This is a genomic window from Streptomyces coacervatus, assembly GCF_029223485.1.
GTDB classification, from domain to species: Bacteria; Actinomycetota; Actinomycetes; order Streptomycetales; family Streptomycetaceae; genus Streptomyces; species Streptomyces coacervatus.
On sequence record NZ_JARHTP010000020.1, the window covers coordinates 56,808 to 172,150 of the forward strand.

The 115,343-nt window shown below is 68.7% G+C and carries 101 protein-coding genes and 3 tRNA genes (1 of these 104 only partly in view); 58 read left to right on the top strand and 46 right to left on the bottom strand.

Annotated features, from left to right (window positions below; translation table 11 throughout):
* Together P2Q00_RS38870 and P2Q00_RS38875 are read left to right on the top strand one after the other, a co-directional pair.
* Positions 1–164: the 3' end of a LysR family transcriptional regulator gene (locus tag P2Q00_RS38870; RefSeq protein WP_275779029.1), read on the top strand. The gene continues 742 nt to the left of window position 1, outside the view; only the last 164 of its 906 coding nucleotides appear in the window; its start codon lies off the left edge, out of view; it ends in the stop codon at positions 162–164.
* A gap of 88 nt (positions 165–252) precedes the next feature.
* Positions 253–735, top strand: a complete 483-nt coding sequence (locus P2Q00_RS38875) for an NUDIX domain-containing protein (protein WP_123966210.1) — start codon at positions 253–255, stop codon at positions 733–735.
* A 13-nt stretch (positions 736–748) separates the two neighbouring features.
* Here the strand turns inward: P2Q00_RS38875 and P2Q00_RS38880 are convergent, their stop codons facing one another.
* Together P2Q00_RS38880 and P2Q00_RS38885 are read right to left on the bottom strand one after the other, a co-directional pair.
* Positions 749–2,272 carry a globin domain-containing protein gene (locus tag P2Q00_RS38880; protein ID WP_275779031.1) on the bottom strand — a complete coding sequence of 508 codons (1,524 nt, stop codon included), beginning with the start codon at positions 2,270–2,272 and terminating at the stop codon, positions 749–751.
* Between the two features lie 413 nt (positions 2,273–2,685).
* Positions 2,686–3,318 (bottom strand): HAD family hydrolase, encoded by a 633-nt coding sequence (locus P2Q00_RS38885; protein WP_275779033.1) that lies wholly within the window; start codon positions 3,316–3,318, stop codon positions 2,686–2,688.
* 195 nt (positions 3,319–3,513) lie between these two features.
* Here P2Q00_RS38885 and P2Q00_RS38890 point away from each other — a divergent pair, with 195 nt between their 5' ends.
* The gene (locus tag P2Q00_RS38890) at positions 3,514–4,380 is read left to right on the top strand and encodes a GNAT family N-acetyltransferase (protein ID WP_275779034.1); all 867 of its coding nucleotides are present in this window, start codon (positions 3,514–3,516) and stop codon (positions 4,378–4,380) included.
* A 39-nt stretch (positions 4,381–4,419) separates the two neighbouring features.
* The gene (locus P2Q00_RS38895) at positions 4,420–4,872 is read left to right on the top strand and encodes a GNAT family N-acetyltransferase (protein WP_275779036.1); all 453 of its coding nucleotides are present in this window, start codon (positions 4,420–4,422) and stop codon (positions 4,870–4,872) included.
* A 59-nt stretch (positions 4,873–4,931) separates the two neighbouring features.
* Here the strand turns inward: P2Q00_RS38895 and P2Q00_RS38900 are convergent, their stop codons facing one another.
* Positions 4,932–6,317 (bottom strand): serine hydrolase domain-containing protein, encoded by a 1,386-nt coding sequence (locus tag P2Q00_RS38900; RefSeq protein ID WP_275779038.1) that lies wholly within the window; start codon positions 6,315–6,317, stop codon positions 4,932–4,934.
* 69 nt (positions 6,318–6,386) lie between these two features.
* On the bottom strand, positions 6,387–7,865 hold the full coding sequence (dnaB, locus tag P2Q00_RS38905; RefSeq protein ID WP_275779039.1) for a replicative DNA helicase: 1,479 nt from the start codon (positions 7,863–7,865) through the stop codon (positions 6,387–6,389).
* Positions 7,866–8,326: 461 nt separating this feature from the next.
* Between dnaB and P2Q00_RS38910 the strand changes: the two genes are divergently transcribed.
* Positions 8,327–9,664, top strand: a complete 1,338-nt coding sequence (locus tag P2Q00_RS38910) for an MATE family efflux transporter (protein ID WP_275779040.1) — start codon at positions 8,327–8,329, stop codon at positions 9,662–9,664.
* A 130-nt stretch (positions 9,665–9,794) separates the two neighbouring features.
* On the opposite strand, the gene rplI is transcribed toward P2Q00_RS38910, so the two are convergent.
* The 4 genes from rplI to rpsF all read right to left on the bottom strand — a co-directional run bounded on the left by rplI (position 9,795) and on the right by rpsF (position 11,510).
* Positions 9,795–10,241 (bottom strand): 50S ribosomal protein L9, encoded by a 447-nt coding sequence (rplI, locus tag P2Q00_RS38915; RefSeq protein ID WP_275779042.1) that lies wholly within the window; start codon positions 10,239–10,241, stop codon positions 9,795–9,797.
* An 18-nt stretch (positions 10,242–10,259) separates the two neighbouring features.
* Positions 10,260–10,496 (bottom strand): 30S ribosomal protein S18, encoded by a 237-nt coding sequence (gene rpsR, locus P2Q00_RS38920; protein WP_003949403.1) that lies wholly within the window; start codon positions 10,494–10,496, stop codon positions 10,260–10,262.
* 45 nt (positions 10,497–10,541) lie between these two features.
* Positions 10,542–11,144: a single-stranded DNA-binding protein gene (locus tag P2Q00_RS38925; protein ID WP_275779043.1), complete on the bottom strand. Its 603-nt coding sequence runs from the start codon at positions 11,142–11,144 to the stop codon at positions 10,542–10,544.
* A gap of 75 nt (positions 11,145–11,219) precedes the next feature.
* Positions 11,220–11,510, bottom strand: a complete 291-nt coding sequence (rpsF, locus tag P2Q00_RS38930) for a 30S ribosomal protein S6 (protein ID WP_005482942.1) — start codon at positions 11,508–11,510, stop codon at positions 11,220–11,222.
* Between the two features lie 285 nt (positions 11,511–11,795).
* Between rpsF and P2Q00_RS38935 the strand changes: the two genes are divergently transcribed.
* The 3 genes from P2Q00_RS38935 to P2Q00_RS38945 all read left to right on the top strand — a co-directional run bounded on the left by P2Q00_RS38935 (position 11,796) and on the right by P2Q00_RS38945 (position 14,565).
* On the top strand, positions 11,796–12,110 hold the full coding sequence (locus P2Q00_RS38935) for a hypothetical protein (RefSeq protein ID WP_275779044.1): 315 nt from the start codon (positions 11,796–11,798) through the stop codon (positions 12,108–12,110).
* Positions 12,111–12,289: 179 nt separating this feature from the next.
* Positions 12,290–13,411 carry a peptidoglycan bridge formation glycyltransferase FemX gene (gene femX, locus P2Q00_RS38940; RefSeq protein WP_275779046.1) on the top strand — a complete coding sequence of 374 codons (1,122 nt, stop codon included), beginning with the start codon at positions 12,290–12,292 and terminating at the stop codon, positions 13,409–13,411.
* Between the two features lie 122 nt (positions 13,412–13,533).
* Entirely contained in the window at positions 13,534–14,565 is a 1,032-nt protein-coding gene (locus P2Q00_RS38945) for an alanine racemase (protein ID WP_275779047.1), read from the top strand.
* A gap of 116 nt (positions 14,566–14,681) precedes the next feature.
* Here the strand turns inward: P2Q00_RS38945 and P2Q00_RS38950 are convergent, their stop codons facing one another.
* Positions 14,682–16,190 carry a glycosyltransferase family 87 protein gene (locus P2Q00_RS38950; RefSeq protein ID WP_275779048.1) on the bottom strand — a complete coding sequence of 503 codons (1,509 nt, stop codon included), beginning with the start codon at positions 16,188–16,190 and terminating at the stop codon, positions 14,682–14,684.
* 143 nt (positions 16,191–16,333) lie between these two features.
* Positions 16,334–19,003 carry a transglycosylase domain-containing protein gene (locus P2Q00_RS38955; RefSeq protein WP_275779049.1) on the bottom strand — a complete coding sequence of 890 codons (2,670 nt, stop codon included), beginning with the start codon at positions 19,001–19,003 and terminating at the stop codon, positions 16,334–16,336.
* Positions 19,004–19,356: 353 nt separating this feature from the next.
* On the opposite strand from P2Q00_RS38955, the gene P2Q00_RS38960 reads away from it, so the two are divergent.
* From P2Q00_RS38960 to P2Q00_RS38975, 4 genes are all read left to right on the top strand, one after another.
* A complete protein-coding gene (locus tag P2Q00_RS38960) occupies positions 19,357–20,040 on the top strand; it encodes a PadR family transcriptional regulator (protein WP_275779050.1) in 684 nt (227 codons plus the stop codon).
* 44 nt (positions 20,041–20,084) lie between these two features.
* Complete coding sequence (locus P2Q00_RS38965; RefSeq protein WP_275779053.1) at positions 20,085–21,167, top strand: inositol-3-phosphate synthase; 1,083 nt, start codon at positions 20,085–20,087, stop codon at positions 21,165–21,167.
* Positions 21,168–21,254: 87 nt separating this feature from the next.
* The gene (locus tag P2Q00_RS38970) at positions 21,255–22,517 is read left to right on the top strand and encodes an MFS transporter (RefSeq protein ID WP_275779054.1); all 1,263 of its coding nucleotides are present in this window, start codon (positions 21,255–21,257) and stop codon (positions 22,515–22,517) included.
* Between the two features lie 129 nt (positions 22,518–22,646).
* Positions 22,647–23,219 carry an LppU/SCO3897 family protein gene (locus P2Q00_RS38975; protein WP_275779056.1) on the top strand — a complete coding sequence of 191 codons (573 nt, stop codon included), beginning with the start codon at positions 22,647–22,649 and terminating at the stop codon, positions 23,217–23,219.
* A gap of 108 nt (positions 23,220–23,327) precedes the next feature.
* On the opposite strand, the gene P2Q00_RS38980 is transcribed toward P2Q00_RS38975, so the two are convergent.
* Positions 23,328–24,770, bottom strand: coding sequence for a CCA tRNA nucleotidyltransferase (locus P2Q00_RS38980; RefSeq protein WP_275779058.1), 1,443 nt, complete (start codon positions 24,768–24,770; stop codon positions 23,328–23,330).
* Between the two features lie 258 nt (positions 24,771–25,028).
* Between P2Q00_RS38980 and P2Q00_RS38985 the strand changes: the two genes are divergently transcribed.
* The 7 genes from P2Q00_RS38985 (at position 25,029) to trxA (ending at position 34,800) form a co-directional block, all read left to right on the top strand.
* Positions 25,029–27,419 (top strand): DUF6049 family protein, encoded by a 2,391-nt coding sequence (locus tag P2Q00_RS38985; RefSeq protein WP_275779060.1) that lies wholly within the window; start codon positions 25,029–25,031, stop codon positions 27,417–27,419.
* Positions 27,420–27,463: 44 nt separating this feature from the next.
* Positions 27,464–29,752, top strand: a complete 2,289-nt coding sequence (gene murJ, locus P2Q00_RS38990) for a murein biosynthesis integral membrane protein MurJ (RefSeq protein ID WP_275779062.1) — start codon at positions 27,464–27,466, stop codon at positions 29,750–29,752.
* Between the two features lie 138 nt (positions 29,753–29,890).
* Positions 29,891–31,612: a serine/threonine protein kinase gene (locus P2Q00_RS38995; protein ID WP_275779065.1), complete on the top strand. Its 1,722-nt coding sequence runs from the start codon at positions 29,891–29,893 to the stop codon at positions 31,610–31,612.
* 31 nt (positions 31,613–31,643) lie between these two features.
* Positions 31,644–32,381, top strand: a complete 738-nt coding sequence (sigM, locus tag P2Q00_RS39000) for an RNA polymerase sigma factor SigM (protein ID WP_275779067.1) — start codon at positions 31,644–31,646, stop codon at positions 32,379–32,381.
* Complete coding sequence (locus tag P2Q00_RS39005) at positions 32,378–33,289, top strand: anti-sigma factor family protein (protein WP_275779068.1); 912 nt, start codon at positions 32,378–32,380, stop codon at positions 33,287–33,289. Before sigM ends, P2Q00_RS39005 begins: the two co-directional genes overlap by 4 nt.
* A 168-nt stretch (positions 33,290–33,457) precedes the next feature.
* Entirely contained in the window at positions 33,458–34,426 is a 969-nt protein-coding gene (gene trxB / locus P2Q00_RS39010; RefSeq protein WP_275779070.1) for a thioredoxin-disulfide reductase, read from the top strand.
* A gap of 41 nt (positions 34,427–34,467) precedes the next feature.
* Entirely contained in the window at positions 34,468–34,800 is a 333-nt protein-coding gene (trxA, locus tag P2Q00_RS39015; protein ID WP_275779071.1) for a thioredoxin, read from the top strand.
* Positions 34,801–34,893: 93 nt separating this feature from the next.
* On the opposite strand, the gene P2Q00_RS39020 is transcribed toward trxA, so the two are convergent.
* The 9 genes from P2Q00_RS39020 to rpmH form a co-directional block, all read right to left on the bottom strand.
* Positions 34,894–35,511: a GNAT family N-acetyltransferase gene (locus P2Q00_RS39020; protein ID WP_275779072.1), complete on the bottom strand. Its 618-nt coding sequence runs from the start codon at positions 35,509–35,511 to the stop codon at positions 34,894–34,896.
* Between the two features lie 330 nt (positions 35,512–35,841).
* A complete protein-coding gene (locus tag P2Q00_RS39025) occupies positions 35,842–36,942 on the bottom strand; it encodes a ParB/RepB/Spo0J family partition protein (RefSeq protein WP_275779074.1) in 1,101 nt (366 codons plus the stop codon).
* A complete protein-coding gene (locus tag P2Q00_RS39030; protein ID WP_275779281.1) occupies positions 36,939–38,012 on the bottom strand; it encodes a ParA family protein in 1,074 nt (357 codons plus the stop codon). Before P2Q00_RS39030 ends, P2Q00_RS39025 begins: the two co-directional genes overlap by 4 nt.
* Positions 38,013–38,312: 300 nt before the next feature.
* Positions 38,313–39,029 carry a 16S rRNA (guanine(527)-N(7))-methyltransferase RsmG gene (rsmG, locus tag P2Q00_RS39035; protein WP_275779076.1) on the bottom strand — a complete coding sequence of 239 codons (717 nt, stop codon included), beginning with the start codon at positions 39,027–39,029 and terminating at the stop codon, positions 38,313–38,315.
* Positions 39,030–39,144: 115 nt separating this feature from the next.
* Positions 39,145–39,657 (bottom strand): Jag family protein, encoded by a 513-nt coding sequence (locus P2Q00_RS39040; RefSeq protein WP_275779078.1) that lies wholly within the window; start codon positions 39,655–39,657, stop codon positions 39,145–39,147.
* 15 nt (positions 39,658–39,672) lie between these two features.
* Positions 39,673–40,962 (bottom strand): membrane protein insertase YidC, encoded by a 1,290-nt coding sequence (gene yidC / locus P2Q00_RS39045; protein WP_275779080.1) that lies wholly within the window; start codon positions 40,960–40,962, stop codon positions 39,673–39,675.
* A 3-nt stretch (positions 40,963–40,965) separates the two neighbouring features.
* On the bottom strand, positions 40,966–41,319 hold the full coding sequence (gene yidD / locus P2Q00_RS39050) for a membrane protein insertion efficiency factor YidD (RefSeq protein ID WP_275779082.1): 354 nt from the start codon (positions 41,317–41,319) through the stop codon (positions 40,966–40,968).
* On the bottom strand, positions 41,316–41,687 hold the full coding sequence (rnpA, locus tag P2Q00_RS39055) for a ribonuclease P protein component (protein WP_275779084.1): 372 nt from the start codon (positions 41,685–41,687) through the stop codon (positions 41,316–41,318). Before rnpA ends, yidD begins: the two co-directional genes overlap by 4 nt.
* Positions 41,688–41,708: 21 nt before the next feature.
* Positions 41,709–41,846 carry a 50S ribosomal protein L34 gene (rpmH, locus tag P2Q00_RS39060; protein ID WP_005482975.1) on the bottom strand — a complete coding sequence of 46 codons (138 nt, stop codon included), beginning with the start codon at positions 41,844–41,846 and terminating at the stop codon, positions 41,709–41,711.
* A 375-nt stretch (positions 41,847–42,221) separates the two neighbouring features.
* Between rpmH and dnaA the strand changes: the two genes are divergently transcribed.
* From dnaA to P2Q00_RS39105, 9 genes are all read left to right on the top strand, one after another.
* Positions 42,222–44,156: a chromosomal replication initiator protein DnaA gene (dnaA, locus tag P2Q00_RS39065; RefSeq protein WP_275779087.1), complete on the top strand. Its 1,935-nt coding sequence runs from the start codon at positions 42,222–42,224 to the stop codon at positions 44,154–44,156.
* Positions 44,157–45,036: 880 nt separating this feature from the next.
* The gene (dnaN, locus tag P2Q00_RS39070; protein WP_275779088.1) at positions 45,037–46,167 is read left to right on the top strand and encodes a DNA polymerase III subunit beta; all 1,131 of its coding nucleotides are present in this window, start codon (positions 45,037–45,039) and stop codon (positions 46,165–46,167) included.
* 140 nt (positions 46,168–46,307) lie between these two features.
* Positions 46,308–47,183 carry a phosphogluconate dehydrogenase (NAD(+)-dependent, decarboxylating) gene (gene gnd / locus P2Q00_RS39075; RefSeq protein WP_275779090.1) on the top strand — a complete coding sequence of 292 codons (876 nt, stop codon included), beginning with the start codon at positions 46,308–46,310 and terminating at the stop codon, positions 47,181–47,183.
* A gap of 52 nt (positions 47,184–47,235) precedes the next feature.
* Positions 47,236–48,357, top strand: coding sequence for a DNA replication/repair protein RecF (gene recF / locus P2Q00_RS39080; RefSeq protein ID WP_275779092.1), 1,122 nt, complete (start codon positions 47,236–47,238; stop codon positions 48,355–48,357).
* The gene (locus tag P2Q00_RS39085) at positions 48,354–48,914 is read left to right on the top strand and encodes a DciA family protein (RefSeq protein ID WP_275779094.1); all 561 of its coding nucleotides are present in this window, start codon (positions 48,354–48,356) and stop codon (positions 48,912–48,914) included. The genes recF and P2Q00_RS39085 overlap by 4 nt, the downstream gene beginning before the upstream one ends.
* Positions 48,915–49,312: 398 nt before the next feature.
* Positions 49,313–51,373, top strand: coding sequence for a DNA topoisomerase (ATP-hydrolyzing) subunit B (gyrB, locus tag P2Q00_RS39090; RefSeq protein WP_275779095.1), 2,061 nt, complete (start codon positions 49,313–49,315; stop codon positions 51,371–51,373).
* A gap of 42 nt (positions 51,374–51,415) precedes the next feature.
* Positions 51,416–54,025: a DNA gyrase subunit A gene (gene gyrA, locus P2Q00_RS39095; protein ID WP_425579542.1), complete on the top strand. Its 2,610-nt coding sequence runs from the start codon at positions 51,416–51,418 to the stop codon at positions 54,023–54,025.
* Positions 54,026–54,043: 18 nt separating this feature from the next.
* Positions 54,044–54,880, top strand: coding sequence for a DUF3566 domain-containing protein (locus P2Q00_RS39100; protein WP_275779097.1), 837 nt, complete (start codon positions 54,044–54,046; stop codon positions 54,878–54,880).
* 217 nt (positions 54,881–55,097) lie between these two features.
* Positions 55,098–55,174: transfer RNA gene (locus P2Q00_RS39105), tRNA-Ile, on the top strand.
* 100 nt (positions 55,175–55,274) lie between these two features.
* On the opposite strand, the gene P2Q00_RS39110 is transcribed toward P2Q00_RS39105, so the two are convergent.
* Entirely contained in the window at positions 55,275–55,601 is a 327-nt protein-coding gene (locus P2Q00_RS39110; protein ID WP_275779098.1) for a DUF6344 domain-containing protein, read from the bottom strand.
* A gap of 328 nt (positions 55,602–55,929) precedes the next feature.
* On the opposite strand from P2Q00_RS39110, the gene P2Q00_RS39115 reads away from it, so the two are divergent.
* Both P2Q00_RS39115 and P2Q00_RS39120 read left to right on the top strand, forming a co-directional pair.
* Positions 55,930–56,058 (top strand): DLW-39 family protein, encoded by a 129-nt coding sequence (locus tag P2Q00_RS39115; RefSeq protein ID WP_003999697.1) that lies wholly within the window; start codon positions 55,930–55,932, stop codon positions 56,056–56,058.
* Positions 56,059–56,194: 136 nt separating this feature from the next.
* Complete coding sequence (locus P2Q00_RS39120; RefSeq protein ID WP_275779099.1) at positions 56,195–57,547, top strand: hypothetical protein; 1,353 nt, start codon at positions 56,195–56,197, stop codon at positions 57,545–57,547.
* A gap of 82 nt (positions 57,548–57,629) precedes the next feature.
* On the opposite strand, the gene P2Q00_RS39125 is transcribed toward P2Q00_RS39120, so the two are convergent.
* Together P2Q00_RS39125 and P2Q00_RS39130 are read right to left on the bottom strand one after the other, a co-directional pair.
* Complete coding sequence (locus P2Q00_RS39125; protein ID WP_275779100.1) at positions 57,630–59,153, bottom strand: serine/threonine protein kinase; 1,524 nt, start codon at positions 59,151–59,153, stop codon at positions 57,630–57,632.
* A 181-nt stretch (positions 59,154–59,334) separates the two neighbouring features.
* Positions 59,335–59,883, bottom strand: coding sequence for a helix-turn-helix domain-containing protein (locus P2Q00_RS39130; protein WP_030938997.1), 549 nt, complete (start codon positions 59,881–59,883; stop codon positions 59,335–59,337).
* Between the two features lie 181 nt (positions 59,884–60,064).
* Here P2Q00_RS39130 and P2Q00_RS39135 point away from each other — a divergent pair.
* Positions 60,065–60,137 (top strand) — tRNA-Ala (locus P2Q00_RS39135).
* A 290-nt stretch (positions 60,138–60,427) separates the two neighbouring features.
* Here the strand turns inward: P2Q00_RS39135 and P2Q00_RS39140 are convergent.
* From P2Q00_RS39140 to P2Q00_RS39155, 4 genes are all read right to left on the bottom strand, one after another.
* Positions 60,428–61,204: a hypothetical protein gene (locus tag P2Q00_RS39140; RefSeq protein WP_275779101.1), complete on the bottom strand. Its 777-nt coding sequence runs from the start codon at positions 61,202–61,204 to the stop codon at positions 60,428–60,430.
* A 109-nt stretch (positions 61,205–61,313) separates the two neighbouring features.
* On the bottom strand, positions 61,314–65,393 hold the full coding sequence (locus P2Q00_RS39145; protein WP_275779102.1) for an SGNH/GDSL hydrolase family protein: 4,080 nt from the start codon (positions 65,391–65,393) through the stop codon (positions 61,314–61,316).
* Between the two features lie 296 nt (positions 65,394–65,689).
* Positions 65,690–66,193 (bottom strand): hypothetical protein, encoded by a 504-nt coding sequence (locus P2Q00_RS39150; RefSeq protein WP_275779103.1) that lies wholly within the window; start codon positions 66,191–66,193, stop codon positions 65,690–65,692.
* 389 nt (positions 66,194–66,582) lie between these two features.
* Complete coding sequence (locus tag P2Q00_RS39155) at positions 66,583–67,254, bottom strand: ScbR family autoregulator-binding transcription factor (RefSeq protein WP_425579541.1); 672 nt, start codon at positions 67,252–67,254, stop codon at positions 66,583–66,585.
* Positions 67,255–67,498: 244 nt separating this feature from the next.
* Here P2Q00_RS39155 and P2Q00_RS39160 point away from each other — a divergent pair, with 244 nt between their 5' ends.
* Positions 67,499–68,506 (top strand): NAD-dependent epimerase/dehydratase family protein, encoded by a 1,008-nt coding sequence (locus P2Q00_RS39160; RefSeq protein ID WP_275779104.1) that lies wholly within the window; start codon positions 67,499–67,501, stop codon positions 68,504–68,506.
* A gap of 106 nt (positions 68,507–68,612) precedes the next feature.
* Here the strand turns inward: P2Q00_RS39160 and P2Q00_RS39165 are convergent, their stop codons facing one another.
* The gene (locus P2Q00_RS39165; protein ID WP_275779105.1) at positions 68,613–69,314 is read right to left on the bottom strand and encodes a DUF5324 family protein; all 702 of its coding nucleotides are present in this window, start codon (positions 69,312–69,314) and stop codon (positions 68,613–68,615) included.
* Positions 69,315–69,677: 363 nt separating this feature from the next.
* Between P2Q00_RS39165 and P2Q00_RS39170 the strand changes: the two genes are divergently transcribed.
* On the top strand, positions 69,678–70,211 hold the full coding sequence (locus P2Q00_RS39170; protein WP_275779106.1) for a peptidylprolyl isomerase: 534 nt from the start codon (positions 69,678–69,680) through the stop codon (positions 70,209–70,211).
* 178 nt (positions 70,212–70,389) lie between these two features.
* Positions 70,390–71,298, top strand: a complete 909-nt coding sequence (locus P2Q00_RS39175) for a rhomboid family intramembrane serine protease (protein WP_275779108.1) — start codon at positions 70,390–70,392, stop codon at positions 71,296–71,298.
* A gap of 282 nt (positions 71,299–71,580) precedes the next feature.
* Here the strand turns inward: P2Q00_RS39175 and crgA are convergent, their stop codons facing one another.
* Positions 71,581–71,835 (bottom strand): cell division protein CrgA, encoded by a 255-nt coding sequence (crgA, locus tag P2Q00_RS39180; protein WP_275779109.1) that lies wholly within the window; start codon positions 71,833–71,835, stop codon positions 71,581–71,583.
* A gap of 142 nt (positions 71,836–71,977) precedes the next feature.
* On the opposite strand from crgA, the gene P2Q00_RS39185 reads away from it, so the two are divergent.
* The 6 genes from P2Q00_RS39185 to P2Q00_RS39210 are packed head-to-tail and all read left to right on the top strand — an operon-like array spanning position 71,978 to position 76,273.
* Positions 71,978–72,757, top strand: coding sequence for a DUF881 domain-containing protein (locus P2Q00_RS39185; RefSeq protein ID WP_275779111.1), 780 nt, complete (start codon positions 71,978–71,980; stop codon positions 72,755–72,757).
* A gap of 24 nt (positions 72,758–72,781) precedes the next feature.
* A complete protein-coding gene (locus tag P2Q00_RS39190; RefSeq protein ID WP_275779112.1) occupies positions 72,782–73,474 on the top strand; it encodes a class E sortase in 693 nt (230 codons plus the stop codon).
* A gap of 53 nt (positions 73,475–73,527) precedes the next feature.
* A complete protein-coding gene (locus tag P2Q00_RS39195; protein WP_275779114.1) occupies positions 73,528–73,689 on the top strand; it encodes a hypothetical protein in 162 nt (53 codons plus the stop codon).
* Positions 73,686–74,324, top strand: a complete 639-nt coding sequence (locus tag P2Q00_RS39200; RefSeq protein WP_275779116.1) for an aminodeoxychorismate/anthranilate synthase component II — start codon at positions 73,686–73,688, stop codon at positions 74,322–74,324. The genes P2Q00_RS39195 and P2Q00_RS39200 overlap by 4 nt, the downstream gene beginning before the upstream one ends.
* Entirely contained in the window at positions 74,321–75,508 is a 1,188-nt protein-coding gene (locus P2Q00_RS39205; protein WP_275779117.1) for a class E sortase, read from the top strand. The genes P2Q00_RS39200 and P2Q00_RS39205 overlap by 4 nt, the downstream gene beginning before the upstream one ends.
* Before the next feature lie 6 nt (positions 75,509–75,514).
* Complete coding sequence (locus P2Q00_RS39210) at positions 75,515–76,273, top strand: class E sortase (protein WP_275779118.1); 759 nt, start codon at positions 75,515–75,517, stop codon at positions 76,271–76,273.
* Positions 76,274–76,371: 98 nt separating this feature from the next.
* Here P2Q00_RS39210 and P2Q00_RS39215 read toward each other — a convergent pair whose 3' ends face one another.
* The 7 genes from P2Q00_RS39215 to P2Q00_RS39245 all read right to left on the bottom strand — a co-directional run bounded on the left by P2Q00_RS39215 (position 76,372) and on the right by P2Q00_RS39245 (position 86,060).
* Positions 76,372–77,394 carry a restriction endonuclease gene (locus P2Q00_RS39215; protein ID WP_275779119.1) on the bottom strand — a complete coding sequence of 341 codons (1,023 nt, stop codon included), beginning with the start codon at positions 77,392–77,394 and terminating at the stop codon, positions 76,372–76,374.
* A 201-nt stretch (positions 77,395–77,595) separates the two neighbouring features.
* Positions 77,596–79,614 (bottom strand): Stk1 family PASTA domain-containing Ser/Thr kinase, encoded by a 2,019-nt coding sequence (gene pknB, locus P2Q00_RS39220; RefSeq protein ID WP_275779120.1) that lies wholly within the window; start codon positions 79,612–79,614, stop codon positions 77,596–77,598.
* Positions 79,615–79,782: 168 nt separating this feature from the next.
* The gene (locus P2Q00_RS39225; RefSeq protein WP_275779122.1) at positions 79,783–81,261 is read right to left on the bottom strand and encodes a peptidoglycan D,D-transpeptidase FtsI family protein; all 1,479 of its coding nucleotides are present in this window, start codon (positions 81,259–81,261) and stop codon (positions 79,783–79,785) included.
* Between the two features lie 272 nt (positions 81,262–81,533).
* A complete protein-coding gene (locus tag P2Q00_RS39230) occupies positions 81,534–83,000 on the bottom strand; it encodes an FtsW/RodA/SpoVE family cell cycle protein (protein ID WP_275779124.1) in 1,467 nt (488 codons plus the stop codon).
* 27 nt (positions 83,001–83,027) lie between these two features.
* Positions 83,028–84,581 (bottom strand): Stp1/IreP family PP2C-type Ser/Thr phosphatase, encoded by a 1,554-nt coding sequence (locus P2Q00_RS39235; protein WP_275779283.1) that lies wholly within the window; start codon positions 84,579–84,581, stop codon positions 83,028–83,030.
* 98 nt (positions 84,582–84,679) lie between these two features.
* Positions 84,680–85,195, bottom strand: coding sequence for an FHA domain-containing protein FhaB/FipA (locus tag P2Q00_RS39240; RefSeq protein ID WP_275779125.1), 516 nt, complete (start codon positions 85,193–85,195; stop codon positions 84,680–84,682).
* Between the two features lie 10 nt (positions 85,196–85,205).
* Complete coding sequence (locus tag P2Q00_RS39245; RefSeq protein ID WP_275779127.1) at positions 85,206–86,060, bottom strand: FHA domain-containing protein; 855 nt, start codon at positions 86,058–86,060, stop codon at positions 85,206–85,208.
* A gap of 567 nt (positions 86,061–86,627) precedes the next feature.
* Between P2Q00_RS39245 and P2Q00_RS39250 the strand changes: the two genes are divergently transcribed.
* The 4 genes from P2Q00_RS39250 to P2Q00_RS39265 all read left to right on the top strand — a co-directional run bounded on the left by P2Q00_RS39250 (position 86,628) and on the right by P2Q00_RS39265 (position 89,809).
* A tRNA-Leu gene (locus P2Q00_RS39250) sits at positions 86,628–86,714 on the top strand.
* A gap of 217 nt (positions 86,715–86,931) precedes the next feature.
* Complete coding sequence (locus P2Q00_RS39255; RefSeq protein ID WP_275779129.1) at positions 86,932–88,362, top strand: DUF2252 domain-containing protein; 1,431 nt, start codon at positions 86,932–86,934, stop codon at positions 88,360–88,362.
* A gap of 152 nt (positions 88,363–88,514) precedes the next feature.
* On the top strand, positions 88,515–89,366 hold the full coding sequence (locus tag P2Q00_RS39260) for a J domain-containing protein (RefSeq protein WP_275779133.1): 852 nt from the start codon (positions 88,515–88,517) through the stop codon (positions 89,364–89,366).
* A 113-nt stretch (positions 89,367–89,479) separates the two neighbouring features.
* Positions 89,480–89,809: a rhodanese-like domain-containing protein gene (locus P2Q00_RS39265; protein ID WP_275779284.1), complete on the top strand. Its 330-nt coding sequence runs from the start codon at positions 89,480–89,482 to the stop codon at positions 89,807–89,809.
* Between the two features lie 19 nt (positions 89,810–89,828).
* Here P2Q00_RS39265 and P2Q00_RS39270 read toward each other — a convergent pair whose 3' ends face one another.
* The 6 genes from P2Q00_RS39270 to paaA all read right to left on the bottom strand — a co-directional run bounded on the left by P2Q00_RS39270 (position 89,829) and on the right by paaA (position 94,682).
* Positions 89,829–90,962 (bottom strand): acyl-CoA dehydrogenase family protein, encoded by a 1,134-nt coding sequence (locus P2Q00_RS39270; protein ID WP_275779135.1) that lies wholly within the window; start codon positions 90,960–90,962, stop codon positions 89,829–89,831.
* A gap of 124 nt (positions 90,963–91,086) precedes the next feature.
* Positions 91,087–92,148, bottom strand: coding sequence for a 2Fe-2S iron-sulfur cluster-binding protein (locus tag P2Q00_RS39275; RefSeq protein WP_275779137.1), 1,062 nt, complete (start codon positions 92,146–92,148; stop codon positions 91,087–91,089).
* Positions 92,148–92,663, bottom strand: a complete 516-nt coding sequence (gene paaD, locus P2Q00_RS39280) for a 1,2-phenylacetyl-CoA epoxidase subunit PaaD (RefSeq protein WP_425579547.1) — start codon at positions 92,661–92,663, stop codon at positions 92,148–92,150. Before paaD ends, P2Q00_RS39275 begins: the two co-directional genes overlap by 1 nt.
* The gene (gene paaC, locus P2Q00_RS39285) at positions 92,660–93,379 is read right to left on the bottom strand and encodes a 1,2-phenylacetyl-CoA epoxidase subunit PaaC (RefSeq protein ID WP_275779140.1); all 720 of its coding nucleotides are present in this window, start codon (positions 93,377–93,379) and stop codon (positions 92,660–92,662) included. Before paaC ends, paaD begins: the two co-directional genes overlap by 4 nt.
* Positions 93,376–93,663, bottom strand: coding sequence for a 1,2-phenylacetyl-CoA epoxidase subunit PaaB (gene paaB / locus P2Q00_RS39290; RefSeq protein WP_057606276.1), 288 nt, complete (start codon positions 93,661–93,663; stop codon positions 93,376–93,378). The genes paaC and paaB overlap by 4 nt, the downstream gene beginning before the upstream one ends.
* Positions 93,660–94,682 (bottom strand): 1,2-phenylacetyl-CoA epoxidase subunit PaaA, encoded by a 1,023-nt coding sequence (paaA, locus tag P2Q00_RS39295; RefSeq protein ID WP_275779143.1) that lies wholly within the window; start codon positions 94,680–94,682, stop codon positions 93,660–93,662. Before paaA ends, paaB begins: the two co-directional genes overlap by 4 nt.
* Positions 94,683–94,987: 305 nt before the next feature.
* Here paaA and P2Q00_RS39300 point away from each other — a divergent pair, with 305 nt between their 5' ends.
* The 3 genes from P2Q00_RS39300 (at position 94,988) to P2Q00_RS39310 (ending at position 97,929) form a co-directional block, all read left to right on the top strand.
* On the top strand, positions 94,988–95,881 hold the full coding sequence (locus P2Q00_RS39300) for a DUF5819 family protein (protein ID WP_275779144.1): 894 nt from the start codon (positions 94,988–94,990) through the stop codon (positions 95,879–95,881).
* Positions 95,878–97,095 carry an HTTM domain-containing protein gene (locus tag P2Q00_RS39305; protein ID WP_275779146.1) on the top strand — a complete coding sequence of 406 codons (1,218 nt, stop codon included), beginning with the start codon at positions 95,878–95,880 and terminating at the stop codon, positions 97,093–97,095. Before P2Q00_RS39300 ends, P2Q00_RS39305 begins: the two co-directional genes overlap by 4 nt.
* A gap of 69 nt (positions 97,096–97,164) precedes the next feature.
* Entirely contained in the window at positions 97,165–97,929 is a 765-nt protein-coding gene (locus tag P2Q00_RS39310; protein ID WP_275779148.1) for a TrmH family RNA methyltransferase, read from the top strand.
* On the opposite strand, the gene paaN is transcribed toward P2Q00_RS39310, so the two are convergent.
* On the bottom strand, positions 97,926–99,632 hold the full coding sequence (gene paaN, locus P2Q00_RS39315; RefSeq protein ID WP_275779150.1) for a phenylacetic acid degradation protein PaaN: 1,707 nt from the start codon (positions 99,630–99,632) through the stop codon (positions 97,926–97,928). The two genes, P2Q00_RS39310 and paaN, sit on opposite strands and share 4 nt — an antisense overlap.
* Before the next feature lie 160 nt (positions 99,633–99,792).
* Here paaN and P2Q00_RS39320 point away from each other — a divergent pair, with 160 nt between their 5' ends.
* Positions 99,793–101,310 (top strand): 3-hydroxyacyl-CoA dehydrogenase, encoded by a 1,518-nt coding sequence (locus P2Q00_RS39320; protein WP_275779152.1) that lies wholly within the window; start codon positions 99,793–99,795, stop codon positions 101,308–101,310.
* A complete protein-coding gene (locus P2Q00_RS39325) occupies positions 101,307–101,897 on the top strand; it encodes a TetR/AcrR family transcriptional regulator (RefSeq protein WP_275779154.1) in 591 nt (196 codons plus the stop codon). The genes P2Q00_RS39320 and P2Q00_RS39325 overlap by 4 nt, the downstream gene beginning before the upstream one ends.
* A gap of 15 nt (positions 101,898–101,912) precedes the next feature.
* On the opposite strand, the gene P2Q00_RS39330 is transcribed toward P2Q00_RS39325, so the two are convergent.
* Positions 101,913–102,413 (bottom strand): Lrp/AsnC family transcriptional regulator, encoded by a 501-nt coding sequence (locus P2Q00_RS39330; RefSeq protein WP_425579540.1) that lies wholly within the window; start codon positions 102,411–102,413, stop codon positions 101,913–101,915.
* A 174-nt stretch (positions 102,414–102,587) separates the two neighbouring features.
* On the opposite strand from P2Q00_RS39330, the gene pdhA reads away from it, so the two are divergent.
* The 6 genes from pdhA to P2Q00_RS39360 all read left to right on the top strand — a co-directional run bounded on the left by pdhA (position 102,588) and on the right by P2Q00_RS39360 (position 109,494).
* Positions 102,588–103,721, top strand: a complete 1,134-nt coding sequence (pdhA, locus tag P2Q00_RS39335) for a pyruvate dehydrogenase (acetyl-transferring) E1 component subunit alpha (protein ID WP_275779155.1) — start codon at positions 102,588–102,590, stop codon at positions 103,719–103,721.
* On the top strand, positions 103,721–104,725 hold the full coding sequence (locus P2Q00_RS39340) for an alpha-ketoacid dehydrogenase subunit beta (RefSeq protein ID WP_275779158.1): 1,005 nt from the start codon (positions 103,721–103,723) through the stop codon (positions 104,723–104,725). Before pdhA ends, P2Q00_RS39340 begins: the two co-directional genes overlap by 1 nt.
* On the top strand, positions 104,725–106,029 hold the full coding sequence (locus P2Q00_RS39345) for a dihydrolipoamide acetyltransferase family protein (protein WP_275779160.1): 1,305 nt from the start codon (positions 104,725–104,727) through the stop codon (positions 106,027–106,029). Before P2Q00_RS39340 ends, P2Q00_RS39345 begins: the two co-directional genes overlap by 1 nt.
* A 102-nt stretch (positions 106,030–106,131) precedes the next feature.
* Entirely contained in the window at positions 106,132–107,070 is a 939-nt protein-coding gene (locus P2Q00_RS39350) for an NTP transferase domain-containing protein (RefSeq protein ID WP_275779162.1), read from the top strand.
* Positions 107,070–108,431: a molybdopterin molybdotransferase MoeA gene (locus tag P2Q00_RS39355; RefSeq protein ID WP_275779164.1), complete on the top strand. Its 1,362-nt coding sequence runs from the start codon at positions 107,070–107,072 to the stop codon at positions 108,429–108,431. Before P2Q00_RS39350 ends, P2Q00_RS39355 begins: the two co-directional genes overlap by 1 nt.
* Before the next feature lie 82 nt (positions 108,432–108,513).
* The gene (locus P2Q00_RS39360; protein ID WP_275779166.1) at positions 108,514–109,494 is read left to right on the top strand and encodes an NAD(P)H-quinone oxidoreductase; all 981 of its coding nucleotides are present in this window, start codon (positions 108,514–108,516) and stop codon (positions 109,492–109,494) included.
* A 37-nt stretch (positions 109,495–109,531) separates the two neighbouring features.
* Here the strand turns inward: P2Q00_RS39360 and P2Q00_RS39365 are convergent, their stop codons facing one another.
* On the bottom strand, positions 109,532–109,978 hold the full coding sequence (locus P2Q00_RS39365) for a hypothetical protein (protein WP_275779167.1): 447 nt from the start codon (positions 109,976–109,978) through the stop codon (positions 109,532–109,534).
* Positions 109,979–110,248: 270 nt separating this feature from the next.
* On the opposite strand from P2Q00_RS39365, the gene P2Q00_RS39370 reads away from it, so the two are divergent.
* Together P2Q00_RS39370 and P2Q00_RS39375 are read left to right on the top strand one after the other, a co-directional pair.
* The gene (locus tag P2Q00_RS39370; RefSeq protein WP_275779169.1) at positions 110,249–110,797 is read left to right on the top strand and encodes a PadR family transcriptional regulator; all 549 of its coding nucleotides are present in this window, start codon (positions 110,249–110,251) and stop codon (positions 110,795–110,797) included.
* A 66-nt stretch (positions 110,798–110,863) separates the two neighbouring features.
* Complete coding sequence (locus P2Q00_RS39375; RefSeq protein WP_275779171.1) at positions 110,864–111,400, top strand: bacterial proteasome activator family protein; 537 nt, start codon at positions 110,864–110,866, stop codon at positions 111,398–111,400.
* A 90-nt stretch (positions 111,401–111,490) separates the two neighbouring features.
* Here the strand turns inward: P2Q00_RS39375 and P2Q00_RS39380 are convergent, their stop codons facing one another.
* Positions 111,491–113,149, bottom strand: coding sequence for a protein kinase domain-containing protein (locus P2Q00_RS39380; protein WP_275779173.1), 1,659 nt, complete (start codon positions 113,147–113,149; stop codon positions 111,491–111,493).
* A gap of 334 nt (positions 113,150–113,483) precedes the next feature.
* Between P2Q00_RS39380 and P2Q00_RS39385 the strand changes: the two genes are divergently transcribed.
* Positions 113,484–115,073, top strand: coding sequence for a protein kinase domain-containing protein (locus P2Q00_RS39385; RefSeq protein WP_275779175.1), 1,590 nt, complete (start codon positions 113,484–113,486; stop codon positions 115,071–115,073).
* The last annotated feature ends 270 nt before the right edge of the window (positions 115,074–115,343 follow it).

The window sequence follows — 115,343 nt, forward strand, 5'->3', positions numbered from 1 at the left end:
TGTGCGGGGACGCCCTGGAGCGCGGTGAGGTAGTCGCCCTCCACGACCCCCCGGTGCCTCCGTTGCGGACGTACTTCCTGGTGGTCCGCACCGGCACGCTCGCGATGCCGCACATCGCGCGGGCTCACGAGTGGTTGCTGCGAGCGGCGGCCGACTGGTGCTGACCAGCACTTTTCCAGCAGAAACCGAGCGGGGTCGAGCGGTGACATCCCGCGATGTTTCACGTGGAACCAACCGGGCCACATTTCTCCCATGACCGTCCGACCCGTGGTCAAGCGCACCGCTCGTGCCGTTCTGCTGGACGGCGACAACCTGATCCTGATCAAGCGCACCAAGCCCGGTGTCGATCCCTACTGGGTCACTCCCGGTGGCGGGGTCGAGCCCGGGGACACGACCGTCGTCGACGCCCTGCACCGCGAGGTGTACGAGGAACTCGGCGCCAAGATCACCGATGTCGTGCCCTGCTTCGTGGACACCGTGGAGCACATCGGCGAAGACGGCGGCGCGACCGGCGTGAAGGTGCAGCACTTCTTCGTCTGCCGCCTGGAGTCCATGGACACGTCACTGCGGCACGGCCCCGAGGTGGACGAGCCCGCCGGCGAGTACGAGATCGTGCGGGTGCCGTTCACCCGCGTCGGGATCGCCTCCGTGCATCTCGTACCGCTGTCCCTGCGGCACTACCTGGACGGGAACATCGAGGGCGTACGCGCCATGCACGCCCCGGACCTGGGATGACACCCGGCACCGGTCAGTCTCCGACGACGACCAGCTCTTCCACCGAGTCGTGCCGTATGCGCTCCGAGGGGATGCCGATGTTCCTCAGGGCGTCCACGCCGCTGCGGATCATGCCGGGCGGGCCCGAGAGATAGGCGTCGAACTCGTTCCACGGCCCGTATTCGCGTATGGCGTCCGGGAGCTGGACATGCGCCTGCTGGTCTATGACGGCGCGGACCGACAGCCAGGGATGGGACTGCTGGAGCCTGAGCATGGTGTCGATGTCGTAGAGGTCGTGGCCGGTGCGGGCGCCGTAGAACACCTCGACCGGCCGCCGTTCACCGTGCTCGGCGACATCCTCGACCAGCGCCTTGATGGGCGCTATGCCGGTGCCGCCGCCGAGGCACAGCAGTCCGCTGTCGGTGGTGTGGTCGACGGTCATCGAGCCGGCCGGCGGGCCGAGTCGGAGGATGTCTCCGGGGCGGGCCCGGTGGACCAGGGCGTTCGAGACCCAGCCCGCGGGGACGGCCTTCACATGGAACGTCAGCAGACCGTCGGAGCGGGGTGCCGAGGCAAAGGAGTAGTGCCGCCAGATCCGCGGCCACCACGGCGTCTCCAGGCTCGTGTACTGCCCAGCGAGGAACGGGTAGGGCTGGTCGGGGCGAACCGTCACGACCGCCACGTCGGAGGTCCTGAGGTCGTGCGCGACGATCTCGGCGTACCACCAGGCCGGGGCGCGCAGCTCGTCCGCGGCCGCGGCGTCGATCATGACCTGCGAGATCGTGGTGTACGCCCGGATCCAGGCGGCCTCCATCTCCGCGTCCCAGATGCCGGAGGCGTACTTGCTCAGCGCGCCGATGAGGCACTCGCCGACAGCCGGGTAGTGCTCGGCCCTGGTGCCGTACTTGCGGTGACCGCGGCCGAGGTTCTGCAGATAGGCGACGAGGACCTCGGTGTTGTCGATGTGCTCGGCCGCAGTGAGCAGGGCCTTGAGCAGCCGGTCCCGCTGGGTGTCCATCGCGGCCGGGAACAACGAGCGCAGGTCGGGGTGGCGGACGAACAGCAGCGCGTAGAAGTACGAGGTGACCTTGTCTGCGATCGGCGCCACCTCGGCCATGGTCCTACGGATGAGAAGGGCATCCGGTGACGCGCTCTCGGCCTGGACTTGGGCCACGGGCTCCTGCGGCTGGGTTGTGGGCTCGGTGGAGCGCTGCGTGGGCACTCGCGGGTCGGCGTAGGACGCCTCGGGGGCGGTGGGCTCGGCTGCGGGGGGCCGTGCAGCTGAGGGCTGTGCGGCAGCAGCCGCCAGGGCGGGCTCGGCGGGTGGTGCCGCTTGTGGGGGGTCCTCCGCCGGTTTTGGGGTGTCCTCCGCCGGCTGGTCCTTGTGAGTGTCCGCCGTGGTCCTGCCCATCGGGCGCATCGCGGCGAGTCGGCTGCCTTCGGCCGCTTCGCGCTCGCCGTCCGGAGTCGTCGCCGGCTGCTTTCGCGGCGTGAACCAGCCGCCGCCCCCGACGCCGGAAGTGCCGTTGTCGGCCGACGTGGTGGTCGGAGCGTCCATGGTGTGCCTCGCCTCGAACATCTTTCGGTCGGTCTGCGCACTTCCTCGGTCGGAAGGTGCCTTATCCCCCGCAGACGGCTTGCTTTCCCCGTTTCATGCCGCGGCCAATGCGGCCACATTCAACCCGGATTCACCCTCTGTACGGACAAGTAAGGCGAGAGTGTGACATTGGCCGCAGCGCTCTCACCGCAGCATCCCATCGCGCATGGCCACCCTGGCCGCATAACCGCAAATGCGGGTCTTCGATCTCTCCGTCCCGTTAGGCTGCATCGCCCTGCCCTCGGTCTGCACAGGATGTGTACGCCTCGCCCCGCAGGCGAACCGGAGTCGACCATACCGGCCAACGCTCCGATCACAAGTCCCCCCTTCCTCCACCACGAATGGGAGATGGGGCGAACCATCAATTCCTTCAATTACCGGGCGAGGCGCACCAATTCATAGGCTTCCCACAGATCCCCGCCCATGTACGAGTGTGTCGCAAGACCGGAGAGATGACGGTCTGCATTGACTGCTACGGAGATGGGCACCGCAGCGAACAGATCCCTGTCCGACTGCGAGTCGCCATAGGCAATACAGTCGGCCCGCGCCACGCCGAACTCCCCGCACAGCCGGTCTGCGATCTCGACCTTGGCCGCGGCACTGAGAACTCCGGCCGGATCGACGGGCTCGGTGAACGGCACAGCGGGAAAACGGGACCCGAACGCCGCGTGCGCGCCCCAGCCGATGAGCCGCTCCACGAAGAAGGAGGGCGAGAGCGATACGACGGCACAATAGTCGCCCACCTGCCGGATCTCCTCCCAGACCTCACGGATGCGCTCCAGCCACGGGGCACTCTCGAAAGCGGCCGACACATGCGCATCGGTGAGCTCCGCCCAGAGCGCATATACCCGCGCCGCATACTCCGGCGGGCCTATCAACCCCGCCGAGATCGCCTGATCGAGCGCCACTGTCTCGGCTTCCAGCCCCAGCTGCCGTGAGATCTCCACGGGCGCCGATGTGCCCTGCAGCAGCGTTCCGTCGAGGTCGAAGAGATGAAGTCTCGCCATGGGCCCCGAGGCTAACGGGACACAAGCCGACTCCTTGAGTGAGACCGCTTGATGCTCGGTGTTCGCCCATGTTTCACGTGAAACACCCAACTGCTGTCGGCGCGCTGTGCACTTGCCCACGGCATGGCCAAAAGCTCTTGCTTCTCACCGGAAAGAGGTGGACGGCGAGGGCACCGGTCGGACAGCCTGACCTGCGTGTCCACTCCTTCCCTCCCCCCTCTTGCCATCCGCCGACTGACGCTTCGCGATCTCACCGCCTGCGCCGACTTGTCCGAGGACCGGGGGTGGCCACGCGAGGAGCACAAGTGGGGCCTCCTCCTCACGGCCGGGAAGGGATACGGCATCGACGACCCCGACGGCGGCCTCGTCAGCGCCTGCGTCGTCACCGAATACGGGTCGCAGGACCACCCTGACCTCGGGGCCATCGGCATGGTGCTGGTCGCCGAACGGCACGCCCGCCAGGGCATCGGACGCCTGCTGATGCGGCACATCGTCTCAACCATGGCCACCACCCCGCTGACCCTGCATGCAACCCCGTACGGCCGTCCTCTCTACGAGGAACTCGGCTTCAAGGTCACCGGCCGGGCCGAGATGCTACGCGGCCACTTCACGCCCGGCGGGCCGGAGCCCAAGGTCGTGACACGTGCGGCCACCGCCGAGGACCTCCCCGCGATCCTCCGGCTCGACGAGGAAGTGTTCGGCGCCGACCGCACACCCATCATCACGCGCCTGCCCGCCTTCGCCGACCGACTGCGCATCGCCGAGGAGAACGGCCGGCTCATCGGGTACGCGGCCGCCTGGCCCAACATGGACACCCATGTCGTGGGCCCGCTGATCGCCAGCGACACGGAGACGGCAAAGGCGCTCATTGTCTCTCTCGCCGCCCACACCGAGCGGCCTCTGCGTACCGACATCGACGTACGTCACGAAGAGTTGCTGGCCTGGGCGAAGGAGCGGGGGCTGGCGTCCGTCGCTTTCAACGCGGTCATGACGTACGGGATCCCGGAACTGCCCGGAGACTGGACCCGGCGATTCGCTCCGCTGACGGTGGCTGCGGGCTGAGCCCTGCCCCTTGGGGCGGCGGTGCGTAGGGTTCGAAGCATGGGAGATCTTGAAATACGGCCCGCCGCGGCGGCCGACGTGACCGCGATCGTCGCGATGCTCGCCGACGACCCTTTGGGCGCCCAGCGCGAGTCACCGGACGATCTGAGCCCGTATCTGGCCGCGTTGGAGCGTCTCGCATCCGACCCGAACCAGCACCTGGTCGTCGCCGTTCGGGAGGGCCGCGTGGTCGGCACGCTTCAGCTCACGATCATCCCCGGCCTGTCGCGGCGCGGTGCCGTCAGATCGATCATCGAAGGTGTCCGCATCCATACCGACGAGCGCGGCAGCGGCCTGGGCACACAGCTCATCGAGTGGGCGATTGCCGAATCCCGACGCCAGGACTGCCAATTGGTCCAGCTGACCTCGGACAACACCCGCACCGACGCCCACCGCTTCTACGAGCGGCTCGGCTTCACGGCCTCACACGTGGGCTTCAAGCTCCAGCTGTAAGGCCGTGAAGTCAAACGTCATGTTTCACGTGAAACAGCGCGTCTGCCGGGCGCCCGCGGCTAGCCGATCCCCCGCCACCCCTCCGGGTCCACCCCACCCGGCACGGAACCCTCCTCGTCGTACGGCTGACGCGTGAACGCGAACGACCCGAGGTCCAGATGGCTCACGGTCCCGTCCGGACGCCGTACAGCCCTCAGAGGCTCTCCGGCGTAGTAGCCCTCCAATCCGGTCCAGGTGCCGTCGCTGTTCGCCTTGAAGCGGGAACGGCGGCCAATGCCGGACAGCGGCTCCAGCGAGACGCCCCCTTCGGTCGCCAGCCGCAGAGCGAACGCATGCGTTCCCCAGTACCACGCTCCCGTCAACTCCAGTACGGGTGCGTCGACTTCGGGCAGCGGCCGCCAGGGATCGGGAATCCGCGGCTCGGCCTCGGCGACGATCCGCACGAGATCGGCCCCGACGGAGGACAGCAGAGGACCGGACGTGCAGTTGGCCAGCACCACCGCCGCGACGTCGTCCTCGATGCTGATGGTGAGGTTCGCCAGAAACCCCGGGAGTGACCCGGAGTGCCCCACGAGCAGCCGGCCGTGTCGGTGCTGGATCTGCAGCCCCAGTCCGTATGTGACTCCGTCCACGACGTCCGCGGCTTCGGCCGGCGCCGCGGGTGTGCGCATCTCTCTCACGGTCTCGGCGTTCAGCACCCGCTCATCGCCTCGTGTCAGAAAGACGGCGAAGCGCGCCAAGTCTCCGGTGGTGGACCAGAGTTGACCGGCAGGAGCCATCCGTCCCAGGTCCTCGACGGGTTCGGGCAGCAGGACATCGGCCCAGGGGTGCACGGCCCACCCACCCGCGTGGGGCGCCTGCGGGTGACCACTCGTACGGTCGAGGCCCAGGGGTTCGAGCACTTCACGCCGAAGTACCTCTTCCCACGGCGCCCCACGCAGCCTCTCGACCAGCGCTCCCAGCAGGGTGTAGCCGGGGTTGGAGTAGTGGAAGCGGCGTCCCGCCGGATGCAGGAGGGGCTGCTCTCCCAGGACGTCGGCAAGTTCGGGGCGCAGGGATCCCGGGGTGCGCTCCCACCACGGGGAGGGCGACTCCGCCGCCAACCCGCTCGTATGGGCGAGCAGGTCGGCGATGGTGGCCTCCCCCGCACCGGTTCCCGGCAGATGCTTCTCCAGCGGGTCTCCGAGGTCGAGCAGGCCCTCGTCTCGCAACCGAAGCACCAGAACGGCAGTGAAGGTCTTGGTGATCGAACCGATGCGGTACTGCACGGTCTCGTCCGGACCGTGCCCGTCCACCGAGGTCCGCGCTCCGTGCCAGACAGTCCGCCCGTCCCGCACGACCGCCGCGACCAGCGACGGCGCACGTCCTTCGGCCTGGGCCACGGCGATCCGGTGCAGCAGTGCCCGTCGCGTACCGGGGAGCAGCTCTTCCTGAGGTGTCGTCATGGCCACAGTCCATCCCGCGGGACCTTCGGCCGTCGAGTTCATTTGCCCCAGGACGCAGGATCATGCGGATCAGGTCTGGGCCATGTCCACGAACCGCGAGTAGTGGCCCTGGAAGGCGACCGTGATCGTCGCGGTCGGGCCGTTACGGTGCTTGGCCACGATCAGGTCGGCCTCGCCCGCACGCGGCGACTCCTTCTCGTACGCGTCCTCGCGGTGCAGCAGGATGACCATGTCGGCGTCCTGCTCGATGGAGCCGGACTCACGCAGGTCGGAGACCATCGGTTTCTTGTCGGTGCGCTGCTCGGGGCCACGGTTCAGCTGGGACAGCGCGATGACCGGAATCTCCAGCTCCTTGGCGAGGAGCTTGAGGTTACGGGACATGTCCGAGACCTCCTGCTGGCGGTTCTCGGCACGCTTGGAGCCGCCGGACTGCATCAGCTGGAGGTAGTCGATGACGACCAGTCTGATGTCGTTGCGTTGTTTGAGACGTCGGCACTTGGCGCGGATCTCCATCATCGACAGGTTCGGAGAGTCGTCGATGAACAGCGGCGCGGCCGAGACGTCCGGCATCCGGCGGGCCAGCCGCGTCCAGTCCTCATCGGTCATCGTGCCGGAGCGCATGTGGTGCAGGGCCACACGGGCCTCGGCGGACAACAGACGCATCGCGATCTCGTTGCGCCCCATTTCGAGGGAGAAGATGACACTCGGCAGGTTGTGCTTGATCGACGCGGCCCGGGCGAAGTCCAGCGCAAGCGTGGACTTACCCATCGCGGGACGGGCGGCGATGACGATCATCTGGCCCGGGTGCAGGCCATTGGTGAGCGAGTCGAAGTCGGTGAAGCCCGTGGGCACACCGGTCATCTCACCGCTGCGGGAGCCGATCGCCTCGATCTCGTCGAGTGCGCCTTCCATGATGTCGCCGAGCGGCAGGTAGTCCTCGCTGGTGCGCTGCTCGGTGACCGCGTAGATCTCGGCCTGGGCGCGGTTGACGATCTCGTCGACGTCGTCGTCGGCCGCGTATCCCATCTGGGTGATACGAGTACCGGCCTCGACCAGGCGGCGCAGGACCGCGCGCTCGTGGACGATCTCCGCGTAGTACTCGGCGTTGGCCGCCGTCGGCACGGTCTGCACGAGGGTGTGCAGATACGATGCGCCGCCGACCTTGTTGATCTCTCCGCGTTTGGTGAGCTCGGCGGCGATGGTGATGGGGTCGGCCGGCTCGCCCTTGGCGTAGATATCCAGGATCGCCTGGAAGATCGTCTCGTGTGCGGGCTTGTAGAAGTCGTGGCCCTTGAGGATCTCCACGACGTCGGCGATGGCGTCCTTGGACAGGAGCATGCCGCCGAGGACGGACTGCTCGGCATCGAGGTCCTGGGGCGGCACGCGCTCGAAGGACGTTCCTCCGCCGTCCCATTCGCCGCTGTCCCGACCGCGGTCGTGCTGCTCGTCGCGGCCCCGGCCCCCGTCACCGCGTCGGCGGGAAGCAGGCAGACGATCGCTTGGACCGCTGTCGGCCCATGGATCGTCCAAGGGCTCGGAAATGCTCACCGAGCCACCTCCTCCCGTCCGCTGCCGAGCGGACCTAGCCATGCCCTCTTTTCTACGGCACGGCACTGACAACTGAGAGGCCCAACTCCGGTTACTGCACGTCGGTTTTGTGCTGGTTTCCCAGCCGACGAACGGAGCGGGCGCCGGACCACGGTAGGCCTGCCGGCACCGTCAGCCAATCTGGTTATCCACAGGCCATGTGGACGACGGCCCGGATGCTGTGGAGAACTCCGCAAAACCTGTGCACGACACGGTGGACAGCCCTGTGAACAAGCATCGACCTCTTTCATTACGACCACCCTGACCTGCACTTTTCCCGTCCACCGGCTGTGCAGAAGAAAAACTTCCCCGGTCGGGCCAAGATCGCTTCGAACGGCGCACGAAAGACCACGGGGCGAGACGAGCGGTAAGGGCCAGAAAGGCTTTGCATCTCTTACCTGTGGACGATTAGATTGATGCTCATGACACAGGCTCCCGCGACCCCCCGGGCCACGCCACGACAGCACGATCGAGAGATCGTCGCGCTGGCCGTCCCGGCCTTCGGCGCACTCGTCGCCGAGCCCCTCTTCGTCATGGCCGACAGTGCGATCGTCGGCCATCTCGGCACGGCACAACTCGCCGGCCTCGGCGTCGCCTCGGCCCTCCTGACGACAGCAGTCAGCATCTTCGTCTTCCTCGCTTACGCCACAACAGCGGCCGTCGCCCGACGGGTCGGCGCCGGCGACCTCCAGGCCGCCATCCGCCAAGGCATGGACGGCATCTGGCTGGCACTCCTGCTCGGCGCCGCCGTCATTGCCGCCGTTCTGCCCACTGCTCCACCCCTTGTGGGACTCTTCGGCGCCTCGGAAAGTGCGGCCCCCTACGCGACCACCTACCTGCGCATCTCGGCCCTCGGCATCCCGGCCATGCTCGTCGTACTCGCCGCGACCGGCGTCCTGCGCGGCTTGCAGGACACCAGAACGCCGCTCCGTGTGGCCATCGCGGGCTTTGTCGCCAACGGCGTCCTCAACGCGGTCCTCGTCTACGGCGCCGGCCTTGGCATCGCTGGTTCCGCCTGGGGCACCGTCATCGCACAGTGCGGCATGGCTGCCGTCTACCTCACCGTGGTCATCCGAGGAGCCCGCAGACACGGCGCATCACTCCGTCCCGACCCAGCCGGGATCCGGGCCTCCGCACAAGCCGGCGTTCCCCTCCTGGTCCGAACACTTTCACTGCGAGCGATCCTGATGATCGCCACAGCTGTCGCTGCCCGGCTCGGCGACGCCGACATCGCTGCACACCAGATCATCCTGTCCCTCTGGAGCCTGCTCGCCTTCGCCCTTGACGCCATCGCCATCGCCGGTCAGGCCATCATCGGACGCTATCTCGGCGCCGAGGACAGCCAGGGTGCCCGCGATGCCTGCCGACGCATGGTGCAGTGGGGTATCGCGGTGGGTGTCGTGCTCGGCGTCCTGGTGGTGGCCGCCCGGCCGGTGTTCCTGCCTCTGTTCACCAGCGACACCATGGTGAAGGACACAGCGCTGCCCGCCCTGCTCGTGGTGGCGCTCTCCCAGCCGATCTGCGGCGTCGTCTTTGTCCTGGACGGCGTCCTGATGGGAGCCGGTGACGGCCCCTATCTGGCCTGGGCCATGGTGGTCACCCTCGCTGCCTTCGCCCCGCTGGCATTGCTGGTTCCAGCACTCGGCGGCGGCCTCACCGCGCTGTGGGCAGCGATGACGCTGATGATGACGGTGCGCATGCTGACCCTTTGGCTGAGGACCCGTTCGGGCCGCTGGATCGTCACGGGTGCCACCCGCTGACATGTTTCACGTGAAACCGGCGTTTCACGTGAAACATGCGCGGCTCCGTACCGAACCGGAGCGCGAAGAAGGGGCCGCACCCGATATGGATGCCGCCCCTTCCCTCAGCTGTTCAAGCCGAGCGCGGCGATCAGGCCGCGACAACCTCGATGTTGACCTTGGCGGCAACCTCGGGGTGCAGACGCACGGACGTCTCGTGAGCGCCCAGCGTCTTGATCGGCGCGCCCAGCTCGATGCGGCGCTTGTCGACCTCGGGGCCACCGGAAGCCTTGATCGCCGAGGCGATGTCGGCCGGGGTGACGGAACCGAAGAGACGACCGGCGTCGCCGGAGCGGACGGCCAGACGGACCTTGACGCCCTCGAGCTGGGCCTTCACAGCGTTGGCCTGCTCGATGGTCTGGATCTCGTGGATCTTGCGAGCACGACGGATCTGCTCGACATCCTTCTCGCCACCCTTGGTCCAGCGGATAGCGAACTTCCGCGGGATCAGGTAGTTGCGAGCGTAACCGTCCTTGACGTCGACGACGTCGCCCGCGGCGCCGAGGCCGGAGACCTCGTGGGTGAGGATGATCTTCATGTTTCGGTCACCCTTCCCTTATCGCGCGGTGGAGGTGTAGGGCAGCAGCGCCATCTCACGGCTGTTCTTCACGGCCGTGGCGACGTCACGCTGGTGCTGCGTGCAGTTGCCGGTCACGCGGCGGGCACGGATCTTGCCGCGGTCGGAAATGAACTTCCGCAGCATGTTCGTGTCCTTGTAGTCCACGTACGTGACCTTGTCCTTGCAGAAAGCGCAGACCTTCTTCTTAGGCTTGCGCACAGGCGGCTTCGCCATGGTGTTTCTCCTGTGTGATCAAGAAGTTTGGGTACGAACCCGCCCCTAGAAGGGAGGCTCGTCCGAGTAGCCGCCGCCACCGCCGCTGCCGCCGGAGTTTCCACCCCAGCCGCCGCCACCGCCGCTGCCCTGGTTGCCACCGGCGGGAGCGCCGGTCGCCCACGGGTCGTCGGCGGGAGCACCGCCGCCGCCCTGCTGGCCGCCGCCGGAGTTTCCACCCCAGCCGCCGCCACCCTGGCCGCCACCGCCGCCGTAACCGCCGCCCTGACCCTGCCCACCGCGGCCGGCGGTCTTGGTGACCTTGGCCGTGGCGTTGCGCAGGCTGGCGCCGACTTCCTCGACGTCCAGTTCGTAGACCGTGCGCTTGACGCCCTCACGGTCCTCGTAGGACCGCTGCTTCAGCCGGCCCTGCACGATGACGCGCATGCCTCGCTGGAGCGACTCGGCGACGTTCTCCGCCGCCTGACGCCAGACCGAGCAGGTCAGGAAGAGGCTTTCGCCGTCCTTCCACTCGTTCGTCTGGCGGTCGAAGGTGCGGGGAGTGGACGCGACACGGAACTTCGCGACCGCCGCACCGGAAGGGGTGAAGCGCAGCTCGGGGTCATCGACAAGATTGCCGACGACCGTGATGACGGTCTCGCCTGCCATGGGGGAACCTCTCGGCGGGTTTGCTGCTGGCTGCTTGTGCTGCTACTCGAATCCCGAGATCAGCTGAGCGGAAGCTCAGTGGGTCTCGGGGCGGAGGACCTTGGTCCGGAGGACCGACTCGTTCAGGTTCATCTGGCGGTCGAGCTCCTTGACGACCGCAGGCTCGGCCTGCAGGTCGATGACCGAGTAGATGCCCTCGGGCTTCTTCTTGATCTCGTACGAGAGACGACGACGGCCCCAGGTGTCGACCTTCTCGACCTTGCCGTTGCCCTCACGGACGACGGAAAGGAAGTTCTCGATCAGGGGGGCGACAGCGCGCTCCTCCAGATCGGGGTCGAGGATGACCATCACCTCGTAGTGACGCATGTGGAACCCACCTCCTTTGGACTCAGCGGCCACGGTCGTTCCGTGGCAGGAGGGTTGTGATGCGTACGCAACGGTATCGGCCGCCACTGACAATCGGGGTCGGCGAGCGACATCCCCGGTTTGGCCTGGGCGGTTCCCTGGTTCTGCCTGGGCAGACACCGGTGCAGAGGGTACAGAGTACCCGCACACCCGCTTCCGGTTGAAATCCGGCCGCGCTGACCGTCAATCTGTACACATCGGGTGTGCATGGCGCTACGATGCGCCGTCTTCCGCAGGAGGTGCCCCATGGCACAGGCATTGCGACCCAACACCGTCGGAGGCCTTTTCGCCACGGACGGAAAACCCCACCCCATCCAGGACACGCTGCTCGCGGTGACCCTGGTTGTCGGAGTGACGGCGTTCGTGACGGGCTTCTTCCACAGCCTGCACCTGCTCAGCTCCTGGGCCGGCCTGGTGGGGATCCTCACCGGTGCGTACGGCCAGTGGATCTCGGAGACGACCCGCGAGCGCTTCGGACTCATCCTGGGTCTCGGCGCCTCGGCAGTCGGCTTCTTCCTCGGCATGGCGCACGGCGGCCTCTTCGGCGGGGTCATCGGCTGAAGCCAGGGACACCGTCCTTCGAACTCCACACAAAGCACCACTGAACGCCTCGGCGGCCCACCAGCCGGGGTGCAGGTTCCGTACGCCCAGTCGGGGCGCTCGCAAGGCGCAGTAGGCTTCGGCGCGAGAGCCGGAGCCCCTGTACCCATGGGGACACACCAGCCCGAGGAGCGCCCCGAATGAGCCTGACCCTGAGGACGATCAGCCGCGAGCAGCATCTGGCGTACATCCAGAGCCTGCCCTCGGCGAGCCACATGCAGGTTCCGGCCTGGGCTGACGTCAAGGCGGAGTGGCGCTCCGAGAGCCTCGGCTGGTTCGACGAGAGGTCCGGCGAGATGGTCGGTGCGGGCCTCGTCCTCTACCGCCAACTGCCCAAGATCAAGCGCTACTTGGCCTATCTGCCTGAGGGCCCGGTCATCAACTGGTTCGCGCCGAATCTGACCGAGTGGCTGGAACCGATGCTGGCGCACCTCAAGCAGCAGGGCGCCTTCTCGGTGAAGATGGGCCCGCCGGTCATCATCCGGCGCTGGGAGGCCACCTCCATCAAGGCGGGCATCCAGAACCCGGACGTGAAGCGGCTGCGCGACATCGAGGCCGACTTCATCGAGCCACGCGCCTTCGAGGTCGCCGACAAGCTGCGTAGGATGGGCTGGCAGCAGGGGGAGGACGGTGGCGCCGGCTTCGGCGACGTCCAGCCCCGCTACGTCTACCAGGTGCCGCTTGCCAACCGCTCCCTGGAAGAGGTCCACAAGAACTTCAACCAGCTGTGGCGGCGCAACATCAAGAAGGCCGAGAAGGCCGGCGTCGAGGTCGTCCAGGGCGGCTACCAGGACCTGGCCGAATGGCAGCGGCTGTATGAGATCACGGCCGTGCGCGACCACTTCCGGCCCCGCCCGCTGTCGTACTTCCAGCGCATGTGGACGGCCCTCAACACCGAGGACCCCAACCGCATGCGGCTGTACTTCGCCCGGCACGACGGCGTGAACCTGTCGGCGGCGACGATGCTGATCGTCGGCGGGCACGTCTGGTACTCCTACGGCGCCTCCGACAACATCGGCCGTGAGGTCCGGCCCTCGAACGCGATGCAGTGGCGGATGCTGCGCGACGCATACGCCCTCGGCGCGACCGTCTACGACCTGCGCGGAATCTCCGACTCTCTCGACGAGACCGACCACCTCTTCGGCCTGATCCAGTTCAAGGTGGGCACCGGCGGCCAGGCCGCCGAGTACCTCGGTGAGTGGGACTTCCCGCTCAACAAGCTGCTCCACAAGGCGCTCGACATCTACATGTCGCGCCGCTGAGCCCCACCGAGCCCGGTCGTTTGCTTCGATAGCTCCAACAGCTTCGCTGACAGCTCCACCGGCTTCGTTCGCTTCCATATCTCTGATACACCGCAGCCACGAGAAAGGTTCCAGGTCCGGCCATGGCGCTCACGCTCTACGTCGACACCGCGCGCTGGCGGGCGCACCACAAGCACGTGCAGGAGCAGTTCCCGGGGCTCGTCCCGGTCTGCAAGGGCAACGGCTACGGCTTCGGGCACGAGCGGCTGGCGGAGGAGGCCACGCGGCTGGGCTCGGACATCCTCGCCGTCGGTACGACGTACGAGGCCGCGCGCATCAAGGACTTCTTCGGCGGTGACCTGCTGGTGCTGACGCCCTACCGGCGCGGCGAGGAGCCCGTACCGCTGCCGGACCGGGTCATCCGCTCGGTGTCGTCGGTGGACGGCGTGTACGGCCTGGTGGGCGCCCGTGTGGTCATCGAGGTGATGTCCTCGATGAAGCGGCACGGCATCAGCGCCCAGGACCTGCCGCAGCTGCACGCCGCCATAGAGAACGTCCGCCTCGAAGGCTTCGCCATCCACCTGCCGCTGGACCGCACGGACGGCTCCGACGCCGTCGAGGAGGTCATCGGCTGGATGGACCACCTGCGCGCGGCCCGTCTGCCGCTGCACACGATGTTCGTCAGCCACCTCAAGGCCGACGAACTGCACCGGCTGCAGCAGCAGTTCCCGCAGACCCGCTTCCGGGCCCGCATCGGCACTCGCCTGTGGCTGGGGGACCACGAGGCCACCGAGTACCGCGGGGCGGTCCTGGACGTCACCCGTGTCGCCAAGGGGGACCGCTTCGGCTACCGCCAGCAGAAGGCGGCCTCCGACGGCTTCCTGGTGGTCGTGGCGGGCGGTACGTCGCACGGGGTGGGCCTGGAGGCCCCGAAGGCGCTGCACGGCGTCATGCCGCGCGCCAAGGGCGTCGCCCGGGCCGGCCTCGCCACGGTCAACCGGAACCTTTCTCCGTTCGTCTGGGGCGGCAAGCAGCGCTGGTTCGCGGAGCCGCCGCACATGCAGGTCTCCATCCTGTTCGTGCCGGCGGACGCACCCGAGCCGAAGGTCGGCGAGGAGCTGGTGGCCCATCTGCGGCACACCACCACGCAGTTCGACCGCATCGTCGACCGCTGAGCGACGCGTCAGCAAGCCGAAAGGCCGTACACGGAGCTCCCGTGTACGGCCTTTCGCGCGAGTCGTTGCGGGGACCGACCAGGTGGGTCGCCCACCGTCGCCGACAGCCTGTTCGCTCAGAGCGAACCATCTGTGGAAGATGCCGTTCCGCGGCTGCCCCACTCCACCTGCTGCCCGTCGAAGTAGGCCGCGTGCCGCGGCGGACGGGCCGCGGCGCCAAGGACGAAGACGTCCTCCGCACCGTCCAGTACGCCCCCTGACGGATCGTCGTCACCGGCCCGGCGCACCGGATCCCGCTCCGGCATGAGGATGTCGCGCACGACGACGGCGCACAGGTACAGCGTCCCCAGCAGGTGCACGCCGATGGCCCAGTGGTAGCCGTCCTGCGGCAGCCCCTTGTGAGCGTCCCCGCTGGTCGTGTACGCGAGATACAGCCAGATGCCCAGGAAGTAGGCAACCTCGCACGCCTGCCAGATCAGGAAGTCCCGCCACTTCGGCCGGGCCAGTACAGCGAGCGGAACCAGCCACAGGACGTACTGCGGCGAGTAGACCTTGTTGGTGAGGATGAACGCCGCAACGATCAGGAAAGCGAGCTGGGCGAAGCGCGGGCGGCGCGGAGCGGTCATCGTCAGCACCGCAAGCCCCACACAGCACAGCACCACCAGCGCCGTGGCCAGGTTGTTGACCGTGTCGGTGCTGAGCGGGTCGGTCGAGTTCTGGGCCATGATCAGCCAGAACGACCCGAAGTCCACACCCCGGTCGTGGCTGAACTTGTAGAACTGCGACCAGCCGTCCCAGGCGAAGAACATCACCGGCAGGTTCACGACGAGCCACGCGACGACTGTTCCTGCCACGGCCTTCCCGAAGTCCCGCCATTTACCCGCACGCCAGCACAACAGAAGCAGCGGGCCCAGCAGGAAGACGGGATAGAGCTTGGCGGCCGTGGCAAGCCCCAGGAGGACCCCGAATGCGACTGAACGGCCCCGGGACCACATCAGCATCGCCGCGGCCGTCAGAGCGACCGCCAGCAGGTCCCAGTTGATGGTGGCGGTCAGCGCGAAGGCGGGCGCCAGGGCGACCAGCAGACCGTCCCAGGGACGCCGGGCGTGCGTACGGGCCACGCAGACCGCGATGACGGCCGCGCACACCATCAGCATCCCGGCGTTGACCATCCAGTACCACTGCTCCTGGTCCTGGATGCTGCCGCTGCCCGGCGTGAGCCAGGAGGCCACCTCCATGAACACACCGGTCAGCACCGGGTATTCGAGGTACGGCATATCACCGGAGAGCTTGTCGAAGTACGGCACAAGTCCGTCGGCGAAACCGCGCCCCTGATAGAGGTGCGGGATGTCCGAGTAGCACGCCTTCGTGTACTGCGAGCTGGCGCCGAAGAACCAGGCGCCGTTGTAGCAGGGCGCCTTCTGGATCAGTCCGAGGGCGAACATCCCGATCGCCACGAGCACGACGACCCGCACGGGAGTCCACCAGGACGTCCCGAGCAGCGCTCGCCGCCCGAGGGGGCCGCCGATCAGCTCGCTGCCGGCCGCGGAGACCTCGTCCTCCTTGGTCGGCCGCACCGGGTCCTGCTCGTGCACGCTCGCTTGCGTCGATTCTGCGCTGGGCATGCCGCACATCCTGCCGTACGTGTCTAGGAATACGCCGAGGGCCGCCACAACCACTCAGGTGCGGCGGCCCCCGTTTCACGTGAAACATTCGACGTGTTTCACGTGAAACACCCGTGCCGGGCGTCTTGACGGCTACCCGACGGCTATCCGCCCCCTCCGAAGAGGCCCCCATTGCCGTTGCCTCTGCTGTTGCCGGTCCCAGAGGTGTCGGTGGCCGTGGGCGTCGAGGTCACGCCCCCGTCCGTGCCGCCGGTGTCCGTGCCACCGGTGGTGTTGCACTGCCAGCTGAACTTGCAGGACTCCGTCGCCGTGGGCGTCGGGCTGGTCAGCGTCTCGCTGGGTGTCGGGCTCGGGGTCGGGCTCGTCAGCGTCTGGCTGGGCGTCGGAGTCACGCTCGGGCTTGGTACGTCGTTGACGACCTCGCCGATGGGCTCCGGCGTCGGGAAGTCCTTCGGCTGTGTGTTCTTCAGCGCCTCTGCCATGTAGTCGTGCCAGATCTGGGCCGGGAACGACGCGCCGTGGATCTTCTTCTGGCCACCCGTCCCGTACATCTCCAGGAAGGTGCGGTTCTTGCTCGACTCGTTGTCGTCGTACCGGAACATCGTGATCGACGTGGAGAGCTGCGGGGTATAGCCCACGAACCATGCGGACTTGTTGCCGTCGGTGGTACCGGTCTTGCCGGCCACCTGACGTCCCGGGAGCTGGGCGTTGGTGCCCGTGCCCTTCTCGACCACGGTCCTCAGCACATCGGTGACATTGTCGGCGACCTTCGGGGTGAACGCCTCAACGGACTTGTCCGCGTGCGTGAAGACCGTGCCGTCCTTGCTCGTCACCTTCGTGACGGAGAACGGATCGTGCCGCTCACCACTGGCCGCGAAGGTGCCGTACGCCCCCGCCATGCGAATGGCACTCGGGTCGGAGATACCGATGGAGAAGGACGGGAAGCTGGTACCGGCCAGGCTGTTCTCCTTGAGGCCGGCATCCGTCGCCGCCTCCTTGACCTTGTCCAGCCCGACGTCCATGCCGAGCTGCACGTAGGCGGAGTTCACCGACTCCCGCATCGCCTCACGCAGGTCGATCTGGTACTTGGGCGGACTGCCGTACGACTCGTTGCCGTCGTTGGTCTGCAGCCACTCCTCACCCTTCTCGTTCTTCCAGACCGTCTTGTCGTAGTCCTGGATCTTGAGCTTGTTCTGGCCGCTGTACAAGCTCTTCGGGGATACCTGCGTGCGCTCGTCCTGCGCTTGCTCCGGGCCGAGACTCTTGTCCCGCACACCCCACTTCATCGCGGCCGCGAGCACGAACGGCTTGAAGGTCGAACCGACCTGGGCACCGGTCTGATCGGCGTTGTTGGTGAAGTGCTTGGTCGCGTCCTCGCCGCCGTAGATGGCCTTGATGGCGCCGGTCGTCGGGTCCACGGAAGCACCGCCGAACTGGACGTGGGTGTCCGTCTTCGGGCGTTCCTTGGGCTTGATGTTGTTCTTCTGGACGTTCTTGACCGAGGCCTCGAGCGCCTTGACCTTCTTCTTGTCGAAGGTCGTGTAGATCGAGTAGCCGCCCCGCTGCAGGTCGGTGGCGGAGATCTTCGTGTTGTTGATCAGGTAGGCCTTGGCGAGGTCGACGAGGTAGCCGACCTGGCCGCCGAGCGCCGTGTTCGACCGCGGGTTCTTCACGTCGGGGAGCTTGGTGTACTTGGCCCGGGTCGCCGCATCCAGGTGGTGGTACTCGACCATCTTGTCGAGGGTGTTCTGCATCTGACGCAGCGCACGCTGTTTGTTGGCCTCCGGGGTGGCCGCCGGATCGATCGAGGTGGAGCCCGCCGGGTCGTAGTACGTGGCGCCCTTGAGCATCGCCGCCAGGAACGCGCACTCTCCCGGGTTCAGGGCGACAGAGTCCTTGTTGAAGTACGCGCGGGCGGCCGCCTGAATCCCGTAGGCGCCGCGCCCGTAGTACGCGGAGTTCAGGTACCCGGCCATGATGTTGTCCTTCGAGACCGTGGTACCCACCTTTATCGAGATGAAGATCTCTTTGAACTTACGCGTGATCGTCTGCGACTGGTCGTCCAGCCGCGCGTTCTTCACGTACTGCTGGGTGATGGTGGAGCCACCCTGCGTCTCACCGCCCCGGGCCATGTTGAACACGGCGCGGGCGATGCCCTTCGGGTCGATGCCGTTGTCGGTGTAGAAGGTCTTGTTCTCCTGCGAGACCACGGCGTACTGCATCGCCTTGGGGATCTGCGAGAGGTTGACGATCTGGCGGTTCGTCTCACCACCCGTGGCGACCATCTCACTGCCATCGGACCAGTAGAAGACGTTGTTCTGCGCTTTCGCGGTATCGGCGACATTCGGGACGCTCACCATGGCGTACCCGATGCCCGCCACTGCCACCAGGCCGCCTAGGAAGCCGATGAACAGGCCCGTCACCAGCTTCCACGACGGCACCCAGCGCCCCACGCCGTACTTGCCCGCCCGCGGATAGTCGATGATCCGCTTCTTGCCGGGCGGAGCAGAGCGCCCCCTTCCGCCCCCGGGCCCGTTCGGGCCGCCCGGTGCGCCGCGTCGACCTCCGCGGCCGGGCTCGGCCGCTCTGCGGCGGCCACCTCCAGTTCTCTGTGCCGCGCGGCGGGCTTCGGCGCGGCCGCTGTACGACCGCTCCTCGTCAGTCGACCCCTGGCCCAGTCCGTAATCGGCCGGGGACCCGGTGGCGCCCCGCGTTGCCGCGCGGCGGCCGGAGGACGAACCGGACTGGCCGCGTCGGGCCGCGGCACGTCCGCCTCCCTGCGGCTGCGGCGGTTTGCGACGGTGCTCGCTCATCGAACGACTACTCCTCGGGCAGGCGCACCCTTGCGCGCCTGGAGACGGCGGCTGGTTTCCGGTCCCCCCGAAGTACGGATGTGGTCGATCCCGCATTCACCCGTACTGCACCGGGAGCCATGACGCCCCCTCGCGTCACTCGGCTCCCGCTGGTTTGCATGGCGCACAGACTACGCACCGTCAAACCCCACTGAGGCTCGAAGTTCACCCCAAATCAGACAACTTGCCGCGGATGAATAAGTGATGTGATCCCGTTCACCGTCTCGCCACTTGTCGCATCCGGAAGGCCGTTCTATCGTCTTGATGTATCGAGTCGATACATCGGTGCGAGATAAGGGCAAGGAGGCGAGCGGATGAGCCGGCGTTCCGGGATCCTCGAGTTCGCCGTACTCGGCCTGCTCCGCGAGTCCCCGATGCACGGCTATGAGCTGCGCAAACGACTCAATACGTCACTGGGTGTGTTCCGTGCGTTCAGCTACGGAACGCTCTACCCCTGCCTCAAGACGCTGGTCGCCAACGGCTGGTTGATCGAAGAGCCGGGACACACGCCCGAGGACGCCCTCGCTGCACCACTCGCAGGGCGTCGCGCCAAGATCGTCTACCGGTTGACGGCGGAAGGTAAGGAGCACTTCGAGGAGCTGCTCTCGCAGACGGGCCCCGACGCATACGAGGACGAGCACTTCGCGGCCCGCTTCGCCTTCTTCGGGCAGACGTCGCGCGACGTACGCATGCGCGTCCTCGAGGGCCGCCGCAGTCGGCTGGAGGAGCGTCTGGAGAAGATGCGCGCCTCTCTGGCGCGCACCCGGGAGCGCCTCGACGACTACACGCTTGAGCTCCAGCGCCACGGGATGGAGTCCGTGGAGCGCGAAGTGCGCTGGCTGAACGAGCTCATCGAGAGCGAGCGGGCCGGACGGGACCTGAAGGGTCCTGCCTCCGGGGGGTCCGCTCAGCAAGACACCACACATGGAGCGCCGGGCGTCCTGCCCCGGCCCGGGGACACCCCCGGACCGGATACGCCCGACGACACCGCCACGTGAGAGCCCAGTCAGGGCCTCACTCGTACACACAGGGAGCAACCGGAATGGGTTCGGTTCGCGTAGCCATCGTCGGCGTGGGCAACTGCGCCGCGTCGCTGGTGCAGGGAGTCGAGTACTACAAGGACGCCGACCCGGCGTCGAAGGTCCCCGGCCTGATGCACGTCCAGTTCGGCGACTACCACGTCAGTGACGTCGAGTTCGTCGCCGCGTTCGACGTCGACGCGAAGAAGGTCGGCCTCGACCTCGCGGACGCCATCGGCGCCTCGGAGAACAACACGATCAAGATCGCCGACGTGCCGAACACCGGCGTCACGGTCCAGCGCGGCCACACCCTCGACGGTCTCGGCAAGTACTACCGCGAGACCATCGAGGAGTCCGCCGAGGCGCCGGTCGACGTCGTCCAGGTCCTCAAGGACAAGCAGGTCGACGTCCTCGTCTGCTACCTGCCGGTGGGTTCCGAGGACGCGGCGAAGTTCTACGCCCAGTGCGCCATCGACGCCAAGGTCGCCTTCGTCAACGCCCTCCCGGTCTTCATCGCCGGCACCAAGGAGTGGGCGGACAAGTTCACCGAGGCGGGCGTCCCGATCGTCGGTGACGACATCAAGTCGCAGGTCGGCGCCACCATCACGCACCGCGTCATGGCGAAGCTGTTCGAGGACCGGGGCGTCATCCTGGACCGCACGATGCAGCTGAACGTCGGCGGCAACATGGACTTCAAGAACATGCTCGAGCGCGAGCGCCTGGAGTCCAAGAAGATCTCCAAGACGCAGGCCGTCACCTCCCAGATCCGCGACCGGGAGCTCGGCGAGGGCAACGTCCACATCGGCCCGTCCGACTGGGTCGCCTGGCTCGACGACCGCAAGTGGGCCTACGTCCGCCTCGAGGGCCGCGCCTTCGGTGACGTCCCGCTGAACCTGGAGTACAAGCTCGAGGTCTGGGACTCCCCGAACTCCGCGGGCGTCATCATCGACGCCGTGCGCGCCGCGAAGATCGCCAAGGACCGCGGCATCGCCGGCCCGATCCTCTCCGCGTCGAGCTACTTCATGAAGTCCCCGCCGGTCCAGTACTTCGACGACGAGGCCCGCGAGAACGTCGAGAAGTTCATCAAGGGTGAAGTCGAGCGCTAGTCGCCGACAAAAGCTGCTCCTGCCAGGGCGTTGAGGGTCCCCGGGTCGCACGACCTGGGGACCCTCCCCGTATGTGAGGCTGTGCCCATGGCCGTCGTCCGTGACCTGCGCACCCTCCTGCGCTTCGGGAACTTCCGGCGCCTGCTCGCCGTACGCCTGCTCTCCCAGGGCGCCGACGGCGTCTACCAGGTCGCGCTCGCCGCCTACGTCGTCTTCTCGCCGGAGAAACAGACCTCGGCCACCGCGATCGCCTCCGCAATGGCGGTCCTGCTGCTTCCGTACTCCCTGGTGGGCCCCTTCGCGGGCGTTCTCCTGGACCGCTGGCGCCGCCGCCAGGTCTTCCTCTACGGCAACCTGCTGCGCGCGGTACTGGCGTCGGCGACGGCCGTCCTGATCCTCAGCCACGTCCCGGACTGGCTCTTCTACGTCTCCGCGTTGTGCGTCACTGCCGTCAACCGCTTCGTCCTCGCGGGACTGTCCGCCGCACTGCCCCGCGTCGTCGACGCCGAGCGCCTGGTGATGGCCAACTCCCTTTCCCCGACCGCCGGTACGCTCGCCGCGACCGCGGGCGGCGGCCTCGCCTTCGTCGTACGGCTGGTGGTGGCGGACTCCGACGCCGCTGTGGTGCTGCTGGGCGCCGTCCTGTACCTGTGCGCGGCGCTCGCGTCGCTGCGCCTCGCACCGGAACTGCTGGGGCCGGACGCCGAGTTGGTACAGCCGGGGCTGGGCACTGCGCTCAGCGGCACGGCCCATGACCTGACGGCGGCTGTACGTCACCTCGCCGCACCGCCGCGCCGGGAGGCCGCCTGGGCACTCGTCACGATGACCCTGATGCGGTTCTGCTACGGCGCCCTGCTGGTCATGCTGCTGATGCTGTGCCGGTACACCTTCTCCTCGAACACGGACGACGGACTGCGTCTGCTGGGGCTGGCGCTGGGGACCTCCGCCGCCGGCTTCTTCGCGGCGGCCGTGGTGACGCCCTGGGCTGCGGGACGCCTCGGGCCGGGCCGCTGGATCGTGGTGTGCGCTGCGGTGGCCGCGGTCCTGGAACCCGCCCTCGGTCTCCCGTTCGCCATCACCCCGATGCTGGTCGCGACGTTCGTCCTCGGTCTGACCACGCAGGGCGCGAAGATCGCGACAGACACGGTCGTGCAGTCCTCCGTGGACGACGGCTTCCGGGGCCGGATCTTCTCCGTGTACGACGTCCTGTTCAACATCGCCTTCGTAGGCGCCGCGGCGGTGGCCGCGTTGATGCTGCCGCCGGACGGCCGCTCCGTGCCGCTGGTGATCACAGTCGCCGTTATCTACGGGGCAGTTGCTGCGGCTATGGCCCGCTTTGAGCGCCAGTAAGTGTCACATCAATGGCACAGAGTCCCTCTGGGTTAAAGAGATGTCAGTGAGCCCCGATAACTTACGTGCGTCTTACTCGCGCCTTACGCGCGCCACACACGCATGCTTGCTTTCTAGGGGGACTCCCAAGTGACCACTCCGCCGCCCCAGGGCCAGAACCCATTCGCACCACAGGGCCAGCCGCCATACGGGGGCCAGCAGCCGTACGGCCAGCCTCAGGGTCAGGGTCAGGGTCAGGCACCGTACCCGCCCATGGTCGGGTACCCAGAGCAGGGCCCGTACCCGCAGCAGCCGGGTCAGCCAGGGTTTCCCCCGCAGGGCACAGCACCGTACGCGCCGTTTCCGCCGCAGCCCAACCGTAAGCTCAGCCCCAAGGCGATCAGGATCATCGTCGTCATCGTGATCGCCATCATCGGAGCCTTCGCCAGCTACATAACCAGCCGGGACGACGCCGACACGGCCAAGGTCGGCGACTGCATGCACCGCGGCAGCACCGATGACAGCAACCCGGACCTCGAGGTCGTCGACTGCAGCTCTTCGAAGGCGCAGTACGTGGTGCTGGCCAAGGTCAAGGGCTCGTACACCACCGAGATCGCGGCCTCGGCAAAGTGCGAGGTTGCGGCCAAGGACTTCAAGTACACGTACACAGAGAGCAGCGACAGCAGCGACTTCCTGCTCTGCCTGAAGGACTACACCAAGTAAGCCTGACGTGCCGAGGGGCGGTGTTTCACGTGAAACACCCCCCCCCCCCCCCCCCCCCCCCACGTCCTGGGTCATGTTTCACGTGAAACATGACCCCATTTCACGCCCTCAGCTCTGCTCAGCCCACCATTCCTTGAGCGCCGCCACCGCCGCATCGTGCTCCATCGGCCCGTTCTCCAGCCGCAGCTCCAGCAGGAACTTGTATGCCTGACCGATGGCCGGGCCGGGGCCGACGCCGAGGATCTCCATGATCTGGTTGCCGTCGAGGTCCGGGCGGATCGCGTCCAGCTCCTCCTGCTCCTGGAGTTGGGTGATGCGCTCCTCCAGGCCGTCGTACGCCCGCGAGAGAGCCGCCGCCCTGCGCTTGTTCCGCGTCGTGCAGTCCGAGCGGGTCAGCTTGTGGAGACGGTCGAGGAGTGGGCCGGCGTCACGGACATAGCGGCGGACCGCCGAGTCCGTCCACTCGCCAGTGCCGTAGCCGTGAAAACGCAGGTGGAGTTCGACCAGACGTGAGACGTCCTTCACCAGCTCGTTGGAGTACTTGAGCGCCGTCATGCGCTTCTTGGTCATCTTCGCGCCGACCACCTCGTGGTGGTGGAACGAGACCCGACCGTCCTGCTCGAACCGTCGGGTGCGCGGCTTGCCGATGTCGTGCAGCAGCGCGGCCAGGCGGAGGGTCAGGTCGGGGCCGTTCTCCTCCAGCGCGATCGCCTGTTCCAAGACGATCAGCGTGTGCTCGTAGACGTCCTTGTGCCGATGGTGCTCGTCGCGCTCCAGCCGCAGGGCCGGGAGCTCGGGCAGCACGTGGTCCGCGAGACCGGTGTCGACCAACAGCGCCAGGCCCTTGCGCGGATTCGCGGACAGGATCAGCTTGTTCAGCTCGTCCCGTACACGCTCTGCCGAGACGATCTCGATCCGCCCGGCCATCTCCTTCATGGCCGTCACGACCTCGGGAGCCACCTCGAAGTCGAGCTGCGCAGCAAACCGCGCCGCTCGCATCATCCGCAGCGGATCGTCGGAGAAGGATGCCTCAGGAGTGCCCGGGGTCCGCAGGACACGCGCAGCGAGGTCGTCCCGTCCGCCGTGCGGGTCGATGAACTTCTTCTCCGGGAGCGCGAGAGCCATCGCATTGACGGTGAAGTCGCGCCGGACGAGGTCTTCCTCGATGGAGTCGCCGTAGGACACCTCGGGCTTGCGCGAGGTCCGGTCGTAGGCCTCCGACCGGTAGGTCGTGACCTCGATCTGGTAGCCGTCCTTCTGGGCCCCGACCGTGCCGAAGGCGATGCCGACCTCCCACACGGCGTCCGCCCACGGACGGACGATCTTGAGGACGGCTTCGGGGCGGGCGTCGGTCGTGAAGTCGAGGTCATTGCCGAGCCGGCCGAGCAGTGCATCCCGGACCGAGCCGCCGACCAGGGCGAGCGAGAACCCGGCATCCTGGAAACGGCGGGCGAGGTCGTCGGCGACGGGGTCGACCCGCAGCGGTTCACTCGGCACGCGTTGCGGCTCCTGGCTCAGGGCACTGAGGTTGGCTTCGTTGGCGTTCGGCACAACAGAAGAGGGTACGTGGCCCAGGCGACCGCAAGCGCCTCCATTAAGCGTCCGCGGACACCTCTATGGATACAGGCACAAGGGCTGCCTTCAAGGCGCACGGTGGCGCTTCTCTTTATACGTGCATATACAGGACAGGTCGGCCCTGCCCTCCGATCTTGTGCGGCAGTCCGCGGCACTTCCCCTCAGCGCGCATCGTTACCATGCGTGGACGCACATTCCGACGACCACTGACGACGACGAGGGACGGGCGAGCGCGTGGCCGAGGCGGCAGACTTCCAGGGGACGAATCCCTCACCTGCCCGCCGGTGGCTGCGGCGCACCGGAGCACTGCTCGCAGGGGCGCCTCTGCTGGCCGGCCTCCTCCAGCTGCCCACCGCCGTTTCCGCGGACGCGGCTGGTCAGACCTCCTCGATGGACACCTCGGGCACGGGCTCGGTGGCCGTAGCCCTCGACTCGCTCACCCCCGGCGTCCCCACGGACGGCGACACACTGACCGTGTCGGGCACCGTGACCAACAACGGCAAGCAGACAGTCACCGGCGCCCACGTGGGACTGCGCGTAGGCCCCCAGCTGAACACGCGCTCGGCCATCGACGACATCGCCAGGGACAGTGGCAGCGTCCAGGGCGCGACCGGCTCGGAGGTCGGCGGCAAGTACGTGGAGAAGATCTCCAAGCTCACTCCGGGGGTCGCCGAGCACTTCAGCATCTCCGTGCCGGTCGACAAGCTCAACCTCGGCGACGACGGGGTCTACCAGTTCGCCGTCTCGCTGTCCGGCCAGACGTCCGCACAGCCGTGGAACCAGGTCCTCGGCATACAGCGGACCTTCCTGCCGTGGCAGCCCGACGAGGCCGAGACGAAGACGAAGACGACGTTCCTGTGGCCGCTCGTCTCCACCGTCCACATGACGGCGGAGACGGGATCGAACGAGCAGCAGACGCCGGTCTTCCTCAATGACGATCTCGCGAAGGAGATCTCCCCGGGCGGACGCCTGGACGAGATGCTGTCCCTGGGCGAGAGCCTCGACGTCACGTGGGTGATCGACCCGGACCTGCTGGCCTCCGTCGACGCGATGACCCGCAGCTATCGGGTCCGGGCCGACAACAACACCACCACGGCGGGCACACACCAGGCGGTCGCCAAGCAGTGGCTCGCCGAGCTGCAGAAGGCGGTGGCCGACAAGGAGGTCGTCGCGCTGCCCTTCGCCGACCCGGACCTGGCCTCCCTCGCGCACAACGGCACGAGCGTGACCGGCTCGCTGAGCCACCTCAAGGAGGCCACCGACGTCGTCGCCAACACGGTGGAGCCGATCCTCCATGTGAAGCCGAACACAGACTTCGCCTGGCCCGTGAACGGCGCCGTCGACCCGTCGATCGTCAAGGTCGCCACCTCCGCCGGCGCCGACCAGGTGATCGCGCGCAGCGACAGCCTCCAGGAGACGGGCGGCCTGCCCTACACCCCCTCCGCAGCCCGTCCGATCGGTGGCGGCACCACGGCGGTGGTCTCGGACGCCCGTCTGTCCACGGCGTTCCAGGACGACCTCACGACGGCATCCGCCGGCACACTCGCCGTGCAGCAGTTCCTCGCCCAGAGCCTGGCGCTCAACCTCCAGACGCACAAGCAGCGCAGCATCGTCGTCGCCCCGCAGCGAATGCCGACGACGCACCAGGCCCAGGCCATGGCCGACGCGCTGACGGCCCTCCAGAGCGGAAACTGGTCCGAGACCCAGAAGCTCACGTCGGCCGCCAAGGCCAAGCCGGACCCGGGTGCCACGACGACCGTGCCGTCGACCTCCTCATACCCCTCCTCGCTGCGCAAGCAGGAGCTGCCGCGCTCGGCCTTCGAGGAGATCGCGACCACACAGGACAAACTCGACAACTTCAAGGTGATCCTCAGCGACGAGTCCCGGGTGGTGACCCCCTTCGGACGGGCCATGAACCGCGGGATGTCCACGTCGTGGCGCGGCCGCGCCACCGCCGCGGAGAGCTTCCGCACCAACGTGGACAGCCACCTCACGGAACTGACCAGCCAGGTCAAGCTGATCGACAAGTCCGACACCAAGCTCTCCGGACGCAGCGCCACGATCCCCGTGACCGTCCAGAACAACCTGGTGCAGGGCGTCGAGCACCTCACGCTGCGCCTCACCTCGACGAGCCCCACCCGCCTCCAGATCGGCGGCCACGCCTACGAAGAGCAGCCTGTGACGGTCTCCGGCGGACACAGCCAGACGGTGAAGTTCCCCACGTCGGCCAAGGCCAACGGCCAGGCCACGGTGGTCGCCCAGCTGTACACGGAGGACGGCCAGGAATACGGCAACGCCGTCACCTTCGACGTCAAGGTCACCGAGATCACAGCCACCGTGATGCTGGTCATCGGCGGCGGCTTCCTCCTCCTCGTCCTCGCCGGCTTCCGCATGTACACGCAGCGCAAACGGGCGGCCGCCCGTGAAGCCGAGGAGGACGGTCCCGACGAGGCGGGCGAGCCCGCCGACGGGCCGGAGAACCCCGAAGGCCCCGAGGACCGTCTCAAGGAGGAGTCCGGCACCGACGCCCGGGCAGACGACCCTGAGCAGCCGAGTGACCCGACACCGGACACCGCAGCGGAAAGCGCCGACCCGTCCGGCACGGGTGAGAGAGTGGACCGTTGAGGATGTCGTGGCCGGTGGGCCCGGGACGATGAGGTGGGGTAACCATGAACGCGCCGTACGACGGTGACCGCGGCCAGGCCGCGGGCAGCTCGGGCCCCCCCGAGGGCCCGCCGCCCGAGCACGGCCAGGTCCCGCCGCAGCCCCCCGCCGACATGTACCTCCAGGACGCCTACGACCAGGACCCCTACCGGGCTCAGGACCTCTCCGCGCAGGATCCGGTCGCCGAGGCCCTCTACGACCGCGCTGCGCACCCCCCGCCGCCTCCCGGCGCCTACCAACCGCAGCAACCGCTGTACGCCCAGCCGCCTCAGTCTCCGTACGCCCCCGACCCCCATGTGTGGGCCCAGACACCGGCGCCGGAACCTGACGGCCCGAGCAGCCAGTACCTGCCGTACGGCGACGATCCCCGCACGACCCAGTTCGTGGGCGTCGACGACCTGGTCACCCAGGCCGGAGAGGAGCGCCAGGAGCCGGACGCCTTCGCGCATCTCTTCCGGGACCAGCAGCAGGGCGGCGGATACCTGCCCTCGGACCCCCCGTCGGTGCCCGGTCCGGCAGCCGCCCCGGGCGCACCGTCCCCGGCGCCGCAGTACCAGGCTCCGGCGGCCTCCACTCCCGCGGCCGATCAGACCATGAACCTCGGCACCACTCCTGCCGCTGCTCCGGCGCCCGCAGCAGCTCCGGTGGCCCCCGCGAAGAAGGGCCAGAAGGCCGGGGGCCTGCTCAAGTCGAGCGCCGTGATGGCGGCGGGCACGATGGTCTCCCGCCTCACCGGCTTCGTCCGCTCCGCGCTGATCGTTTCAGCACTGGGCACGGCACTCCTTGGTGACACCTTCCAGGTCGCTTACCAGTTGCCGACCATGATCTACATCCTCACCGTCGGCGGCGGCCTCAACTCCGTCTTCGTGCCTCAGCTCGTCCGTGCCATGAAGGAGGACGAGGACGGGGGCGAGGCCTTCGCCAACCGGCTGCTGACGCTGGTGATCGTGGCGCTCGCGGCGCTCACCGCGGCCGCTGTCTTCGCCGCGCCGCTGCTGGTGCGTGTGCTGTCGGTGAAGGTGGCCGATGACCCGGCCGCCAACGAGGTCGCCGTCACCTTCACCCGCTACTTCCTGCCCTCGATCTTCTTCATGGGCATCCACGTGGTGATGGGCCAGATCCTCAACGCCCGCGGCAAGTTCGGCGCGATGATGTGGACCCCGGTCCTCAACAACATCGTCATCATCGTGACGCTGGGCATGTTCCTGTGGGTGTACGGCACCTCGGCGAGCTCCGGCATGACGGTCACGAACATCCCGCCGGAGGGCCAGCGGCTCCTCGGCATCGGCGTCCTCCTCGGACTCGTGGTCCAGGCGCTGGCGATGATCCCGTACCTGCGTGAGACCGGGTTCCGGCTGCGGCTGCGTTTCGACTGGAAGGGCCACGGTCTCGGCAAGGCGGCAATGCTCGCCAAGTGGACGGTGCTGTTCGTCCTCGCGAACCAGGCGGGCGCCCTCGTCGTCACGCAGCTGGCCACCGCGGCCGTCAAGGACACCAACATCGCCGGCACCGGCTTCAGCGCCTACGCCAACGCCCAGCTGATCTGGGGTCTGCCGCAGGCCATCATCACCGTCTCCCTGATGGCGGCCCTGCTGCCGCGTATCTCCCGCTCGGCGGCCGAGGACGACGGGGGTGCCGTCCGCGACGACATCTCCCAGGGCCTGCGCACCACGGCTGTCGCCATCGTCCCGATCGCCTTCGGCTTCCTCGCCCTCGGCATCCCGATGTGCACGCTGATCTTCGGCACCTCGGGCACCGGCGCCGCCACCAACATGGGTTACATGCTGATGGCGTTCGGCCTCGGTCTGATCCCGTACTCCGTGCAGTACGTCGTCCTGCGCGCCTTCTACGCCTACGAGGACACCCGGACGCCCTTCTACAACACGGTCATCGTGGCGGCGTTCAACGCGGGCGCCTCGGCACTCTGCTACCTGGTCCTGCCGCCCCGCTGGGCCGTGGCCGGCATGGCCGCCTCGTACGGCCTCGCCTACGCGATCGGCGTCGGCGTCGCCTGGAACCGGCTACGCAAGCGGCTGGGCGGCGATCTGGACGGCGCACGCGTCCTGCGGACGTACGCCAGGCTCTGCATCGCCTCGGTGCCCGCGGCGGCCCTCAGCGGCGCGGCCTGCTACGAGATCGGCCACATGCTCGGCCAGGGTGTCGTCGGATCCCTCGCGGCCCTGCTGGCCGGCAGCGCGGTCCTGCTCGGGATCTTCTTCTTGGCCGCCCGCAAGATGCGTATCGAGGAGCTGAACTCGCTGGTCGGCATGGTCCGCGGACGTCTGGGGCGCTGACGCGGGGGTAAGCGCACAACCATCGTCCGCCATCGTGTGTCGTGCATACCGGCGGACTGTGGGCACAATTGGTTTCGGCGTCGGACAGCGCGCACGGATGTTGGTCGGCGCGCAATGAATGGGGAGGCAGGAACGACGGTGGCGGAACGGAGCACGGCTGCCGTCGACGTGGCAGACAACAGCGGCGACGAACCGCTGACCGCAGAGGCGGACCAGTCCACGGCCGACGGGGTGGCCCAGAACCGGGAGCGGGACACGGAGATCGACGAGGCACAGGGGAGTGGCGGGACCGAGGGTCCCGGGAAAGCCTCACCACCCGAGCTGCACAGCGGCCACAAACTCGCCAGACGGTACCGGCTCGAGGAGTGCGTCACCCGTCTGGACGGATTCAGCAGTTGGCGCGCCGTGGACGAGAAGCTTCGCCGCGCCGTCGGCGTCCACCTCCTGCCCGCGGACCACTCGCGGGCACGTTCGGTGCTGGCCGCAGCGCGTTCCTCGGCGTTGCTCGGTGATCCGCGCTTCGTCCAAGTACTCGACGCCGTCGAGGAGAACGACCTCGTCTACGTCGTCCACGAGTGGCTGCCCGACGCCGTCGAGCTGACCACGCTGCTTGCCTCCGGCCCGCTGGAGCCGCACGACGCCTACCAGATGGTCAGTCAGATCGCCTCCGCGATGGCTGCAGCACACCGTGAGGGCCTGGCGCATCTGCGGCTGAACCCGAACGCCGTGCTGCGCACCTCAAGCGGCCAGTGGCGCATCCGTGGCCTCGCCGTGAACGCCGCGCTGCGCGGCATCAGTTCCGACACCCCGCAGCGCACCGACACGGAGTCCGTCGGCGCGCTCCTGTACGCCGGGCTCACGCAGCGCTGGCCCTACGAGAGCGACGCCTACGGTCTGTCGGGGCTGCCCAAGGACGTCGGCCTGATCGCACCCGACCAGGTGCGGGCCGGTGTCCACCGCGGTCTGTCCGAGCTCTCCATGCGCGCTCTCGTCAACGACGGGGCGACCGCCTCCCGTCACGAGTCCCCGTGCACGACGCCGGAGGAGCTGGTGAAAGCGATCGGCGAGATGCCCCGCATCCGCCCGCCGGAGCCTGCGTTCACCGCACCACCGGAGTACCAGCGCACCACGTACCAGCAGGGCACCTACGGCCGGCCGGCGCCGCACCCCGGCGCCACCCAGCCGGTACCGACTCCTCCGGCCCCGCTGCAGAGCCGCACTGGCAAGGCCCTGAAATGGGCCGTCTCGGCCCTCCTCATCGCCGCCCTGGGTCTGGGGAGCTGGCAGCTCGCGGACGCGCTCATGGACAACGGCAACAAGTCCGACGACACGAACAAGACGCAGACGACGGACGGGGGCGACAAGAACAGCGCGGCACCCAAGCCGGTCAAGACCCTCCAGATCCAGAGGGCTCAGGAGTACGTCGCCAAGGGTGACGCCCAGCATCCCAACGACGTCGACAAGACGTACGACAAGGACAGCTCCACGTACTGGCGCACCGCCAGCTTCAAGGACGGCCCGGACATGAACCCGGTCTTCAAGCCCGGTGTCGGCATCGTCTACGACTTCGGCTCGGAGCAGGAGGTTTCCGCCGCTTCGATAGGGCTCCTGTTCGGCGGCGACCACACGACGGTCATGCTCTACGCGACCGACTCCATGAGCTCCTCGGTTCCGCTGACTTCGATGACGAAATTGGGATCCGCGACAACGTCCAGCACGTCTGCCAAGGTGGCGGTCGCCAAGCCGGTGAAGAGCCGGTACGTACTGGTGTGGTTCACCGCGCTGCCGTACGCGCAGGGGGACTCGTACAGCGACCCGGGCTACAAGCAGGCCGTGACGGACCTGAAGTTCACCGGCTGACAACGCACCGCATCCCAGGGGAGGGGGTCCGATGGCAAATGACACCGCATACGGCGACACAAGCGATCAGGACCTCCTGGCCCGCCATGTAGAGGGCGACCCGGACGCCTTCGGCGAGCTTGTGCGGCGGCATCGTGACCGTCTGTGGGCGGTGGCCCTGCGGACGCTGGGGGACCGCGAGGAGGCCGCTGACGCCGTTCAGGACGCTCTTGTGTCCGCCTACCGGGCCGCCCACACCTTCCGGGGGCAGTCGGCCGTCACGACGTGGCTGCACCGGATCACGGTGAACGCCTGTCTCGACCGCGCCCGCAAGGCTGCCTCGCGCAAGACATCCCCGGTCGACGACACCGAACGGCTGGAGCAACTGCTGGAGCCGCACGAGGAGGCATCGGCTCCGGCGGAGCGCAATGATCTGCACCGGCAGCTGTTGGAGGCGCTGGGCACCTTGCCACCCGACCAGCGCGCCGCCCTCGTCCTCGTCGACATGCAGGGATACCCCGTCGCCGAAGCCGCGCGCGTGCTCGATGTCCCGACCGGCACCGTGAAGAGCCGCTGCGCCCGCGGCAGAGCCAGACTCCTGCCGCTCCTCACCCATCTACGGCCGGATAACGCCGGTGGCGGCAAGGAACAGGGTGAGAGGCGGAACCGGACTCAGGGGACATCCGTCCCACCGGCAGCGGGACCGCCGACTGCCGGTCCACGCGATACGGGGCCGGATACAGGGCCAAGCGATTCAGCTGCTGTGAAGGGCGGAGGTGGGCGAGCGTGACATCCACGACGGACATGACCGGACACCCGGACGTCGCCGAAATCTCCGACCTCACCGAAGGGCTGCTCCCGCCGTCCCGGACTGCCGACGTACGCAGGCATCTCACCGAGTGCGAGCTCTGCGCGGACGTGTATGCGTCGCTGGAGGAGATCCGAGGGCTGCTCGGTTCAATGCCGGGCCCGACACGTATGCCCGCCGACGTCGCAGGCCGGATTGATGCCGCCCTCGCGGCCGAGGCACTGCTGAACGCGACAGCACCCGATGCCACGGACGCCCCGGTGCTCGTCGGTGTTGCCCGTTCCATGGACGACGTCGGCGACAGTGCGCGTGTTTCACGTGAAACATCGGCAACGGCAGACCGCCCCGCAGGACATTCCCGTGCCTCCACCACCGGACCAGGTCGCAAGCAGCGTAAGAGGGGCGGTCGCCGCAGGGTCGCCATCCTGGGCACCGTGTTCACGGTCGCCGCACTGGGCTTCGGTTCTGTCCTGTGGTCGTCGCTGAACGACGGGAAACCGCCGGCTTCCGAGGCTCAGGGCCGCGCCACCGCGGACACTTTCTCGGAGCCCAAGCTGGAGGCACAGGTCACCGGTCTCCTCAAGAGCCAGGGTTCGGGCAGCGGCTCCCATGCTCCGCACAGTCTCGGTGTGGAGGGCGGCACCAACCAACCCAAGGTCTTCAAGGAGCCCACGGTCCCGGACTGCATCCGCAATGGCATCGGGCGCACCGACCCGGCGCTCGCGACGAAGGAAGGCACCTACAAGGGGACGGACGTCCTGCTTGTGGTCATGTCCGACGCCTCCGCCAGCAACAAGGTGACCGCATACCTCGTGGATGCGAGCTGTGTAAGTCATGCGTCCTCCGCCAAGGCGAAGGTTCTTCTGATGCACTCCTACACCCGTCCCTGAACGCACACGCTTCGTCTCCGTCCTGCGTGATATCCCGTACCGTGTCGCGTCCTCGTGTGCCCGGACACAGTGGGAATGCGCGCCCCTTAGGATCCGTTGGGTGGGGTGAGAGTTCTGAGAGGGGCTCCCCCGGTCCGACGACGCAGTCCAGAGACGAGGAAACAAGCCGTGAGCGACGTCCGTAACGTGATCATCATCGGCTCCGGGCCCGCCGGCTACACGGCGGCGCTCTACACCGCGCGCGCGTCGCTGAAGCCGCTGGTGTTCGAGGGCGCAGTCACCGCCGGTGGCGCGCTGATGAACACCACCGACGTGGAGAACTTCCCCGGTTTCCGGGACGGCATCATGGGTCCCGACCTCATGGACAATATGCGCGCACAGGCCGAGCGCTTCGGTGCCGAGCTCGTCCCGGACGACGTCGTCTCCGTCGATCTCACCGGTGAGATCAAGACCGTCACCGACACCGCAGGCACCGTGCACAAGGCGAAGGCCATCATCGTCACCACCGGCTCCCAGCACCGCAAGCTCGGCCTGCCGAACGAGGACGCGCTCTCCGGGCGCGGTGTCTCCTGGTGCGCCACGTGTGACGGCTTCTTCTTCAAGGACCAGGACATCGCCGTGATCGGCGGCGGTGACACCGCGATGGAGGAGGCCACCTTCCTCTCCCGCTTCGCCAAGTCCGTGACGATCGTCCACCGCCGGGACAGCCTGCGCGCCTCCAAGGCGATGCAGGAGCGCGCCTTCGCCGACCCGAAGATCAAGTTCGTGTGGGACAGCGAGGTCGCCGAGGTCCAGGGCGACCAGAAGCTCTCCGGTCTGAAGCTGCGCAACATCAAGAACGGCGAGCTCTCGGATCTGGCGGTCACCGGGCTGTTCATCGCTATCGGCCACGACCCTCGCACCGAACTCTTCAAGGGCCAGCTCGACCTCGACGAGGAGGGCTACCTCAAGGTCGCCGCTCCTTCCACCCGCACCAACCTGACCGGTGTCTTCGCCGCGGGTGACGTGGTCGACCACACCTACCGCCAGGCGATCACCGCGTCTGGCACCGGTTGCTCCGCCGCGCTCGACGCCGAGCGCTACCTCGCCGCCCTGGCGGACGAGGAGCAGGCCGAGCCCGAGAAGACCTCTGTCTGACCCCCATCCGCCCCACGCACCAACCAGTTAAGGAGCCCGCCGTGGCCGGCACCCTGAAGAACGTGACCGACGACTCCTTCGAGCAGGACGTCCTCAAGAGCGACAAGCCCGTACTGGTGGACTTCTGGGCCGCCTGGTGCGGTCCGTGCCGCCAGATCGCGCCGTCCCTCGAGGCGATCGCCGCCGAGTACGGCGACAAGATCGAGGTCGTCAAGCTCAACATCGACGAGAACCCGGGTACGGCCGCCAAGTACGGCGTCATGTCCATCCCGACGCTGAACGTCTATCAGGCCGGCGAGGTCGCCAAGACCATCGTCGGTGCGAAGCCGAAGGCCGCGATCGTCCGCGACCTCGAGGACTTCATCGCCGAGTAGTCGACGAAGCCGTCGAGTCGGCGGCGATGTTTCACGTGAAACACGAATGGGCCAACCCCCAGGGGTCGGCCCATTCGCTTGTCCGGACGCTTTTCACAGCGGCCTGAGCACCGGCTCCTTCTGTACAGCCCCCAGCAGCCGGTCGAGTGCCATCTCCACGTCTTCCTTCCAGGAGAGCGTCGTCCGCAGCTCCAGCCTCAGACGGGGGTAAGTCGGATGAGGGCGGACCGTCTTGAAGCCCACGGCCAGGAGATGGTCGGCCGGCAGGACACAAGCGGGTTCCTTCCACCGTGCGTCCCCGAAGGCCTCGATTGCCTTGAAGCCCCGTCGCAATAGATCCTTGGCAACCGTCTGCACCATGACCCGCCCCAGCCCCTGACCCTGATAGCCCGGCATGATGAACGACGTCATCAGCTGTACCGCGTCCGGCGAGACGGGGCTCGTGGGGAAGGCCGTGGAGCGGGGAACGTAGGCCGGAGGGGCGTACAGGACAAAGCCCACCGGTACATCGTCGACGTAGACAACTCGGCCGCAGGATCCCCAGTCCAGCAGGACCGCCGAGATCCACGCTTCCTTCTCCAGGGCGGGTGTGCCCGCCTTTACCGCGGCCTCACCGCTGACTGGGTCCAGCTCCCAGAAGACGCACGCGCGACAGCGCTTGGGAAGGTCCTGAAGGTTGTCCAGCGTGAGCGGTACGAGCCGACGCCCCATGAAGGCTGTTCCTCGCTTCCTTCGCCCGCAGCGTCGCGGGCGGCTGTCAGAGCGCTCCGTTCTCTGAGGAGGCTGCCGACGAAGCCGCCGACCGCGCCCAGCCCCAGGCCCGCGCTCACCAGTCCGGTGCGGCTCATCGTTCGCATGGCCCCTGCCTCCCTCTCAGAGGTACTGCCAGGTGGATGCGCCATACCCGAACGCATCGTATCCACGAAGCGATTCCATCGATACCGCCTGAAAGCAAAAGAGCGGGCCGTGTTCCGGTACACACCGGACACGGCCCGCTCTCCCGGCCCACCGAGCGAAACCGCTCAGTCGGCCACAGCCTGTCTAGGCCTCGAGGTCCTCGGGATCGTCCTCCAGAAGGCTCTTCTGCAGGACTGGCCCCTCGCCGGGCGCGAGGCTGCTGAGAATCCGCTCGAGGTCCTCCATGGAGGCGAACTCAACGGTGATCTTGCCCTTTTTCTGTCCCAGGTCGACCTTCACCCGCGTCTCGAAACGGTCCGAGAGACGGGTCGCGAGGTCGGTCAGCGCCGGGGAGACCCGGGCGCCGGCCCGCGGCCCCTTGGACCGCTGAGCCGTCTGCGGCCGCGACCCCATGAGGGTCACGATCTCCTCGACGGCTCGCACGGACAGGCCCTCGGCCACGATCCGGTGGGCCAGCCGGTCCTGCTCCTCCGAGTCCTCGACGGAGAGCAGCGCCCTCGCATGACCGGCGGAGAGAACCCCAGCGGCCACACGGCGCTGAACCGCCGGCGAGAGCTTCAGCAGACGCAGGGTGTTGGAGACCTGCGGACGGGAACGACCGATCCGGTCGGCCAGCTGGTCGTGGGTGCAGTTGAAGTCCTTCAGAAGCTGGTCGTAGGCGGCGGCCTCCTCCAGCGGATTCAGCTGCGCCCGATGCAGGTTCTCCAGGAGGGCGTCCAGGAGAAGCTTCTCGTCCTCCGTGGCCCGCACGATCGCCGGGATGGCATCGAGCCCCGCCTCACGGCAGGCCCGCCAGCGCCGCTCGCCCATGATGAGCTCATAGCGGGCAGGGCCCAACTGCCGTACGACGACCGGCTGGAGGAGACCGACCTCCTGGATGGAGGTGACCAGTTCCTGCAGCGCGTCCTCGTCGAAGACCTCGCGCGGCTGGCGCGGGTTCGGCGTGATGGAGTCGAGAGGGAGTTCCGCGAAGTAGGCGCCCATGGGAGGCGCGGGCGCCTCCGCAACGCCGTTCAGCGACGGCTCCTCGGTTTCATATGAAACAGGCGGCAACGTGGCCACCTTCGCCGCGGCCACCCCACGGTCGGTCGTCAGCACCGGGACTGCCGATGGAGACGCCGATCCAGCGCCCCCCATCGCGGCCGGGGTCGGCGTCTTCTCCGTCGGGGCAGCAGGGATCAGTGCGCCGAGACCACGGCCCAAACCCCTCCGTCGCTCGCTCACTGAATCCCCTCCACCATGCTCGGATCACTCTGGGCGCCGATGTGGGCATGCGGCGCGTCATAGGCCACGCCGACACCCTTCAGCGCGATTTCTCGTGCAGCCTCAAGATAGGACAGGGCACCGCTCGATCCCGGATCGTAGGTCAGCACCGTCTGCCCATAGCTCGGCGCCTCGGAGATGCGGACCGAACGGGGAATGCTCGTCCGCAGCACCTCTTCGCCGAAGTGGCTCCGCACCTCGTCGGCGACCTGGGACGCGAGGCGCGTCCGGCCGTCGTACATGGTGAGCAGGATCGTCGATACATGCAAGGTGGGGTTGAGGTGCCCCCGCACCAGGTCGACATTGCGCAGCAGCTGGCCCAGCCCCTCCAGCGCGTAGTACTCGCACTGGATCGGGATGAGGACCTCCGCGCCGGCCACCAGCGCGTTGACCGTCAGCAGGCCGAGCGAAGGGGGACAGTCGATCAGGATGTAGTCCAGAGGCTGCTCATAGGCCTGGATGGCTCGCTGCAGCCTGCTCTCCCGTGCCACCAGAGACACCAACTCGATCTCCGCACCGGCGAGATCGATCGTGGCGGGGGCGCAGAAGAGACCCTCGACATCGGGGACCGGCTGGACGACCTCCGCGAGGGGCCTGCTTTCGACCAGGACGTCGTAGATGGACGGGACTTCGGCGTGATGGTCGATCCCCAGGGCTGTGGATGCGTTGCCCTGAGGGTCGAGGTCGATCACCAGGACACGGCCACCGTGCAGGGCCAGGGAGGCGGCGAGATTGACGGTTGTCGTCGTCTTGCCGACACCGCCCTTCTGGTTGGCGACCACCATGACGCGTGTCTGCTCGGGCCGTGGCAGGCCCTCGCCTGCGCGGCCGAGAGCCTCCACCGCCAGTTGGGCAGCACGACCGATCGGAGTGTCGTCCATCGGGGGCGGTGTTTCACGTGAAACATCCTCCCCCATCGACTCGGTACGGGGACCGGGGACCGGATCGGTCATCGGTCCCGCGATGTTGGCGTCGGACCGCAAGGATTCACTCTCCTCGACTTCAGGCTCGCAATGAACAGAGCCTCCCATGTCTTCGGGGTCGCGAACCAGTGAGGCCTGTTGTTCTGTGGAGAAATCCACCTCTGTGGACAACTCGACCCCCCTCACGGGGGACCGAGTGCCGTCGGATACGGATGCCTCTCCGAGTGAACCGAGAGGCTTACGGTCGCGGGGTTCGGCCGCGGCGCGACCGCGGCTGATGATGCCGTGCAGCAGTGAGCGACGTTTCACGTGAAACACGATGCACAGCGGCGATGGCCGAACTGTCGCGACACTCCGGCGTGCGTAGGTTTGGCAGCTTGTGTGGAGTACGTCTCGTCGTCAACCGGATCAGCGGCGCCGCCGCGTCCGCCCCGTCCGAGCGGCCTTTGCCTTCTTCGCTGCGAAGCGCACACCACCGGGGCTCTCCCCGACCACGACCCGTACGACCGTGGACAGAGGATCCACCACTCCTTCGCCCACATGCAGGATGGACGTCTCCACGGCACCGAGCTTGCTGAGCGCCGTGGACGCGCTCTTCAGCTCCTCCTCGGCAGTGTCGCCCTTGAGCGCAAGCATCTCCCCGTACGGCCGCAGCAGCGGAATGCCCCACGTGGCCAGTCGGTCCAGCGGGGCCACGGCGCGTGCCGTCACGACGTGCACCGGCGGCACCTTGCCCATGACCTCCTCGGCACGGCCACGGACGACCGTCACATGGTCCAGGCCGAGCAGCTCCACGACCTCCGTGAGGAAGTTCGTACGCCGCAGCAGAGGCTCCAGCAACGTGATCTTCAGGTCCTCACGGACGAGCGCCAGGGGAATGCCCGGCAGACCTGCACCCGAGCCGACATCGCACACCGTCACGCCCTCGGGCACGACCTCGCAAAGCACCGCGCAGTTCAGCAGGTGCCGCTCCCACAGCCGAGGCACCTCACGCGGGCCGATCAGACCGCGCTGCACGCCCGCCTCAGCGAGCAGCTCCGCATAGCGGACCGCGTCCGCAAAGCGATCACCGAACACCTCGCGCGCCTGCTCGGGCGCAGGGGGAAGCTCCGCTGCCTCCGTCACGGGGGACCGTCCTTCCGTACCGCATCAGCGCACCGGGCGCCGACCATCAGAACTATCAGGCTGACAAAGCTCGGCCCCGCCTGCGCTACAGACGGGGCCGGAGAGTACGGACCGATCAGGCCGGGAGCACGACGACGAAGCGCTGCGGCTCCTCGCCCTCGGACTCACTGCGCAAGCCCGCGGCCTTGACGGCGTCGTGCACGACCTTGCGCTCGAACGGCGTCATCGGCTTCATCTTCACGGGCTCGCCGGTGCTCCTGACCTCGGCAGCAGCCTTCGCACCCAGCTCGGAAAGCTCGGCGCGCTTCTTGGCTCGGTAACCGCCGATGTCCAGCATCAGCCGACTGCGGTCCCCGGTCTCCCGGTGCACGGCCAGGCGCGTGAGCTCCTGAAGCGCCTCCAGCACCTCACCGTCACGGCCGACCAGCTTCTGCAGGTCGCGGCTGCCCGAGTCGCTGATGATCGAGACAGCGGCGCGGTCGGCCTCGACGTCCATGTCGATGTCGCCGTCGAGATCGGCGATGTCCAGCAGACCCTCGAGGTAGTCCGCCGCGATCTCGCCCTCCTGCTCCAGGCGGGTAAGGGTGTCTGCACCCTCGGCAGCGGCGGAGGTGGTGCCTTCCGTCACGGGATGGGCTCCTTCTTACTTCTTGGACGGGGACTTGGGGCGCTGCGGGCCCTTGCGCTGCCCGGACTGGGCCTTGCTGCGGCTGCCACTGCCACTGCCGGGCTTCGGCTCGGCCTTCTTGGCAGCGGCGGAGGGCTTGGCGTCCTCCGGCTCGTCGGACTTGCTCAGCGACGTAGTCGGCTCGGGATCACCGGCCGCCTTCGGACCGCCGGACTGACGCTGGGACTTGCTCTGCCGCTTGGGCTGCTGGCGCTTGGGAGCGGCCGCAGTGCCGGTCGTCGGCGTACCGTCCTCGGACTGGGCGGCGGCAGCGCTCTCGCTCTTCATCACGGTGCCGTCGGTCTGAGCAGCGAGACCCGCCTTGTTCAGGGCGTTGATGAACTTGCGCTCGAACTCGTTGCGGTCACGGCCCTTGGTGACAATCGCCTTGATGATCGTGCGCTCGCTGCGCTTGCGGGCCTTGCCGTGGTTCGTGACGTGCTTGGTCAGGCGCTCCAGGTAGGCGGCCTGGGCCTTGGAACCCGGGGTCGGGTTGTTGTGGATGACGTACATCTGCTGGCCCATGGTCCACACGTTGGTGGTCAGCCAGTAGACGAGGACACCGACCGGGAAGTTGATGCCGAACACGGCGAACATGACCGGGAAGACGTACATCAGCATCTTCTGCTGCTGCATGAACGGCGTCTTCACCGTCGTGTCGACGTTCTTCGTCATCAGCTGACGCTGCGTGTAGAACTGCGACGCCGACATCAGGACGATCATGATCGCGGTGACGACGCGGACGTCGGTGAGGGAGGCACCGAGCGACTCCACCTTCGCCGAGCTGTCGGTGAACTTCGCCGCCAGCGGAGCACCGAAGATGTGCGCCTTACGGGCACTGGCGAGCAGCGAGTCGTTGATGACACCGATCGTCGAACCAGTCGCGATGCCGTTGAGCACGTGGTACAGCGCGAAGAAGAACGGCGACTGCGCCAGGATGGGAAGGCACGAGGAGAGCGGGTTGGTACCCGTCTCCTTGTACAGCTTCATCATCTCTTCGGACTGGCGCTGCTTGTCGCTCTTGTAGCGCTCCTGGATCTTCTTCATCTCGGGCTGCAGCGTCTGCATGGCTCGAGTCGACTTGATCTGCTTCACGAAGAGCGGGATCAAGCAGATACGGATCAGAATCACCAGGGACACGATGGACAGGCCCCAGGCCCAGCCCGTGTCGGGACCGAAGATCTTCCCGTACATCGAGTGGAACTGGACGATGACCCATGAAACGGGTGTCGTGATGAAGCTGAAGAGGCTGGCAATCGTGTCCACTAATCATGCTCCTTGGGCATGGGACGAGGTCTCTGCGGCCGGGCTCGAAGGAACATTCTCCTCGGTGGCCGGTTCGCCGGCGGAGGGCCCGCCCTTGCGTGCACGCCAGGCGCCACGCAGCATTTCGTGCCACCGCGGACGCTTGCGCGGCGGAACATGGTCCACACCACCCAGCGACCACGGATTGCACCGCAGGATGCGCCAGGCCGTGAGCGCCGTGCCCTTGATCGCACCATGCCGGTCGATGGCCGTATAGCCGTAGTGGGAACACGACGGGTAGTACTTGCACACCGGCCCGAGCAGCGGACTGATGGTCCACTGGTACAGCTTGATCAGAGCCAGCAGCGGGTACTTCATCGCGCGCCCCCTCCCAGCAACCGCTCGATGGCGGCATCCAGGTCTCGGGCCAGTTGTGCATGGTCGGCGTCGCCCGCACCGGGCAGCGCTCGTACGACTACCAGGCTACCGGGAGGCAACAGGGCGACTCGGTCGCGCATCAGGTGACGCAGTCTGCGCTTGACCTTGTTGCGTACCACCGCACCGCCCACGGCTTTGCTCACGACGAAACCCGCACGCGTCGGGGGAGCGCTCTCCCCAGGCGCGTGCGGGTCCGTGGTACCGCTACGAAGATGGACGACAAGGGACGGGCGTCCGGCCCGGCGCCCTCGTCGTACTGCGGTCGCGAAGTCCTCGCGCCGCCTCAGCCGATGCTCGGTAGGCAGCACGACGTCATGACCTGATCAGAATCAGGCGGACAGGCTGGCGCGACCCTTGCTGCGGCGGTTCGCGAGAATCGCGCGGCCGGCACGGGTGCGCATCCGCAGGCGGAAGCCGTGGGTCTTCGCACGACGACGGTTGTTCGGCTGGAAGGTGCGCTTGCTCACTCGGGGGCTCCAGAAATCAAATCGGTGGTGGCGGGTGCCGTTCTGGCTGTCACCGTGCGCCCACGAGTAGCTCGCAGTTACGCCCGAGTGCACCGCTTCCCGATCACCTGACGCGATCTGTGCCCATCGGAGGCAGGCGGCAGCAGCCATCGACAACTCGACCTGGTTACGGTACGCGGGGCTACGCCATCCGGTCAAACCAGCGGTCACTGGGAGACACTATCCACAGCCTGGGGACAACAACTTGAACCGCACCCGTCGCCCTGACTACCGTGGCTGAACTCCGATTCGTTCCCTTGTACCTGCCCCACCCCATTTGAATCCCGACCCGTCCCACAATCACACGTTCGTGGGACCCGTGAGAGAGCGTGCCCTGTGGCTGACGTACCTGCCGATCTTGCCGCAGTGTGGCCACGAGTATTGGAGCAACTCCTCGGCGAGGGCCGTGGGCAAGGTGTGGAGACGAAGGACGAGCACTGGATCCGGCGCTGCCAGCCACTCGCGCTGGTCGCCGACACCGCACTGCTCGCCGTACCGAACGAGTTCGCGAAGGGCGTGCTCGAAGGCCGCCTCGCCCCGATCGTCAGCGAGACGCTGAGCCGCGAGTGCGGCCGCCCGATCCGCATCGCGATCACCGTCGACGACTCCGCGGGCGAACCCCCCGCCCCGCCGGCGCCGCCGACCCGCCCCCAACCTCGCTACGAGGAGCCCGAGCTCCCCGCCGGACAGTACGACGGCTACGGCCGCCACCGCACCGACGACCACCGGGGGAACCGCCCCGAGCACCTCCCCGGCGACCCGGGCGACCAGCTCCCCACCGCCCGCCCGGCCTACCCCTCGGAGTACCAGCGCCCCGAGCCCGGCGCCTGGCCACGCCCCTCGCAGGACGAGTACAGCTGGCAGCAGCAGCGCCTCGGCTTCCCCGAGCGGGACCCTTACGCGTCGCCGCCACAGGACCCGTACAACCCCCCGGCACGGGACTCGTACGCCCCGCCCTCCCAGGACTACCGTCCGCAGTCGATGGAGCGCCCGCCGTACGACTCACAGCGCCCCGACTACGACCAGCCACGCTCCGACTACGAGCAGACCCGCCCGGACTACGACCAGCCGCGCCCCGACTACGACCAGCGCGACACCCGCCGAGACCTCCCCGAGCAGCCGTCCGGCTCCGGACACGTGCACCGCGGCGGCCCGGTCGGCTCCTCGCTGCCCGCCTCGAGCGGTGCCCCCGGCCCGCTTGCCGCCAAACCCGCACCAGCCACCGGACCCGGTGAGCCCACCGCGCGCCTGAACCCGAAGTACCTCTTCGACACGTTCGTCATCGGCGCCTCGAACCGCTTCGCGCACGCCGCCGCTGTCGCCGTCGCCGAGGCACCGGCAAAGGCGTACAACCCCCTGTTCATCTACGGGGAGTCCGGTCTAGGCAAGACGCACCTGCTGCACGCCATCGGGCACTACGCGCGCAGCCTCTACCCGGGCACGCGTGTGCGTTATGTGAGCTCGGAGGAGTTCACCAACGAGTTCATCAACTCCATCCGCGACGGCAAGGGCGACAGCTTCCGCAAGCGCTACCGCGAGATGGACATCCTGCTCGTCGACGACATCCAGTTCCTCGCGGACAAGGAGTCGACGCAGGAGGAGTTCTTCCACACCTTCAACACGCTCCACAACGCCAACAAGCAGATCGTGCTCTCCAGCGACCGGCCGCCCAAGCAGCTGGTGACGCTGGAGGACCGGCTGCGGAACCGTTTCGAGTGGGGCCTGATCACCGACGTCCAGCCGCCCGAGCTGGAGACGCGCATCGCGATCCTCCGCAAGAAGGCGGTGCAGGAGCAGCTCAACGCCCCGCCGGAGGTACTGGAGTTCATCGCCTCCCGCATCTCGCGCAACATCCGCGAGCTGGAGGGCGCACTGATCCGGGTGACCGCGTTCGCGTCGCTCAACCGGCAGCCGGTGGACCTGGGCCTGACGGAGATCGTCCTCAAGGACCTGATCCCCGGCGGCGAGGATTCGGCCCCCGAGATCACGTCCACAGCCATCATGAGCGCGACCGCCGACTACTTCGGACTCACCGTCGAGGACCTGTGCGGCACCTCCCGCGGCCGCGCCCTGGTGACAGCCCGCCAGATCGCCATGTACCTGTGCCGCGAGCTGACGGACCTCTCCCTGCCGAAGATCGGCGCGCTGTTCGGCGGCCGCGACCACACCACGGTCATGCACGCGGACCGCAAGATCCGCAATCTGATGGCCGAGCGACGCTCCATCTACAACCAGGTGACCGAGCTGACCAACCGCATCAAGAACGGCTGACAGCCGCTCCTGCACGTCCCTGACCCGTCCCAGACGCGTCACCCAGGGCGCCCCCGGAGGAGATCCGGAGGGCGCCCTTCTTCGTGTCGGCGTTGTCCGCTGTTCGATTAACTGCCGCGTTACGGCCACTCTCCACAGATTGCGCTACTTTCTTGCGTCCACATCCTGGGGACTGCGGAGTTGTCCAGATCCCGATCCACAGGACACCTGTTGAAGAACCATCAACCCAGGTCAAGTGGCTGTGGATTGGTGGATGAAGGATCTCCACAGACTGTGGACAGACGAGTGATCCACAAGCTGTGCACGAAGTTGTCCACCGGCAACCCACAGGCGAGACCCGGTTGTCCCCAGCGATCAATGACTTCTCCACATCGCTGTCCACTGTTCGGCAACGTGACGCGCCTGATCACCGCGTCGAGTGAAAGCCGTCACACAAAGGTGCCGGGTTGGGCTGTGGGAAAGGTGGGTAAAGCTGGGGACGGCGCTGGGGAGAAGTCGCCTCAGGCTGTGCACGGGGTGTGCAGAACTTTCCGTTCTCCACAGAACCCCGGAGTTGTCCACCGGCTCCGCCCACAGGCCCCGTGGACAAAATCTCGCCTCTGAGCTGGGAAAACAGGGTTATCCACGGTTTCCACAGCCCCTACTACTACTCCCAACTAGAGAGAGCAAGAAGTTCGCTTCGAAGGGGGTCCTGTGCACAACTTGCCGTCCGGCTCCCGGCTGCCCCTCGTCACGACTTGACCCCGAGAGGCACCTACTGTCAGTGCCGTGCGTCAGACTGTTCCCCGGTGTCCTTCCCAGCACAGGGACCGACGACACCGAGACAGACGACGAAGCCAGGCAGGGCGAGAAGCGCCGGCAACAGCAGGAGGCGGCAACAGTGAAGATCCGGGTGGAACGCGACGTACTCGCGGAGGCAGTGGCCTGGGCGGCACGCAGCCTCCCGGCCCGTCCGCCGGCGCCTGTCCTCGCCGGCCTCCTGCTGAAGGCCGAGGACGGCGTTCTCAGCCTCTCCAGCTTCGACTACGAGGTCTCGGCGCGTGTGTCCGTGGAGGCGGAGGTCGAGGAGGAGGGCACCGTCCTGGTGTCAGGCCGGCTGCTCGCCGACATCTCCCGCGCCCTCCCCAACCGCCCGGTGGAGATTTCCACAGACGGTGTACGGGCGACTGTGGTCTGCGGTTCCTCCCGGTTCACACTCCACACCCTGCCTGTGGAGGAGTATCCGGCGCTGCCGCAGATGCCGAACGCCACGGGCACCGTGCCCGGTGAGGTCTTCGCCTCCGCGGCCGCCCAGGTGGCCATCGCGGCCGGCCGTGACGACACGCTGCCCGTCCTGACCGGTGTGCGCATCGAGATCGAGGGCGACACGGTCACCCTGGCTTCCACCGACCGCTACCGCTTCGCGGTCCGGGAGTTCCTGTGGAAGCCGGAGAACCCGGACGCCTCCGCGGTTGCCCTGGTGCCCGCCAAGACGCTTCTGGACACCGCCAAGGCACTCACGAGTGGCGACAGCGTGATCCTGGCGCTGTCCGGCTCGGGTGCGGGCGAGGGGCTGATCGGTTTCGAGGGTGCGGGCCGTCGTACGACGACGCGTCTGCTCGAGGGCGACCTCCCGAAGTACCGCACGCTGTTCCCGACGGAGTTCAACACGGTCGCGGTCATCGAGACGGCCCCCTTCGTGGAGGCCGTCAAGCGTGTGGCTCTGGTCGCCGAGCGCAACACCCCGGTCCGGCTCAGCTTCGAGCAGGGCGTGCTGATCCTGGAGGCCGGCTCCAGCGACGATGCACAGGCTGTGGAAAGGGTGGATGCGCAGCTGGAGGGCGACGACATCTCCATCGCCTTCAACCCGACGTTCCTGCTGGACGGGCTCAGCGCCATCGACTCCCCGGTGGCCCAGCTGTCGTTCACGACGTCCACCAAGCCGGCGCTGCTCAGCGGCAAGCCCGCACTGGACGCGGAGGCGGACGAGGCCTACAAGTACCTGATCATGCCGGTGCGGCTCAGCGGCTGATCACTCTCCTCAGAGAACCCGCAGGTCGGGGCGTACGTTTGAGCGCGTATGCCCACAGGTGTGCGTGAGCGTCCGGGTTTAGGCTCGGACGCAGGTACGAAAGTGCCCCACACGCCACACAGCAACCTAAGGAACAACTGATGGAGCTCGGTCTCGTCGGCCTCGGCAAGATGGGCGGCAACATGCGTGAGCGGATACGCCGCGCAGGTCACACCGTCATCGGATTCGACCGCAACCCGGACCTCGCCGATGTCCACAGCCTGGAAGAGCTTGTGGGCAAGCTCAGCGGGCCGCGCGTGGTCTGGGTGATGGTGCCGGCCGGTGCCCCCACACAGTCGACGGTCGACGAGCTGGCCGAGCTCCTGGAGCCGGGAGACGTCGTCGTGGACGGCGGCAACTCCCGCTGGACGGACGACGAGAGGCACGCCGAGGAGCTGGCGGCCAAGGGCATCGGCTTTGTCGACTGCGGTGTCTCCGGAGGCGTCTGGGGCCTGGAGAACGGCTATGCGCTGATGTACGGCGGCGACGCGGAGAACGTGGCCAAGGTGCAGCCGGTCTTCGACGCCCTCAGGCCCGAGGGGAAGTTCGGCTCGGTGCACGCCGGCAAGGTCGGCGCGGGCCACTTCGCGAAGATGGTCCACAACGGCATCGAGTACGCGATGATGCAGGCCTACGCCGAGGGCTGGGAGCTGCTGGAGAAGGTCGACTCGGTCACGGATGTGCGCGAGGTCTTCCGGTCCTGGCAGGAGGGCACGGTCATCCGTTCCTGGCTGCTGGACCTCGCGGTGAACGCGCTCGACGAGGACGAGCACCTCGACAGGCTGAAGGGTTTTGCACAGGACTCCGGCGAGGGACGCTGGACTGTGGAAGCCGCCATCGACAACGCCGTGCCGCTGCCCGCGATCACGGCCTCCCTCTTCGCGCGGTTCGCGTCGCGCCAGGAGGACTCTCCGCAGATGAAGATGATCGCGGCGCTGCGGAACCAGTTCGGCGGCCACGCGGTCGAGACGAAGTAATCCACAGGGCTGCGCAAGCGGTCCACAACCTGGGGGAGGTCGGCGACCGACCATGCACGTCACGCATCTGTCGCTGGCCGACTTCCGCTCGTACGCCCGGGTCGAGGTTCAGCTGGACCCGGGCGTCACCGCTTTCGTCGGCCCGAACGGGCAGGGCAAGACGAACCTTGTCGAGGCGGTCGGCTATCTCGCCACTCTCGGCAGTCATCGGGTGGCCTCCGACGCCCCCCTGGTGCGCATGGGCGCCGACCGTGCTGTCATCCGGGCACAGGTCAAGCAGGGCGAGCGGCAGCAGCTGGTGGAGCTGGAGCTGAACCCTGGCAAGGCCAACCGGGCCCGTATCAACAGGTCCTCGCAGGTCAAGCCGCGGGACGTGCTGGGCATCGTACGGACGGTCCTGTTCGCGCCCGAGGATCTTGCTCTGGTCAAGGGCGATCCCGGTGAGCGGCGGCGTTTCCTCGATGAGCTGATCACCGCCCGCTCCCCGCGTATGGCCGGCGTGCGTTCCGATTACGAGCGCGTGCTGAAGCAGCGCAACACTCTCCTCAAGTCGGCCGCGCTGGCCCGCCGCCATGGCGGCCGTTCCATGGACCTGTCCACGCTTGACGTCTGGGACCAGCATCTCGCGCGCGTGGGTGCCGAGTTGCTCGCCCAGCGTCTGGACCTGGTCGCGGCGATCCAGCCGCTGGCGGACAAGGCGTACGAGCAGTTGGCGCCGGGGGGCGGCCCGGTCGCCCTGGAGTACAAGCCGTCCGCGCCGGGTGAGGCGCATACGCGCGAGGATCTCTATGAGCAGCTGATGGGGGCACTCGCCGAGGCGCGCAAGCAGGAGATCGAGCGGGGCGTCACCCTCGTAGGACCCCATCGGGACGATGTGCTTCTCAAACTCGGTCAGTTGCCCGCCAAGGGGTACGCCTCGCACGGCGAGTCCTGGTCGTATGCGCTGGCGCTGCGTCTCGCCTCGTACGACCTGCTGCGGGCCGAGGGCAATGAGCCGGTGCTGGTCCTCGACGATGTCTTCGCCGAGCTCGATGCCCGTCGCCGGGAGCGCTTGGCTGAGCTGGTGGCGCCCGGTGAGCAGGTGCTGGTGACCGCCGCGGTCGACGACGACGTACCGGACGTACTGACCGGGATGCGGTACTCCGTGTCGGACGGGACGGTGGAGCGCGTATGACGAACGAAGAGCCCGCGCCCAAGAAGCAACCGAAGACCGAGAAGACGGAGAAGTCCCCCGAGCCGTCCGGCGTCGACCTCGCGCGTGTGGCGCTCAGGGCGGCGAAGGAGCAGGCACGCGCGCGTGGGGACGCGGCGCAGCAGAAGAAGCAGGCGCGGCGCGGTGGTCTGCGCTCCGGCGCGCGTGCCGACGGGCGCGACCCGATGGCGCTCGGTGCTGCGATCAACCGGCTGATCACCGAGCGCGGTTGGGAGACCCCGGCGGCGGTGGGCGGGGTGATGGGCCGCTGGCCGCAGATCGTGGGCGAGGACGTGGCCAAGCACTGTGTGCCGGAGAAGTACGACGAGGACGAGCGCGTCCTGGTGGTGCGGTGCGATTCCACGGCCTGGGCGACGAATCTGCGCCTGCTCGCTCCGACGCTCGTGGCCCGTCTGAACGAGGACCTCGGGCACGGCGCGGTGAAGATGATCAAGGTGAACGGCCCCGGCGGTCCCGTCCGTCGCTACGGTCCCCTGCGTGCCCCTGGCAGCACGGGGCCCGGCGACACATATGGGTGACAGACCTCACATCTGAGGGCTGTCGGCGGTCTGGTCGTGGCGCCGGCGGCCGCTGTGTCGTACCAGCGTGCGCGGTTGCGGATCCCGACCTGACTCCCAAGTAGCAAAGGGTTGACAGTCGGAAGCGCTGAGTGCCTCTGTGAGCCTCTTTGAGCCCCGCTCCGTATATGGGGACCCGGAAGACGCCGGTTGAGGGCGCCACATGAGGACTCAGGTACCGGCAAACCCCCATCACTGTCGGCGCTACCGGTAGACTGGAAGCTAATCCCGCCCCATTCGTGGGGACCGTCCGGGAAAAGCTGAGCAACGCTGAACAAGGCTTACCAACGCAACATGCCGCAGCCGCTCCGGCAACCCGCCGACGAGCCTGGCTCGTGCTGTGCCAGAAAGGGCGCTTCGTGGCCGATTCCGGCAACCCCAACGAGAACATCCCGTCCACCGACGCCGGCGAGAACGGTGCGGTGACTTCGTCGAACGGCGAGGTCACCGCCTCGTACGACGCCAGCGCCATCACCGTCCTCGAGGGTCTGGACGCGGTCCGCAAGCGACCCGGTATGTACATCGGCTCGACCGGTGAGCGCGGCCTGCACCACCTGGTGCAGGAGGTCGTCGACAACTCCGTCGACGAGGCGCTGGCCGGCCACGCGGACACCATCGACGTGACGATCCTGGCCGACGGCGGCGTGCGCGTCGTCGACAACGGACGAGGCATCCCGGTCGGCATCGTCCCCTCCGAGGGCAAGCCGGCCGTCGAGGTCGTGCTGACCGTGCTGCACGCGGGCGGCAAGTTCGGCGGCGGCGGCTACGCGGTGTCCGGCGGTCTGCACGGCGTGGGTGTCTCCGTCGTGAACGCCCTGTCGACCAAGGTCTCCGTCGAGATCAAGACCGACGGCCACCGCTGGACGCAGGACTACAAGTTGGGCGTACCGACGGCCCCGCTTGCCAAGCACGAGGCCACGGACGAGCACGGCACCACGGTCACCTTCTGGGCCGACCCGGACATCTTCGAGACCACCGAGTACTCCTTCGAGACGCTCTCGCGGCGCTTCCAGGAGATGGCGTTCCTCAACAAGGGTCTGCGGATCAACCTCACCGACGAGCGCGAGTCGGCGAAGGCCACCGCCGGGGCGGACGAGGCGGGCGAGGACGAGAAGCATGAGGTCAAGACTGTCTCGTACCACTACGAGGGCGGCATCGTCGACTTCGTGAAGTACCTCAACTCCCGCAAGGGAGAGGTGGTGCACCCCACCGTGATCGACCTCGAGGCCGAGGACAAGGACAAGAGCCTCTCCCTCGAGCTCGCGATGCAGTGGAACGGCGGTTACAGCGAGGGTGTGTACTCCTTCGCCAACATCATCCACACGCATGAGGGCGGTACGCACGAAGAGGGCTTCCGCGCCGCGCTGACCTCGCTGATCAACAAGTACGCGCGTGACAAGAAGCTGCTGCGCGAGAAGGACGACAACCTCACGGGTGACGACATCCGCGAGGGTCTGACGGCGATCATCTCGGTGAAGCTGAGCGAGCCGCAGTTCGAGGGCCAGACCAAGACCAAGCTGGGCAACACCGAGGTGAAGACCTTCGTGCAGAAGGTCGTCTACGAGCACCTCAACGACTGGCTGGACCGCAACCCGGTCGAGGCGGCGGACATCATCCGCAAGGGCATCCAGGCGGCCACCGCGCGCGTGGCGGCCCGCAAGGCCCGTGACCTGACGCGCCGCAAGGGCCTGCTGGAGTCGGCGTCGCTGCCGGGCAAGCTCTCCGACTGCCAGTCGAACGACCCGATCAAGTGCGAGATCTTCATCGTCGAGGGTGACTCCGCCGGCGGCTCGGCCAAGTCCGGCCGCAACCCGCAGTACCAGGCGATCCTCCCGATCCGAGGCAAGATCCTCAACGTCGAGAAGGCGCGGATCGACAAGATCCTGCAGAACCAGGAGATCCAGGCGCTGATCTCGGCCTTCGGCACCGGAGTCCACGAGGACTTCGACATCGAGAAGCTCCGCTATCACAAGATCATCCTGATGGCGGACGCCGACGTCGACGGCCAGCACATCAACACCCTGCTGCTGACCTTCCTGTTCCGCTTCATGCGGCCGCTGGTCGAGGCCGGGCACGTGTTCCTGTCGCGCCCCCCGCTCTACAAGATCAAGTGGGGCCGGGACGACGTCGAGTACGCGTACTCGGACCGTGAGCGCGACGCGCTGCTCGAGATGGGCCGCCAGCGCGGCAAGCGCGTGCGCGAGGACTCCATCCAGCGCTTCAAGGGCCTCGGCGAGATGAACGCCGAGGAGCTGCGCATCACGACGATGGACCAGGAGCACCGGGTTCTCGGCCAGGTCACCCTGGACGACGCCGCGCAGGCCGACGACCTGTTCTCGGTGCTGATGGGCGAGGACGTCGAGGCGCGCCGCCAGTTCATCCAGCGCAACGCCAAGGACGTCCGGTTCCTCGACATCTGAGTCGGTCTCAGCTGACCGCACCAGGAAGGATCTTCACCAGCAATGGCCGACGAGACCCCTAATTTTTCTACTGGTCCCAGCACGCCTGAAGAGGGCGGCGAGATCATCATGCGTGTCGAGCCCGTCGGGCTCGAGACGGAGATGCAGCGCTCGTATCTGGACTACGCGATGTCCGTCATCGTGTCCCGTGCGCTGCCCGACGTCCGGGACGGTCTCAAGCCCGTCCACCGCCGCGTCCTGTACGCCATGTACGACGGCGGCTACCGCCCCGAGAAGGGCTTCTACAAGTGCGCCCGTGTCGTCGGCGACGTCATGGGCAACTACCACCCGCACGGTGACTCCTCGATCTACGACGCGCTGGTCCGCCTCGCGCAGCCGTGGTCGATGCGCATGCCGCTGGTGGACTCCAACGGCAACTTCGGCTCCCCGGGCAACGACCCGGCGGCGGCCATGCGGTACACCGAGTGCAAGATGATGCCGCTGTCCATGGAGATGGTCCGCGACATCGACGAGGAGACCGTCGACTTCACGGACAACTACGACGGCCGCTCCCAGGAGCCGACCGTCCTGCCGGCCCGCTTCCCGAACCTGCTGATCAACGGCTCGGCCGGTATCGCGGTCGGCATGGCGACCAATATCCCGTCGCACAACCTGCGCGAGGTCGCGTCCGGCGCCCAGTGGTACCTGGAGAACCCGGAGGCCTCGCACGAGGAGCTCCTGGACGCCCTGATCGAGCGCATCAAGGGCCCCGACTTCCCGACCGGTGCGCTGGTCGTCGGCCGTAAGGGCATCGAGGAGGCGTACCGCACGGGCCGCGGCTCGATCACCATGCGTGCGGTCGTCGAGGTCGAGGAGATCCAGAACCGCCAGTGCCTGGTGGTCACGGAGCTGCCGTACCAGGTCAACCCCGACAACCTCGCGCAGAAGATCGCCGACCTGGTCAAGGACGGCAAGATCGGCGGCATCGCCGACGTCCGCGACGAGACCAGCTCCCGTACCGGTCAGCGTCTGGTCATCGTCCTGAAGCGCGATGCGGTCGCCAAGGTCGTACTGAACAACCTCTACAAGCACACGGACCTGCAGACGAACTTCGGCGCCAATATGCTGGCGCTGGTCGACGGCGTCCCGCGCACCCTCTCCCTGGACGCGTTCATCCGCCACTGGGTGACGCACCAGATCGAGGTCATCGTCCGCCGTACGCGCTTCCGCCTGCGTAAGGCCGAGGAGCGCGCGCACATCCTGCGCGGCCTCCTCAAGGCCCTGGACGCCATCGACGAGGTCATCGCGCTGATCCGGCGCAGCGACACCGTCGAGATCGCGCGCGCGGGTCTGATGGACCTCCTGGAGATCGACGAGATCCAGGCGAACGCCATCCTCGAGATGCAGCTTCGCCGGCTCGCCGCCCTGGAGCGCCGGAAGATCATCCAGGAGCACGACGAACTCCAGGCGAAGATCACCGAGTACAACGAGATCCTCGCCTCCCCGGTCCGCCAGCGCGGCATCGTCAGCGAGGAACTCGCCGCGATCGTCGAGAAGTACGGTGACGACCGCAAGACGATGCTGGTGCCCTTCGACGGCGACATGTCCATCGAGGACCTGATCGCCGAAGAGGACATCGTCGTCACCATCACGCGCGGCGGCTACATCAAGCGCACCAAGACGGAGGACTACCGCTCGCAGAAGCGGGGCGGCAAGGGCGTGCGCGGCACGAAGCTGAAGCAGGACGACATCGTCGACCACTTCTTCGTGTCGACCACGCACCACTGGCTGCTGTTCTTCACCAACAAGGGCCGCGTCTACCGTGCGAAGGCGTACGAGCTTCCGGACGCCGGCCGTGAGGCGCGCGGCCAGCACGTCGCGAACCTGCTCGCCTTCCAGCCGGACGAGGCGATCGCCGAGATCCTCGCGATCCGCGACTACGAGGCGGCGCCGTACCTGGTCCTGGCCACCAAGGGCGGCCTGGTCAAGAAGACGCCGCTGAAGGATTACGATTCGCCCCGCTCCGGCGGCGTGATCGCGATCAACCTCCGGGAGACGGAGGACGGTTCGGACGACGAACTGATCGGAGCCGAGCTTGTTTCGGCCGATGACGATCTGCTTCTGATCAGCAAGAAGGCACAGTCGATCAGGTTCACCGCCACGGATGACAGCCTGCGGCCCATGGGCCGTGCCACCTCGGGTGTCAAGGGCATGAGTTTCCGCGAGGGCGATGAACTTCTGTCGATGAATGTTGTTCGACCCGGTACGTTCGTGTTCACTGCTACGGACGGCGGGTACGCGAAGCGGACCGCCGTCGACGAGTACCGCGTCCAGGGTCGCGGCGGCCTCGGTATCAAGGCCGCCAAGATCGTGGAGGACCGCGGTTCGCTGGTCGGCGCGCTGGTGGTCGAGGAGACCGACGAGATCCTCGCCATCACGCTGTCGGGCGGTGTGATTCGTACGCGAGTCAACGAGGTCAGGGAGACGGGCCGTGACACCATGGGCGTCCAACTGATCAACCTGGGCAAGCGCGATGCCGTCGTCGGTATCGCTCGTAACGCCGAGGCGGGACGCGAGGCGGAGGAGGTCGACGGCGATGTGGCCGTCGACGAGACCGCCGAAGGTGCCGCGACCACCGGCACGGACGAGGGTGAGGCGCCCTCGGCCGAGTAGCACGAGGAGAGAGTCATCGTGAGCGGAGCCACGGGCGCCGGATCGGCCGGTACCCCTACGGGTACGGAATCGGACGGCGGCGGCCGTGGCTCCGCTGCGCGCGCGACAGATCCGCACACGACCCAACTGCGGGCGATCGACGCAGGAAAGATCGACGCGGGAAAGGCCGACTCGCCCTCGCCTGACACTCATGGATCCCAGGGGGGAACTGTGACGGACACCCGCGGCCCGCGGACCCAGCAGCACGAGTCTGGAACGGGCCCGGCCACTCCGGGCGCCCAGCCGCAGCCGTCGGCTCCGGCCCAGCCCGCACCGCCACAGGCGGCCTCGCCGCTTCCCGGGGAGCGGCAGCCGCAGCAGCCCGCCGGGCCCTACCACCCGCCGCAGGCCTACCCGAGCCAGCCTCAGGCGCCCGCTCAGGCGCCCACCCACACACCGACCGGGGCCGTACGGCGGCCGCGCACCGGAGCGCGCACCACGCCCCGTGTCCGCAAGGCACGCCTGAGGGTGGCGAAGGCCGATCCGTGGTCGGTCATGAAGGTGAGCTTCCTGCTCTCCATCGCGCTGGGCATCTGCACGATCGTCGCGTCCGCGGTGCTGTGGATGGTCATGGACGCGATGGGCGTCTTCTCGACGGTCGGCGGCACGATCTCCGAGGCGACCGGGTCGAACGAGTCGAACGGCTTCGACCTGCAGTCGTTCCTGTCGCTCCCGCACGTCCTGATGTTCACGTCGATCATCGCGGTCATCGACGTCGTCCTCGCGACGGCTCTCGCGACCCTCGGCGCGTTCATCTACAACCTCTCCGCGGGCTTCGTCGGCGGCATCGAGCTGACGCTCGCCGAAGACGAGTGACATTGACCTCGACCGTCGCTTCAAACCTGTGCTGCTGGTCCTGACGTCCTGACCTCTGCCGCCGGGCGTGGCCTCTGCCGCCGGTCCGGACGTCCTGACCTCTACGTGCCGGTCGTGACCTCTGCCGCCGGCCCTGAGACAACCGATTTTGGGACTGCCCGCGTCGTGCGCTAATCTTCAGGGGTCAGCGCGCGGGACACACACCGCAGAGCGCGGCGGGGCTATAGCTCAGTTGGTTAGAGCGCATCCCTGATAAGGATGAGGCCACAGGTTCAAATCCTGTTAGCCCCACCAGCACGAAGAAGACCCCCAACCGATTCCGGTTGGGGGTCTTCTTCGTGGGCGGTTCGGGTACGCAAGTTCGCCGTTACGCCGGGGTGCTGGGGGCGGTGCCTCACAGCTGGAGGGGAGTGGCCGGCTCGGAAGTGCCTGTGTCTGCGCCTGCCTCCGTCTCCGCGAGCGGGTTGTGGCGGCAGCTGGGGGACTTTCCGTGGGCCTCGGCGCGGATGCGCTGCTTCATCGTGGGGGGCAGGGCTCTGGAGTAGGACCAGGACGAGTGGGATGCCGTCGGCATCGTCACGGGCGCGCTGCAGTTGCCGGTCGCCTCGGTCTGCGGTACGGCTGCGGCGGCGGTCGTCGTGATGAGTCCGAGCGTCGTGCACAGCGCGAGGAAGGCGGTGACGATGGTGGTCCACAGCTTCATGACCTGGTTCTGGGCCATGGCCCCTCACTTTCGGGTCGGGCGATTTGCGTACTTTCCTCATGATGTGTATTGGGGCCGCGAAGTGGTGGACCGACGCCCGTGGCGCGGCGATGTTCAGATGAACAACACCCGGATGGGCGCAAACGGCTCGAAAATAGGAGAATGAACAGCAAAGTCACCGTCCGTGGGGGTGTGATCACCCTCAGATCGGAGCGGTGGCCTCCGGTTCTACTGCGGTTCGCCGGAGGGGAGTTGGGGGGTCCAGGCAGGTCACCGATCGGTATCGGTCGGTGTGTATAGTCGGGCGCCAGAGGTCCCCTACGTCAACGAAAGACGAGGTCGCGCGGTGAAGAAGCTTCTCCTGGTCGCACTGGCCGCCATCGGCGGGCTCCTCGTGTACCGCCAGATCCAGGCGGATCGCGCCGAGCAGGATCTGTGGACGGAGGCGACTGACTCCGTGCCCACGGGTTCGTGAGCATCGACAACGGAAACTGAACAGACCCCGGCCGTCCTAGCGGTCGGGGTTTTGTGTTGCGCGGATGAGGCGCGGCCTCGCGGGGCAGGATGGGCCACGGTCCAGCGGTCCGGACGACGACGAGGGGTGGCGCGTGATGGGGCGGCGTACGGCGTGGTGGCGCGCGGGGGCATGGCGCGGGCGTCCGTCTGCACGCGCGCGCGTGGCGGCCGTGGCAGCGGTGCTGTGTACGGCAGCTGCGGCGTCCTGGCCGGCCGGCGCCGCGGCGGCCGCCGGAACCCCGAGCACCGACGTCTCCTCCGTTGCTCCCTCCTACGCCTTTGCGCAGGACGCCCGGTCCGTGGACGGGGCGAAGGGGATCACGGACGCCCAGCGCCTCGAGGCCGGCAAGACCTACCGCAGCTCCCTCTCCAGGGACGCGAAGGTCTACTACAGCCTTGACCTCGACGCCGCGTCGAACGCGTACGTCTCCGTCACAGCCGTCCCCCGCGCAGGCGCCACGCTCTCCGTGACCGACGGCATCAGGGTCTCGGTGCAGGACGACGACAACCACTCCTGCTCCAACGAGAGCGCGCGTTTCGGCGCCGCCAGGAGTCCGCACCCCATCACGGCATGGGGCGCACGAACGACTTCCCCGGCCGACCCCGTGTGCCAGGGCGTCGGCATCTACTACGTCGTCGTCGAGCGCGTCGGTACGGCGGACTCCTCGCCCGGCGCCTGGGACCTGGAGCTCACCGCCGCAACCGAACCGCACCTGAAACAGGACGGTTCGACGAGCCCGCCCACGGTCTGGAACTCCGCCTCGCCCACCCCTGTCTCGGGCGAGGCCAAGCGCAGCCAGGGGGGCGCGGGGTTCTCCCGGGCGGCCTCCGTGGGACGGGGCGTCTGGAACGCCGACATCTCGCCCGGCCAGACGCTCTTCTACAAGGTCCCGGTCGACTGGGGCCAACAGCCGTCCGCCACGGCCGAACTGGGCAGCGCGAACGGCGACGTCCACGGCTACGCCATCGACGCCCTGGCCCTGACGCTCTACAACCCCGTGCGCGCCGACGTGGAAGACGCGCGCGTCGGTTACGACGGCAAGCAGAAGTCGGCCTCTCTCGCCCCGGTGCCGGCTGTCGACTACGCCAACCGCTACGCCGTCCGCGACCAGGTGAACGGAATGCGGTTCGCCGGCTCGTACTACCTGGTGGTGCACCTCGCCGCAGGGGTGGCCGACAAGTTCGGCGACGGGCCGTTCGGGCTGACCCTGCGCGTCGGCGTCGAGGGCGCGGCGCAGGACGGTCCCGGGTATGCGGGGCAGTCCGTGCCGCGGAACGTCTTCGAGGTCACCGCGCAGGACCGGCAGGCAGCCGCGGAGGGCGGGACCGGAGACGCCGACGTCACGATGAAGGCCGTCGCAGCGGGCGGGATCGGAGCGGGCACGGTCGTGCTCGTCGTGCTCGGGGTGTGGACGGTCGCAGCCCGGCGGAGGGCGCGGGTCTGGTGAGTCCTATGGCTCGGTGCAGGGATCCTGGCCTGGTGGGACCTGGTGGAGTCCTGCCACCCGTGGGTCGGGGCCGGTGGAGGGTTCAGATGCGGGTCAGCGCCCAGAACCCCACGGCATAGCAGGTCAGCGCGAGAAGCAGGAGCGGGACCGCCACCTTGGCGGGCGGGCCGGGGCGGCGTGCCGGGCGGGCGCGGTGGCTGCGGCGCGTGGGCTCCTGCGGGATTCCCTGCGCGGAAGGCGGAACCTGCGGGACCTGTGCGGTGTACGAAAGGGTAGAGGCATCGGCGCGCTGGTGCGGCGTCGGCGTCAGGGCCTGGGCGGGGTGCAGCGGCGCGTGTGACGGGGGGGAGGGCAGTACACGCGTGGGGTCATGGGGGGAGACGTAGGCGGACTGGTGCAGGCCGTCCTGGTGGGGGTGTGCGTGGGGCATTGGCGTCTGTGGAGCGGGAGTTCGGGCGGAGGAGACGGTGGCCTGCGGGGGCGGCAGATGGAAGCTGCCGGTGTCCGACATGCTGGGTGGCTGCGTGGGGACGGACGGCTCCGGCTGATGCCCGGGGCCCTGACGGGGATCGGGCGGTGGAGTGACGCCCGTGGACGCCATGGCGTCTGCGTCCGATGCGGACGGCACGGAAGACGCCTCTGCCTCAACAGGCCGCGACGGAGCCTCACTTGCACCGGTCTCGAGAGTGTCCGCCTCCCTCTTCGCCCTCACCCCCGGTGCGGGTTTGAGGGGGCCGGTGGGGGCGAACCCTGGTGGGAGGGGGCCGAGTTGGTCGAAGATCTCGATCAGCTCGTCGTCGGGGCCGGGTTCCGGCAGGAGCTCCCTGGCGGAGGCGAGCGCCTTACGGGCCCCCGTGGCCGTGCGGAACCGGGACTGCGGGTCGGGCTGCAGCAGCATGGCCACGACCTGCCACAGCGGCTCGGGAATGCCCTTGGGCGCGCTCGGCGTCCCGTGCGCCGCGAAGTACTGGATGAGCGCCTTGGCGTCCGGCTTGGCACCCTCCAGCAGATACAGCGCGACCAGTCCCACCGCGAACAGGTCGGCGGGGAAGTCCGGTTCCGCGCCCATCATCTGCTCGGGCGCGAGATAACCCGGTGTCCCCACCACGAGGTTGGTCTCCGTCAGACGCGGTTCACCCAGCCGCATCGCGATGCCGAAGTCGGACAGCCGCAGCCGCGGCCGGCCCGTGCCGGTGGCTTCCAGGAGGACATTGGCGGGCTTGATGTCGCGGTGCACCACGCCTTCCGCGTGCACCGCGGACAGCCCCGACAGGAGCTGGTCGAGCAGGGTGCAGACGAACGCCGGGGGCAGGGGCCCGTAGTCCCCGACCAGATGAACCAGCGAGCCGCCGGCGACGAGGTCCATGGTGAACAGGACCTTGTCGTCGTCGGCGGCCCAGCTGGCGGGCGCGAGCACATGAGGGTGATCGATACGCAGGGCCTGCTCGCGGACGAAGCGCAGCAGAGAGTGCGCATCGCTCTGCTGCAGCACCTTGGCGGCCACATAGCGGCGGCGGCGGTGGTCCCAGGAGCGCCAGACGGCGCCGACTCCTCCGCGTCCGATCGGGTCGACCAGTTCGTACCGGCCGGCGAAGACCTCACCCATGGCTGTGCGTCGCTCCTCCCCCTTCGGCTACCCCCCTTGCCTGCCCCTCGACGGGTGCTACGACTCCCCCTGCGCCATTCCTCGTTGAGTGTGACGACTGTGATGAGTGATACGAGCCCCCGCGCCGCTCCTCGGCCGTAGGCCCGGCTGCCGAACCCCCTTCGGCGACCGGGCCACGCGTTCAGCTCTGGTGCGACTGGTAGTGCGTGACCGCGTCGGAGGTGCGGCCGGCGCCGTACACCCGGAGAAACTCTGCCAGTTCCGGATGGCTGGGGGCGAGAGTGTCCGCGGCATCGATGATGTCGCCCGCGGCGGCCACCGAGCGCAGCAGCGACTGGATCTCGCGGACGACCCGCTTGACCGTGGGCGCTCCCGAACTGCTCGTCGTGGTCGTGGTGTTGCTGAGCACCGATCCCCCCTGCGACTTCTTGATCTCTTCCATGCGCTCCGTGGCCTCGGCCGCGCTCACGCTGCCGTCCGCGACCTGCCCCGCCAGGTCCTGCAGCAGCTGCACCCGCTGTACGACAGCCGGGTTGCCGATCTTCGCCCGCTGGCCGCTCATCAGCTGTGACAGCATCGGAGCGGACAGTCCGAGCACCCCCGCGAGACGGGCCTGATTGAGGCCCAGATCTTCTATGAGCTTACGGAAGAGCGCCCCCAACGGCTCCCCGTACCAGTTCCGCTGCAGTTCCCGCGCTCTTGCGGTCGCTTCCTGCTGTGCGGCGTCCATTGCGTCTCCCCATCGCTTCCCCAAGTACTGTGGTTCGCTGTAGCGAACCACGCCGAGCATCTTACGGAGAGTGGTCGTCCACGGGGACCCCCAATCTTTTTGCGAGATCCCGGGGGTGACCCGGTACTCTGGTCTGCGGCGCCCACCGGTACGCGGTTCTTCCGGGGGACGCTCCTTTTCCGGGGCCTTAGCTCAGTTGGTAGAGCGCTGTCTTTGCATGGCAGATGTCAGGGGTTCGACTCCCCTAGGCTCCACTCGTGAAATGCCCTCTGAACTGCGGAAACGCGGTTTCAGGGGGCATTTTTGGTGCGCGCGCGGCAGGGGGACGGGCGGGGGAGCCCGTTCCTTGAGATTCTCGGGCCGGTGTCCCTGGGACCGCCGGTATGGCGGATGACGGTTCCGATCCCCGGCGCGGGGCCTGCTTTCACCTGCCGGCGATCGGTCAGCCGCAGCGCGGCGGCCTCATAGGACATGCCCGCCACCTGGGACGCCAGGGCGAGGCCGATTTACCGACTCCCGAACCGTCAGGATCGGCTCTGCGATGTCACTCCGTGCGCGTCCGGCCGTTCTTGAGCACCCCGTAGTAGTCGCTGTAGGGGAGTTCCAGCTTGAACACCTGGCCGTACCGTTTCCGGATGGCGGCGACCGTGGCGGTCTTCGGGTCATGGACCACGCGGGACACCGGCGGATCGTCGACGAGGCCGGCGTAGGGCTCCTCGACCAGTTGGCGCGGGGCGGTGCCGCGTATCGCGTCCCAGGTCAGGGTCTGTCCGGGGACGGCCAGCCGGGTCGGTTCCGTGGTCTGTGGACTGTGGGGGTTCGGGGCGTGGCCCCGGTAGTAGGCGACGATCTGCCTGCCGTGGTCGTCGTGTGTGAAGGGGATGGGACGTCCGGATCCTTCCGGCCGGGAGCGGGCGTGGTCGCCCGCGGTCAGGATCGCGTCGAGGGTGTCGCCCATGTGCTTGGGGTCGGCGCCGTAGTAGGCGGTGATGTTCATCGAGCAGGCGATCTTGTAGTTGTCGGTCTTCTGCTGGAAGAACCAGCCCGGTCCCGATCCCGGCACGCACACGTCGTGCACCACGACCAGGCCGAGCTCCAGGGGTGTGTGGTCGGCGTACGCCCGTGCCACGTCCCGCAGCCGTTCCTCCGCCTGCTCCCGGGCCCGTACCGCCTGGCCGCTCTCTCCGAGCTTGCGCAACTGCTTGTCGCTGACGGCACGGTCCGAGGTCGTGGAACAGGCCGAGACGGCGAGCAGGACGATCACCGCCAACGATCCCCACACGCTCTTCGAGCCGGCGGCACGCCGCGCGAAGGCCCTCATGCTTGTCCGCCTCTCATCGACAGTTGCCTCTCCATCGTGGTGCGCCCGGCCCGGCCGTCACTGTCCACCAGGACGGCCGGGCCGGGCATGAGTACCCGTACTCAGACGGCTACAGGCTCATGCCTGCCATCGTGCGCTCAAGGGCGTTCGCGTACAGGCGCGCGCCCCCGATCTTCGGGTGGAACGACTGGGCCGACAGGCCGTACTGGTTGATGAGCGGCCAGTCCTTGATCGGATCGTCGGACTTCACCAGCGTCTTGACGATGCCGTGGACCTGCTCCGGGTCACCGCACACGCCCTTGCCCGCGAAGTCGCTCTTCGGGTTGGAGAACCACACGTTGATGCCCGAGGCCTTGGCGTCATCGGCCGCGCCCTGCATCGCCGCCGACAGCGTGTCGGCAGTGTCGTCGAGCCAGGCCGCGGATGCCTCCGACAGGCCGATGGCCATGCCGGTGAAACCGATGTTCAGGCACGATCCCTTGTCGGAGATCAGGGGCGGGTACCCCATCAGGACGATCTTCGCGTTCTGAGCCCTCTTGTGGATCTCCTTCAGGACCCTTGTGATGTCCGGCCGGACGACCTGGCCCATGAGACCCGGAACGGCCGTCTCCAGGGGCTGTCCGAGGAACTGCTTGTCCCGGCCGTTGACGCTGTCGTCCGTCTTGTCGAACGTCCCGCTCTGGCAACTGCCGTTACCGATGGACAGCAGGCACTTCTGGACGATCTGCGAGAACCGGGAGTCGTTGCCGCCGATGGAGATCGTGACCAGGGTGGTGTTCTGGTCCAGATAGCCCTTGTCGATCTGGGGCACCTCGCCGTTCTGGCTCTCCCCCTTCGACAGCGCGCTGTCGGCACCCACATCCTTCGGCAGAACGTTGTAGGTGCGCGCACCCGAGCACGCGATCAGGTGGTAGTCCATGCTCGGGTCCAGTGAGTCGTCCAGCTGACCGATCGACTTCGACGCACCGGGCATCGTGGCCTGACGCGACCACGCCTGGGTGGACCGGTGGCAGGCGTTGCGGGCGTTGTCGTCCAGCTTGCTGCGGTAGTTGGTCTCCGGGTAGTAGTCCCGGTCGCCCTCGGAGGCGCCCTCGCCGGAGGAATACGAGTCACCCATCGCGACGACCACGTTCTTCGGCTTGCCCGGCAGCGGCTGGAACGCGACCGAACCCCACGCGATGTCCTCGTCGGCCGTGCCGTCATCGGTGACGTTCGACAGCATGACCACCGGCCGCCCCGTGAAGTGGAACGCGCCCAGGCTCACCCATCGTCCCGCACGCTGCTGCACGGACCGATCGGGGCTCTTGCTGTCGGTGTTGACGACGTGGTACTTCGCCTGCCTCGTCTGCGCGCCGGTGTCGGGCAGATGCACCAGGACACGCGCCCAGCCGAGATCCTGCCCGAGAGTCCAGACGCCGTTGATGGCCATCGGGCCGCCGTCACCGCCGAGGTGGTCCGCATTGCGGGTGTGGGCGTACCAGTAGTGGCCGCCGTATCCCCCGCCGACCTGGTGCAGGTCCTCCTTGCCCTCGAAGTGGTTGTCGGAGTCGGGGAAGAAGCGGAAGCCGAAGGTTCCCGCCGAAGTGGTGTTGCCGCAGTCGGACCATGTCGGTGTGCCGTTCGGCACCGAGGCCACTACCTTCGCCCCGGAAGGGGCCCCGGTGCAGACTGGGGTGCCGTCCTGCAGACGATGCCCCTGCCCGGGCTCCGAGATCAGCGTCTGGTACTTGATGTTCTCGTGCCCGCAGGTGGTCTTGCAGAGGGGCTTCCAGGTCACGTTGGACTGGTTCCACCAGTACTGCTTGTAGCAGTCCTCGTTCGAGCAGTTCGGCGGAACGTTCGGGTCGCAGTTGTTCTTGGTGTTGCAGAACGCGTCCAGCGGCGGGGAGACATTGCTGCGGTCGCCCTTGCTGATCCACCAGGCAGGCTGGAAGCCCGCCGTATTGAACCCGGAGTCACCGGGCCAGTCCTGCTTGCCGTCGGTGCCGTAGGAGAAACCGGTGTCCATGGACCAGGCGGCCCAGCCCATCACCTTCTCCTCGTACGGCCAGTCCTGCGGATGCGCGGCGTCCTTGTTCGCGGTCGGGCCGTCCACGTCGGTGTCCATGAACGGATGGCCCCAGCTCTTCTTGTAGAACGGGTTGGCCGGGTTGTTGTACCAGCCCAGACCCCAGTGACCGGCGTTCTTGCCCGCGTCCGCGGCCGGGTTGAAGCCGAGGTTGTAGTTCCACACGGCGGTGAACCAGTTCTCGACCATGGACGGGTCGTCGTCATTGACGGTGACCGTCTGCCCGGCGGCGTGGACCTCGTTCCACTTGTCGGCCAGGATCTGCATCGCTGCGGCGATGTTGGTGGCGTAGTCGACGGCGACGGCCTTCTGCAGGCCCGGCGACAGGGCCTTCTCCTTGTGCCCGTTGGCGTCCGTCTTCTCGTGGCCGGCCAGGCGCATGCCGTCGGTGACCTGTCCGACGCCGTACCCGCAGTCGGACTTGTCCCAGTGGATCTTCCAGTACGCGTCCGGGTCGTTCTCCACGGCCTTGCGGCCGTAGTAGCCGTCCATCGCGGCGAGCGGGTTGCCCATCTGGCCGGGGATCGAACCGCCCTCGGCCTGCCACAGGTTGGACTCCTGCGCCATGATGCCGAGCAGTACGTTCGCCGGGATACGTCCCTTGCCGTCACCGCCCGCCAGCTTCGGCACCGGGAACAGGCCCTGAGGGTCGATCGTGCCCAGGCCGGTCTGGCTGCGGTAGCCGCCCTGCCGTAGGTACTGGGAGCGCAGCTGGCCGCGTACGGCCATGTCGACGGCCCACTCGACCTGGTTCGGCGTCGGCTGCAGCGCCTGCGCGTCCACGTCGTTGCGGGAGACGGCGCAGATGCGGTCGGTGTCCCGCGGGTCCACCGCCGTGGTGGGGTCGTTGACCCGTGCCACCGAGGACCCCTTGCTCCTGCCGCCGGCGATGGGGAGAGCGGGGCTTGGGTTCTTCCCGCTCGGTGCCGTCGTGTCCGCGACCGACTGGGTGACCTTCTCACCGGTGGCGGTGGCCGTGCTGGTGACGGTCACGGGCTGGTCCCCTGCCACGGTCTCCGGGGTCGGCCTGGTGTCCTGCGGGGCGGGCTCGTTCCTGGTGAACCCCTTGCCCGCGGTCTTGATGTGAGCCAGACCCGCGCGGATGCCCGGCGTGAGGACCGGTTCTACGGCGAGGCGTCCTCGCGTCGAGATGTCCGTGTCGGCGGGGGCGTCGATCCGGGTGATGCCGGTGCCTCGTACTTTGGGGGCTCCCTCGGGGTGACCAGTGAGGAACACCCGGCCCGCCTCGCCCGGCATCAGGTCGAGGTCGCCCAGCTTCCCGGTGGCGACGAGGGCCGGCCTGCCGTGCCCGGACCACAGCTTCGCCTGAGAGGACTTCGTGTCCTTGCGGTCGACGAAGGCGATCTTGCCGCCCTCGGCGGGCCGGATGTCGAACGGGACGCTGTCCCCGGTGGTGAGGTCCTTCACCTTGCCGGCCCGGTCGATGTGCACCAGATTGTGGCCGCGCGCGGCCACCACACCGTCCTCGACCGGTACGGCACTGGTGATCTCACCCTTGAGGTCCGCCCTGCCCAGGGACTTTCCGGTGGTGTCGACGGTCACCACACGGGTCTTCGTGCGGGCCGGGTCGTTGACGTCCCGGAAGGCGGTGAACGCGGCTGTGTGCGTCCGGGTGTTGCAGGACGGGTCGAAGTAGGCCAGGGACACCGTGAACGGCAGCTTCGTCACATGCCCCGTGGCCGCGTCGACGATGGCGGCGAACGCGCCGCCCTGCATCAGGTCCGGCTTGTTCGTGAAGGCGCGCGGCGCGTACACGGCCGCGACGTGGTCGCGGTCCATCACGCACTGATTGCCGATCCACGAGTCCGCCGTCCCACCCGGCTCGGACAGTTCGGCGGCCGTCTTCCACGCGTACGCCTGGCTGCTGTCGGCGGTGAGGATCTTGAACCCGCCGGTGTCGGCCGCCCCGGTCACCGCTCGGTCCGTGGAGGTCTTCCAGCCGGCACCGAGCTTCTTGCCCGGATCCGTCACGCGATGGGGAGGGGAGGGTGTGGCGTGCGAGCTGCTGCCGTGGCCGGGGCTGGGGGTCGGCGCGGCAGCGGCGGGCGCCGCCTGCAGCAGTCCGCCGGTCAGGGCCGCGCAGGCGGCCAGGGCAGCCATGGGCAGGTGTGGTCTTTTTCTGCGTCTCAAGAGAGAGCTTCCCCGTTTCTGGTGGAGAGGATCCCCTGCCTGGTCGGGGCAGGGCTCGGCCGCCCACCCCCCGGCGCGAGGGCAAGGGGGTGGGCGCGAGTGCGCAGCGAGTCGGCCGGCGGTGGAAGTGGCAAAGGCGGTGGTGTCAGCCCCGTGGACTCACCGGACAGTTCACGCGAAGAGGCCGTTCTGGACGACGGTCGGGAAGAGAGCCGAGACCGGGGTTCGCCAGGCCTTGTATTCGTTCCGAGAGGGGCAGGCGATGGTCAGTCGCAGGCGTCGACGTGGCGTTCCCGGTTGATGATCGCGACATCCCCCTCCCACATCAGGGCCGTCACCATGACACAGCGCGGTTGGAAGCCGGAGTCATTGCTCTCGATCTTGACCGGACCCGCGTAGTTGGAGAAATTGCCCTCATCGGCCTTGCACGTCGACGAACACAGCTTCAGCTTCATGTGCTTCCTGGCACCGAGGTTGTTGTCGAAAACGGCGCACGCCCCCGACTTTGCCGGTGCCGTGACTTCCTTGATGTACGTGAACAGGGTTCCGAACCGGCGGGAGTCCGGAAGCGGTTCTGCGGTAGCCAGCTTGTATCCGCTCCCGCACAACGTGACGCCGGCTCGTACCGCTGCGGGATCAGCCGCCGCGAGGGCACGCGTCTGCAGATCGAGCGCGGCGCTCGGTGAGTCCTGTGCCAGGGCCTGCGGAGCTGCCAGAACCGAAGAGATGGAAGCTGCGGACAGAGCAAGAGCAGGCAGCCATTTGCGCATGACGATTTCCCCCGTCTTGAAGGCACAAGGAGACCTGTCCATGGCGGCATGCGCGCGTGCGGTCCCCGTTGCGCCGAGAATGTTTGGTCGTCCGCTCCCGTCCCGCCCGGACGATTCGGGCAGGCAGTTCCCCAACTGGCCGGGAGCAGCGCGTCACTCTAGTCACATTGTCCGCGGCAGTCACAAGGGAATATGACTCGACATGGCGGGGAGGTGATACTGCCGGCAAGTAAGCGGAATCCTCGAAAACAATGTGCGTCCTTACATCTACTGCGGAAACGGAGTCGCAGGGCACGCACAAACCATGGCGAGAATTCACACCACACCGGCCCGCGACTACGTCGGCCGCGACCGCAACACGAACTCAGGTGTCCTCGTACAGGCGAGGCTCAGCCGGTGACCGCCCCGACCTCGATGTCCGCCTCCGCCCGGGCGGCGTTCCGCGCCGTCGCGGCCGCCGGGTCGGTGGCACCCTCCGGGCGCAGACGGGAGATGGCGGCCGGATGGGCGACGGACGGCAGGATGTGACGCCACATCACGGCGACCCGCCCGCGCAGGTCGGCTCGCCGGTTGATGGCCTCGGACACCAACTGGACACCGGTGAAGGTGGCGACGACGAACTCCGCGGTCTCCCTCGGCACCACCTGGGGGAGGACCTCGCCCTGCTCCTGCCCCTCGGCCAGCAGCCGGGTGGTCAGGTCGAACCAGTCGCCCCACGGGTGCGTGCCGTTGAAGAAGACACCCTCTATCGACAGCCGCGTCCCCGCCCTGGCGAGGGCGTCATGGCGCAGCACATACGCGAACTGGTGCGTGATCTCGATGACCGACTGCAGGGGCGAGAGCCCGGGCTCCACGCTCACCAGGCCGGTCTGCTCGTCCATGATCGCCTGGGCGAGAGACTCCTTGGACGGAAAGTGGAAATACATCGCGCCCTTGGTGACATTGGCCCGGCGCAGGATCTCCGAGGTGGCCGCGCGCTCGTAGCCGTACTCGGCGAACACGCTCGCTGCGGCTTCCACGATCGAGCGGCGGGTCTGCACCGCACGAGCCTGCTTGGCCATTTCTTTCCCTCCGGGGCGTGCCTGGTGCGGCCAGCCTACCCGACCATCCGGTCTGTTTCTTTGGAGTCTTCGACGGGGAAGGCGGGTACAGAGACACCTTCCGTAGCAGCCCACCCCTGCCTGGTGGTGACCTGGGCCACGTGGCTCAGATCACGGTTCCTTGAAAGAAAAGGAACCGTACGGTCTGTTTTCTGACCCGGCGGGCCGCTTGCACAGCCGGCAGCTCCCGACGTTCCATCTGGGAATGAACCCCCACAACAGACTGCGCCCGGCCCGCCCCGACGCAGCGGTCCTCGTCGCCGGCGGCACCGGGTTCATCGGCTCGGCAGCGCTGCGCGCACTCACCGGCGACCGGCCACCGCGGCCCGGTGCGGTGAAGGCACTGGTCAGACGGGTACCGGAGGCATCCAGCGCGGTGCCCGGCGTCGAATACGTCACAGGTGACGTCACCGACCCAGCCGCACTGCGGGGCCTGTGCGACGGCATCCACACCGTGCTCCACTGCGTCTCGTACATCGGCGCCGACGAAGCCACATGCCAGGCGGTCAACGTCGACGGCACCCGCACCCTGCTCGCCGAAGCGGAACACGCCGGGGTCCACCGCACCGTCCTGGTGAGCACCACCGCCGTCTACGGCGCCGGACCGCACCGCGACCTCACCGAACACGAACACACCCCCGCACCCACCTCGGCCACCAGCCGCACCCGGCTACTCGCCGAACAAGCCGTACTCGCCGCCGGCGGCACAGTGCTCAGAGCGCCACTCGTGTACGGCACCGGGGACGTCTGGTTCGTCCCCGCCCTCGCCGAACTCCTGCAGCGCGTACCGGCGCTGCCGGAAAACGGCCGGGCCCGGCTCTCGCTGGTGGCCGTCGACGACCTGGCCCGGCTGCTGGCCACCCTCGCCCGCGCATCCGAGGCCCTCCCGCCCGGCACCGTGCACCATGCCGCCCACCCGCACACACCGACCCTGCGGGAATTCGTCGCCCTGCTCGGCGACACCCTCGGCCTGCCCGTCCCCCAGGACGGCCTCACTCTCGACGACTACCTGACCCGCCTGCGCCAGACGCCCGGAAGAGCCAGCGCACACCAGGCCGGACTGCTCGCAGAAGACCGCTGGTACCGCTCCCCGCTCTGGTCCCGCCTCGACTGCCCACCCGGCCCGGGACACCGGATCCGGCTGGGCGAATCGGCCGCCTGGTACCGGGACGCGCTGGCGCCGCGGACGCCGGCCGCGAGCGACAGCACGTGAAACCCCCACACGTGTTTCACGTGAAACACAGCCGTGGGGCGGAAGACCCTCAAGTCTCCCGCCCCACACCGCAGTTCGTCCCACAGTCCCGCAGTCCCACAGGACGTCACCGGCCGTCGTCGCGCCGCGCGGCCTCCTCCTCGGCCTCCTTGGCCTGCACCTCCGGGTCGAGCAACGACTGACCGCTGCCGTCCACCGACGACAGCCGGCTCGACTCCGGCACCTCCGTCGCAGCGGGAGGCTCGACCAGCCAGTCCGGGTTGGCCTGCTTGTCCCACCACTTCCAGGCGGCGAAGGCACCGCCCGCGAGAGCCCCGAGCACCAGCAGCACCTTCGCAGCACGGCCGGCCCTCGCCCGACGCTCATGCCTACGGGCCAGTTTCTGGATCTCCTTCGGCGAGACCTGACCGCGCAGCGCAGCCAGCGCGGCGGCACCGCGCGCCGCGGCCTCGTCCTTGACGGGCCCGGCCGCGGCCACCGCGTGCTCCAGCCTCGGCCGGGAATAGTCGGCGGCCTGCCGAGCCGCCTGCCGGGTACGGACGGCAGCCTCATGGGCAGCCTGGTCGACCTTCGGCGGCACGTGTGTACGGGCCTGCTCCAGGCGCGGCGCGACGTAGACGTCGTACTGGACGCGGGCCTGGTCGGCGGCCTGGGACACCTTCGGCGCAAGCCGTACGCGTGCCTCGTTTGCATAGTGCGCGGCCCTGTCCTTGGCCGTGTCGGCGTAGGGCGCCACCACTTCCGCGGCGTGCAGCACGCTGTCCTTCGCCGAACCGGTCGCGGCGCGCACGCTGTCGATGCGGGTCACGGGATCCTCCTCCTCGGTGGCGTACGGTAATTCGACTTTCCACCCTTTTACGGATCATGCCTGTCAACAGCCCCCGGGGCATGTGAGGGCGGGCATCCGGGTCATGCATACCGACTCCGGACCATCTCCGATCAAGAGCTGAGCAAGAGCCGATCGAGTCCAATAGAGGATGAATACGGGGCAACGGGCGCTTGTCGTCGACAATGCCACGGATCGCCTCCGAGCGCCCCCGGCCCGGACGTACTCGACCGGTTTTCTGCAAGCGAGTTCCCCCGATGCGCGCCCATAGACGGGCGCCGGGCGACGCACGGCGCGGACCGTGCGAGGATCAGGGGGTCACAGGAAGACAACGGAAGGCAGATCGTGGCTGAGCAGCTTTACGCCACCCTGAAGACCAACAACGGCGACATCGAAGTCCGGCTCCTGCCGAACCACGCGCCCAAGACGGTCCGGAACTTTGTCGAACTCGCCACGGGCGAGCGCGAGTGGGTCAACCCCGAGACGGGCCAGAAGTCCACGGACAAGCTCTACGACGGCACGGTCTTCCACCGGGTGATCAGCGGATTCATGATCCAGGGCGGAGACCCGCTGGGCAACGGCACCGGTGGTCCCGGCTACCAGTTCGAGGACGAGTTCCACCCCGACCTCTCCTTCAACAAGCCCTACCTGCTGGCCATGGCCAACGCTGGTCCGGGTACCAACGGCTCGCAGTTCTTCATCACCGTCTCTCCCACGACGTGGCTGAACCGCAAGCACACCATCTTCGGCGAGGTCACCGACGCCGCCAGCCAGAAGGTGATCGACGCCATCGCCACCACCCAGACCAACCCGCGCACCGACCGCCCGGTCAACGAGGTCGTCATCGAGTCGGTCGTCGTCGAAACCCGCGAGGGCTGAGACCTCACGAGGACTGAGACCCACGAGGGCTGAGGCCTACGAGGTCTGAGACCCACGAGGGCGGAACCCGAGAGGGTCGAGTCCCCGCACAGCAGGAACCAAACGCCCCGCTCATCCGTAAAGATGGGCGGGGCGGTGCATTTGCGCACGGCGCCCGTACGACGACCTAGGGGATCTCATGGACCAGGCGCCAGGCAGCCCACAGGGCCCGGAGGACCAGGGACCCCCGCCTGCCCAGAGCCTGCCCGGCTGCTACCGCCACCCCGACCGCGAGACCGGCATCCGCTGCACCCGCTGCGAGCGCCCCATCTGCCCCGAGTGCATGGTCAACGCCTCCGTCGGCTTCCAATGCCCCGAATGCGCCCGCGGCGACTCCGGCACCGGACACCGCCCAGCCGCCGCCAGGCCCCGCACCATCGCCGGCGGCACCATCACCGCCGACCCCCGCCTGCTCACCAAGATCCTCATCGGGATCAACATCGCCGTGTTCATCGCCGTACACGTGCGGACCTCGCTCCTGGACCACCTCGTCCTCATCGGCGAATGGCCCCCGGCCCCGTTCAACCCCACCCAGGGCGTCGCCGAGGGCGAGTGGTATCGACTCGTGACCTCGATGTTCACGCACCAGGAGCCATGGCACATCGGCTTCAACATGCTCAGCCTGTGGTGGCTCGGCGGACCACTCGAAGCCGCTCTCGGCCGCGCCCGCTACCTCTGCGTCTACTTCGTCTCAGGCCTGGCCGGCAGCGCCCTGGCCTACCTGCTGGCCTCCCCGACCACAGCCACACTCGGCGCCTCCGGCGCCATCTTCGGCCTGTTCGGCGCCACCGCCGTCCTCATGCGCCGCCTCAACTACGATCTGCGGCCCATCATCGCGCTGCTGGTGATCAACCTGATCTTCACCTTCAGCTGGAGCGGCATCTCCTGGCAGGCCCACATCGGCGGCCTCGTCGCCGGCGTCATCACCGGCTACGCCATGGTGCACGCCCCGCGTGAGCACCGGGCCCTCATCCAGTACGGCACCTGCGCGCTCGTCCTGGTCGTAGTCGTGGTCCTCACCCTGCTCAGAACGGCCCAGCTCACCTGACGTGGCCGGTTGTCCACAGCGGGTTGCCAATCTTGTGCATGGTGTGCGGGAACAGCTGTGCCCCCTGTCACTGACCCGTGTTTCTGCAGGTCAGGCAGGGGGCGAACAGGTTTGCGGTTGCCGGTGTGCCAGTCACATCGGCGTCAACACCCGATGGGTTATCCACAGATGGTCGTTAGATGGTCGTTCTTTTCCCCAGCGTGTGGAAACCGGCTGTGGATAACTCGGCGGATAGCCCTGGGCAGAGCTGAGTTCACCGGCTCGTGGCCGTTCCTTCGGCTGTTACTTCCACTGGGTGGAGACGCCGAATCCGGCGGCGATGAAGCCGAAGCCCACCACGATGTTCCAGTTGTCCAGTGCGTCGATGGGCAGTGAACCGTCCGTCACATAGAAGACGACGATCCAGGCCAGGCCGATGACGAACATGGCCAGCATCACTGGCGCGACCCAGGCGCGGCTGTTCAGCTTGATGCTGGTCGCCTGCTTCGCCGGCGGCGGCGTGTAGTCGGCCTTCTTGCGGATACGTGACTTCGGCACGAGGGTCTCTCCTGTCGATGCGCTGCGTGGCCGCGCAGGGAACTGTGGCTGGCTCCGGAGCAGCGTACAAGGGGACTCTTAGCGCTCCCCCGGGCGTCCGTTAGCGTAGTGCTTCCGCGGCGCCGAAGGAGATAAGGGTACGTTGAGCAATTCTGCCGACTCCCCCCAGGACGGATCCAGTCCTGCCCGTGAACGCCGTTTCCGGCCGGTGCGGGTGCTCACGGTGGCCGTCTTCGCCCTCGCGGGGCTCATTTTCTTCACCAGTTTCAATACGGCCAAGGGCACCAATATCCGTACGGACACGTCCTTGCTGAAGCTTTCCGACCTCATCCAGGAGCGCAGCCGCAAGAACGGCGAACTGGACCAGTCCAACGGCTCGCTGCGCCATGAGGTCGAGTCCTTCGCCGAGCGCGACGACGGCAGCAGCAAGGCGCAGGACGAGAAGCTCGCGGGCCTGGAGAAGAGTGCGGGCACGCAGAAGCTGAAGGGTGAGGCGATCACCGTCACGCTCAATGACGCCCCGCCGGACGCCACCGCCAAGCTTCCCGGCTATCCCGAGCCGCAGCCCGACTACCTGGTCATCCATCAGCAGGACCTGCAGGCCGTGGTGAACGCGCTGTGGCAGGGCGGGGCCAAGGGCATCAAGGTGATGGACCAGCGGCTGATCTCCACCAGTGCCGTGCGCTGTGTGGGCAACACCCTGATCCTTCAGGGGCGTGTCTACTCACCGCCGTACAAGATCACGGCGATCGGTGACCCCGACAAGCTGAACAAGGCGCTGTCCGCCTCCACGGCGATCCAGAACTACATGGTGTACGTGAATGTGTACGGCCTCGGCTGGAAAGTCACTCAGGACGGGACGGTGACTCTGCCCGGCTACTCGGGCACAGTGGATCTGCACTACGCCCAGCCCGTGGAGTGAACTGAGCCGTTTCGGGAGCTGCCGGTGCGCGTCGTCGTCAGGACCGTCAGCGAACTGTGTATCACTGTCGGGACCCTGATCGTCCTCTTCGTCGTCTATGTGCTGTTCTGGACGGGTGTGCGGGCGGACGGCGCGATGAACCATCAGATCGATGTCCTGCACGACCAGTGGGCGAGGCAGACGGCGCATCCCGCGGCGAGTGCGGGGGCCGGCATTTCGGCCGCTCCCAGGGAGCCGGCGCCGTATGTTGCGGGAAAGCCCTTCGCGATCATGTACATCCCGCGGCTTGGTTTCACGTGGAACAAGCCCGTGCTCGAGAACACGGCCGTGAGCACGTTGAAGAAGGGGCTCGGGCACTACGCGAACACCGCGCAGCTGGGGCAGGAGGGCAACTTCGCGGTGGCGGGACACCGGCGTACGTACGGAGATCCGTTCGTGGACTTCCCGAAGCTGCGGCCCGGTGACGCTGTGGTGCTGACCGACGGGACCACCTGGTTCACGTATCGGATCGACAAAGGGCCCTACAAAACTGTGCCGACGGATGTTGAGGTGATCGATCCTGTGCCACGTAAGTCGGGGTACACGCAGGAGGGCCGTTATCTGACGCTCACCACGTGCGATCCGGAGTGGGGGCACAGCCACCGGCTGATCGTGTGGGCGCACCTGGATTCCACACAGCCTGTGGAGGCCGGGAAACCAGAGGCGCTGCGCCGTTAGTCTGGTGCGGGTACGGCGTGAGTCCGGTGCCGTGGTGGAACGGAAGGGACGGCATGTACGGCTTCATCTGGCGGCATCTGCCGGGAAACGCGTGGGTGAAGGCGCTGATCTCGCTCGCGCTGATCCTGCTGGTGGTCTATGTCCTGTTCCAGTACGTCTTCCCGTGGGCCGAGCCGCTGCTGCCCTTCAACGATGTGACGGTGGACAACCAGTGAGTGCGCGGATTCTCGTCGTCGACAACTACGACAGCTTTGTCTTCAACCTGGTCCAGTACCTGTACCAGCTGGGCGCCGAGTGCGAGGTGCTGCGCAACGACGAGGTGTCGACGGCGCACGCCCAGGACGGTTTCGACGGTGTGCTGCTGTCGCCGGGTCCGGGTACGCCGGAGGAGGCGGGTGTCTGCATCGAGATGGTGCGGCACTGCGCGGCCACCTCGGTGCCCGTCTTCGGTGTGTGCCTGGGCATGCAGTCGATGCAGGTGGCGTACGGCGGTGTGGTGGACCGTGCGCCGGAGCTGCTGCACGGCAAGACCTCGCTGGTCGAGCACGAGGGCAAGGGCGTCTTCGCCGGTCTGCCGACGCCCTTCACGGCGACGCGCTACCACTCGCTGGCCGCGGAGCCGGAGACGGTTCCGGCCGAGCTGGAGGTGACCGCGCGGACGCACGACGGGATCATCATGGGCCTCAGGCACCGTGAACTCCCGGTCGAGGGCGTGCAGTTCCACCCGGAGTCGGTGCTGACCGAGCACGGCCACCGGATGCTGGCCAACTGGTTGGTGGAGTGCGGCGACCAGGGTGCCGTGGCGAGGTCGGCGGGGCTCGCCCCGGTGGTGGGCAGGGCCACGGCGTGACCGCGCTGCGCCCCGAGCGCGAGTCCGCCGCCTCGTACGGGCAGGAGCCGTACGAGGGGTACGAGTCGTACGAGGGGTATGAGGCGTCCGGTTCGTACGAGACGTCCGGTGCGTTCGAGGAGTGGAACGGCGATTCGGCGGGGCAGCAGGGGCAGCAGGGGCAGCACGGGGCGTATGCGGCGGCCGCGGAGGAGCCGTACGTACCGCCGCTCGTGGAGGAGCCGGAGCGGTATCTCCCGCCCGTCGACGACGAGACGGTGGCTCTGCGGATACCGGAGCCGCCGCCGGGCGGTTCCATATTGCCGTCTGACGCCTCAACAGCCACACCTGCCACAGGAACCACTCCGGGCGGCCGAGCGGCCCGCAGGAAGGCCGCCAAGCGCCGTCATGGGCGCCATGGAGGCGCTCGTACGATGTCGGAGGCCTCGGAAGGCGCCGAGGAGACGTTCGCCGACGCTCCCCAGACGCCGCTCTCGCGCGTGGAGGCCCGTCGGCAGGCCCGCGCACGCAAGGCCAGTCCGGCCGTCGTCGCGAGCCGGGCGATCGGTGAGGTGTTCATCACCACCGGCGTACTGATGCTGCTGTTCGTCACCTACCAGTTGTGGTGGACGAACGTGCGGGCGCATGCGGCGGCGGACAAGGAGACCAGCACCCTCCAGAACGACTGGGCGAGCGGCAAGCGTGCACCGGGTGAGTTCGAGCCAGGCCAGGGCTTTGCGATTCTCGACATCCCCAAGCTGGACGTGGTCGTGCCGATCGCCGAGGGCGTCAGCAACAAGAAGGTGCTCGACAAGGGCATGGTCGGCCACTACAGCGAGGGCAAGCTGAAGACGGCGATGCCCGACGCGAAGACCGGCAATTTCGCGCTCGCGGGGCACCGCAACACGCATGGCGAGCCGTTCCGGTACATCAACCGGCTCACGAAGGGCGACGAGGTCGTCGTCGAGACGCAGGACAAGTACTTCGTCTACAAGATCACTTCGACGCTGCCGGTGACGTCGCCGAGCAATACGAGCGTGATCGGTCCCGTGCCGCCCCAGTCGGGTTTCACAAAGCCGGGCCGGTACATCACGCTGACGACCTGTACTCCGGAGTTCACCAGCAAGTACCGGTTGATCGTCTGGGGCAAGATGGTCGAGGAACGGCCGCGCAGCAAGGGCAAGCCGGATGCGCTCGTCGAGTAGGGGCAGATGAACGTGGCAGCGACCACCGACGACACTCAAGAGGACACGGACGCGCCCGCGGCGCCACCGGCGCGCCGCCGCGGCCACGGCCGCATCGCGGCGGCGGTGAGCGTCTTCGGCGAACTCCTCATCACGGCGGGCCTGATACTCGGCTTGTTCGTCGTCTACTCGCTCTGGTGGACGAACGTCGTCGCCGACCGCGCGGCGGACAAGCAGGGCGAAAAGGTCCGCGACACCTGGGCCCACGAGGACCAGAACACGGGCCCCGGTGCGCTGGACACCAAGAACGGCATCGGCTTCCTGCACGTCCCCGCCATGAAGAACGGCGAGGTCCTGGTCGAGAAGGGCACATCGACGAAGGTCCTCAACGACGGCGTGGCCGGCTACTACACGGACCCGGTCAAGGCGACCCTCCCGACGACGGGCAAGAAGGGCAACTTCACGCTGGCCGCCCACCGGGACGGCCATGGCGCGAAGTTCCACAACATCGACAAGGTGCAGGTCGGCGACGCGATCGTCTTCGAGACCAGGGACAAGTGGTACGTCTACAAGGTCTACGACATCCTCGACGAGACCTCGAAGTTCAACGTGAAGGTCATCTCGCAGATCCCGAAGGAGTCGGGGAAGAAGAAGGCGGGCCACTACATCACGCTGACGACGTGCACGCCTGTGTACACGTCCCGGTATCGGTATGTGGTGTGGGGGGAGTTGGTGCGGGTGGAGAAGGTGGACGGTAAGAGGACGCCGCCGAAGGAACTGCAGTGAGGTGACTGAGGTCCCGTGAGGACCTCAGTCCTCTAGCATGGCGGAGGCCCGAAGCCGCAACTACCCTTTGCGGCTTCGGGCCTCTTGCGCGGTGACGCCTACTGCAGGGCTTTGAGGCGCACTCCTGCGGTCCACTCTTCCAACTCGTCGCGGTTCACGGTGATGACCCCGCTCAGGTCTGCGATCGCTTGTGCTTCCCGGCTGAAGTTGCACGTAGCCACGAACAGGGCCACATCGACCCGGTCGACGGCTCGTGCGGCACCGGCGAACTTCTGCATGTCGGCACTGGGGACATGCGCGCGCCCGGACCGGTTCTTGCACTGAACGGCCAGACTCCGTCCGTCCGCTGTGCGGCCGGTGATGTCGATGCCCCGGTCGTTGTGGGATTGGCGAACGACGACATCCGTACAACCGTCCCGACGTAGGAGTTCAGCGACGTGGCGCTCGAAGGCCTGCCAGGTCATGGCTGCGATGGAGGCCCGGACCTGGTCTGTGGGCGACTCTCCTTCCAGGGTGCTGATCCGCTGGTGGTGCCAGCACAGCTTGCGTTCGATGTTCTGGACGTCCTCGCGGAGGGCGATGAGCTCGCGGCGGTGCTCGCCCGAGGTTTCGATCAGGGCGTTGAACATCGGCACGACGGTCTTGCCGAGGATGTGGGTGATGCGTTGGTCGATGCGGTCGTCGAGGGAGACATCGCCCCTGTGGACGGAGTTATCCACAGGCTGCGTACGCGCCACGTACTCCATGTCCAGGAGGTACACACGCACCTGACGTGCGACTTCGCTATCGCGGAGCAGCATGGCGATGTTGAGGACGGCTCGGCGGGAGAACAGGGCGAGGGACCTTGTGCGTGACTGGATTCCACTGAGTTCCTTGAAGGAAGTCAGTTCTGAACCTGTCAACACGCGGTAGCCGCTGGCTTCGAGCTCTTCCCTGTGATCATGTACCAGAGAAGTGATGGCGGTGAGCCCTACCTCGAAGTACGCCGCCACCATCGCCGTAGTCACATGCATCCCGTCCGGCAGCAGCGACAGCGCCTTGACTTTGTCGAGGACGTCGGTTCGCTCCAGGACGCTGTCGCGCAGGCTCTTCGATTCCAGCAGCGCCGATTCGTTGATCACGTTCTGCCCTTCCGTTCGTGGTGTGGCCGTACGGCCAGGGCAGAGCTCGTACACCCCGCCCCATCCGATCAACGAATCGTCAGATGTGAAGACACGATCGACGTAGGAGCAGATGTTCAGTACGGGGATCTTGGTGGCACGAAAGAGCCCCGGTGCCCTGTGTGAACAGGGTGCCGGGGCTCCTTGGCGGTGGGAGGGCTGTCAGTTCTCCGTGCGGTACGCGGTTCCGGTGACGCCTCCGAAGAAGTTGGTGCCGCCGTTGTTACCGCCGTTGTTCCCGCCGCCGCTCACGGTCGTGAGGGTGACCGTCGTGCTGCCCGGGTCCTGGACCCCGGTGTTGCCCTGCGGGTCCTGCTGGATCACGAGCGCGTTGTCGCTCTGGTCGCTGCCGTTGGCGAACTGGATGTTGTTGAAGCCCGCCTGCTGCAGGGTCTTCTTGGCGTCCTTCACGCTCTGCCCGACGACACTCGGGACGGCCGTCTGCTGCTGCTTCTGGCCGATGTTGAGCTGCACCGCCGAGTTCTTCTTGAGCGGGCTACCGATCGTCGGGTTGGTCGAGATGACCTTGTCGACCTGGTTGTCGTCGGTGGTGGGCGTGTTGACGCAGTTGCCGGTCAGGCCGACGGCCGACAGCGCGGCCTTGGCGTCGTCACAGGACTTGCCAGTGACGTCGGGTACCGGGACCGTCTCCGCCGCCTTGGCGATGGTGAGGGTGATGTCGGAGCCCTTCTCGACTTCCTTGCCGAGCTTCGGGTTCTGTTCCAGGACGGTGTTCGCGGGCTCTGAGGACTCCTCCGTCTTCGTCTTGACGTTGAAGTTGTACCCGTCGCCCTCCAGGATCTGCTTGGCTTCGTCGAGGGTCTTGCCGGTGACATTCGGCACGACCACCTTCGGTGCCCCCGTCGACACCACAAGGTTGACGGTGATCCCCTTCTTGACCGTCTTTCCCTTGGCCGGGTCCTGCGAGCAGACGTTGCCCTTGGTCTGGGCCTCGCAGGGTTTCCTGGTGACGGAGACCTTCAGGTCGGAGTTGGTGGCCTGGTTCTGGGCGTCACTCAACGAGAGACCCACGAAGTTCGGCACCTGGACACTGTCGTTCCCCACCCCCCCGTTCCCACTGAACGCATACTTCCCGATCAGAATCGCGCCCACCAGCACCAGAACACCCGCCACGACCAGCAGGATCGTCGACGTGTTGGACTTCTTCTGGGGCTGGCGGCGGCGGGAGCGGTCGTCGTAGCCGTAGCCGCCGTCGTCCGGGTTCATCGGGGGCAGCATCGATGTGGCGCCGGCGTCCGTGGCGCGCAGGGCCGTGGTCGGCTGGTCGTCGGGGTAGCCGCCGTAGCCGACCGAGCCCATGGCCGCCGTGGCCGCGACGGGCTGGCCGTCGAGGCAGGCCTCGATGTCGATGCGCATCTCGTCGGCGGACTGGTAGCGGTAGTTCGGGTCCTTGACCAGGGCCTTCAGGACGATGGCGTCCATTTCGGGCGTGATTTCCGGGTCGAAGACAGAGGGGGCCTGCGCTTCTTCCCGTACGTGCTGGTAGGCGACCGCGACCGGGGAGTCCCCTACGAACGGGGGTCGTACGGTCAGGAGTTCGTACAGGAGGCAGCCGGTCGAATAAAGATCAGATCGCGCGTCGACCTGCTCGCCCTTTGCCTGCTCCGGTGACAGGTACTGCGCGGTGCCGATGACCGCCGCCGTCTGCGTCATCGTCATGCCGGAGTCGCCCATGGCGCGGGCGATGCCGAAGTCCATGACCTTGACCTGGCCGTTGCGCGTCAGCATGACGTTGGCCGGCTTGATGTCGCGGTGGACGATGCCGTTGCGGTGGGCGTACTCCAGGCCCTGGAGGATGCCGATGGTCATCTCCATCGCGCGCTCGGGCAGGAGCTTGCGGCCGGAGTGCAGGAGTTCGCGGAGTGTGGAGCCGTCCACGTACTCCATCACGATGTACGGGATCGAGACCCCGTCGATGTAGTCCTCGCCCGTGTCGTAGACCGCGACGATCGCGGGATGGTTGAGCGAGGCGGCCGACTGGGCCTCCCGGCGGAACCGGGCCTGGAAGGAAGGGTCGCGTGCGAGGTCCGCCCGCAGCGTCTTCACCGCCACCTGGCGCCCGAGGCGGGTGTCATGCGCGAGGTATACCTCCGCCATGCCACCACGACCGAGCACCTGGCCCAGTTCGTACCGGCCGCCGAGGCGACGCGGCTCTTCCATAGCTCCTACCAGCCCTCTCCGTCGGTCCCGACCGGCACGGGTGTGCGGTCGGAGGCTGCCGTCCGGGCCTACCGTACCCGGCTAGCTTTGTGTGACCTGGCCAAGTGCGTCACCCGATACAGGACCGGTATCGCAACGTGCACCGATGTGAAGGGGACGTGAGCGGGGTCACTTCTTGGAGTTGATGACCGCCTCCATCACGCTCTTCGCGATCGGGGCGGCGAGGCCGCCGCCGGAGATGTCTTCGCGGTTGGCGTTGTCGTCCTCGATCACCACGGCCACGGCGACCGGCGAGCTGCCGTCGCTGAGCCTGGCGTAGGAGAGGAACCAGGCGTACGGGTTCTTGCTGTTGGCCACACCGTGCTGCGCGGTACCGGTCTTGCCGCCGACCGTGATGCCGCCGCCGATCTGGGCCTTCTGACCCGTGCCCTCCTTGACGACCGTCTCCATCATCGACTGCAGGATCTGCGCGTTCTTCGCCGACAGGGGCTGGCTGAGCTCCTGCGGGTCGGTCTGCGCGACGGTGTCGAGGTTGGACGACTGGAGCTTGTCGACCATGTACGGCTTCATCAGCTTGCCGTTGTTGGCGACCGCGGAGGCGACCATGGCCATCTGCAGGGGGGTCGCGGCGGTGTTGTACTGGCCGATCGAGGACAGCGCGGTCTGCGAGGGGTTCATGTTCTCGGAGAACACCGAGGCGTTGGAGCGGACCGGGACGAACTGCTCGGAGTCGAAGCCGAACTTCTTCGCCTCGGCCAGCATCTTGTCGCTGCCGAGGTCGGAGCCGATCTTGCCGAACACGGTGTTGCAGGACACCTTCAGGGCTACCCGCATCGTCGCGTTCTTGCAGGGGATGTTCCCCTCGTTCTTCAGCGGGGTCGTGGTGCCCTTCATGATGTAGGGCAGTGGCGAGTCGGTGTTCTCGTCGGCGGACGTGTACAGCCCGTTCTCCAGCGCGGCCGCGGCCGTGACCACCTTGAAGGTGGAGCCCGGCGGGTAGGTCTCGCGCAGCGCCCGATTCAGCATCGGGTCGTCGGGGTTGTACTGCTTCTGCAGGTTCTTCCAGGCCTTCGCGTCGTCGTTGGTGTTGCCGGCGAAGACGGAGGGGTCGTACGAGGGGTACGAGGCCATCGCCAGGATCTTGCCCGTGGACGGGTCGAGCGCGGCGACAGCACCCTTGCCGCCCTGGGCCTTCAGACCGTCGTACGCGGCCTTCTGCGCGGCAGCGTTGAGGGTGGTGACGACGTTGCCGCCCGACTTCTGCTTGCCCGTGATCATGTCGAGGGTGTTGCGGAAGAAGAGCCGGTCGTCGGTGCCGGTGAGGATGCCGTCGTCGACCTTCTCCAGGAAACTGCCGTCGAAGGCCTGGGAGGAGTAGCCGGTGACCGGGGCCCACATGGGCCCGTTCTTGTACGTGCGCTTGTACTTGAAGTCGCCGTGCTTGTTCACGACCGAGCCGGTTATGGGGTCGCCGTCGACGACGATGTCGCCCCGCGGGTTCGCGTACCGCTGGATGGCGACGCGGCGGTTGGCCGGATCGGTGCGGAGTTTGTCGGCCTGGGCGTACTGCAGCCAGTTGTCACGGATCAACAGCGCCAGGACGAGAAGTCCGCAGAAGATCGCGATTCGGCGCAGTGGCTTGTTCACATCCGGCCTTTCCACAAGCTAACAGGTGCGCCTGCCGCTTCAGTCTCTCGGTGCCGATGGTGCTGGTGTCATCTTGGCCGCCCACAGTCTAGAGGCAGCGGCTGTGTCTCCCGGGCGGGGCTGTGGACAACGACTGGTGAAGAGACGCATGAGCGGTGCGGTGGGTTCCGGAAAGCGCGGAGGGCTTCCGGTTCCGGCGGGTGCCGGGCCGGAAGCCGTCCGTCAGGACCAGAGGTCGCAGGGGTCGACGATCGTCAGGTCGGTGATCAGCGTCACTCGACGGGGCCGGCGGCGCCGGGGCGGACCACCTGGGTCATCTCGGCGTCGGGGTTGCCGGCGGGGGTGGGCGCCGGGCGGCGGGCGGTGTCGCTGATTCTGATCAGGATGCCGATCAGTGCCCAGTTGGCGATGACGGAGGAGCCGCCGTAGGCCAGGAACGGCATCGTCATACCGGTCAGCGGGATCAGGCCCATCACACCACCGGCCACCACGAAGACCTGTAGCGCGAAGGCGCCGGACAGGCCGATGGCGAGCAGTTTGCCGAAGGGGTCGCGGGCGGCGAGGGCGGTGCGCACACCGCGCTCCACGATCAGGCCGTAGATCAGCAGGATCGCCATGATGCCGGCCAGGCCCAGTTCCTCGCCGAAGGTGGCGAGGATGAAGTCGGAGTTGGCGGCGAAGCGGATCAGCTCGGAGTGGCCCTGGCCCCAGCCGGTGCCGAGGGTGCCGCCGGAGCCGAAGGCCCACAGGGCCTGCATGGCCTGCTCGGAGTGGAGGATGCCGTCGTGGCTGCCGGCCTGGCTGAGCTTGTACTCGCGCATCGGGTCGAGCCAGGCCTGGACACGGGTCTGGATGTGCGGCTCGAAGCTCGCCACGCCGACGGCGCCGGCCGCGGACATCAGCAGACCGAAGACGATCCAACTGGTCCGCTCGGTGGCGACGTACAGCATGATGACGAACATTCCGAAGAACAGCAGCGATGTACCGAGGTCGGTCTCGAAGACCAGGATGAGGATCGAGATCATCCAGACGACGATGATCGGGCCGAGGTCGCGGCCGCGCGGCAGGTACAGGCCCATGAAGCGGCGGCTGGCGAGGGCGAGCGCGTCGCGCTTCACCATCAGGTAGCCGGCGAAGAAGATGGCCAGCACGATCTTGGCGAACTCGCCGGGCTGGATGGTGAAGCTGCCGACGTGGATCCAGATCTTGGCGCCGTACACATTGGCGCCGAGGCCCGGGACCAGCGGGAGCAGCAGCAGGACCAGGGCGCCGACCATGGAGATGTAGGTGTAGCGCTGGAGGGCCCGGTGGTCCTTGAGGAAGATCAGGACGACGACGAACAGGGTGATGCCGAGCGCCGTGTAGAGCAGCTGGTTGGTGGCCTTGCCGCCGGCCACGCCGATCTGCCGCAGCAGCGCCGACTGGTCGAGCCGCCAGATCGCGACGAGCCCGAGTCCGTTCAGCAGCGTGGCCAGGGGCAGCAGCAGCGGGTCGGCGTACGGGGCGAACTTCCGTACCGCGAGATGGCCGACGCCCGCGAGCAGGCCGAGTCCCAGGCCGTAGCTCAGCAGGCCGGCCGGCACCTTGTCGTCGATGGCCAGGCCCACGTTGGCGTAGGCGAAGACCGGGATGGCGACGGCGAACAGCAGGAGCGCGAGCTCGGTGTTGCGCCGGCTGGGTGCGCCGATCGCGCCGATCGTGGACGTGTGGTGCGTCGGGGTGTTGGTAGTGCTGCTCATCGTGTGACAGGGCCTCTCACGGCTTGCCTACTGCTTACCGCACAGCGAGACGACCTTCTGCTCATCGTCCGAGAGAGTGGGGCCGGGGCTGGGGGTGGGTGCGGTCGCTGATGTGGACGGGGTCGGTGAGGTCGAGGGGCTCGGTGATGCCTTGGACGTGAGGGAGGTCTTGGTGGTTCCCGTGGTGCCGCCCGCCTGGCCCGTGCCGGTCTTGGAGTTCTTCTGGCTCTCGGCCTGCTGACGCTCGGTCTCCTTCTTGCACGCGGAGGCCTGCACGGAAAGCTCGTTGACCTTCGACTGGGCGGCGGGGAGACCGCCCTCGGCGATCGTGGCCTTGACCTGCTTCTGCTGGTACGGCGGCAGGTACTTGAGTTCGATCTCCGGGTGGTCCTTCTCGACCTTCGAGAGGGAGACCCAGGCCAGGTCCTGGCTGATGCCCCGGTACAGCGCGACGTGCTCGTCCTTGGCGCCGACGTAGTACTGCGTCTGCGTCCAGCGCCAGCCGCCGTAGAGGCCGCCGCCGACGACGGCGAGAGCGAGCACGAGGTAGAAGGATCTCTTCGCCCACTTGCGGCCCTTGCCGGGCTTGACGAAGTCGTCGTCGGTGTAGTCGCCGAAGCTGCCCGCCGGGATGTAGCCGGTGGTGTCGCCGGAGCCGGGCGGGCCGAACTCGCCGCCGCCCCCTCCGTGACCCTGGCGGCCGAGGCCGGACGCGCGCCCTGCGGGGGTCTCCATGAAGCCGGGGTCGTGCAGGTGGTTCTGGTTCTCGGCGACCGCGCCGACCACGACCGGGGTGTCGGAGAGCTGCCCGGCGAGGGTGTCTCCGGTGTCGAGGTCCAGTACGTCGGCGACGATGACGGTGATGTTGTCGGGGCCGCCGCCGCGCAGCGCGAGCTGGATCAGCTCCTGCACGGTCTCCTGGGGGCCCTGGTAGCTGGCGAGGGTGTCCTCGAGGGTCTGGTGGGAGACGACGCCGGACAGGCCGTCGGAGCAGATCAAGTAGCGGTCGCCGGCGCGGACTTCACGGATGGAGAGGTCGGGCTCGACGTGCTCGCCGCTGCCCAGCGCGCGCATCAGCAGGGAGCGCTGCGGGTGGGTGGTGGCTTCCTCTTCGGTGATACGGCCCTCGTCGACCAGGCGCTGCACCCAGGTGTGGTCCTGGGTGATCTGGGTGAGGACGCCGTCGCGGAGCAGGTACGCGCGCGAGTCGCCGACGTGCACGAGGCCCAGGCGCTGGCCGGTCCACAGGAGGGCGGTGAGGGTGGTACCCATGCCCTCCAGCTGCGGGTCTTCTTCCACCATCGCGCGCAGCTGGTCGTTGGCGCGCTGTACGGCGGTGCCGAGGGAGGTGAGGATGTCGGAGCCCGGCACGTCGTCGTCGAGGGCGACGATGGTGGAGATGGCCTCGGAGGAGGCGACCTCTCCGGCGGCGGCGCCGCCCATGCCGTCGGCGATCGCGAGCAGGCGCGGACCGGCGTATCCGGAGTCCTCGTTGCCCTCGCGGATCATGCCTTTGTGCGATCCGGCGGCGAAGCGCAGTGACAGACTCATGCGCACCTCGCCCGTCGGCTCCGGGTACATCCGCACGGTGCCCACCCTCCGGTCGGGAGCGCGCCGGTGCCCGTGGTGGGGGCCGCCGCTGCGTGCTCGCTCCGCTCGCGCTCATTCATGACGTGGCACTACTTCCGCAGCTCGATGACTGTCTTGCCGATGCGGATCGGCGCGCCCAGCGGAATCGGCGTGGGGGTCGTCAGCCGGCTCCGGTCGAGGTACGTGCCGTTGGTGGAGCCCAGGTCCTCGACGATCCACTGGCCGTCGCGGTCCGGGTAGATCCTGGCATGGCGGCTGGAGGCGTAGTCGTCGTCCAGCACGATCGTGCTGTCGTGCGCCCGGCCCAGGGTGATGGTCTGGCCCTGCAGCGCGACGGTCGTGCCGGTGAGGGTGCCCTCGGACACGACCAGCTTGGAGGGGGCGTTGCGGCGCTGGCGGCCGCCGCCGGCCTGCTGACGCTGCTGCGGGGGCGCGGCCTGCTGCCGGGCGGCCTGCTGCGGCCGTCCGGCCTCGCGCCTGGATCCGCGCTGGGTGACGCGCGTACCGAACAGGTCGCTGCGGATGACCTGCACGGCCACGATCACGAACAGCCACAGTACGGCCAGGAAACCCAGCCGCATGACCGTGAGGGTCAGCTCTGACATTGCCCCCGCTTCACCCTTCGGCTTGCCGGTAAATGATGGTGGTGCTGCCCACGACGATCCGCGAGCCGTCGCGGAGCGTAGCGCGGGTGGTGTGCTGCCCGTCCACCACGATGCCGTTGGTGGACCCGAGATCCTGGATCGTCGAGGGCGTTCCGGTCCGGATCTCACAGTGCCGGCGGGAGACGCCGGGGTCGTCGATCCGCACGTCGGCTTCGGTGCTGCGGCCCAGCACCAGCGTCTGGCGGGAGATCTGATGGCGGGTGCCGTTGATCTCGACCCAGTGGCGCATCCGGCCGCCTGCCGCCGGGGCGGGAGCCGTCGCGGGCCGCTGACCGAAGGGCGCGGCGCCGGGCCGTCCGCCGGGCGGCGGCGCGGCGGGCATCGGCGGGGCGCCCGCGGGTGCGGCGGCCGGCGGGTAGCCGTAACCTCCGCCGGGGCGGCCCGGGGCCGGGGCCGCCGGAGCGGCGGGCCCGGGAGCCTGCTGGCTGCTGGAGGAGGCGAGCGTACGGCTGCGCACCCGGTACAGGCCGGTGTCGAGGTCGTCCGCCTTCTCCAGGTGGACCTTGATGGGTCCCATGAAGGTGTAGCGCTGCTGCTTGGCGTAGTCGCGCACCATGCCGGCGAGCTCGTCGCCGAGCTGGCCGGAGTAGGGGCTGAGCCGCTCGAAGTCCGGCGTGCTCAGCTCCACGATGAAGTCGTTGGGCACAACCGTGCGGTCGCGGTTCCAGATGGTCGCGTTGTTGTCGCACTCACGCTGGAGCGCTCCCGCGATCTCCACGGGCTGGACCTCGGACTTGAACACCTTGGCAAAGGTGCCGTTGACCAGACCTTCGAGACGCTGCTCGAATTTCTTCAGGACTCCCATGAGGCACCTCCTCCGATGTCGCTTCCGTCCAGTGTCCCGGCTGGCGGGCGCTGCCTTACCTGGTACTGCTTACTGATCGTATCCACGCGCGGGTGAATCGGCTGGTTCCCCCTGTCGGCCCTGTCGACGGGTGTCGACGCTGGACGAAGTTCCCTCCGGAAGTTCCCTCCGAAGCCGTCCTTCGAACTCCTCCCGCGCACTCCTTCTGCCAAGGATCGTAGAGGCGGCCGAAGACAAGTGTCCCGCACCCGACTGTGGACCCGGCCCGGCTCTTGGGGAGACGGGCCGGACCGGTACGAGGTTGATACGTGAACCGTTACGTGTTGATACGGAGCGGAGGCTTCAGCGGTTGGCCGCTCCTGGGCTGGTCGATCGTGGGCCGGCCGATCGAGGGCCGGGTGGTGGGACGGACGGTCGCGGGCCGGTCGCCGGCCGGACGATGCGTCCTTGCTGGTGAGCGGCTGCCCAGCCATAAGGGATGTGAACCCACCCCTGCCAGCGTGCTAATGTTCTGCGTGTCGGAAGGCGCCAAACCCAAGGGGTCGGGAGCCGGAGGACACACCCAATGCGCGGGTGGCGGAATAGGCAGACGCGCTGGATTCAGGTTCCAGTGCCCGCAAGGGCGTGGGGGTTCAACTCCCCCCTCGCGCACCAGCCGAAAGCCCCCAGGTCTTTGACCTGGGGGCTTTCGCGTTGTCCGGGGCCGTGTGAGGCGGGTTACCTGGTGAGGACAATCACATGGCCCGCCCGCCGTTCCCGGACGGCGTTTTCCACAGGTGCGGAGTTGTCCACAGGGTCTGACGCGCTTCGGCCACCGGCTGTACGGTCGGCACGAGTTGATGTTCGTGCCCGTGCGGGGGAGGCGGTTGGCGTGACCGAAATCGGAGAAGCAGCGGCAGCGGCGGTGGAGTCGGGTGTGCGGCGGCTTCCGCGGGTGCGGGGTTTCGCCGAGTGGCCCGCCGAGGGGTCGCCCAAGGACGAGGGCAAGGCGCTGCGCAAGCGGGTGCCGCGCAGCGCACACTCCGCGCTCGACCTCGACGGCTCCCGCCCGCACGCGGCCGACGCGGTCGAGGAGTCCCACCGCGGCCGGATCGCCGAGCTCACTCCGATACGCGCGGGCCGGATGGCGGCCACGCCCTTCGCCTTCCTGCGCGGCTCGGCGGGCCTCATGGCGTACGACCTCGCGCGCACACCCATGACCCGGATCCGCGCGCAGATCTGCGGGGATGCGCATGCCGCCAACTTCGGCCTGTACGGCGATGCGCGCGGCGACCTGGTCATCGACCTCAACGACTTCGACGAGACCGTCCACGGCCCCTGGGAGTGGGACCTCAAGCGGCTCGCCGCCTCGCTCGTGCTCGCGGGGCGGGAAGCCGGCGCCGACGAGGACCAGTGCCGCAAGGCGGCCTACGACGCGACCGGCGCCTACCGCCGCACCATGCGGCTGCTCGCCAAGCTGCCGGTGCTGGACGCGTGGAACGCCATCGCGGACGAGGAACTCGTCTCCCATACCGACGCCCACGACCTGCTCGGCACGCTGGAGCGGGTCTCCGAGAAGGCGCGGGCCAATACGAGCGGACGCTTCGCGGCGAAGTCGACCGAGCAGGTCGAGGACGGCGGGCGCCGCTTCGTCGAGGCGCTGCCGGTGCTGCGGCGGGTGCCGGACGCGGAGGCCGCGGCGGTGGCGGCGGCCCTTGAGGAGTATGTGACGACACTGTCCGAGGACCGGCTGCCGCTGCTGGCGCGTCATGCGGTGCACGACGTCGCCTTCCGCGTCGTCGGCACGGGCAGCGTCGGCACAAGGTCGTATGTCGTGCTGCTTCTGGACCACCGGGGGCAGCCGCTCGTCCTCCAGGTGAAGGAGGCCCGTCCCTCGACGCTGGTGCCGCACCTGGTGACCGCCGGTTTCGAGGCGCCGGAGGCGGAGCATGAGGGGCGCCGGGTGGTTCTCGGGCAGAAGCGCATGCAGGTCGTCAGCGACATCCTGCTGGGCTGGACGTCGGTGGACGGACTGCCGTTCCAGGTACGGCAGTTCCGCAACCGCAAGGGCAGCGTCGACCCCGCGGCGCTGGCCGCCGACCAGATAGACGACTACGGCCGCATGACCGGCGCCCTCCTGGCCCGCGCCCACTCCCACAGCGCCGACCCCCGCCTGGTCGCCGGGTACTGCGGCAAGAGCGAGGAACTTGACGAGGCGATCGCCGACTTCGCCGTCGCCTACGCCGACCGCACGGAGGCCGACCATGCCGATCTGGTGGCAGCGGTGCGGGCGGGGCGGATCCCGGCGGAGATGGGGGTTTGAGGGGCGTGTGAGGAGTGCGGCTGTGGGGGCAGCCGTTGAGGCGCGTGTTCGCAGGGGGCGGGGAGGGGGGAGGGGGAGGGAGGGGGGAGGCCCCCCCGGAGCGATGAGCTTGCGCCGCAGTGGTCGCCCCCGCCGTGGCCTACGCTGGGCGGGTGACGAGCCCGGAAGCTGAGCATGAGCAGGGTGGCGGTGTCTCCGGTGAGGCGCAGGCGACGCCCGAGGACGGTGCGCCGCGTCCCGAGGAGCGGCTGGAGCGGGCCGTGCGGGCCGCCGAGCAGGCGCTGATCGAGTACGAGATCGCGGTGGAGACCTTCCGGGTCGAGGTCGAGAACTTCTCCCGGCTGCACCACCAGAAGCTCGGCCCGATGTACGCCCGCCTCGACGAGCTGGACGCGCAGATCGCCGAGGCCCGGGCCGCCCGCACCGGCGACCCCGAGGATCTGCGCAAGGCGGACGAGGCACGGGCCCGGGTCATGCCGATGCCCGGCGTCGAGGAGCTGTTCCACGGCTGGATGGACGGGCAGGGGCTCTTCCCGGAAGCCGTGGCGATGCTCACGGACCAGCCCGTGCGGCCCCCCCAGCGGGTGCGCCCGAGCGACGAGGCCCGCAAGCTCTACCGCGAACTGGTCCGTAAGGCCCACCCCGACCTGGCTCAGGACGACACCGAGCGGGCGCGGCGCGAGGAGTTCATCACCCGGGTCAACGCCGCCTATGCCCGCGGCGACGCGATGCTGCTGCGGGAGCTGGCCGAGGAGTGGGCCAAGGGACCGGCGCCCGAGGAGCGCGGTCCGAGCCGCAGCGAGGAGCTCTACGCCCGCCTCGAATGGCTCGCCGAGCGCAAGGAACTGCTCTCGCTGGTCGCCAAGGAGCTGGAGGAGAGCGCGATCGGCTCGATGCTCCGGCTGGCGCCGGACGATCCCGACCGACTCCTGGAGGAGATCGCCGAGAAGCTTCTGGCCGATGTCTCCCAGCGCGAGGCGGAGCTGGCCGAGCTGCTGGGGTAGCGCGCGCCGGTGCAAGCCGGTGGCCGGTGGAGGTGGGGCGGTTGCCGCGTGGGCGGCCGGTTCCGTGACCGGCCGCGTCGGGTAGCGTCTCAGGCATGCATTTCGGAGCTGGTGTGCCCACGGTCGAGGTCGGGGACCTCAAGGACGGCGACTTCCTGCTGGACGTCCGCGAGAACGACGAATGGCAGGCAGGTCACGCCGAAGGGGCGCTGCACATCCCCATCAGTGATTTCGTCGCCCGCTACGGCGAGCTGACCGAGGCCGCCCCGCAGGACGGCCGCGTCAACGTGATCTGCCGCTCCGGCGGCCGCTCGGCGCAGGTCGCGATGTACCTCGTGCAGCAGGGCATCGACGCCGTGAACGTCGACGGCGGCATGCAGGTGTGGGCGGCGGTGGGCCGCCCGGTCGTGACGGACGAGGGACAGCCCGGGTTCGTCCTGTAGTTCGCGCCGGCCGGGGCGGTCAGCCGAGCGGGTGTGCCGCCAGCAGGTCGCCCAGGGCTTCCTCGTGCGCTGCCGCCGGGCCGAGCTGGAGTTCCAGGTGCTTGGCCCAGGCGTGGTACCGGTGCAGGGGGTATTCGACGTCCGCCCCGAACCCTCCGTGCAGATGCTGTGCCGTCTGTACGACCCGCCGTACGCCCTCCGAGGCCCAGATCTTGGCGACGGCGACGTCACCGGAGGCGGGCAGTACGCCGGGTGCCCGCGAGGCGATCCGCCATGCGGCCTGCCACAGTGTGGCCTCCATCGCGCGCAGGTCGATGTAGCGGTCGGCGGCCTGCACGGCGACAGCCTGGAACGTGGCGACGGGGTATCCGAACTGCTCCCGCTTGCCGGTGTATTCACTGGTCATCGCGAGGACTCGTTCGCCCAGGCCGAGCGCCAGCGCGCACGTCCCCGTGGTCAGCAGTTCGCGCAGCCACTCCCAGGCGCCGTCGGCGTCGATGACGTCGCGGGCGGCGATCCGTGCGGATTCCAGACGTAGTTCGCCGAGCCGCTCACCGGTGGTGGAGATCTGCTCGCCCAGGCCGACGCCCTGGTGGATCCGGGGGACCACGGCGAGGAGGGTCCGATCGGCGGTCGTATGGGCCGGTACGACGATGAAGTCGGCGTTGTGCGCCCACGGCACCGCCGTCTGTGCCCCGTCCAGGATCCACTCGTCGCCTTCCCGCCGTGCGGTCACGGCGAGTTCGGCCGGGTCGTGGCCGGTACGGCCCATCGCGGCGACGGTCAGCACCGTCTCGCCCCGTCCCGCGCGGGTGAGCAGCGCAGACCTCAACTCCTCGCCGCCGTAAGCCTGTACGGCCGCTGCGGCCGCGCTGGTCTCCAGGAGTGGTACGCGCGCCAGCACCCTGGCCGACTCCCGCAGCACCAGGCAGAGTGCGATGGCGTCCAGGCCCGCGCCGCCGTACTCCGCGTCCAGCAGCAGGCTCAGCAGGTCCGCCTCGGCGAGCCTGGTCCACAGCGCGCGGTCGAAGTCGTCGGCCACGGCGCCCGGGACGAGCGAGGGAGAGGGCACGGTGTCGGGCGCGACCCCGGCGAAGACGCCCCGTGCCGCCTCGGCCGCCGCCTGCTGCTCCTCGGTGAAGGTGAAGTCCACGGTTCCTGTCCTTCCACGCGCATGCCGGCTCACCGACCAGGCGCCCGGCCTGATCTGACGGACCGTCAAGATAGAACAGGTTCTAGGAGAAGGGAACGGTGCGGCCATCGCCACCCGCGCCCGGTCAGCGGTCGAAGTCCAGCTCGACCTTCTCGGTCACCGGATGCGACTGGCACGCCAGCACATACCCCGCCTCCGTCTCCTCCGTCTCCAGCGCGAAGTTGCGGTCCATGCGCACCTCGCCGGCGACGAGGAAGGCCCGGCATGTGCCGCACACGCCGCCCTTGCAGGCGTAGGGCGCGTCGGGCCGGTTGCGCAGCACCGTCTCCAGCAGGGACTCGCCGTCCTGCACGGGCCAGGTCCCGCCGCGGCCGTCGAGCCGGGCGGTCACCGTGCTGTGTGCGGGGGCGGTCGCGGCCGGCGCGGGGGCGGCGGCGTCCACGTGGAAGATCTCCTCGTGGATGCGTGAGCGCACCACACCGAGGCCGCGCAGGGCCCGCTCGGCCCCCTGCACGAGCCCGAACGGACCGCACAGGAACCATCCCGCCACCTGCCCCACCGGCAGCAGCGCGGGCAGCAGCCCGGTCAGCCGCTCCTGGTCGAGCCGCCCGGACGGCAGCCCCGCCTGCTGTTCCTCCCGGGACAGCACCGTCACCAGCTGCAGCCGCCGCGGATGGCGGTCCTTCAGGTCGGCGGCCTCCTCCAGGAACATCGTCGAGGCGGCCGTCCGGTCGCTGCGTATCAGGCAGAACCGGGCTTCCGGCTCGCGCTCGAGCAGGGTGGAGACGATCGAGAGCACCGGGGTGATGCCGCTGCCGCCCACGATCGCCGCGTATATGCCGGGTGCCGGGTCGAGGGTGAAGCGGCCGGCTGGGGTCATCACCTCCAGCTCGTCGCCGACGTTGATCTCCTTGAGTGCGTACGTCGAGAAGGCTCCGCCGTCGACCAGCCGTACGCCGACCCGCAGGGTGCTGGGGCCCTCGCCGTCGGGGGCCGGTGCCGGGGAGCAGATCGAGTACGTGCGCCGTATCTCCGTGCCGTCGACCAGGCGCCGCAGGGCGAGGTGCTGCCCCGGGGCGTGCCGGTACTCCTCGCGCAGCCGAGGGGGCACGGTCAGGGTGAGGGCCACGGAGTCGTCGGTGAGCCGGTCGACCGCCGCCACCGGGAGTGTGTGGAAGCGGGCCATCACAGCTCCTTGAAGTGGTCGAAGGGTTCGCGGCAGGTGAGGCAGCGCCGCAGCGCTTTGCAGGCGGTGGAGGAGAAGCGGCTGAGCAGCTCGGTGTCGGTGCTGCCGCAGTGCGGGCAGCGCAGTGGCTCCAGCATGCGGGTCGGGCTCAGCGATACGGGGACCGGTCCGGACACCTCTCGCACGCGCGGGGGCGCTATCCCGAACTCCCGCAGTTTGCGGCGCCCTTCGGCCGTGATGTCGTCGGTCGACCAGGCGGGCCGCAGCACCGTGCGGACGGTGACGTCCCGTATGCCGTGCGCGTGCAGTGCCTGCTCTATGTCGAGGGACATCGCCTCTATGGCCGGGCAGCCGGTGTATGTCGGGGTCAGCTCGACCTCGACCGATTCCGCGCCGCGCACATGCACGGCGCGCAGGACTCCGAGCTCCTGGAGGGTGAGTACGGGCAGTTCGGGGTCGGGCACCGAACCGGCGATCTCCAGGAGTTCGGCCTCCAGGGCGGTGGTCGTTGTCACCATGACGCCCCCGGGTGGCTGCGGTGCAGATGCTGCATCTCGGCGAGCATCCGGCCGAAGGGCTCGGTGTGCACACCCTGGCGGCCCGCGCCGGCCGTCCACGCCCCGGTCCGCGGTCCCTCGGGGACCGTCAGGGTCGCCCGGTGCAGGACCGCGCGGACGGAGTCCAGCCAAGCCGTTTCCATCCCGGCCAGGTCGACGTCCAGGCCGTCCACCGGCTGGAACATCTCGCCGGTGAACCGCCACAGGGCCGTGCAGGCGCGCTGCATCTTCTTGTGGCCGACCTCCGTGCCGTCGCCGAGCCGCAGGGTCCACTGCTCGGCGTGGTCGCGGTGGTAGGCGACCTCCTTGACGGCCTTTGCGGCGAGGCCGGCGAAGGGGCCCTCCCCGGCGGCCAGTTCGGCGTACAGCAGGTGCTGGTAGGTGGAGAAGTAGAGCTGTCGGGCGATGGTGTGGGCGAAGTCGCCGTTCGGCTGTTCCACCAGCTGGAGGTTGCGGAAGGCGCGCTCCTCGCGCAGATACGCCAGCTCGTCCTCGTCGCCTGCCGTCGACAGCAGCACGCGGGCCTGGCCGAGCAGGTCCAGCGCGATGTTGGCGAGGGCGACCTCCTCCTCCAGGACGGGGGCGTGGCCCGCCCATTCGCCGAGGCGGTGCGAGAGCACCAGGGCGTCGTCGCCGAGGGCCAGGGCAGCGGTCGTAGGGGCTGTCGTCGTCACAGGTGCTTCACCCCCTCCGGGATCTCGTAGAACGTCGGGTGCCGGTACGGCTTGTCGGCGGCCGGCTCGAAGAACGGGTCCTTCTCGTCCGGGGAGGACGCGGTGATCGCGGACGAGGGGACGACCCAGATCGAGACGCCCTCGCCGCGGCGGGTGTACAGGTCGCGGGCGTTGCGCAGGGCGAACTCCGCGTCCGGCGCATGCAGGCTGCCGGCGTGGGTGTGCGAGAGGCCGCGGCGTGAGCGCACGAAGACCTCCCACAGGGGCCAGTCGGTGTTCGTCATACTTGCGTCGCTCCTGTCTCGCCTGTCTTGCCCATCTCGCCTGTCGGGCCGGTGTGCTTGGCCGCGTAGGCCGCGGCCGACTCCCGTACCCACGCGCCTTCGTCGTGCGCGCGCCTGCGCTGGGTGATCCGCTGCTCGTTGCACGGGCCGTTGCCCTTGAGGACTTCGCGGAACTCCGTCCAGTCGATCGGGCCGAAGTCGTAGTGCCCCCGCTCCTCGTTCCACTTCAGGTCCGGGTCGGGGAGGGTGAGGCCCAGCGACTCGGCCTGGGGGACGCAGATGTCGACGAAGCGCTGGCGCAGCTCGTCGTTCGAATGCCGCTTGATCTTCCATGTCATCGACTGCGCGGAGTGCGCCGACTCGTCGTCGGGCGGACCGAACATCATCAGGGACGGCCACCACCAGCGGTCCACCGCGTCCTGTGCCATCGCCCGCTGCTCCGGGGTGCCGCGGCCGAGGGCCAGCAGCAGCTCGTACCCCTGGCGCTGGTGGAAGGACTCCTCCTTGCAGATGCGGACCATCGCGCGCGCGTAGGGGCCGTAGGAGCAGCGGCACAGCGGGACCTGATTGGTGATCGCGGCGCCGTCCACCAGCCAGCCGATCGCGCCGACGTCCGCCCAGGTCAGCGTCGGATAGTTGAAGATCGAGGAGTACTTCTGGCGGCCGGTGTGGAGCTTGTCGAGCAGCTCGTCGCGGCTGGTGCCGAGGGTCTCGGCGGCGCTGTACAGGTACAGCCCGTGTCCTGCCTCGTCCTGGACCTTGGCCATCAGGATCGCCTTGCGGCGCAGGGAGGGCGCGCGAGTGATCCAGTTGGCCTCCGGCTGCATGCCGATGATCTCGGAGTGGGCGTGCTGTGCCATCTGCCGGACCAGCGTCGCGCGATAGGCGTCGGGCATCCAGTCGCGCGGCTCGATGCGCTCGTCGGCGGCCACGGCGGCGTCGAAGGCGCGCTCGTACGCACCGGTGTCAGCGGTGTCCTGCGCGGTGCCGTGCGTCTGGTGCGCGGCTGCTGTCGCCATGCGGTCCCCCTCGACCTGGGCTCTGTCCGGAGCTCGCTCCCGACCGATCGTTCGGTTCGTGCGATTCCATGGTGGGACGGGCGCCGTAAGGTGTCAACCGCTGTGGATAACCTGCGGGCGTGCCCTGTGGACAAACGGGGCGACCTCGCGTACGTCGCGGCGAGCTCGGCCCGACAGGGGCTGTGCCCCGCGGGCAGGCCTGAGTACCGTGCCCGTGCGAGTGCGGTGGCGAGGTGCGCACAGGCGGTACGGCACCCCGCGGCCGGGCGGCCGGAAGACGGACCGGGATCGGGAGACGGGGCGGAATGGACGCGTACGGCACAGACTCGGACGCCCGGCACGGGCCGGACGGGCCGGGCAGGCCGGGCGATGCGCCCGAGCCGGATGGTCCGCCCGAGCCGGACCGGTCGCCTGTGCCGGACAGCCCGGCCGAGCTGGGCGGAGCGGACCGGACGGCCGATCCGCGGGACGTTCCACCGGACGCCGCCGCATTCGATCCCGGTGCTGCTGCCTCTGTGGTCGCTCCCGCCCCCGGCCCGTACGCCGAACCCCGCACCGGTGTGGCCGCCCTCTCCCTGCGCTATCAGATCGGCGCCGCGCTGGCCCTCGCGGTCGTCGCCGTCGTCGTCTGTGTGCACGTCGGCATGGTGTTTCTTCACGTCGCGCCGTCGAACACGCTGACCAAGGCGCACGGCAAGGCGATCGACGACTGGATCTACCCGGAGTTCGAGCAGAACTGGAAGCTCTTCGCACCGAACCCGCTGCAGCAGAACATCGCCGTCCAGGTCCGTGCCGAGGTGCAGGCGAAGAACGGCGAGGTGCGGACCACCGGCTGGTACGACCTGTCCGCCCAGGACGGGCGGGCCATAGACGGCAATCTGCTGCCCAGCCACACCGAGCAGAACGAGCTGCGCCGGGCCTGGGACTTCTTCGTCGCCACGCACGACACCAACAACCGCCCGTCGGGGCTGCGCGGCGCCCTGTCCGAGACATATCTGCGGCGCATAGTGGTGCTGCGCCTGGACCGCGACGACGCAGCCGGGAAGGGCGGGGTCGTCGAGCAGGTCCAGGTCCGTTCCCGTACCACCAACGTGCCCCCGCCGAAGTGGAGCGCCGAGAAGATCTCGGACAAGCCCATGGACCGCGTGCTGCCCTGGTGGCCGGTCACGGCCGCCGACACCGACGGAGACGCCCAGTGAACCGCTTCGCCCTGTCGGTCTCCGCCGCCATCGCCCGCATCACCGAATCGGCGCTCGGCCCCTACCAGACCGCCGTGATCCGGATCGGCTTCAGCGCGACCTGGCTGCTGTTCCTGCTGCGCGAGTTCCCCCACCGTGAGGAGCTGTACGGCCCCGGCAGCCCCTGGAGCTGGGACCTCGCCCAGCAGCTGATCGCGTCCAACAGCGCCTTCACGGCCCTGATGTGGTCGGACGGCCGGGGCTGGTTCGAGTTCGTGTACGCGCTCGCCGCCCTCTCGAGCGTCCTGCTGCTGCTCGGCTGGCGCACCCGCACGATGTCCGTGCTGTTCATGATCGGTGTGCTCTCGCTGCAGAACCGCAGCGTCTTCATGGGGGACGGCGGCGACAACGTCCTGCACCTGATGTCCGTCTACCTCGTGTTCACGCGCTGCGGGCAGGTCTGGTCGCTGGACGCGCGGCGGGCACGGCGTGCGGGTGAGGCACGCGCGCGTGGAGAGCACGTTTCCGACCGGGTCGGCCCGGCCCTGTGGGCTGTGCTCGGGGTCGCGCTGATCGCGGCGACCGTCGGTGGCCGGTTCGACGGCGCCGACCCGACCGTGCCCGTGATCCTGTGGGGCGTCTGGCTGGCGCAGGCCCTGTGGTGGGTGGTCGGGCGCCGGGCGAAGAGCGGTGAGCCCAGGATCCTGCTGGACGTCGTCGCCAACATCGTGCACAACGGCGCCCTCTTGGTGATCATGATTGAGGCCTGTCTGATCTACGCGACGGCCGGCTGGTACAAGATCCAGGGCACGCGCTGGCAGGACGGCACCGCGGTCTACTACCCGCTCCACCTCGACTACTTCTCGCCCTGGCCCGCGCTCGCCGACCTGCTGTCGTCCAGCGGCACGATGGTGATGCTCGTGACCTACGGGACCGTCATCGTGCAGGTCGCCTTCCCGTTCACGCTGTTCAACCGGCGGGTCAAGAACGTCCTGCTGGCGGCCATGATGACCGAGCACGCCGTGATCGCCGTGATCCTCGGGCTGCCGTTCTTCTCGCTGGCGATGATCGCGACGGACGCGGTCTTCCTGCCGACGTCGCTGCTGCGCCGAGTGGGCGGCTGGGCGGCACGCGCGCGTGGCCGCGCCCTGGCCGCCCGCGGCGGCCGTACGACGCTGTCCGGTCCGCGTGCCCCGGAGAACCCCGAGCCCAAGCACGCGAGCTCCACGGCGTGAGCGCCGAGCACATGCACGCGAGCTCCACGGCGTGAGCCCCCCCTCCCACGCGCACGTAGGCTGCACGCCATGACCGACCCCGCCCCCGACCCCGTGAGCGCCTGGCGCCGTCTCGCCGGCACCTGCGTGCTGCTCGACGGTTTCCACGCCCTCAAGCACGCCTTGCGCTTCGGAGCCGAGGTCCCGGTGGCGGTCACCGCCGACCGGCGGGCGGCGCTCGCCCTCGCCGCCGAGCTCGCCCCCGATGTGCGGGACACGCTGGCCGGACTCCTCACCGAGGTGCCGGAGCCTACGTACCAGAGCCTGGTGCCGCGCCCGCATCCCACCGCCGTCGCCGCCTTGGCCGTACGACCGTCCCGCGCGGCCAACCTCGACAAGCTGGCGCACACCCCCCGCACCGCCCCCGTGGTGGTCCTCGACAACCCGCGCAACCTCGGCAACGCGGGCGCCGTGATCCGCCTGGCCGCCGGGTTCGGTGCGACCGGCGTGGTCACCACCGGCACGCTCGACCCCTGGCATCCGACGGTGGTCCGCGGCGGTGCGGGACTGCACTTCGCGACCGCCGTGGAACGGCTCGCCGTCGACGAACTGCCGGCGGGCCCGCTCTTCGCCCTCGACCCGGAGGGCGACGACATCCGGGGCGTCAAGCTCCCGGACGACGCCGTCCTCGCCTTCGGCTCCGAGCGCAGCGGACTGTCCGCCGAACTACGCGCGCGTACCGACCACTTGCTGTCCCTGCCGATGCGCCCCCAGGTCTCCAGCTACAACCTCGCGACCAGTGTGGCCATGACGCTGTACCACTGGAGCGCCACAGGGGGCGCGATCAGCTCCTAGGCCTCGCGGCGCACCTCGACCACCCGGAAGCGGTTCGCCACGAACGCCCCGTCGCACAGTGCCGAGTTGGCCGCCGGGTTGCCCCCGGACCCGTGGAAGTCCGAGAACGCGGCCGTCTGGTTGACGTACACCCCGCCCGTGAGGTTCAGCGACAGCTGGGCGGCCTCGTCCAGGCAGACCTCCTGGACCGCCTGCTCGACCTCCTCGTCGGTCGTGTACGCGCCGACCGTCATCGCGCCCTTCTCACGGATCGTGCGCCGCAGCAGTTCTGCCGCGTCCGCGGCCGAGTCGACCGCGACGGCGAAGGAGACGGGTCCGAAGCACTCGCTCATGTAGGCGGCCTCGTCGTCAGCCCCCTCCCAATATTTCCGCGCGCCGTCCAGTTTCACGATCACCGGAGTGCGCACGACCGCGTCCGGGAACTCCGGGTTGCTGATCTCCCTTGATGCCAGGGCGACTTCACCGAGACCGGCCGCCGCTTCCAGGCGGGCCTTCACGTCCGGGTTGACGATCGCGCCGAGCAGGGCGTTCGCGCGCGCGTCGTCGCCGAGGAGGCCGTCGACGGAGCGGGCGAGGTCGGCGACCACCTCGTCGAAGGTCTTGGGGCCCTCGTCGGTGCGGATGCCGTCGCGCGGGATCAGCAGGTTCTGCGGGGTCGTGCACATCTGACCGCTGTACAGGGACAGCGAGAAGGCCAGGTTGGAGAGCATGCCCTTGTAGTTCGCGGTCGAGTCCACGAGCACCGTGTTGACGCCGGCCTTCTCCGTGTAGACCTGCGCCTGGCGGGCGTTGGCCTCCAGCCAGTCGCCGAACGCCGTCGAGCCCGTGTAGTCGATGATGCGGATCTCCGGGCGGGTGGCCAGCGTCTTCGCGATGCCCTCGCCGGGGCGCTCGGCCGCCAGCGCCACCAGGTTCGGGTCGAAGCCCGCCTCGGCGAGCACCTGGCGCGCGACCTGCACGGTGAGAGCGAGCGGCAGCACCGCGCGCGGGTGGGGCTTCACCAGGACCGCGTTGCCGGTCGCCAGGGAGGCGAACAGGCCCGGATAGCCGTTCCACGTCGGGAAGGTGTTGCAGCCGACCACCAGCGCGATCCCGCGCGGGACCGGCGTGAACTGCTTGGTGAGCGCCAGCGGGTCGCGCTTGCCCTGGGGCTTGCTCCACTCCGCCGCGTCGGGCGTGCGGACCTGTTCCACGTACGCGTACGCCACCGCCTCCAGGCCGCGGTCCTGCGCGTGCGGGCCGCCCGCCTGGAACGCCATCATGAACGCCTGGCCGCTGGTGTGCATGACCGCGTGCGCGAACTCGTGCGTCCGGTCGCTGATCCGCTTGAGGATCTCCAGACACACCACCGCGCGCATCTCCGCGCCGGCGTCGCGCCACGCGCGCTGTCCGGCCTTCATGGCGGGCAGCAGGACGTCGACGTCCGCGTGCGGGTAGGTGACGCCCAGCTCGATGCCGTACGGCGAGACCTCGGCGCCCACCCAGTCGTCCGTGCCGGGCTGGCCGAGGTCGAGGCGGGTGCCCAGGAGCGCGTCGAAGGCGGCCTTGCCCGCCGCCGCGTCCAGGCTGCCGTTCTCGCCGTACGCCTTGGGATGTTCGGGGTGCGGGGACCAGTACGCGCGTGTGCGGATCGCTTCCAGCGCCTGGTCGAGGGTGGGCCGGTGCTTCGCGATCAGCTCGTGCGTGGTCAGGTCGGCGGCCATGCGGGACCAACTCCTCGTCTTGTGAACTCTTCGTCGAGCTCATGACCTGGGCAGAAACATGGGCAGGAACAGCCGGTCAGAGTTAGAGTAACCGAACGATCGGTCGGGACAAGGGGGTCCGCCGCATCTGTGGAAAACCCCGTGCGGGAGGATCGCGCACATGACAGCACTCGACCTCAGCAGCCCCGTGGCCGTCGTCGGCACCGGCACCATGGGCCAGGGCATCGCCCAGGTCGCGCTGGTCGCAGGCCATCGCGTACGGCTCTACGACGCCGCAGCCGGGCGTGCCCGGGAAGCGGCCGAGGCGATCGGCGCCCGTCTCGACCGGCTCGTCGAGAAGGATCGGCTCACGGCCGCCGACCGGGATGCGGCGCGCGACCGTCTGCTGCCCGCCCAGAGCCTGTCCGACCTCGCTGACTGCTCCCTGGTCGTCGAGGCCGTCCTGGAGCAGCTGGACGCCAAGCAGAGTCTGTTCCGTGCGCTGGAGGACCTCGTCGGCGAGGACTGTCTGCTCGCCACCAACACCTCCTCCCTGTCCGTCACCGCCATCGGCGGTGCGCTGCGCAACCCCGGCCGCCTGGTCGGCCTGCACTTCTTCAACCCCGCCCCGCTGCTCCCCCTCGTCGAGGTCGTCTCCGGGTTCGCCACCGACGTCTCGTCGGCCACGCGCGCGTACGAGATGGCGCGCGCCTGGGGCAAGACACCGGTCGCCTGCGCCGACACCCCAGGCTTCATCGTCAACCGCATCGCCCGCCCCTTCTACGCCGAGGCCTTTGCGGTTTACGAGGCGCAGGGCGCCGACCCCGCCACCATCGACGCGATCCTGCGCGAGTCGGGCGGCTTCAAGATGGGCGCCTTCGAACTGACCGACCTCATCGGGCAGGACGTCAACGAGTCCGTCACCCGCTCGGTGTGGCAGTCCTTCTTCCAGGACGTGCGCTTCACGCCCTCGCTCGCCCAGCAGCGCCTGGTCGAGTCGGGCCGGCTCGGCCGCAAGAGCGGACACGGCTGGTACGACTACGGAGACGACGCCGAGCGCCCCGAGCCGCACACCGCGGAACCCGCACAGCAGCCCGCGTACGTCGTCGCCGAGGGCGACCTGGGCCCCGCCTCCGAGCTGCTCGCGCTGATCCGCGAGGCGGGCATCGCCGTGCGCGAGGAGGAAGAGGACCACGGCACCCGCCTGGTGCTGCCGAGCGGCGGTCAGCTGGCGCTCGCCGACGGCCAGACCTCGGTCGAGTTCCGGGACGTCGTCTACTTCGACCTCGCCCTCGACTACCGCAGGGCGACCCGTATCGCCCTGTCCGCCTCCCAGGACACCGCGCCGGGGACCCTCGCCGAGGCCATCGGCCTCTTCCAGGCGCTCGGCAAGGACGTCAGCGTGATCGGCGACGTCCCCGGCATGATCGTCGCCCGCACGGTCGCCCGGATCGTCGATCTCGCGCACGATGCCGTCGCCAAGGGCGTGGCCACCGAGGAGGACATCGACACGGCGATGCGCCTGGGCGTCAACTACCCGCTCGGGCCCTTCGAGTGGAGCCGCAGGCTCGGCCGCAACTGGGCGTACGCCCTCCTCGACGATCTGCATCTGCGCGACCCCTCCGGACGCTACGCGCCGTCCCTGGCGCTGTACCGCCACGCGTACGCCTCCGACAAGCGGGAGGGCAGCACGTCATGACCACCGCAAAGCGCGACACGTACACCCCGGAGACGCTGCTGTCCGTCGCCGTCCAGGTCTTCAACGAGCGCGGCTACGACGGCACCTCCATGGAGCACCTCTCCAAGGCGGCCGGCATCTCCAAGTCGTCGATCTACCACCACGTGGCCGGCAAGGAGGAGCTGCTGCGCCGCGCCGTCAGCCGGGCGCTCGACGGGCTCTTCGGGATCCTCGACGAGGAGCACGCGCGCGCGGGGCGCGCCGTCGACTGCCTGGAGTACGTCGTCCGGCGCATGGTCGAGGTGCTGATCGGCGAACTTCCGTATGTGACGCTGCTGCTGCGCGTGCGCGGCAACACGGGCACCGAGCGGTGGGCCCTGGAGCGGCGCCGCGACTTCGACCACCAGGTGGCCGAGCTGCTGAAGGCGGCGGCCGCCGACGGCGACGTACGCGGGGACGTGGAAGTGCGGCTCGCGACAAGGCTGGTCTTCGGGATGATCAACTCGATCGTCGAGTGGTACCGGCCGGACGGGCACGGCATGAGCGAGCGCGAAGTGGCCGACGCCGTCGTGCAGTTGGTCTTCGGGGGGCTCCGCAAGGAGGCCTGAGCGGCCACACAGGGTTCAGCCCTGCGGCTCCAGGTCCTCCTCCTCGAACACCAGCAGCGTGCGCGTGCTGAGCACTTCGGGCATGGCCTGCAGGCGGGTCAGCACCAGCTCGCGCAGTGCCTTGTTGTCCGGTGTGTGCACCAGCAGCAGTACGTCGAAGTCGCCGCCCACCAGGGCGATGTGGGAGGCCCCGGGCAGCTGTCTGAGCTGCTCGCGCACCGTGCGCCACGAGTTCTGGACGATCTTCAGGGTGACATACGCCGAGGTGCCCTGACCTGCGCGCTCGTGGTTGACGCGGGCCCCGAAGCCGCGGATGACGCCGTCCTCGATGAGGCGGTTGATACGCGCGTAGGCGTTCGCGCGTGAGACATGCACCCGTTCCGCGACCGACCGTATCGACGCGCGGCCGTCCGCCTGGAGCATCTGCAGGATGTCCAGATCGATGGCGTCGAGGGGCCGCGGCTGTGGCAGGGGACTGCCGCCCTCCGGCCCGTCGGCCATTTGTTCAGGTGCCATGTCCCCCCGCCTCCCTACCATGGACGTACTGCGTTCATTTCAGGTTGTGGAGAACCGTTTGTCCACAGCCTGAAGGTGCCTGTAGCCAAAATGTGCCGACGACCGAACAATCGGTAGGTGAGGCGCATCACTCCCGTGGCGCGCCTGAAGCCGCTCCCACGAGGAGGTGCCGTCATGACGGTCATGGAGCAGCGGGGCGGGTATCGGCCATCGCCGCCCCCCGCCTGGCAGCCCCGCACGGACCCCGCGCCACTGCTGCCCGACGCGGAGCCCTACCGCGTCCTCGGCACCGAGGCCGCAGCGAAGGCCGACCCGGCCCTGCTGCGCCGCCTGTACGCCGAGCTGGTCCGCGGGCGCAGGTACAACGTGCAGGCGACCGCCCTCACCAAGCAGGGCCGCCTCGCCGTCTACCCCTCCAGCACCGGCCAGGAGGCCTGCCAGGTCGCCGCCGCGCTCGCCCTGCAGGAGCGCGACTGGCTCTTCCCCAGCTACCGCGACACCCTCGCCGCCGTCGCCCGCGGTCTGGACCCCGTCCAGGCGCTCACCCTCCTGCGCGGCGACTGGCACACCGGCTACGACCCGCACGAACACCGCGTGGCCCCCCTGTGCACCCCCCTCGCCACCCAGCTCCCGCACGCCGTCGGCCTCGCGCACGCCGCCCGCCTCAAGGGCGACGACGTGGTCGCGCTCGCCCTGGTCGGCGACGGGGGCTCCAGCGAGGGCGACTTCCACGAGGCGCTGAACTTCGCCGCCGTCTGGCAGGCCCCGGTCGTCTTCCTCGTCCAGAACAACGGCTTCGCGATCTCCGTCCCGCTCGCCAAGCAGACCGCGGCCCCGTCGCTGGCCCACAAGGCCGTCGGCTACGGCATGCCCGGCCGCCTGGTCGACGGCAACGACGCGGCCGCCGTGCACGAGGTCCTCACCGACGCCGTACGGCAGGCGCGTGAGGGCGGCGGCCCCACGCTGATCGAGGCGATCACCTACCGCATCGACGCCCACACCAACGCCGACGACGCGACCCGCTACCGCGGCGACACCGAGGTCGAGGCCTGGCGGGCACACGACCCCATCGCGCTCCTGGAGCACGAGCTGACCGAGCGCGGCCAGCTCGACGACGACGGCATACGGGCCGCCCGCGACGCCGCCGAGACCATGGCCGCCGACCTGCGCGAACGCATGAACCAGGACCCGGTGCTCGACCCGATGGACCTGTTCGCCCACGTGTACGCCGAGCCCACCCCCCAACTGCGCGAGCAGCAGGCCCAGTTGACGGCCGAGCTGCACGCGGAACAGGAAGGCGGGCACTGATGACCACCGTCGCCGTCAAGCCGGCCACCATGGCGCAGGCGCTCACGCGCGCGCTGCGCGACGCCATGGCCGCCGACCCCACCGTGCACGTCATGGGCGAGGACGTCGGCACCCTCGGCGGTGTCTTCCGGGTCACCGACGGCCTCGCCAAGGAGTTCGGCGAGGACCGGTGCACGGACACCCCGCTGGCCGAGGCGGGCATCCTCGGCACGGCGGTCGGCATGGCGATGTACGGACTGCGCCCGGTCGTGGAGATGCAGTTCGACGCGTTCGCCTACCCGGCGTTCGAGCAGCTGATCTCGCATGTGTCCCGCATGCGCAACCGCACCCGCGGCGCGATGCCGCTCCCGCTCACCATCCGCGTCCCCTACGGCGGCGGCATCGGCGGCGTCGAGCACCACAGCGACTCCTCCGAGGCGTACTACATGGCGACTCCGGGGCTCCATGTCGTCACGCCCGCCACGGTCGCCGACGCCTACGGCCTGCTGCGCGCCGCCATCGCCTCCGACGACCCGGTCGTCTTCCTTGAACCCAAGCGCCTGTACTGGTCGAAGGACTCCTGGAACCCGGAGCACCCGACGGACGTTGAACCGATAGGCCGTGCGGTGGTGCGGCGCTCGGGCCGGAGCGCCACCCTCGTCACCTACGGACCGTCTCTGCCCGTCTGCCTCGAAGCCGCCGAGGCCGCGCGGGCCGAGGGCTGGGACCTCGAAGTCGTCGACCTGCGCTCCCTGGTGCCGTTCGACGACGAGACGGTCTGCGCCTCGGTACGGCGGACCGGGCGCGCGGTCGTCGTGCACGAGTCGGGCGGGTTCGGTGGCCCGGGCGGGGAGATCGTGGCCCGCGTCACGGAGCGCTGCTTCCACCACCTGGAGGCGCCGGTGCTGCGCGTGGCCGGGTTCGACATCCCCTACCCGCCGCCGATGCTGGAGCGTCACCATCTGCCCGGCGTGGACCGGATCCTGGACGCCGTGGGGCGTCTGCAGTGGGAGGCCGAGAGCTGATGGCACAGGTGTTGGAGTTCAAGCTCCCCGACCTCGGGGAGGGGCTCACCGAGGCGGAGATCGTCCGCTGGCTGGTGGAGGTCGGCGACGTCGTCGCGGTCGACCAGCCGGTCGTCGAGGTCGAGACGGCCAAGGCGTTGGTCGATGTCCCCTGCCCCTACGGCGGCGTGGTCACCGCCCGCTTCGGCGAGGAGGGCACGGAACTGCCCGTCGGAGCACCGCTGTTGACGGTCGCGGTCGGACCGGCGGCCCCCGGCGGCGAGACCGGGGGCTCGGGCAACGTGCTGGTGGGATACGGCACATCGGAGGCGCCCGCGCGACGCCGGAGGGTACGGCCGGGACAGCAGGCGCCCGCGGCGCCCCGGGAGGCGAACGGACATTCCGGTGCACCTGCGGCGGCAGAGGGACCCGTTCCCGTGATCTCGCCGCTGGTGCGCAGGCTCGCCCGGCAGAACGGCCTGGACCTGAAGGAGATGACGGGCTCCGGCCCCGACGGGCTGATCCTGCGGGCCGACGTCGAGTACGCGCTGCGTGCCGCCGAGGCACAGGCACGGACGACGGAGCCGGCTGCCGGAGCCCACGCGCCCGCGCCGACCCCCACCGCAGCACCCGGCACCGGCCTCCGTATCCCCCTCAAGGGCATCCGCGGCGCCGTCGCCGACAAGCTCTCCCGCAGCCGCCGCGAGATACCGGACGCGACCTGCTGGGTGGATGCCGACGCGACCGAGCTCATGCGCGCGCGTGTCGCCATGAACGCGGCAGGCGGGCCGAAGATCTCCCTCCTCGCCCTGCTGGCCCGCATCTGCACGGCCGCCCTCGCCCGGTTCCCCGAGCTCAACTCCACGGTCGACATGGAGGCCAGGGAGGTCGTCCAGCTCGACCAAGTGCACCTCGGCTTCGCCGCACAGACCGAGCGGGGCCTGGTCGTCCCGGTCGTACGGGACGCGCACGCGCGCGACGCCGAGGCGCTCACCGCGGAGTTCGCCCGCCTCACCGAAGCGGCCCGCACAGGAGGCCTCACGCCCGCAGAACTCACCGGCGGCACCTTCACGTTGAACAACTACGGCGTGTTCGGCGTCGACGGCTCCACGCCGATCATCAACCACCCCGAGGCGGCCATGCTCGGCGTCGGCCGCATCGTCCCCAAGCCGTGGGTGCACGAGGGCGAACTCGCGGTCAGGCAGGTCGTCCAGCTCTCGCTCACCTTCGACCACCGGGTGTGCGACGGCGGCACCGCAGGGGGCTTCCTGCGGTATGTGGCGGACTGCGTGGAACAGCCGGCGGTTCTGCTGCGCACACTGTGACCGCTTCTGCTGCGCACGCTGTGATCACGGGGAACGCCCATCCGTTCCCCGTGATGAAGCCGACACGTTCCCTGTGATCGCGACGGCACGCATACTCGGGGGATGACCTGGTACGAGCCCTCCGGCGACCGCGGCGCCGACCCGGCGTACGACGCGTACGACGCCGTCGTGCTCGCCGGGGGCGCCGCCCGTCGGCTCGGCGGCGCCGACAAACCCGGCGTGCGGGTCGGCGGCCGGGCGCTGCTCGACCGGGTGCTGACCGCCTGCGTCGACGCCCGTACGACCGTCGTCGTCGCCGACGCCCGGCCCACTGCCCGGCCCGTGCTGTGGGCCCGGGAGGATCCGCCCGGCGGGGGACCCCTCGCGGCGCTCGGCGCCGGGCTGCACCGCACCACGGCCGAGCAGCTCGTCGTACTCTCCGCCGACCTGCCGTTCCTCGGGGCGGCCACCGTACGGCGGCTCCTGGGCGCGCTGCGCGCCGGCAGCGCCGAAGGTGTCCTGCTCACCGACGCCGACGGCCGCGACCAGCCCCTCGTGGCCGCCTACCGCACACCCGCGCTGCGCCGCGAACTGGCCGCCCTCTCCACCGAACACGGCAGCCTCACCGGGCTGCCGCTGCGCCGGCTGACCGCCGCCCTCGATCTCACCCGCGTCCCCGACCCCGTCGCGTCCTTCGACTGCGACACCTGGGACGACATCGCCACCGCCAGGGCACGCATCAGGGAGCATGGGCACGTGTTGGATGAATGGATTTCCGCAGCCAAGGACGAGCTGGGCATCGACCTCGACGTCGACACCGGCGTCCTGCTCGACCTCGCCCGCGACGCCGCCCACGGTGTGGCCAGGCCCGCGGCACCGCTGACCACCTTCCTCGTCGGCTACGCCGCCGCGCAGGCCGGAGGGGGCCCCGAAGCCGTCGCCGAAGCCGCCCGCAAGGCCGTGGCCCTCGCCCTGCGCTGGGCCGCCGAGGCGGACGAGGCCGCGGGCGCCAAGCCCGACGCGGCCCCCGACGGCACCCCTGACACCCGCCCGGACGCCTGATGACCGCCCGCTCCGTCCGGACCGGCGAGGACGCCGAGGACCTCGACGTCGAGGAGGTGCTCGCCCTGGTGAAGGACTCCGACCACCGCACCCCCGGCGACTCCGTACCCGCCCCGCCAAGTGCCCACCACGCCTCGCCGCACAAGTCCGACGCCCACCACAAGGCCACCCCCTGGCCCGAAGCCCGGGTGATCGCCGCCCGCGCCGCCCGTTCCGGCGAGCGCCGCCCGCTCGTCTCGGTCCCCCTCGAAGCCTCCCTCGGCCTCACCCTGGCCGCGCCCCTCACGGCCCTCACCGACCTGCCCTCCTTCGATACCTCGGCGATGGACGGCTGGGCGGTCGCGGGACCCGGCCCCTGGGACGTACGGGACGAGGGTGTCCTGGCCGGACACGCCGAGCCGGAAGCCCTCACCGACGGCGAGGCCGTCCGCATCGCCACCGGCGCCCGCATCCCCCCCGACACCACCGCGGTGATCCGCAGCGAACACGGCCGCACCGACGACAAGGGCCGCCTGCACGCCACCCGCGACATGCAGCACGGGCAGGACATCCGCCCCCGCGGCCAGGAGTGCCGCACCGGCGACCAACTCCTCCCCGTCGGCGCCCTCGTGACCCCGGCCGTGCTCGGCCTCGCCGCGGCCGCCGGCTACGACACCGTCACCGCCGTCCCCCGCCCCCGCGTCCAAGTCCTCGTCCTGGGCGATGAATTGCTCACCGCTGGACGGCCGCACGACGGCCTGATCAGGGACGCCCTCGGCCCCATGCTGCCGCCCTGGCTGCGGGCGCTGGGCGCCGAGGTGACGTCTGTGCGAAGGCTCGGCGACGACGCAAAGGCCCTGCGCAAGGCCATCAGCGGCTCAGAGGCCGACCTGATCGTCACCACCGGTGGCACCGCCTCCGGACCCGTCGACCATGTCCACCCCACGCTGGAGCGGATCGGCGCGGAACTGCTGGTCGACGGCGTCAAGGTGCGCCCCGGCCACCCCATGCTGCTGGCCCGCACCAAGGAGAACCAGCACCTCGTCGGCCTGCCCGGCAACCCCCTCGCCGCCGTCTCCGGACTGCTCACCCTCGCCGAACCCCTGCTGCGCACGCTCGCCGCACGCCCCGCCCCCGAGCCGTACACCCTGCCGCTCCAGGACGCGGCCCACGGGCATCCCTACGACACCCGGCTCATCCCCGTCGTGCTGCGCGGCGACAGCGCCGTGCCGCTGCACTACAACGGCCCGGCCATGCTCCGCGGCATCGCGGCGGCCGACGCCCTCGCCGTCGTACCACCGGGCGGCGCCCGCCCGGGTCAGGAGCTGGAACTCCTCGACCTGCCCTGGGCGTCCGCCGGAATCGGGGTGTGTTTCACGTGAATCGGGTTGTGTTTCACGTGAAACCGACCGGACCGCCGGTCCAGGACTCCGGCGCCTCATAGGAAGCAGTAGCGTCGCACTCATGCATGCGATCACGATTCCCGAACCTGGTGGGCCCGAGGCGCTGGTGTGGGACGAGGTCCCGGATCCGGTGGCCGGTGAGGGCGAGGTCCTGGTCGAGGTGGTGGCCAGCGCCGTCAACCGCGCCGACATCCTGCAGCGGCAGGGCTTCTACAACCCGCCGCCCGGTGCCTCCCCCTATCCCGGCCTGGAGTGCTCCGGCCGGATCGCCGCGCTCGGCCCCGGTGTCTCCGGCTGGGCCGTCGGCGACGAGGTGTGCGCGCTGCTCGCGGGCGGCGGCTATGCCGAGAAGGTCGCGATCCCGGCCGGCCAGTTGCTGCCGCTCCCCAAGGGCGTCGACCTCAGGCAGGCCGCCGCGCTGCCCGAGGTGGTGTGCACCGTCTGGTCGAACGTCTTCATGGTCGCCCATCTGCGCCCCGGCGAGACGCTGCTCGTGCACGGCGGCTCCAGCGGCATCGGCACCATGGCGATCCAGCTCGCCAAGGCCGTCGGCGCCAAGGTCGCCGTCACCGCGGGCACCAAGGAGAAGCTGGAGCAGTGCGCCGAGCTGGGTGCCGATGTCCTGATCAACTACCGGGAGCAGGACTTCGTCGCCGAGATCAAGAAGGCCACGGACGGCGCGGGCGTCGACGTCATCCTCGACAACATGGGCGCCAAGTACCTGGACCGCAACGTCCAGAGCCTCGCCGTCAACGGCCGTCTCGCGATCATCGGCATGCAGGGCGGCATCAAGGGCGAGCTGAACATCGCCGCGCTCCTGAACAAGCGGGCCGCCATCAGCGCGACCTCGCTGCGCGCCCGCCCGCTCGGCGAGAAGGCGGCGATCGTCGCGGCCGTACGCGAGCATGTGTGGCCCCTGCTCGACGCCGGGCATGTCCGCCCGATCGTCGACCGCGAACTCCCGATGAACGACGCGGCGGCGGCCCACCGGGTCGTGGAGGAGAGCGGGCACGTGGGCAAGGTGCTGCTGGTCGCGCCCTGACCCCGCGAGTCCGCGAGTCCGCGAGTCCGCGAATCCCTTAAGCCCGCCGCATCCGCAGGCCGATGAAGGCGAGTCCCAGACCGAGCCCGATCAGGACCAGCCCGCTGCCCAGCGGCAGGATCCGTAGCGCGGGCTCGGTGGGCTGCTCGGCGTGCGTGGAGGTCTGCTGCGCGGGGCGCTGCGCGGGCCTGGACGGCACCAGGCCGGCTTCCGCGGGCGGCGACGCGGAGGCGTCCGCACCGGAGTCCTCCTCTCCCTGCGGGGAGGTCGTGGCCTTGCCCGCGCCCCCCTCGTCCGAGGCATTGCCCGCGGACTCGTCCGGCGGCGTCTCCCGGCGCCCGGGCCGCTCCCGCCCCTCACCCGCACGACTCCCGGCGCGCGACGGCTCGGGTGAGCGCGAGGCAGCGGAGGAGGCGGACGGGGACGGCGACGCGGCGTCCGGGGGGCCGGCAGCAGGCGCGCGGCCGGCGACGTGCGTCGACACGGCCCCGTGCGTCGGACCACTCCCATGCGTCGAAACGCCCCTGTACGTCGAAACGCTCCCGTACGTCGATACGGGCTCGTACGGCGCAACAGCCCCATACGACGAACCACTCCCGCACGGAAACACAAGCACGCAGGTCCCCACCCCCACCACCAGTCCAGCCCCCTGCAAAGAACGCAGCCATGGAGTCACGCCCCAAGCGTCACATTGCCCCGTACTTCCGGCATTCCGGGTTCCGCCAAAAATCCGAAGCCGCTGCACAATCCGGGTATGTCGATTCGTCACGGGCTGCTGGCGCTCCTGGAACAGGGCCCCCGCTACGGCTCACGGCTGCGCACCGAGTTCGAGGCGCGTACGGCCGGCACCTGGCCGCTGAACATCGGGCAGGTCTACACGACCCTCGGCCGGCTGGAACGGGACGGGATGGTCGTCCAGGACGGCGAGGACGAGGCGGGGCGGGCGCTGTACGGGCTCACCGAGGCGGGCCGGGCCGAGCTGCGGGCCTGGTTCGCGCGCCCCGTCCAGCGGGCCGCTCCGCCGCGCGACGAGCTGGCGATCAAGCTGGTACTGGCGGTCGGGGCGCCCGGCGTCGACGTACGGAAGGTCGTCGAGGCGCAGCGCCGGCATGTGGCTCAGGCCCTGCACGAGTACGTACGGCAGCGGGCGCAGGCGCTGGGCCGGGCGCCCGGGCATCCGGACGAGCTGGCGCGGCTGCTGGTGCTGGAGCAGCTGATCTGCCACACGGAGGCCGAGATCCGCTGGCTCGACCACTGTGAGGCCCGGTTGCTGCGGCTGAGGACGGAAACTCCCGCACCGTAAACGGTGGATCACCCTTCACGGGGGGCACCACGGTGATGAGATGCATGCGTGCGAGAGAATGGCGGCATGGAGATGCCGAGGAACGACAGGTCGCCGGAGAATCCCCAGATCCTGGTCGTGGGCCAGGACGGCATGGCAATCGGCGGTGGAGACGACGACTCCCGCGAGATTCCGGTGACGGATCAGGTCGAACAGCCGGCCAAGGTGATGCGGATCGGCAGCATGATCAAGCAGCTCCTGGAGGAGGTGCGCGTGGCTCCCCTGGACGAGGCGAGCCGGGCGCGGCTCAAGGAGATCCACCGCAGTTCGGTGAAGGAACTGGAGGACGGGCTGGCGCCGGAGCTGGTCGAGGAGCTGGAGCGGCTCTCGCTGCCCTTCACGGACGAGGGCACCCCCAGCGACGCCGAACTGCGGATCGCGCAGGCCCAGTTGGTGGGCTGGCTGGAGGGCCTCTTCCACGGGATCCAGACCACGCTGTTCGCCCAGCAGATGGCCGCACGGGCCCAGTTGGAGCAGATGCGGCGCGCGCTTCCGCCGGGCGTCGGCCATGAGATGAGCGAGGACGGCCACACGGCCGGCCGCTCGGGCGGACCGTACCTGTAGTCACGTAAGCGACCTGTAGCCACGTAAACGGAAGGGCCCGGCGGCTTCGCCCGCCGGGCCCTTCGTATGCGTGAGTATGTGTGCCGGGGGTCAGGACGGGTTGCCCGTCGAGACGTCGAGCGTGATCACGACCTTGTCCGGGTCGACGTCCGAGCCGGCCTCGGGGGACTGGTTGATCACCGCGCCCTCGCCGTAGGTGTTCTCGTCGTAGTCGTTGACGACCAGCGACCAGCCCGCGGCCTTCAAGCACTCCTTGACCGACTCGATGTACTTGAACCGGAAGTCGGGAACCCGGATCTTGTTCTCGTCGGTGTACGACTCCTGCGGCTCCGTGCACTCCGTCGAGTCGATCACCTTCGACTTGTCCGGCCCGCGGTAGTCCGCCGCATGCGTCGTCGACGCGGTCGCGCCGCTGGTGCTGCCGCTGCCGCCCGTGCCCTTGTCGCCACCGCCGCCCCCGTTGAGCGCCAGGGCCGCGATCAGGCCGCCGACGGCGATGATCGAGACGACGATCGACCAGATGACCACCGGCTTGTTGTTCTTGCTGCCGCCCGAGGGGGCGTGCTGGGGCGCGATGTTGTACGGCGGCGGGGTCTGCGGCTGCGCATACGGGGACGGCGTCCGGTAGCCGCCCTGCTGCGGGTAGCCGTACGCCGGAGACGGAGGTGGCGTCGGCGCGCTGTACGGGTTCGGAGCCTGGGCCTGGGCCTGGGCCTGGGGCTGCGGCTGCGGCTGGGGCGGCTGGTACGGCATCTGTACGGGGCCCGGCGGTGCCTGGGGCGCCTGGCCGACCGGCGGGAACACCGCGGCGCCGACGCCGGTGCCGCTCTGGGTGCGCGCGCCCGGCACGATGCTCGGCGGGGCGGCCTGGAAGGACGCGGCCACGCGCAGGCACTCGTCCCGCATGGACTCGGAGCTCGGGAAACGCTCGTTCGGGTTCTTCTTCAGCGCGCGGGCAACCAGTGCGTCCACCGCGGGCGGCAGCGCCCGGTTGACCGACGAAGGAGCCACCGGCTCCTCCTGCACATGCGCGTACGCGATCGCCAGCGGCGAGTCCGCCTCGAACGGCAGCCGCCCGGTGACCAGTTGGAACAGCATGATGCCGACCGAGTAGAGGTCGGACCGGGCGTCCACGCTCCGCCCCAGCGCCTGCTCCGGCGACAGGTACTGCGGGGTGCCGACGACCATGCCGGTCTGTGTCATCGACGTCACACCGGACTGCATGGCGCGCGCGATGCCGAAGTCCATCACCTTGACGACGCCGCGCTTGGTGACCATCACATTGCCCGGCTTGATGTCCCGGTGGACCAGGCCCATCTCGTGGCTGATCTCCAGGGCCGCGAGAACGTCCGCGGTGATCTTCAGTGCCTTGTCGGCGGGCATCGCGCCGAACTGCCGTACGTCCTCGTCGAGCACCGAGCCCAGCGGGCGGCCCTCGACGTACTCCATGACGATGTACGGCGTCGTCATTCCGTCGAGGCTGTCCTCGCCGGTGTCGAAGACCGAGACGATATTGGTGTGCGTGAGCTTCGCCACGGCCTGGGCCTCGCGGCGGAAACGCTCACGGAAGGCCTGCTCCCGGCCGAGTTCGGTGTGCAGCGTCTTGATCGCGACCTGGCGGTCGAGCACGGAGTCGTACGCCAGGTGCACCGAGGCCATGCCGCCCTCGCCGAGCAGATCGCGCAGTTGATAGCGACCGCCGGCGAGCGCCCACCCCGCATACCGGCCGTGTGCGCCGTCCTGGCTCATGTTCCGCTTCCCCCGTGGGCCTTCAGGCGCCGTTGACTGCCGATGATCCAAAGTGCTATTCCCGGCCAAGTCTGCCCCAGGGCACTGACACGTCAAGCTCGGTGCCCGATCCGTGACCGTACGCGATAGAAGCGTCGCGGGAGCGTTACAGAGGCTGTACGGGCGGTACACAGAACTTGCACGCGGGCACAGGGTGACGGTTTCATGGCCGGTCCGTCCTGTGCCGGTTCCGGCCCCCATCTCGGACCGGCGGCTTGCGTTGAGGCTGTAGCGTGGCCGACGGAGACCGTAACAACACCGCGCGCACCGCGGGCAGAAACGACGGCGAGGACTGATGGCACAGCAGCAGCGCGCCCAGGGCCCGTCCGACCCCGAGGCGACTGGCGGCGGTATGTCAGATGCGCCGGAAATGTGGGGTAACGGCGGGCTGGTCGGGGACGGCCGGTATCGGCTGACCCGCAGACTCGGCCGGGGCGGCATGGCAGAGGTGTTCGCCGCGGAGGATGTACGCCTCGGGCGCACCGTCGCGGTCAAGCTGCTCCGTGCCGACCTCGCCGAGGACCCGGTCTCCAAGGCCCGCTTCACGCGCGAGGCACAGTCGGTGGCCGGTCTCAACCACCATGCGATCGTCGCCGTGTACGACTCCGGCGAGGACCTGCTGCCCAGCAGCGGCTTCGGCGGCGGGGGCGGCCACTCGGTGCCGTACATCGTGATGGAGATCGTCGAGGGGCGGACCATCCGCGACCTCCTCATCAACGCCGAGGCGCCCGGCCCCGAGCAGGCCCTGATCATCGTCTCCGGTGTGCTGGAGGCGCTCGCCTACTCGCATCAGCACGGCATCGTGCACCGCGACATCAAGCCCGCGAACGTGATCATCACGCACACCGGCGCGGTGAAGGTGATGGACTTCGGCATCGCCCGTGCCCTGCACGGCGCGCAGTCGACGATGACGCAGACCGGCATGGTCATGGGCACGCCGCAGTACCTCTCCCCGGAGCAGGCGCTCGGCAAGGCCGTCGACCACCGCTCCGACCTGTATGCGACGGGCTGCCTCCTCTACGAACTCCTCGCGCTGCGGCCCCCGTTCACGGGCGAGACCCCGCTGTCCGTGGTCTACCAGCACGTCCAGGACATCCCGACGCCGCCGTCCGAGGCCTCCGACGCCGTGCCGCCGGAGCTCGACGGCCTTGTCATGCGCTCGCTGGCCAAGGATCCGGACGACCGCTTCCAGACCGCCGAGGAGATGCGCGGGCTCGTCCAGTACGGGCTGCAGATGCTGTACGACCAGGGCGGCCACACCGGCACCTGGAACACCGGCCCGGTCGCCATGCACGAGGGCCGGCACACCCCGGCGGGGGGCTTCGCGAGCACGACGGTGCTGCCGCACCCCAGTGCCTCCTCCGGTACGGCGCAGATCCCGCAGCCGATCCTGCCCACCGGCTACGGCGGTGGGGACGACGGCGGCTTCGAGGGCCACGGCAACAAGGGCAGCGGCCGCGGCAAGCTGTGGATCCTCGCCGTCCTCGCGGTGATCGCCATCGCGGCAGGCGTCGCGCTGGCGCTGCACAACACCACCAGCGGCAAGGGCGGGGCGGGCACCAGTCACTCGCCGACCACCTCGCAGACCACCAAGGACACGGCCACCGAGTCGCCGACCGACACCACCACCGACGAGCCGACGGACACGTCCACGGACACCGGCTCCGGCACGACCTCCGGGTCCGGCAGCTACACGCCGTCCTACACGCCGTCGTACACCCCGTCCCACACGGCCAGCAGCCAGCCGACCAACCAGCCGACGGACACCCCGACGACCGCGGATCCGACGGACGACCCGACCCCGACGACCCAGCCCACGGACAACCCGACGGACCCGGGTACGGGCACCGGCGGTCCGCCCGGGGATACGGCGGGCGTCGGCTGACCCGGCGATTCCGGTCTGCATGATCATCCCGGTCCCGCACGAAGTGAGCTCTTCCCGTGACGTGGGTCACCGGGATAACGTGCCGTTGTTCCGGCCCCCTGCAAGGCTGTGACCAGGAAGAGTTCCCGACTTTCGCGATTTACTTGGAAATCCAAGCAAAAACGCAGGTCAGGAGGGGTTTCACAGAAATGTGGAGCACTGGGTAACGTGCTTTTTGCAGGGCGCTCGCCGGGGCACCTGTCACGCCTGTTCCCGACCGGGCCGCACCCA

What these genes read in the sequence shown, in the direction of transcription:
- P2Q00_RS39210 (WP_275779118.1), top strand. Translation starts at nt 75,515, where the DNA reads ATGAACGTGGCAGCGACCACCGACGACACTCAAGAGGACACGGACGCG.
- P2Q00_RS39275 (WP_275779137.1), bottom strand. Translation starts at nt 92,148, where the DNA reads ATGGCCCGCTTCCACACACTCCCGGTGGCGGCGGTCGACCGGCTCACC.
- paaB (WP_057606276.1), bottom strand. Translation starts at nt 93,663, where the DNA reads ATGACGAACACCGACTGGCCCCTGTGGGAGGTCTTCGTGCGCTCACGC.
- P2Q00_RS39380 (WP_275779173.1), bottom strand. Translation starts at nt 113,149, where the DNA reads ATGAGCCAGGACGGCGCACACGGCCGGTATGCGGGGTGGGCGCTCGCC.
- P2Q00_RS38965 (WP_275779053.1), top strand. Translation starts at nt 20,085, where the DNA reads ATGGGTTCGGTTCGCGTAGCCATCGTCGGCGTGGGCAACTGCGCCGCG.
- P2Q00_RS39355 (WP_275779164.1), top strand. Translation starts at nt 107,070, where the DNA reads ATGACCGCCCGCTCCGTCCGGACCGGCGAGGACGCCGAGGACCTCGAC.
- rpsF (WP_005482942.1), bottom strand. Translation starts at nt 11,510, where the DNA reads ATGCGTCACTACGAGGTGATGGTCATCCTCGACCCCGATCTGGAGGAG.
- P2Q00_RS39330 (WP_425579540.1), bottom strand. Translation starts at nt 102,413, where the DNA reads ATGGCACCTGAACAAATGGCCGACGGGCCGGAGGGCGGCAGTCCCCTG.
- P2Q00_RS38875 (WP_123966210.1), top strand. Translation starts at nt 253, where the DNA reads ATGACCGTCCGACCCGTGGTCAAGCGCACCGCTCGTGCCGTTCTGCTG.
- P2Q00_RS39240 (WP_275779125.1), bottom strand. Translation starts at nt 85,195, where the DNA reads ATGTCAGAGCTGACCCTCACGGTCATGCGGCTGGGTTTCCTGGCCGTA.
- P2Q00_RS38895 (WP_275779036.1), top strand. Translation starts at nt 4,420, where the DNA reads ATGGGAGATCTTGAAATACGGCCCGCCGCGGCGGCCGACGTGACCGCG.
- P2Q00_RS39235 (WP_275779283.1), bottom strand. Translation starts at nt 84,581, where the DNA reads ATGTACCCGGAGCCGACGGGCGAGGTGCGCATGAGTCTGTCACTGCGC.
- P2Q00_RS39175 (WP_275779108.1), top strand. Translation starts at nt 70,390, where the DNA reads ATGGACCAGGCGCCAGGCAGCCCACAGGGCCCGGAGGACCAGGGACCC.
- P2Q00_RS39140 (WP_275779101.1), bottom strand. Translation starts at nt 61,204, where the DNA reads ATGAGGGCCTTCGCGCGGCGTGCCGCCGGCTCGAAGAGCGTGTGGGGA.
- P2Q00_RS39345 (WP_275779160.1), top strand. Translation starts at nt 104,725, where the DNA reads ATGGCACAGGTGTTGGAGTTCAAGCTCCCCGACCTCGGGGAGGGGCTC.
- gnd (WP_275779090.1), top strand. Translation starts at nt 46,308, where the DNA reads ATGGAGCTCGGTCTCGTCGGCCTCGGCAAGATGGGCGGCAACATGCGT.
- P2Q00_RS38955 (WP_275779049.1), bottom strand. Translation starts at nt 19,003, where the DNA reads ATGAGCGAGCACCGTCGCAAACCGCCGCAGCCGCAGGGAGGCGGACGT.
- murJ (WP_275779062.1), top strand. Translation starts at nt 27,464, where the DNA reads ATGAACGCGCCGTACGACGGTGACCGCGGCCAGGCCGCGGGCAGCTCG.
- sigM (WP_275779067.1), top strand. Translation starts at nt 31,644, where the DNA reads ATGGCAAATGACACCGCATACGGCGACACAAGCGATCAGGACCTCCTG.
- P2Q00_RS39145 (WP_275779102.1), bottom strand. Translation starts at nt 65,393, where the DNA reads ATGGCTGCCCTGGCCGCCTGCGCGGCCCTGACCGGCGGACTGCTGCAG.
- P2Q00_RS39130 (WP_030938997.1), bottom strand. Translation starts at nt 59,883, where the DNA reads ATGGACGCCGCACAGCAGGAAGCGACCGCAAGAGCGCGGGAACTGCAG.
- P2Q00_RS39120 (WP_275779099.1), top strand. Translation starts at nt 56,195, where the DNA reads ATGGGGCGGCGTACGGCGTGGTGGCGCGCGGGGGCATGGCGCGGGCGT.
- P2Q00_RS39245 (WP_275779127.1), bottom strand. Translation starts at nt 86,060, where the DNA reads ATGGGAGTCCTGAAGAAATTCGAGCAGCGTCTCGAAGGTCTGGTCAAC.
- P2Q00_RS39320 (WP_275779152.1), top strand. Translation starts at nt 99,793, where the DNA reads ATGACAGCACTCGACCTCAGCAGCCCCGTGGCCGTCGTCGGCACCGGC.
- P2Q00_RS39030 (WP_275779281.1), bottom strand. Translation starts at nt 38,012, where the DNA reads ATGGGAGGCTCTGTTCATTGCGAGCCTGAAGTCGAGGAGAGTGAATCC.
- P2Q00_RS38970 (WP_275779054.1), top strand. Translation starts at nt 21,255, where the DNA reads ATGGCCGTCGTCCGTGACCTGCGCACCCTCCTGCGCTTCGGGAACTTC.
- rplI (WP_275779042.1), bottom strand. Translation starts at nt 10,241, where the DNA reads ATGAAGATCATCCTCACCCACGAGGTCTCCGGCCTCGGCGCCGCGGGC.
- pdhA (WP_275779155.1), top strand. Translation starts at nt 102,588, where the DNA reads ATGACGGTCATGGAGCAGCGGGGCGGGTATCGGCCATCGCCGCCCCCC.
- femX (WP_275779046.1), top strand. Translation starts at nt 12,290, where the DNA reads ATGAGCCTGACCCTGAGGACGATCAGCCGCGAGCAGCATCTGGCGTAC.
- P2Q00_RS39375 (WP_275779171.1), top strand. Translation starts at nt 110,864, where the DNA reads ATGGAGATGCCGAGGAACGACAGGTCGCCGGAGAATCCCCAGATCCTG.
- P2Q00_RS38960 (WP_275779050.1), top strand. Translation starts at nt 19,357, where the DNA reads ATGAGCCGGCGTTCCGGGATCCTCGAGTTCGCCGTACTCGGCCTGCTC.
- P2Q00_RS39125 (WP_275779100.1), bottom strand. Translation starts at nt 59,153, where the DNA reads ATGGGTGAGGTCTTCGCCGGCCGGTACGAACTGGTCGACCCGATCGGA.
- P2Q00_RS39160 (WP_275779104.1), top strand. Translation starts at nt 67,499, where the DNA reads ATGAACCCCCACAACAGACTGCGCCCGGCCCGCCCCGACGCAGCGGTC.
- P2Q00_RS39085 (WP_275779094.1), top strand. Translation starts at nt 48,354, where the DNA reads ATGACGAACGAAGAGCCCGCGCCCAAGAAGCAACCGAAGACCGAGAAG.
- P2Q00_RS39110 (WP_275779098.1), bottom strand. Translation starts at nt 55,601, where the DNA reads ATGGCCCAGAACCAGGTCATGAAGCTGTGGACCACCATCGTCACCGCC.
- P2Q00_RS39370 (WP_275779169.1), top strand. Translation starts at nt 110,249, where the DNA reads ATGTCGATTCGTCACGGGCTGCTGGCGCTCCTGGAACAGGGCCCCCGC.
- P2Q00_RS38910 (WP_275779040.1), top strand. Translation starts at nt 8,327, where the DNA reads ATGACACAGGCTCCCGCGACCCCCCGGGCCACGCCACGACAGCACGAT.
- P2Q00_RS39195 (WP_275779114.1), top strand. Translation starts at nt 73,528, where the DNA reads ATGTACGGCTTCATCTGGCGGCATCTGCCGGGAAACGCGTGGGTGAAG.
- P2Q00_RS38945 (WP_275779047.1), top strand. Translation starts at nt 13,534, where the DNA reads ATGGCGCTCACGCTCTACGTCGACACCGCGCGCTGGCGGGCGCACCAC.
- P2Q00_RS39385 (WP_275779175.1), top strand. Translation starts at nt 113,484, where the DNA reads ATGGCACAGCAGCAGCGCGCCCAGGGCCCGTCCGACCCCGAGGCGACT.
- recF (WP_275779092.1), top strand. Translation starts at nt 47,236, where the DNA reads ATGCACGTCACGCATCTGTCGCTGGCCGACTTCCGCTCGTACGCCCGG.
- P2Q00_RS39230 (WP_275779124.1), bottom strand. Translation starts at nt 83,000, where the DNA reads ATGAGCAGCACTACCAACACCCCGACGCACCACACGTCCACGATCGGC.
- P2Q00_RS39340 (WP_275779158.1), top strand. Translation starts at nt 103,721, where the DNA reads ATGACCACCGTCGCCGTCAAGCCGGCCACCATGGCGCAGGCGCTCACG.
- P2Q00_RS39350 (WP_275779162.1), top strand. Translation starts at nt 106,132, where the DNA reads ATGACCTGGTACGAGCCCTCCGGCGACCGCGGCGCCGACCCGGCGTAC.
- P2Q00_RS39020 (WP_275779072.1), bottom strand. Translation starts at nt 35,511, where the DNA reads ATGGGGCGTCGGCTCGTACCGCTCACGCTGGACAACCTTCAGGACCTT.
- pknB (WP_275779120.1), bottom strand. Translation starts at nt 79,614, where the DNA reads ATGGAAGAGCCGCGTCGCCTCGGCGGCCGGTACGAACTGGGCCAGGTG.
- P2Q00_RS39155 (WP_425579541.1), bottom strand. Translation starts at nt 67,254, where the DNA reads ATGGCCAAGCAGGCTCGTGCGGTGCAGACCCGCCGCTCGATCGTGGAA.
- P2Q00_RS39300 (WP_275779144.1), top strand. Translation starts at nt 94,988, where the DNA reads ATGGACGCGTACGGCACAGACTCGGACGCCCGGCACGGGCCGGACGGG.
- gyrA (WP_425579542.1), top strand. Translation starts at nt 51,416, where the DNA reads ATGGCCGACGAGACCCCTAATTTTTCTACTGGTCCCAGCACGCCTGAA.
- P2Q00_RS38925 (WP_275779043.1), bottom strand. Translation starts at nt 11,144, where the DNA reads ATGGCAGGCGAGACCGTCATCACGGTCGTCGGCAATCTTGTCGATGAC.
- P2Q00_RS38880 (WP_275779031.1), bottom strand. Translation starts at nt 2,272, where the DNA reads ATGGACGCTCCGACCACCACGTCGGCCGACAACGGCACTTCCGGCGTC.
- P2Q00_RS39310 (WP_275779148.1), top strand. Translation starts at nt 97,165, where the DNA reads ATGACCGACCCCGCCCCCGACCCCGTGAGCGCCTGGCGCCGTCTCGCC.
- yidD (WP_275779082.1), bottom strand. Translation starts at nt 41,319, where the DNA reads ATGAAGTACCCGCTGCTGGCTCTGATCAAGCTGTACCAGTGGACCATC.
- P2Q00_RS38935 (WP_275779044.1), top strand. Translation starts at nt 11,796, where the DNA reads ATGGCACAGGCATTGCGACCCAACACCGTCGGAGGCCTTTTCGCCACG.
- P2Q00_RS38950 (WP_275779048.1), bottom strand. Translation starts at nt 16,190, where the DNA reads ATGCCCAGCGCAGAATCGACGCAAGCGAGCGTGCACGAGCAGGACCCG.
- P2Q00_RS39360 (WP_275779166.1), top strand. Translation starts at nt 108,514, where the DNA reads ATGCATGCGATCACGATTCCCGAACCTGGTGGGCCCGAGGCGCTGGTG.
- rpsR (WP_003949403.1), bottom strand. Translation starts at nt 10,496, where the DNA reads ATGGCGAAGCCGCCTGTGCGCAAGCCTAAGAAGAAGGTCTGCGCTTTC.
- paaN (WP_275779150.1), bottom strand. Translation starts at nt 99,632, where the DNA reads ATGGCCGCCGACCTGACCACGCACGAGCTGATCGCGAAGCACCGGCCC.
- P2Q00_RS39325 (WP_275779154.1), top strand. Translation starts at nt 101,307, where the DNA reads ATGACCACCGCAAAGCGCGACACGTACACCCCGGAGACGCTGCTGTCC.
- paaA (WP_275779143.1), bottom strand. Translation starts at nt 94,682, where the DNA reads ATGGCGACAGCAGCCGCGCACCAGACGCACGGCACCGCGCAGGACACC.
- P2Q00_RS39150 (WP_275779103.1), bottom strand. Translation starts at nt 66,193, where the DNA reads ATGCGCAAATGGCTGCCTGCTCTTGCTCTGTCCGCAGCTTCCATCTCT.
- P2Q00_RS38885 (WP_275779033.1), bottom strand. Translation starts at nt 3,318, where the DNA reads ATGGCGAGACTTCATCTCTTCGACCTCGACGGAACGCTGCTGCAGGGC.
- P2Q00_RS38900 (WP_275779038.1), bottom strand. Translation starts at nt 6,317, where the DNA reads ATGACGACACCTCAGGAAGAGCTGCTCCCCGGTACGCGACGGGCACTG.